Below are 115,343 nucleotides of genomic sequence, written 5' to 3' on the forward strand. Positions count from 1 at the left end.
GGCCAGGACACCTCGGGCAGTCCGGCTGCCGTCCTTGGTCACGGCGATTCCGGCGGTTCGCCCTCTGGTCTGGGCCATGGCGCTCCGGGCAGCTCGCCTGCCACTCTCGGCCAGGACACCTCGGGCAGTCCGGCTGCCGTCCTTGGTCACGGCGATTCCGGCGGTTCGCCCTCTGGTCTGGGCCATGGCGCTCCGGGCAGCTCGCCTGCCACTCTCGGCCAGGACACCTCGGGCAGTCCGGCTGCCGTCCTCGGTTACGGCGATTCCGGCGGTTCGCCCTCTGGTCTGGGCCACGGCGCTCCGGGCAGCTCGCCCGCCACTCTCGGCCAGGACACCTCGGGCAGTCCGGCTGCCGTCCTTGGTCACGGCGATTCCGGCGGTTCGCCCTCTGGTCTGGGCCACGGCGCTCCGGGCAGCTCGCCTGCCACTCTCGGCCAGGACACCTCGGGCAGTCCGGCTGCCGTCCTTGGTCACGGCGATTCCGGCGGTTCGCCCTCTGGTCTGGGCCACGGCGCCCCGGGCAGCTCGCCCGCCACCCTCGGCCAGGGCACCCCCGGCAGCCCATCCACCGCCCTCGGCCACGGCGACCTGCGCAAGCGGTGGCATGTGGTGCTCCGGGTGCTGTCCGGGCGGGACCGTGTGCCCGGGGTCATCAGGGGGCGGGTCGTGCGGTTGCTGCTGGATGACGGGGAGTTGGCGCAGGACGAGGCGGCGCGGTTGATGGGGCTCGCGTTGTCGCCGGGGACGCCGCCGGGGAACGCGGCCGCGTGGATCGAGGGCTTCGTCGGTGGGGGGTCGGGCGGCGGGATGCTGCTCGTGCACGATGAACGGCTGCTCGGATTGGTCGACGCGTGGTTGACCGGGGTGTCGGCGGAGGCGTTCACGGATGTGTTGCCGCTGCTGCGGCGGACCTTCTCGGCGTATGAGCCCGGGGTGCGACGGACCTTGGGGGAGCTGGTTCGGCGTGGGCCGGGGGAGCGGGGGCGTGCGGGGGTCGGTGGTTCCGGCATACCGGGATTCGCGGCCGAGCTCGACCTGGAGCGGGCGGATGCGGTGTTGCCGGTGGTGCGGCTGCTGTTGGGGCTGGACCAGGCGGAAGTGGGAGAGGGCGCGGGCAGCGGCCTCGCGGACAACGGCCTTGTGGGGGCGGCGGGATGACTACAGGTGGAGTGAGGGAGCCGGGCAAGCAGCGGGCTGGGGTGGCGGGTGCCGGGAGGCGGCCGCAGTGGTTGGCGGCGCCGGGGCGGCGGATGACCACGACCGTGCCGGTGATCCCGTTGTGGGAGCGGCCTCGTGAAGGAGTGTGCCGATGACGACCGAGGCGATGGATCCGGCCGGGGAGCGGCTGCGGCGGTGGCGGATGGTGCTGGGCGGCGACGACGCCGACGGCACCGGGTGCGCGCTCTCCGGGAAGGACGCCGCGATGGACGGGGCGTTGACCGCGCTCTACGGCAAGGGGGACAAGGGGCAGTCGGGGAAGGACCGTTCGGCGGGGCTCGGGGCGTCGGCGCCGTCCGTGGCGCGATGGCTCGGGGACATCCGGACGTACTTCCCGTCGTCCGTCGTCCAGGTCATGCAGCGGGACGCCATCGACCGGCTCGGGCTGAACACGCTGCTGCTGGAGCCGGAGATGCTGGAGACGGTGGAGGCGGACGTGCACCTCGTCGGCACGCTGCTCTCGCTCAACAAGGCGATGCCGGAGAGCACGAAGGAGACGGCGCGGGCCGTCGTGCGCAAGGTTGTCGAGGACCTGGAGAAGCGGCTCGCCACCCGCACCCGGGCCACGCTCACCGGGGCCCTCGACCGCAGTGCCCGTATCAGCCGGCCGCGCCACCACGACATCGACTGGAACCGCACGATCGCGGCCAACCTCAAGCACTATCTGCCGGAGTACCGGACGGTCGTGCCGGAGCGGCTCATCGGGTACGGGCGGGCGTCGCAGTCGGTGAAGAAGGAGGTCGTTCTCTGCATCGACCAGTCGGGGTCGATGGCGGCGTCCGTGGTGTACGCGTCGGTGTTCGGGGCCGTACTCGCGTCCATGCGATCCATCAACACGCGGCTCGTCGTCTTCGACACCTCCGTCGTCGACCTCACCGACCAGCTCGACGACCCGGTCGACGTGCTCTTCGGCACGCAGCTCGGCGGCGGCACGGACATCAACCGGGCGCTCGCGTACTGCCAGTCGCAGATCACCCGGCCCGCGGAGACGGTGGTCGTGCTGATCAGCGACCTGTACGAGGGGGGCATACGCAACGAGATGCTCAAGCGGGTGGCCGCGATGAAGGCGTCGGGGGTGCAGTTCGTGGCGCTGCTGGCGCTGTCGGACGAGGGGGCGCCGGCGTACGACAGGGACCATGCGGCCGCGCTCGCCGCGCTGGGGGCACCGGCCTTCGCCTGTACGCCCGACCTGTTCCCGGAGGTGATGGCCGCGGCCATCGAGAAGCGGCCGATTCCGGTGCCGGGCGTGGTGTGACGGGGGAGGCGAGAGAGACGAGGGAGACGAGGGAGACGATGGAATGGCGCGGGACTGGGGAGGAGGCGGGGAGGCACTGGCGAGGGGCTGGCCAGGAATTACCGGTGATTTGTCGACCTGGTGACGACCGACTTGCGCCAGCAAAACGGACATGAGTACGCATCGGTAGCGGGGGGCTTGCGTGACCGCAGGAGGGGCGTGCAAGGATCGATGCCTCTTCAACGGTGCGCCCTCGCGCCGCCCGTCCCGAGTGTGTCAAGCCGACTCGCCGCTCGCCACGTGTACTTCGTTCCGCCGCATGGGAGGAGCACCCCGCCTTGACCTGGCCAGCCACCTTGCCCGGTGCCGCCGTGCGCGTCCTGCGCATCGCGGCCGGGCGGCGTGCGCTGCAACTGGCGCTGGTGGTGGGTGGTCTGCTCGCAGTCGGGTTCCTTTGCGGGGAACGCGCGTATGCGGCGGACGGGGTCTCGGTGGGAGCTTCGTCCGCGTCGAGCACGTCGATCACGTCGGCTGCGGCGGACGCGGCGGATGCGACGGACGGAGCGTCGGGCGGACTCCGGTCGTCGGCGGAGGGTGCGGTCGAGCGGCTTCTGGGTCCGTCCGCCAAGTCCGGGGCGCAGGGCGGGAAGACGGGGCCGTCGGCGAAGCCGGCGGTTCCCCCGAACGCCGGTTTCCGGCAGCAGGCGTCGCACGATCGGGAGCCGCAGCATTCGGCTCCCGAGGGGCAGGCTCCCTGGACCCCGGCCTCGACCCCGGCGTACGAGGACCAAGCTCCTCAGCCCGAGGCGCCCCAGGAGGACCCCGCTCCTCGGCCCCAGCCCTCCCAGCCCGACGGTGGCCGGCTCCTCAGCCCCGTAACCGACCGCGTCACCCAGCCCATCGGCACCCAAGTCGTGCGGCCGGTCGGCGATGTCGTGCGGACGGTGACCGAGGGGCTTGCCGAGGGGTTGGCCGACGTGCGGGCGAAGATGCCGCCCTTGGCGTCGTTGCCCGTGCTGCCGACGGCGCCGGAGCCGCCGGGTGACTGGCCGAGCCGGCCGGGGTTCGAACTCCCCGTGCTGCCCGTGCTGCCCGGGTTCCCGGACTTTCCGGGTGCCGACATTCCCGTGCTGCCCGGGCACACGTTGCCGGCTCCCGTCACCGGGGCGCCGCAGCCGGGGTCGGACATGCCCGAGCCCGGTGACCAGCCTGCCGCCAAGGGGCGTACCGGCGAGGAAACAGCTCTCGCCCACGGCCCCCACTCCACCGCCGACGCCACCGTGTCCCACGCGCCGGCGCTCGGCGGAGCACACCGCACCGTGCCCTCCGGTTCCGCCCCCGCCTACCAGGCGCCGACCGAACACCCGGGTGGTGTGCTGGGCAACCACGCGGCGGGGGACAACGGTGGGCCGAGGCACGGGGACGCGCATGCGGTCTCGTTGAGCCGGCGGGTGGCGTTGGGGCTGGTGCCCGGTGCTCCCGTGGGTGTCGAAGCGGACGAGATCAAGGACCGGCAGCGGGACATTCCGGTTTCCCCCGCGTAGGCAGTGGGCCGTAGGCCCCAGGCCCGAGACCCGCGACTCGAAGTCAATCGGGTCATCAGGCCGCCCTCCCCGCCGCAGACCTGCCGCGCGGGGGCGGAAACAGGTCCGCCCGTCCGTCCGGACGCCTTTCCAGTCCCGGATGGATGCGGCTGGGGTCGTTTCCGGTCCGCTGGTCCCCGACTCCCCGGACCGCGACCGGAAACGGCGCCGGAATGTCCCCAAACCATCCGAAGTCCCGGAGCTTTCCTTCTCCGATGCTCCGGGGTCTTCGGAGCCCCAAGATCTAGGGATCCGACGCACGCATGAACAAGAACATCCGCCGTTCGATCGTCATAGCCGCCGGTGTCACCGGCGCATGGGCGCTCGGTTCGACCGCCGCCGGCGCGGACGAACTGCCCGCCTCCACCCTCTCCATACCGGACCAGCCCACTGACGGGACCGAAGTGGCCGACGGCGCCGATGCCTCCGGGCTCCTCGGTGTCGTCACCGACACCGTCAACGGCGTTGTCTCCGGGGCGACGGACACGGTCGACGACACCACCGGTACGGCCAGGACCACGTCCGCGAACACCGCCGACCAGGCCCGGAGTTACGTCGACGCCGAGGTCACGGTGCCCTCCGCCACCGAGGCCACCAAGGCCACCAAGGCTAAGGGTGCGGCGCAGGTCATCCAGGGCGCCAAGGCCGCCCGCGCGGACCAGGCGGCGGCGCGGGCCGGGGCGCACGTCGAGGCCGACGTCTCCGCGGCCGCCGATGCCGCCGCTCACGCCGGGGACATGGACCGGCTCCCGCAGGACACCCCCGAGGCTCCCGGCTCCGTCGACTACCTCTTCGGTCCCCTCGCCGCCTTCGCCCCGGAACTGGAGCAGGCGCTGGCCGCGGCCCAGACGAAGTTGCAGGGCACGCAGGCGTCGGCGCGTTCGCAGGCGCAGGGTGTGGAGGGCGTCGTACGGACGAAGGCGCGGTACGCCGTGGCCGGTGCGGGGCGTACCGCTGCGGGCGTCGGTGACGTCGCGCACGCGGCCGCCGCCCACGCCGACGGCAGGACCGGGCACGCGGCATCGACCGCGCAGTCCCTCGCCACCGACCGGGCCACCGCCGTCACGTCGGCCGCCGAGGCCTCCGTCTCCACCGTCCCGAGCCACGTCACCGGCACGGTGGGCGGAGTGGAGCAGCGGGTCGTGGGCACGGTCAGCGGCGCGCGGCAGCAGGTCACGGGCACGGTCGGCGGCGCGCGGCAGCAGGTCACCGGCGTCCAGCAGCACGCCATCGACACGGTCACCGGCGTCCAGCAGCACGTCACGAACACGGTCACCACTGCCCCCGGCACAGTCACCCCCGTCGTACACCAGACCACCGACGCACTCGTCCCGCCCCTCGCCACCGAGGCCGTGCACGGCGTCATCCCGGTCGCCGGGCACGCGGTCGAGGGCGTCGTCCCCGCAGCCGGGCACGCCGTCGCCGGTGTCGGCCTCGCCGCCAACGACACCGTGGCCGGGGTGACGCCGGTCGCCGCGAACGCGGTGGACAGCGTTCAGTCCGTGGCCGGTGGTGCGGCGACCGGCGTGCAGCCCGTCGCCGGCCAGGCGGTGGACGGTGCGGTTCCGGTCGCGCACGGCGCCGTGGGCGGGGTGGGCCGGACCGCCGGGCACACGGCCGGCGCCGCGAGCGGGCCGGCGTACGGCGTCGTCGGCGACGTCCGGCCTGTGGTCACCGAGGCCGTCGCGGGCGCCCAGCGTGTGGCCACCGAGGCTCTCGCGGGCGTCCAGCGTGTGGCCACCGAGGCCGTCGCCGACGCCCAGCCCGTGGCCGCTGCGGCCGTCGCCGACGTCCAGCCGGTCGCCGATGGGGTCGTGCAGGGCGTGCAGCCGGTGGCCCACGGCGCGGTCGGTGACGTACACCACTACGCCACCGGCACCGTCACCGACGTACAGCCCGTCGCGACCGGCACCGTCACCGACGTCCAGTCCCTCGCCACCGGCACCGTCGCCCACGTACAGCCCACCGCCACCGGCACCGTCTCCGACGTCCAAGCGGTCGCGCACGGCGTCGCCGCCGACGTGCCGCCGTACGCCACCGGTCTGGTCGGCCACGTCGCCGCGGACGGCGCCGGCGCGGTCCTGCCGCCCGTCGTCGGCACTGCCGTGCACGGTGTCGTGCCGGTCGCCGGGCAGGGCGTCGCGGACGGCACCGCTCTGGCGTACGGCGTGAGTGGTGATGTGCGGCCGTTCGCGGGCGGAGTCGTCGGTGAGGTCGAGCCGTTCACGCAGGGGGTCGCCGGGCAGGCCGTTCCCTTCGCCGAGGGGGTCGCCGGGGACGTGGAGCCGTTCGCGTACGGCGTGACCGGCGCCGTGCAGCCCGTCGTCGACGCGGTCGTGGACACCGTCCAGCCGGTCGCGCAGGGCGTCGGTGGCAGTGCCACCGCACTGGCGTACGGCGTGACTGGTGATGTGCGGCCGTTTGCGCACGGGGTCGTCGGTGAGGTCGATCCGTTCGCGCACGGAGTCGCCGGGCAGGGTGTGGCCTTCGCCGCGGATGTGACCGGCACGGTTCAGGGCTCGGCCGGCTCGCTGGCGGGCAACGCCGCCGTGGGCGTGCAGGGCGTGGCCCACTCGGCCACCCCCGGCTACGCGCAGGACCTGCACCAAGGCGGCACCTACGGCATCTGATTCCCACCTGACCTGAGCGACCTCATCCACCTCACCACCTCACCACCTCACCCGGGCCACTGGGTGAGGCCAGCCGACTCCGTGGGGCAGACGGACCCGGGCGGCCGAAAGCCGTCGGCCGGTCCGGCCGGAACCCCGCGGAAGGGCGGTGTGATCCCCATTGGGGTGGGGATCACCCGCCCAGAGCCCACAGGGGCGGCCCATTCGTGCCTCTGAGGGCTGTTCAAAGGACCTCACCGGGTCAACCCCAACCCGGTGAGGTCCTGCCATATCCGCCTCACAAACGGCACGCCGTGCCAGTGATCCTTGCCGCCGGCGGCATCATGTGACAGGTATCACCGCTCAGGTGTGACCCGCGATTTAGAGGCCCCCCGCAAGCAGCGATAACCTGCGAGACGGACATGCCGCGCGCTCGGACACCGTGTGCGCCTCCCTTGTGACAGACAGCGGACGTCACGTTGCCCTCGCGGCACGCCCACGCAGACAACGAACCGCGAGATCACTGATAGGGACGGAAGCGCGTGGACCTGTTCGAGTACCAGGCGAGGGACCTCTTCGCCAAGCACGATGTACCGGTGCTGGCCGGTGAAGTCATCGACACGCCTGAGGCGGCCCGCGCAGCCACTGAGCGCCTCGGTGGCAAGTCCGTCGTCAAGGCACAGGTGAAGGTCGGCGGCCGCGGCAAGGCCGGTGGCGTCAAGCTCGCCGCGACGCCCGACGAGGCCGTCGCCCGGGCGACCGACATCCTCGGCATGGACATCAAGGGCCACACGGTCCACAAGGTCATGATCGCCGAGACGGCTCCGGAGATCGTCGAGGAGTACTACGTCTCCTTCCTCCTCGACCGTGCCAACCGCACCTTCCTCTCCATCGCCTCCGTCGAGGGCGGCGTGGAGATCGAGGAGGTGGCGGCCACCCGTCCGGAGGCCGTCGCCAAGACGCCGATCGACCCCATCGACGGTGTGGACGAGGCCAAGGCCCGCGAGATCGTCGCGGCCGCCAAGTTCCCGGCCGACGTCGCCGACAAGGTCGTGAACGTCCTCATCACGCTGTGGGACACCTTCATCAAGTCGGACGCCCTCCTCGTCGAGGTCAACCCGCTCGCGAAGGTCGCCTCCGGTGACGTCATCGCCCTCGACGGCAAGGTGTCGCTCGACGACAACGCCGAGTTCCGTCACGACTGGGACGAGCTGCACGACAAGGCCGCGGCCAACCCGCTCGAGGCCGCCGCCAAGGAGAAGAACCTCAACTACGTCAAGCTCGACGGCGAGGTCGGCATCATCGGCAACGGCGCGGGTCTCGTCATGAGCACCCTGGACGTCGTCGCGTACGCCGGTGAGAGCCACGGCAACGTCAAGCCGGCCAACTTCCTGGACATCGGCGGTGGCGCCTCCGCCCAGGTCATGGCCAACGGCCTGGAGATCATCCTCGGCGACCCGGACGTCAAGTCCGTCTTCGTCAACGTCTTCGGTGGCATCACCGCCTGTGACGAGGTCGCCAACGGCATCGTCCAGGCACTGAAGCTCCTGGAGGACCGCGGCGAGGAGGTCACCAAGCCGCTCGTCGTCCGTCTCGACGGCAACAACGCCGAGCTCGGCCGGCAGATCCTCACCGACGCCAACCACCCGCTGGTCCAGCGCGTCGACACCATGGACGGCGCGGCCGACAAGGCCGCCGAGCTGGCCCACGCCGCCAAGTAAGCACTCAGGACGAGGACACCAAACACCATGGCTATCTGGCTCAATAAGGACAGCAAGGTCATCGTCCAGGGCATGACCGGTGCCACCGGCATGAAGCACACCAAGCTCATGCTCGGTGACGGCACCGAGGTCGTGGGCGGCGTGAACCCGCGCAAGGCGGGCACCACCGTGGACTTCGACGGCACCGAGGTACCGGTCTTCGGCACCGTCAAGGAGGCCATCGAGAAGACCGGCGCCAACGTCTCCGTCATCTTCGTGCCGGAGAAGTTCACCAAGGACGCGGTCGTCGAGGCCATCGACGCCGAGATCCCGCTGGCCGTCGTGATCACCGAGGGCATCGCCGTGCACGACTCGGCCGCCTTCTGGGCGTACGCCGGCAAGAAGGGCAACAAGACCCGGATCATCGGCCCGAACTGCCCCGGCATCATCACTCCGGGTCAGTCGAACGTCGGCATCATCCCGGGCGACATCACCAAGCCGGGCCGTATCGGCCTGGTCTCGAAGTCCGGCACGCTGACGTACCAGATGATGTACGAGCTGCGGGACATCGGCTTCTCGACCGCCGTCGGCATCGGTGGTGACCCGATCATCGGCACCACCCACATCGACGCGCTCGCCGCGTTCCAGGCCGACCCCGACACCGACCTGATCGTGATGATCGGTGAGATCGGCGGCGACGCCGAGGAGCGGGCCGCGGCCTTCATCAAGGAGAACGTGACCAAGCCGGTCGTCGGCTACGTCGCGGGCTTCACCGCGCCGGAGGGCAAGACCATGGGTCACGCCGGTGCGATCGTGTCCGGTTCTTCCGGTACGGCGCAGGCGAAGAAGGAGGCCCTGGAGGCCGCGGGCGTCAAGGTCGGCAAGACGCCGACGGAGACGGCGAAGCTGGCGCGCGAGATCCTGGGCGGCTGAACGTAGTTACGGCAGTCGGCTGAACGTTGATGGGCCCGTTCCCCGCGTGGGGGGCGGGCCTACGGCGTTGTCGCCGGCGCCGGGCTGTTGCGGCGCAGGCCTGTCGCTAGCCGGCCTGCGGGGCCAGCCGTTGCGGGCCGTGGGCCATCTCCGCGCGGAGTTTCTCCCGGAGCTTCAGCTCCTTGTCCGACAACGGCCCCGGCGCCATCCTCGGCGGCACCCCCCGCACCGTCGATCCGGGCGGCACCGGCGGCTCGTACTGCGTCGGCGCGGTCCGCAGGGTCAGTGCCGTCGTGCCGATGAGGGTCACCGTGAACGCGATGGCGGCCCGGGTCCAGAAGCGGGCCCGGTGTTCGCTGCCCTCACGGACCGTCGTCGGCTTGGGGGCGCGCAGGCGTTCCGTCGCGGCCAGTTCGGCCAGACGGCGGTGGAGTTCCGTGGGGTCGGACAGGTCCGGCAGTCGGGTGGCGACCGCGGTGCGGGCGTGCATCAGACGGTTGGCGGTGGCCGGGGTGCTGGCCTCCGTCTCGGCCGCCGTCTCGGGCAGGTCGAGGCCCACACCGTCGTAGAGGACGAGAGTGCGGCGCTGGGGTGCCGGGAGTTGGAGCAGTACGTTCAGAAGGGCGCGGTCCAAGGCGTCCGAGGGCGGCGGTTCGGGGTGCCGGTAGCGGGGGCGGAACCGGTGCCAGGGGGAGAGCGCGAAGTCGTACGCCGTCGCCCGCACCCAGCCCGCCGGGTCCCGGTCGCGGGCCACCTCCGGCCAGCGCTGCCAGGCGAGTTGGAAGGCCCGCTCGACCGACTCGCGGGCGAGTTCACGGCGCCCGGTGAGCAGATAGGTCTGCCGTACGAGGGTCGGGGCGCAGAACGCGTAGAGCGCGTCGAAGGCCTGGGCGGGCGTCAGGCGGGTCCGCTCCATGGGCTGTTCTGCCGTCACCTCCGGCTCCTCTGGGGGTTTCTGAACCTCCGTCTCCTTGGCCAGGGACACGTGACACCCTTTCGTACGAAAAAGAACATAAACACATATTGAGCGACACATCGGAGGTTCGCCTGTTACGAGGTAAAAGCGCGTGTCGTTGGGAGCATGGCGAGCGTGATCGACATGACCGCTCGCAGAACGCCCCTGCTCACGCGCATGCGCCGCCGGACGCCCGGTCTGGGCGCCAGCCTCTTCAGCGGTGCGGTGGCGGCCGGGCTGGGGCTCGGTGTGTTCGCCGTGGTGGTGATCGTGCTGTGGATCAGCTCGCCGTATCCGGACAGCGGGCCGGGCGGGGCGCTGCGGGTCGCCTCCGTGCTGTGGCTGTTGGCGCACGGCGCCGAACTGGTCCGCACCGACACGCTCTCCGGCGTACCCGCGCCGGTCGGTGTCACCCCGCTGCTGCTGCTCGCGCTGCCGGTGTGGCTGGTGCACCGGGCGGCGCGGGACGCGGCGGCGGACGGCGGCGAGGGGGTGCCGCTGGTGTCGATCCGTACGGCGTGGGCGGGCGTCGTGCTCGGATACCTCGCGGTCGGCGCGGCCGCCGCGGTGTACGCGGCCGGGGGTGAGCTGCGGCCGGCGTGGTGGTGGACGGCGGTGCGGGTGCCGCTGGTCGCGATGGGGGCCGCCGGGGTGGGGGTGTGGGCGGCGTGCGAACGGCGGCCCGAGATGGTGGACGGCCTGCTGGTCGTGCTGCCGGCGCGGGTACGGCGGCTGGTGCCCGGGGTGGAGGGACGGGCCCGGGTCGGTGCGGCGGCGCGGGCGGCGGGGGCCGGGGTGGTGGCGCTGGCCGGGGGCGGGGCGCTGCTGGTGGCCGGGTCGCTGGTGGCGCACGGCGCGGCGGTGCGGACGTCCTTCCTCGACCTGACCCAGGGGTGGTCGGGACGGTTCGCGGTGCTGCTGCTGTGCGCGGCGCTCGTGCCGAACGCGGCGATGTGGGCGGCGTCCTATGCCCTCGGTCCCGGCTTCGCGCTCGGGACGGGACACGTGGTGGCTCCGCTCTCCTCGGCACCGGCCCCTTTGCTCCCGCCGTTTCCCCTGCTGGAGGCCGTGCCGGAGACGGCCGTGGCGGGGCCGCTGCGGTGGGTGGTCGGGGTGCTGCCGGTGGTGGTGGGGATGGTGGTGGGGTGGTTCGCGGCGGGGTGGGGGGACGGGCTGGGGAGCGGGGAGGGGGTGGCCGGGAGCGGGCGGTTTCGGGTGGGGGAGGGTGCTGCGAGTGGGCGGTTTGGGGTGAGGGAGGGGTCTGGGAGTGGGCGGTTCGGGGTGGAGGAGGGGTCTGGGAGTGGGCGGACGGTGGCTCCCGGGGGCTGGGCGCCCGGGCGGACCGCGGGGACCGCTGTGCTGGCCGCCTTGTTCTGCGCGGTCCTGGTCGCCGTGCTGACCACGCTGTCGGGCGGGCCGTTGGGGGTTGGCCTGCTCGCTCGGTTCGGGCCGGTGTGGTGGCAGACGGGGGCGGCGACGCTGGGGTGGGTCGCCTTCGTGGCGGTTCCGGTGGCGGTGGTGGTGCGGGGCTGGCGGTGCTGGACGGGGCGGCGCCGGGCGGAGCCGGTGAGCGATACGCAAGGGGCGCGGATCGGCAGGCCCCGGGTGGCGGCGCCGGGGGAGGGCGGTCCGGCTGTGGCGGAGTCAGGGAGGCCGGGGGAGCCCGCGGAGGCGGGAGCGGGCGATGCCGTGGCGACGGACTCGAAGACACGGCTCCCGGCCCACGGCAAGGAGATGCCGTTCCAGGCGCCGACGCACAATCAGGGCACCGCGCCGCAGGCCGACGCCGAGGGCGCCGCGGTGACGGCGTACGGCGAGGACCCTCAGTACGCGTCCTACGACCCGGCCGTTCCGTACGGGACGTACGACCACGACACGACCTTCGAGCCGGACGACTTCTCACCCACCGACCCGCCGCCGGAGCCCCCGCCCTCCCCGCCGGACGCCACGGACGCCAGGGACTCACCGAGCATCCTCGACGCACCGGGCACCCCACAGACCACGGCAGAACCACAGCCCCCGAGCACACCCAGCGAATCAAGCGAACCGACAGAACCGACAGGGCCGACAGAGCCGACAGAACCGACAGGGCCGACGGGACCGGCAGGAGCGACGGGACCGGCAGGACCGACCGAGCCGGGCACCCGACCCGATCGGGACGCGCCTTAGCTGTCCTCCTAGCCGTCCTCGCCCAGAATGCCCCGCAGCTCCTCCGGCAGATGCCGCTCGCAGGACTGCTTCGACTCGTTCGTCAGCGCGTCGCTGCGGCACGTGTAGTACTCGCTGTAGACCACCTGCGCCGCGAACCCGGCCGCGACCACCGCGATCGCGAGGGACGCCGTGACCAGGCCGCTCACCGCCGCCGTCGTCTGGGGGCGGCCGGAGTTCTGCGGGGCCGGGGTGTCGGGGTCGGCCGCGCGGGGCTTGGTGCGCAGGCTGCTGATGCCCCAGTAGAGGGCCAGCGCGCCGAGCAGCAGCGCCACGTACGGCCAGCTGAACAGGGCGAAGAAGAAGGCCCACATGCCGGACAGCAGCGCGTAACGGGCCCGGCGCTGGGCGGGGTCGGTCGGGTCCCAGCGCATGTTCGTGCCGGGGCTGCCGCCTGAGGGGCCGTCCTGGCCGCTTCGGGGCTGCTCGCCGAAGCCGCCGCTGGAGCGGCCGGGCTGGCGGTCGCTCCACTGGTTGCCCCAGGGCGACGGGCCACCGCCCTGACCGGCGCCCTGACCACCGCTCTGGCCGCCACCCTGATCGGAACCCTGATCGGAACCCTGCGAGCCGTCCTCGCCCGACGGGCGCCGGGGCTGCCACGGACGGTCCGGGGTGCCCTCCGGCGGCGGGGCGAAGGGGTTGTTGTCCTCCTGCCCCTTGCCGTCACCGCCCTGCTGGTCGCCGTTCTGCCCGCCCGACGGCGCGTCGGGCGGTGTGGCGGGGCGCTCCCGCAGCAGCATGCCGCTGTGCACCCCTCCCTGCAGGGACTGCGGGGGGAGCGTGAGGAGTCGCAGGCTGCGGTCCGACATCAAGTGAGCGTCTTCCCCTTGGATTACAAGCGTTGGATTACGAGCGTTGGCTTGGCGTGCGTTGGATTACGAGTGTTCTGGTGTGAGCCGTCATCTCGTGAACGCACCGCACACCACCCGCGTTCCCGAGTCCGCCCCACCCAGACGCTACCTTCCGGCCACGCCCCCGTCCCGTGGGGGCCGCCCGGTGTGCCGGTATCGTTGCTGACGGTCGGCCGCTTCGTAGACTTCCCCGTATCCGGGGGCGCGAAGCATTCGTACGACCATACAAAGACGCTCACCCGAGAAAGGGCTCCACCGTGGCCAAGCGCCTCGTCGTGCTGGTCTCCGGATCCGGCACCAATCTGCAGGCGCTGCTCGACGAGATCGCCGCCACCGGCAGCGAGGCATACGGCGCCGAGATCGTCGCGGTCGGCGCCGACCGCGAGAACATCGAGGGGCTCGCCCGCGCCGAGCGCGCCGGGCTGCCGACCTTCGTGCGGAAGGTCAAGGACTTCGCGACGCGCGAGGAGTGGGACGCCTCGCTCGCCGAGGCCGTCGCCTCCCACGAGCCCGACCTCGTGGTCTCCGCCGGGTTCATGAAGATCGTCGGCAAGGAGTTCCTCGCCCGCTTCGGCGGCCGGTTCGTGAACACCCACCCGGCCCTGCTCCCCAGTTTTCCCGGCGCCCACGGCGTCCGTGACGCCCTCGCGTACGGAGCCAAGGTCACCGGCTGCACCGTCCACTTCGTCGACGACGGCGTCGACACCGGGCCGATCATCGCTCAGGGCGTGGTCGAGGTCCGGGACGAGGACGACGAGAGCGCTCTGCACGAGCGCATCAAGGAAGTCGAGCGAAGGCTGCTCGTCGAGGTCGTGGGGCGGATCGCCCGCAACGGCTATCGCATTGAGGGACGAAAGGTAGTTATCCAGTGACCGCCGACAGCACCACTGTCACGGCCGAGAGCGGCAAGCGGGCCATCCGTCGCGCGCTCGTCAGCGTCTACGACAAGACCGGGCTCGAGGAGCTTGCGCGCGGGCTGCACGAGGCCGGTGTCGCACTCGTCTCCACCGGTTCCACGGCCGCCAGGATCGCCGCGGCCGGCGTCCCCGTCACCAAGGTCGAGGAGCTGACCGGCTTCCCCGAGTGCCTGGACGGCCGCGTCAAGACCCTGCACCCGCGCGTGCACGCCGGCATCCTCGCCGACCTGCGCCTCGAGGACCACCAGCGGCAGCTCGCCGAGCTGGGTGTCGAGCCGTTCGACCTCGTCGTCGTCAACCTCTACCCGTTCCGCGAGACCGTCGCCTCCGGTGCCTCGCCCGACGAGTGCGTCGAGCAGATCGACATCGGCGGCCCCTCCATGGTGCGCGCCGCGGCCAAGAACCACCCGTCCGTCGCGGTCGTCACCAGCCCCGCCCGCTACGCCGATGTGCTGGAGGCCGTGCAGAGCGGCGGCTTCGACCTCACCACCCGCAAGCGCCTCGCCGCCGAGGCCTTCCAGCACACCGCGGCGTACGATGTGGCGGTGGCGAGCTGGTTCGCCTCCTCCTACGCCCCGGTGGACGACTCGGCGTTCCCCGACTTCCTCGGCGCCACCTGGGAGCGCGAGAACACCCTCCGCTACGGCGAGAACCCGCACCAGCCCGCCGCCCTCTACGTCGACGGCAGCGGGGGCGGTCTCGCGCAGGCCGAGCAGTTGCACGGCAAGGAGATGTCGTACAACAACTACACGGACACGGACGCCGCCCGCCGTGCCGCGTACGACCACGCCGAGCCCTGCGTCGCGATCATCAAGCACGCCAACCCCTGTGGCATCGCGATCGGCGCGGATGTCGCCGAGGCGCACCGCAAGGCGCACGCCTGTGACCCGCTGTCGGCCTTCGGCGGCGTGATCGCCGTCAACCGCCCGGTCAGCAAGGAGATGGCGGAACAGGTCGCCGAGATCTTCACCGAGGTCATCGTCGCGCCGGACTACGAGGACGGGGCCCTGGAGGCCCTTGCCAAGAAGAAGAACATCCGCGTCCTCAAGGCCCCCGCCGCGCCCGCCGACCCCGTCGAGGTCAAGCCCATCGACGGCGGCGCCCTCCTCCAGGTCACCGACCGCCTCCAGGCCGACGGCGACGACCCCGCCAACTGGACCCTGGCGACGGGCGAGGCCCTGTCCGCCGAGGAACTGGCCGAGCTGGCCTTCGCCTGGAAGGCCTGCCGGGCCGTCAAGTCCAACGCGATCCTGCTCGCCAAGGACGGGGCTTCGGTCGGGGTCGGTATGGGGCAGGTCAACCGGGTCGACTCCGCCAAGCTGGCCGTCGAGCGGGCCGGTGCCGAGCGCGCGCAGGGGTCGTACGCCGCCTCGGACGCGTTCTTCCCCTTCCCGGACGGGCTGGAGATCCTCACCGCGGCCGGGGTGAAGGCCGTTGTCCAGCCGGGTGGTTCGGTCCGTGACGAACTGGTCGTCGAGGCCGCACAGAAGGCCGGCATCACGATGTACTTCACGGGCACGCGGCACTTCTTCCACTGAGCCGTGCAGCGGTGCCCCCGCCGAGGGGGCACCGCTCCGGGGGTGCGCTCAGGTGAGCAAGTTGCTGCAGCCGTTCACCCAGCGGTGGGAGGAGATGTTGTTGTTGGCGGGGTAGTCGCCCGTGAAGGAGTTGTCGCTGAGGTTGTCCGCGTAGTACTCGCCCGGCGCCAGGCAGGCGTAGCCGCCGCCGTAGTTGGACAGCCGGTAGAAGGCGACGATGTCGAGGTCGCCGATGTATCCGCTGTTCATGACCGACGAAGCCCTGTTGTTGTCGGAGCCCCGGAAGGCGCCACTGCTGTCACCCCAGAACGGGTCACTGCCTTGGGTACCGCCGAGATAGGTGCCCTGGCAGTCGAACCCGTCCCAGGCGCGGACCATGCCGTCCCGGCTGTCGGGCCACTTGGAGTTGCAGATCGGGCCCGCGTGGGCCGTGGTCGCGGTGGCGGAGACACCGAGCACCGCCAGTCCGAGAGCAGCGAGTGCCGCGGCTGCTTTGCGCATGTTGTCCTCCTGTAGAGAGATGTGTGGGACTGTGTTGGTCTGCATGGGAATGTGCGGTACGAGGCGGCTCGGCCGGGCCGTCAGGCCCGGGGGCCGACGATCCGCTTCGCCCGTGCCAGCGCGTCCCGCTGGATCCGGGCGATCGTGTGGAGCGCGTCGCCGTACTCGCTGTGCTCTTCGCACAACTTGGCGATGTGGTGGGCCAGCCGCTCCTCGGCGACCGACCTGAGAGAGACCTGCCGGGCGCACCTGGCGTCCGCGACGGCGGTCGTCCGTTCCGCCTCGAACGCCTCGGCGTCCTGCGGCTGCTCGGACTGTCGCTGGACGGCCTCCCGGGCCTGGCCCGGATCCGCGTAGGGGTGGCCGGCGCGTTTCATGCACGCTGCCCACCGCTCGACTTTCGCCGTGAACCGGGTGTCGTCCAGAACCTTGCCCTGGGCGAGGCCACGGACGCTGTTCGCCGTCTTGTCGGCGGTGAACCACGTTCCGAGGTCGCCGTACAACCGCTGTTCGGCCTCACCGGCGCAGCCGCCCACGCGCTTGCTGATCGTCTTGGTGCCCGGCAGGTCGGCCGAGACGACCGGTCCGCCCGCGCCACCGTTGAGAGCGGTGTCGTAGGCCCTGCCCTTTGTGTTCGACAGTGCGGCGCGATAGGCGATGTTGCGGTTGTCCTGCCGGGCCCGGTTTCCCTTCTCCGCGATGCGACTGCCGTATCCGTGCTTCCGCGCCCAGGCGATGTCGTCCTGGACATAGCCCACCGGGCGGAGTTCCTCCAGGGTCATCGGCCGGTGCTCGTGATAGGTGAAGCCCCGGCGTGACATGCAGCGCTTGACCAGGAGCTGTTCGGCGTCCTTCAGCCGCACCTCCTCCGCATACATCAGCGACTGCGGCGCCGCCTCGCGTTGCTGCTGAGTGCAGCCGGTCATGGCGGTCGAGACGACTGCCGCGACCGCGCACGCGGCAACGTATGCACGCTTCATTCCGCGTCCCCCCGCTTCGTCCTGATGCTGGCCCGCCGTTCGGCGGCGCCCACTCACCATGGCTTCCGGCGCGGGGCGGCGGAACCTCCCACATGAGAGGGTGGGAGGGTTCAGCAGGCCTCCGCCCACGTGTGGGACAGGGGGCGGACGCCCGCGGGCAGGTCGCGCCGCGTGCCGACCTCCACACAGCCCTGGCGGTCCCGCAGGGCACGCTGTCCGTAGTAGACGACGTCCACGAACGTCTCGCCCGCGTCGGTGTCGAGCCCGTTGTTGAAGACCGACCGGGCATCCGCGCGGCCGGCCCAACTGCAACTGACCGTTCCCCGCGCCCAGTCGGCGTCGTCACCCCACCAGGCGCACATGTCGCCCTGCCCGGCGGGCTCGGTGAAGAAGCAGACGTCGCCGGCCGAGCAGCGGTCGTAGCCGGTGGCCGTGGCGGAGGCGCCGAGGGAGGTGGGTGAGGCGTCGGCGGCGGTGTCCGCCTGGAGACCGGGCCCCGGTGACCGGCCGTCTCCCATCAGGGCCGTGATGCCGAGGCCGAGGCCCGCGAGCAGTGCCGTCGCCGTGGTGGTGGCCAGCATGACGCGGCCCCGCGGGCGAGGGCGGAGGCGCGGCAGGCGGGGGATGCGGTCGGTGCCCGTGGCCCGGGCCACGCGGCGCAGCAAGGCCGCCGTGTCGTGGGCGACGCGTTCCTCGTGCGTACGGGCGAGACAGTCGGTGATGATCTGCCGCCAGGCGGGCGGCAGTTCGGCGCTCAGGCGCAGTTCCTCGGCGCCGCGTGCGTAGCGCACCGCCGCGTCCCGGCGGGTGGCCGGGGTGGCGCCGGGCAGTGGGTGCGTGCCGGTGAGGGCGAGGTGGGCGAGGATGCCGAAGGCCCAGATGTCCGCGGTGGGGCGGATCTGCAGGCCGCGGGCGCCGATCTCCGGGAAGAGCAGTTCGGGCGGGGTGTGGTCGGGGGTCGAGAAGGCGGGGGCGTAGGCGTGGGTGCCGTCGAGTTCCGCGGCGGTGTTGAAGTCGGCGAGGCGTATGGTGCCGTCGTCCATGACGAGGACGTTGGCGGGTTTGAGGTCGCCGTGCACCCAGCCGGCCCGGTGCAGTTGGTCCAGCCCCTCGCAGACCTGCAGGAGCAGCGCGGACACGGCGTCGGACGCGGGGCGCCGCGACAGCAGCGTGTCCAGTGAGCTCCGCGCCAGCTCCAGTACGAGGACGGTGGCGCCGTCGAGTTCGGGGTGGCCGGGGTCGTCGACGGTAAGGGCCTCGTACATCCGGATGAGGCGTGGTGCGCGCAGCCGCTTGAGCAGGTCCACCTCCCGTTCGGCCAGGTCGCGCAGGTGGGCGAGTTGTCGTGGGGTGTGGGTGCCGGTGGGCAGGAACTTCAGGGCGACGCTCTGCGGCAGCGCGGCGTCTCCCGACGCGGCGCGGGCCGCGTAGACGGTGCCGAAGCCGCCCGAGGCGATCGGCTCACGGACCTCCCAGCGGCCGACGCGGTAGCCGGCCGGCACCTGGACGGCGTGCGGCCGGCCCGTCATCCCGTCACCCAACTGGGAGCGGCGGTGAGCACGACCAGGTCGTCCTCCCGTACGAGGTCGAACCGGAGCGCCAGCGAGACCAGCAACTCCTTCTTGCCGTTGAGGCGTGGCCCCGAGTCGGCGGTGGTGTCCGGGTCCGGCTTGAGCCGCAGCTTGACCGCGAGGTAGTTGATGTTCCACTGCACGCTGGCTCTGGTCGCCGTGGGCCAGGTGGCGCGCAGGCGCTCCACCAACGCCTCGGCGGTGGGCGGCGGGGCGTGCGGCGCGCCGCGCAGGCGAGGTTCGCACAGGGCGACCAGTACGGCGAAGTACCGCTTGGTGTGGTCCAGGGAGAACGCCGGTGCAGTGGTCGTTCCGGTCGGGGCGCCATCGTCGGACCCGTCGGACCAGCCGGTGGTGTCGAGGATCTCCTGGTGCGGGGCCCAGACTTCGAAGCCGAGCAGGTCGCCCGCGGCAGGCAGCACCACCCGGGAGAACTCGAAGGGGATCGGGGCGTCCACCCGGCCGGGCACGACCTTGATGTGCTCGCCCGCGCCCTCCGGGTTCTCCACCACGTACGTCTGGCGGGCACTGAGGTTGCTGAGCGTCCAGAAGGCACCGTGCGCGGTGATCACACCGGCGGCGCGGGACACTCCTTCGTGGGCGATCGGCAGACCGCCGCCCGCCACGCTCCTGCCGAACGCCAGCTTCTCACCGGATGCGAGCCTGCGGTGGTCCTCGGTACCGCGCGCGTCCGGCGGCACGACGATGATGCTGTGCATGGAGTCCCCCTCCCCCGGCTGACGGCCAGGGTAATTGGCAAAGCAGCCGGGAACTCAGCCTTTGAGTGGCGCGTGTGTCATGTGGAACTGCGCAGCGCGGCCCAGGTGTTGGGGCCCACCAGGCCGTCGACGTCCAGGCCCTTGGCGCTCTGGAACTGCTTGACCGCGGCCAGGGTGGCGTCGCCGAACTGGCCGTCCACGCCCGCGCCGCCGAGGCTGTAGCCGCGCCTTTCCAGCATGCACTGCACCTGTGTGACGCGCCGGTTCTTGTCGCCGTACCGCGTCAGTTCGGTGCCGGAGTAGTACGTGCACTGGGTGTTCCACGGCGGTTCGGCGGGCGTCGTGGCGGTCTCGGTCGGGGAGGTGCCGGTGCCGCCGCTTCCGTTGCCGGAGGTGGCGGTGACCGTGACGGTGGGCTGCGCACCGCCCGTGCCGCCGCCGGACCCGGACGCATCGCCGCTGCCGCCGGCTGCTCCGCCCGCGCCCTGTCCGTCCTCGCCTCGGTTCTCGCCCTTCTCCTTGTCCGTCTCCTCCCCTTTCTCCTTCTCCTTCTCCTCGTCGGAGGGGGAGGCGGAGGGGCTGGGAGAGGCGGAGGCCGGCTCGTCTGCGGGGGCGGTGCTGCTGGAGGTCGTCGGGGAGGCGGAGGCCGTTTCGCCGATCTCGGGGCGGGTGAGCAGGAAGGCGCCGACGGCGACGGCGATGACGGCGACGCCCGCGACGACGGCCAGGTACGGCTTCCGTCGCGATCTCCGGGTGCCGTTCTCGCCGTCGCCGGTGGTCGTCGTCGGAGCATGGGGGGACGCGCCGTACTGACCAGGTGGTGTTGACGGAGTGCCGTACCCGCCCGGAGGGGGGACCACGCGTTGTGCGGGAGCCCGAAAGTGGAAGGTCTGCTCGGCGGAGGCGCGTTCCAGTACCTCACTGGCCTGCTGCCGGGCGAGCAGCCGACCGCCCAGGGGCTCCTGCCAGGAGGGTGCGCGGCCGTGGCCGTACCCGGCGGCCGTGGCCGCGTCGATGAGCTGTCGCGGGGTGGGCCGTCCGGCCGGGTCCTTGGTGAGGCACGCCGACAGGAGCGCGGCCAACGCCGGGTCCGCCGCCGCGAGTTCGGCCATGACCTCCGACTTCGGCTCCTCGAAGGCGACCCGGTGCATCACGTCCACGCCGGTGCCGTCGCCGAAGGGGGCGTTGCCGGTGGCGGCGTAGACGAGGCTGCAGGCGAGCGAGAAGACGTCGGAGGCGGTGTCGCAGCGGCCCTCGCGCAGATACTCGGGCGACATGTAGGCGGGCGTGCCCACCCGGCTGCCGGTTGTGGTGAGGGCGCTGCTGTCCGCGGCCTGGGAGATGCCGAAGTCGATGACGTGCGCGCCCTGGAGGGACAGGATCACGTTGGACGGCTTGAGATCCCGGTGTACGACCCCGGCGGCGGCCAGCGCCGACAGGGCCTGCCCGAGGTCGGCGACCAGCCGCCACACCCCGGCCGGTTCCAGGACGCCGCACTCGCGCACGGCTTCGGCGAGGTTGAGGCCGGGCAGGTACTGCGTGGCCATCCACAGCAGGGAGTCGTCGAAACCGGTGCCGAGCAACTGGGGGGCGCGCGGGGTGTGAACCTGGGCGTGCACGGCGGCCTCGCGCTCGAACCGCCGCCGGAACCGGGGGTCTTCGGCGTACTCGGGCCGGATGACCTTGACGGCGGCCAGCCCCGGGCTGTCATCGGCGGGCCGGGCCAGGTAGACGTGGCCCATGCCGCCGCTGCCGAGCAGCCCGAGCGGGACGTACGGCCCGATCCGCCGGGGATCGGCGGCCTGCAGCGGCCTCGCACCCGCCTGGTTCAGGGCGGCGTCGCCGGTCGCCGGTGTGTACGGCGGCCCGGGTCGCTGGTCTGTCATGAGTCCCCCGACTTGCTCTTTCTTTCGCAACGTGCTCTCAGGCCACGCCAGTTTGCTGGTGAGAGGCTACCGTCCCGGCACCGGAGGGTGTCCCGGATGCGGCGGGAATGGGACGGGGGCGCCGTAGGGCTGTGCGACGGGGGCGGGGGCCGGCCGAGGCGCCGTGGTGCGCCGGGCACCGCCGACGGACACGGCCGCGGCCCCGATCATCAGGCCGATGCCCGCGAGGGCGGAGACGAGCACGTCGTCCGTCTTGTGCTGGTAGGTCCAGGCCTCGCGGGACACGCAGTCCTCTTTCTGGCGCGGTATCTGCGCGGTGCCGATGTTCGAGGTGGTGCACTCGTAGCGGAAGGCGGCGTTGCTCCGCCGGCCGTCACCCGCTTCGTCGAGCGCGTAGGCGAACATCCCGAGTCCGCCGAGCAGGAACAGGATCTGGAAGACGCGGGCTGCGGGATGCATGTGCGGGGAACTCCACTTGCGGCGGGGCGGGAGGGGGACGGGACAGCCGCGGTGAGCGTGGGAACGTGACGCTCACCGCGGCTGTGCGCACGGGTTCGACCGCGCACCCCTGTTCGCGGTCTCCTCCGTCAACTGTGCCGACTCCCCCCGGGGCGGCACACGGTCATCGTCGCGGAGGGGAGCGGAGGCCGGTACCTGTAACTTTTCAGGGTTGCCACCCCAGCGGGCTCAGGGAGGCTCAGGCCGCGTAGGAGCCCGTCGATTTCGCGTCGCTCCTGAAGTAGAACTGGAAGTGGGGTGTTGTCCTTGACGTTTGTAGTTGGCCTGGCACTGCCACCACTGCGGGGTTGGAAACAGACCTTGACGTAGCGGTTGGTGTTGGTCTTGATGTTGACGTCGGCGCAGTTGCTGCTCGTGACGATGTAGTACAGGTTGGGGTAGTTCGGGTACAGGTGGGTGCCCTCGGCCTTGTTGTAGCTGTTGGCGTTGGGGCGGGGCCGGGTACCTGTCCGCGAAGGCCGGCAGGTCGATGTCGAGGGAGGGGAGCGTGATGCCGTTCGCCTCCAGGGCGGTGCGGAGGTCTTCGACGCAGGCGTCGGTTTCGTGGTGGGGGTGGGGGTGCATGGGGTACGCCGCCGCCCGCGAAGAAGGACCCTGATGCGTCGATGAATGTCCCGTGCTTCTACGGCGCTGAGTTGCGCTACAGGCGGGAACAAGCCGGGCTGACGCTATAGCAGTTGGCCGAGGGCAGCTTTCGGGGGATCCCGTTCCTGAGCCAGATCGAGCGAGGGGAGCGAGGGATGCCGATGGATCTCGCCTGGGCGCCCACTGTCATCCCCGGCCTCCTGCAGACCGAGCCGTACATGCGGGTTCTCATGCGACACGCGAGGCCGTTGCTACCCCGGGAGCTGATCGAGCAGCGTGTCAGCGCGCGGCTGGCGCGTGCGGAGCTGTGGGACCGCGAGGAGCGGCCCACCTACTGGGGGATCCTTCGCGAGTCTGCTGTCCGGACACCGCTGCTGCCGCCGGAGCAGATGGCCGAGCAACTGGAGCACATCGTCAACGTGATCCGGGCCACGGAGCGTGCTTTGCAGGTCATCCCGCGAACCACCACCGGGCACCCCCTCATGCACGGCATGGCCAAGATCATGACTTTCGCCGACGCGCCGCCGCTGGTGTGGACGGAGGGCAGCTTCGACGGACGTCCCTGGTCTTGATCGAAGAAGCAGCGAGGAACTACAGAGATGAGAACCCCACAGGCCCCGTCCTCCTCTTCGGCGACGGGGCCTGGTCCCAGTTCGTCGGCGCGCTCTGGCGTCCCCGGTAAGCGCAGGGCCGACAGGTCAGGTGCAGTTGACCCACTTATTGGATGCGATCCCGTTCAGCGTGAACGTGGTGTTGTAGGTCATGTCCCAGGATTCTCCACGGCGGATCGTCGCGCTGTTGCCGGTGTAGTTCTTTCCGGTGTAGATGATGACGTCGCAGTAGTCGCCGTGGTTGTAGATGGACTTCACGTTTTGGAACGAGTTGTACGGTTCCGGGCGTAGGCACACAGCGCACCAGCGGGGCAGTCGGACTTGGCCGCCTGGGCCGGGGCTGCGCCCAGAGCAACTCCCAGGCCGGCAAGCAGCGCAGTGCCCGTGGCAATGGCCGCGGTGTGCGCCCCCTCCGGCCGGTGCTCAGTGGGCGAGGTCACCCTTGAACGTGTTGCTGGCGAAGTCCATGGAGATGCTGTACCTGGTGCCGTCCTTGACGTCGGTGGCGATCACGCGCCACTTGTTGAGGTCGTTCGACTTGTAGAACGTCTTCCAGGAGTTGCATGTCGTGCCGCCGGAGGACGGGTGGAAGCACACCCGCACATACAGCGGACTGGCGTTGCCCCAGGTGGTGAACTTCAGGTTGATGTCGTTGCACCGTGACGTGGTGGTGTAGGGACCGAAGCGGTGCTCGGCCTCGTCCGTTCCCATGTTGAAGGTCTTGCTGACCGCGCCCCCATAGCAGGTCGCGGCTGCCGCGGTCGACGCACTGCCGACCGTGAGCGCGCCGGCCGCCATGACCAGTCCACCCGCGACCGCCGTCAGCCGCTTCGCTGTCGTCTTCATGTCCTGTCTTCTCCTGTGGTCGATTGCGCGTGATCAGTGGTCGAGGGTTGTTCAGGCGGCGTAATTGGCCTGCACCCACGACTTGCTCTCGAAGTAGAACCGGAACTTGGTGCCGTCCAGCACGTTCTTGGCAACGACCGTCCAATTACTGGTGGCCGTCGTGTAGTTGCTCTGGCAGTACGCGGGCTTCGAACGGGGGTAGAAGCACACCTTGACCTTGCGATTGGGGGTGATGATGAGGTTTTCGATCTTGATGTTGATGTCGTTGCAGCGCGAGGTCGTGGTGTACCTGCCGGAGCTGGGGTAGTAGTGGTTCTCACCGGAGAAGTAGACCGCGCCGCCGTAGCAGGTCGCGGCGCTCGCGGTGGGGGCGCTGGCCAGCACCCCCGCGCCCGCGAGTGTGACCGCCGCCGTGAGGGTGGCCGCCGCCTTGCGTACCGTGCGTCCGGACATGGTGCTTTCCCCCTGTTTTTTCGGAAGTGTTCTGCTCTGTGCAGTTGAACGCGCTCAGACTAGGCGACCTGGCATCGGAGAGGTCCCTGTAACTTTTCAGGGTGTGCCTCAGGAAGGTTCGCACCCCCGCGATTGGGCCCTCTTCGATGCGGGCACCTTCGCTTCGGCCGCGCCGGAGTTCACTGCTGGTACCAGGCGGTCTTCAACGGTTTGTTGTTGCCGTCCCGGCTGACTGCACTGTCCCGCTCGTCCCGAATCGGTCGCGCGGGCGCCCGGGGACCCTGGAAAGTTTCAGGTTCCCCGCGACGCCCGCCCGCGCCACACTGACCGGCATGTTCACGAGCATCCGTACCCGGTCCGCCGCACTCGCGGGCGCCCTGCTGGCCGCCGGCCTGGGTGTCGCCACCGCCGCCGCACCCGCGCATGCCGCCAAGTCCGACTGCCCGGCCGGCGCGTTGTGCGCCTACACCCAGTCCAACTTCGCCGGAACGCCGGGCAAGGTCTACCAGAACAACGCGGACCTGACGCCGTACTACTCGTTCCGGAACGTCAAGTCCGTGTACAACCACGGCAACTCCTGCGACGTGACCATCTACACCGGTACGAACTACACCGGCAACCAGATGACGATCGAGCGCGGCGACGCCTACAACTTCGGCTCGGGCAGCACCTTCGTGCAGAACGGCATCAAGTCCAACAAGTGGGTCAACTGCGCCTGACACTCCGTCAGTTCCGCGTCAGACCTCCCCGGCCTTGCGCAGCGCGCTCCAGGTCCTCGGTCCCACGATGCCGTCCGCATCCAGCCCCACCCGCTTCTGGAAGGTGACGACCGCGGCGTGGGTCATGGGGCCGAAGATGCCGTCGGCCTCGCCGACTTCGGTGATGCCGTGCAGGTATCTGAGCAGGCACTGCGCCTCGCGAACCTGGCTGCCGCCCTCGCCCTGTTTGATGGTGAAGTCCCAGGTGCTGTTCCAGCCGGCGGTGTAGCCGCGGCCGTACTTCTCGTCCTCGTACATCGTGGGCTTCTCGCAGCTGGGCGGCGCCGCGGCGGCCGGGGCGTCGTCCAGCAGGGTGTAGGTCGCCGTCGTCGCGCTCAGTATCGCCGCCGCCGCGACCGCCGCGAGAAGCGCCGAACGGCGCCAGCGGCGGGGGCGCAGCCGGGGCAGGCGGGCCGAGCGGGAGGCGCCCGCGGCCTGTTCCACCCGGCGCAGCAGCGCACCGGTGTCGGGGACGCGGGCGGCGCGTTCGCTGTGCGTGGGGGCCAGACAGTCCCGGACGATCTCCCGCCAGGCCTCCGGGAGTTCGGCGGACAGCCGCAGCTCCTCGGCGCCGCGCGCATAGCGCATCGCCGCGTCGGCGCGGGCCTCCGTGCTGCCGCCCGGTAGTGCGAAGGAGCCGGTCAGCACGGTGTGCGCGAGGACGCCGAAGGCCCAGATGTCCGCGGAGGGGCGGACACGGGTGCCGCGCTCGTCGATCTCCGGCCACAGCAGTTCCGGCGGGGTGTAGTCGGGCGTGGCGAAGGCGGGCGCGTAGGCGTGGGTGCCCTCCAGCTCGGCGGCCATGTTGAAGTCGGCCAGCCGTACCGAACCGTCCTTCAGCAGCAGCACGTTGGCCGGCTTGAGGTCGCCGTGCACCCAGCCGGCGTGGTGCAGCTGGTGCAGGCCCTCGCAGATCTGGGCCAGCAGGGCGGGACCGGACGCCGGTTTCGGGTCGTGTGCCAGTACGGTGTCCAAGGAGCCCTCGGCCCGTTCGAGTACGAGGACGGTGGCGCCGTCGAGTTCGGGGTGCTCCGGGTCGTCGACGGTCAGGGTGTCGTACATCCGGATCAGCCGCGGTGCGCGCAGCTTGCCGAGCAGTTCCACCTCCCGTTCGGCCAGATCGCGCAGGTGGCGCAGCTGGCGCGGGGTGCGGGTGCCGGTGGGCAGGAACTTCAGGGCCGCCCGGGCGGGCAGCTGCGGGTCCCCCTCCCCGGCGAGCCGGGCGGCGTAGACGGTGGCGAACGCACCGGAGGCGAGGGGCTCGCGCACCTCCCAGGGGCCGACCCGGTAGCCCTTCGGGACGGGGACGGGGCACGACTGTCCGGTCACCGGGCCACCTCGCTCCGGGTCGCGGTGAGCATGGTCAGGTCGTCCTCGCGGACCAGGTCGAAGCGGAGCGCGAGCGAGACCAGCGACTCCTTCTTGCCGTTGACGCGCAGCCCGGGCTCGGCCGTGTCGGGGCCGGGGCGCAGGCGCAGCTTGAGCGCCAGGTAGTCGATGTTCCAGTAGACGGCCGAGCGGCTGACCGCCGGCCACACCGGGCGCAGCCGGTCCACCAGCTGCTCCACGGCGGGCAGCGGGGCGTGCGGTTCGCCGCGCAGGCGGGGTTCGCACAGGGCGGCCAGGACCGCGAAGTAGCGTTTGGTGCGGTCGAGGGCGAACGCCGGTGCGGTGAGGTTCCCGGCGAGCCCCTGGGGGGCCACGCTGCGGAAGGCGTGGCGCGGTGCCCAGACGTCGAAGGCGAGCAGGTCGCCCGCCGCGGGCAGCACCACGCGGGAGAACTCGAACGCTACGGGCGCCTCCACACGGCCCGGCGCGACCTTGATGTGTTCCCCGGCGCCTTCCGGGTTCTCCACCACATAGGTCTGGCTCTCGCTGTAGTTGGTCAGCAGCCAGAAGTTCCGGTGCGCCGTGATCTCACCGGCGACCCGGGGCACCCCCTCGTGCGCGATGGTGAGGCCGCCGTCCCGGTCCGCGCGGCCGAAGGCGAGCCGCTCACCGGTGGCGATCCTGATCTGGTCGTCCGTCCCGGCGCATGCCGGCGGCACCACGATGATGCTGTACACAGGTCGTCCCCCTGTCCCTGTTCGAGGAGGGCCAGGCCACCCTCCGTCGACCATCGGATCAGGGGCAGGGTAAGCGACGTGTGCAAACGGGGGCGAAGCTTCCCTCCGCCGTGGCGGGTCGCCGGGGAAACACGGGCGAAATCCGCCGGAGTCCTTCACCGGACATCCGGAACTGAGGCAGCGCCGGTTCGCGTACGACTGTGCACGCGTGGAGCGGCCTCCGGCCCTCCCCCGAGGGGACCGGAGGCCGTCGTCGCGTGTGATCAGCAGACGGGCAGGCCCGGGATCGGCTCGTAGTTGTTGCCGCCCGACACCTTGGTCGCCGGGAACCAGCCCCAGGCGTGGTGCTCGCTTCCGGTGTCGCCCTGGGTGTAGAGCCACCAGTCGTTACGGGCGTTGCCGACAGGTGGGTTGGGGTAGCTCGGGCTCTTCGTCTGGCAGAGGAACCAGTTGTTGCCCGCGTACAGGTAGCCGACCTTGTTGCGGTGCCAGATGATGTCGCCGCCCTGATAGTTGTGACAGTAGCGGGCGGTGTATGTGCGCCCCTCGGGGTCGGTCTTCGTCCCCGCGTTCCCCCAGCAGCCGTTCGGCGCCGCCGAAGCCCCCGTCGGTGTCAGTGCCACGGCGCCCGTGGCGAGCACGGCAGCGGCTCCCAGTGAGGCGAGCACGCGCTTCATGGCTGGTGTCCTTCCGGTCCTGCCACCCCCGTGGGTGGACACGCCCACGGTGACGCCGGCCTCGCGCGAGTGGTACCTCAGAACTCTCAGGGTCACTTCCGGCCGGGCGGCGTGTACTCCTTGAGGTAGTGCGCGACGCGGGTGGCGTAGTCGCGGTACTTCGGGGGAACACCGCCCGCGTTGTTCACCGACTTGTACGAGGTCCGGTAGGCGGCGGCGATCAGCACGCGGCGGTCGCCGGACAGGCCGGAGGCGTTCAGGCGAGGTTCGATGAAGCACAGGTAGCGGCCCACGGCCGGAATGGACTCTTCGGGGGTGAGCGGAGGCCTGGGGGTCTCCGACGCGGGGACACCGTCCGCGCGGATGTACCAGCGCAGGATGCTCGGCGTCCAGCGGGCGATGCCGTACTCGCCCTCCCCGCCCACGCCCGGGTCGGAGAGGTCCGGGTCGAAGTTGCTCTCCGCCTTCAGCAGGGCGGCGATCAGCGCGGGGGTGACTTCCGGCTGGACGCAGTCGTGGGCGGAGTCCACGATGAGCCGGCGGTAGGCCACCGGGACGCCCTTGTCCGTACGGAGTTCGGCGGCGCCGTAAGTGGCGGCCGTGACCTTCCCGGTCTCACCGCCGCCCGGGTCACCGCCGTCGGCCCAGGTGCTGATGCCGTAGCCGAGCGCGGACACCGCCACCACCGCGGTCGCGGCGGACAGCACCGTCGTACGGCGTGAGCGGCGGCGGGGGAGCAGGGCCCGCGGCAGCCGCGGTGAGCGACCCGTGCCGGCCGCGGCCTCCACCCGGCGCAGCAGGTCCTGGGTGGCGACGCGGTCCTCGTGCGTACGGGTCAGACAGCCGCGGACGATCTCCCGCCAGACGTCCGGGAGTTCGGGCGACAGCCGCAGCTCGTCGGTGCCGCGCGCATAGGCGGCGGCCGCGTCCCGGCGGGCCGACGGGGTGGCGCCGGGCAGCGGGAAGGAACCGGTGAGGAGCAGATGCGCGAGCACACCGAAGGCCCAGACGTCCGCCGACGGGCGGATCCGCCGGCCTCGCTCGCCGATCTCCGACCACAGCAGCTCCGGCGGCGTGTAGTCGGGAGTGGAGAACGCGGGCGTGTACGCGTGCGTGCCCTCCAGTTCCGCCGCCATGTTGAAGTCGGCCAGCCGGGCCGAACCGTCCTTCATCAGCAGCACGTTGGCCGGCTTGAGGTCGCCGTGCACCCAGCCCGCGTGGTGCAGTTGCGCCAGCCCCTCGCAGATCTGCGCGAGCAGCGCGGGCCCGGCGGCGGCGCGCCGATCCGCCGCTCCCGTCGCCAGCAGGGTGGACAGGGAGCCCTCCGCCTTCTCCAGCACGAGGACGGTGGCGCCGTCGAGGGCGGGGCTGGCCGGGTCGTCGACGACGAGGGTGTCGTACATCCGGATCAGCCGCGGCTGTTTGAGCCGGCGGTGCAACTCGACCTCGCGCTCGATGAGTTCGCGCAGGTGGGTGAGTTGGCGTGGGGTGCCGGTGCCGGTGGGCAGGAACTTCAGGGCGGCGGTCGCGGGGAGGGCGTCCCCTTCGACGCGCCGCGCCTCGTACACGCTCCCGAACGCCCCCGTGGCGATCGGCTCGCGCACCTCCCATCCGCCCACCCGGTACCCCCTGGGCACCGGCACGGCGTACGGCTCGGTCATCGGGCCACCCGTCCGGAGGCGGGATCCGTCAGGACGACGAGATCGTCCTCCCGGACCAGATCGAACCGGAGCGCCAGCGACACCAGCGACTCCTTCTTGCCATTGAGGCGAGGACCCGTGTCCGCCGTCTCCGGGCCGGGCTTGAGGCGCAGTTTCACGGCGAGGTAGTCGATGTTCCACTGCACGGAAGTGCGGGACGCGGCGGGCCAGTTGGGGCGCAGCCGGTCCACGACCTGGTCGACGGTGGGCAGCGGGGCGTGCGGTTCGCCGCGCAGCCGGGGCTCGCACAGGGCGGCCAGCACCGCGAAGTACCGCTTCGTACGGTCCACCGAGAACGCCGGGGCGGTCGTCGCCCCGTCCAGGCCGCCCTCGGAGCTGAGGTAGTCGTGGCGCGGCGCCCACACCTGGATCGCCAGCAGATCGCCGGCCGCGGGCAGCACGATCCGCGAGAACTCGAACGGGATCGGCGCGTCCAGCCGCCCCGGCCCGACCTTGATGTGCTCGCCGGCGCCTTCCGGGTTCTCGACGACGTACGTCTGCTCCCGGCTGAGGTTGCTCAGTATCCAGAAGGCGCCCTGCGCGGTGATCTCACCGGCTCTGCGGGACACCCCGTCGTGCCCGATGGCGAGGTCGTTGCCGGAAGCGGACCGACCGAAGCCGAGCCGCTCGCCGGGTGCCAGCCGGATCTGGGTGGGATGGTTCTCGTCCTCCGTGGTCGGCGGAGGTACCACGATGATGCTGTACAAGGTGCGTCTCCCCGTGCCTGACGGCTACCCACGCCAGACTAGGGCGACGCGGCCGGGCCGTGTCCCCCTCGAACAGGTGAGACACGGCCCTCGGCGGTGATTGGCGCGAACCGGACCCCGGTTGAGGGGGGTTCGGTGAGGAGGTTGTGAGGATCCCCGGAGCCTCAGTAACGCGGGCGCCGGAACCATTCCGCGCTGGCGCGCTTCGCGGCGAAGACGATCAGCAGGATGGCGGCGATCATGATGAGCAGCCCGAGGCCGTAGGCGGCGAGCATGAAGATGCCGGTGACGATGGCGAACGAGCCGTAGACGATGGAGCAGACCCGGACGGCGTTGCCGCCGTTGGCGTACTGCAGCAACAGCACGAGACCGAGGACCGCGAACACCGCGGCGAGCCCGATGAGGAAGACGACGACGCCCTTGCCCAGGTCGGCGATGCGCTCCGCCTCGGCGTCGCCGCTGATGCCCGCGGCGGCCATCTCCTGGTCCCACCGGGTCAGGAACCAGGCGTACATGCCCGCGATGATCACATGGGCGAGGACGACCAGGCCCAGCATGATCCGGGCTGCCTTGGTGATGCCCGGCATCATGGCGGGACCGGCCGGCGGGTAGCCGCCGTACGGCTGCTGCACCGGCGGAGCGGCCGGGTAGGCGCCGTACGGCTGCTGTGGCGGGGCTCCGGGCGGGGCCGCCTGCTGCGGGTAGCCGTAGCCGGGCGGGGCCGGCTGCTGGCCCTGGGGAGGCGGGCCGTAGGGGTTGTTCGGGTCGCCGAAGCTCATGGCGGTCCTTCCTCCGTCTGCTTTCCTGCGTGGGGACGACGCGTGGCACGGTTCGGAGGAAGGTTCTACGGTTGCGGTTCGTCCCCCCGGTGCTGCCCGCGACACTCGGCACTCATCGTTCTTCAGTGCCCTCTTGCTTGTCCAGCCGCATTCCATACGCGTTGTGCAAGTCCAGGACGTGCGGGTGTGAACGCAGTGATCCCCGGGCGGCGACAGCCACCCGGGGATCACCTGTGAGCGTCAGCCGACGGCCGTCAGAGCAGGCCGAGGGAGCGGACCGCCTCGCGCTCCTCCTCGAGCTCCTTGACGGAGGCGTCGATACGGGCGCGGGAGAACTCGTTGATCTCCAGGCCCTGGACGATCTCGTACTTGCCGTCCTTGGTGGTGACGGGGAAGGAGGAGATCAGGCCCTCCGGGACGCCGTAGGAGCCGTCGGACGGGATGCCCATGGAGACCCAGTCACCGTCGGCGGTGCCGTTGACCCAGGTGTGCACGTGGTCGACGGCGGCGTTGGCGGCGGAGGCCGCCGAGGAGGCGCCGCGGGCCTCGATGATCGCCGCACCGCGCTTGGCGACGGTCGGGATGAAGTCCTCGGCGAGCCACTTCTCGTCGTTCACGACCTCGGCGGCGTTCTTGCCGGCGATCGTGGCGTGGAAGATGTCCGGGTACTGGGTGGCGGAGTGGTTGCCCCAGATGGTGAGCCGCTTGATGTCGGAGACGGTCGAGCCGGTCTTCTTCGCGAGCTGGGTCAGCGCGCGGTTGTGGTCGAGGCGGGTCATCGCGGTGAAGCGCTCGGCCGGTACGTCCGGCGCGGCGGCCTGCGCGATCAGCGCGTTGGTGTTGGCCGGGTTGCCCACGACCAGGATCTTGACGTCGTCCGCGGCGTGGTCGTTGATGGCCTTGCCCTGCGGCTTGAAGATGCCGCCGTTGGCCTCCAGGAGGTCACCGCGCTCCATGCCCTTGGTGCGGGGGCGGGCGCCGACGAGCAGGCCGACGTTGGCGCCGTCGAAGGCGACGTTCGGGTCGTCGGTGATGTCGATGCCCTGGAGGAGGGGGAAGGCGCAGTCGTCGAGCTCCATGGCCGTGCCCTCCGCGGCCTTCAGCGCCGGCGTGATCTCCAGGAGACGCAGCTTGACCGGCACGTCCGCGCCGAGGAGCTGGCCGGAGGCGATGCGGAAGAGCAGGGCGTAACCGATCTGGCCGGCCGCGCCGGTGACGGTGACGTTCACGGGAGTGCGGGTCATGGCGTTCTCCGTATGACAGCTGGCGGTGGGGCGTCTCTGCCCCGATGATCGATCTCTTGGCGTCGAGAGATCCACCGGTCAGGCTATCGCGCATCCGGGATCTCGCACGGCCGGGCCCGTGTGGCCCACCCCACAGAATGACCACGAGTACGGCGAAAGGGGGCGGCCGCCCGGTCCGGGAGAGGAAAACGGGGCGGCCGCCTGGTGGGGGTACCGATGACCGGACTCCCGTGGGGGTACGGTGCGCGTTCCCACTCAGCGGCCGCCCATTCGTCGCCGTCCGGATTCTTTGCCCGCGGCTGTCGTTACTGCGTGCAGCCCTTCTGGCCTGCGGCCAGCGTCGCGCAGGCGATCGCCTCGCCGGCGTCCTTCACGGCCACCATCGGCGTGTAGGCGATCGTGTCGCCGGCCGCCGTGATCGGCCCGGACTCCTCCTTGGCCTTGCCGGCCGTCACGACGACCTCGTCGCCCTGCGCGGCATGCGTGACCCGTCCCCACGCGGCGCCGCAGGTCTCGCTGTAGCGCACCTCGACCACGGCCGTGCCGACGGTCGCGGTCCTGGCGGTCGTCACGAGGTCACCGCTGCACCCCATGGCCTCCGCGTCCTTGCCGGTGCAGGAGTCGCCGCTGCACTTCACGCCTGGCGGCAGATCGGGGTCGGTCGAGGCGGTCGGCGAGGGCGACTTGGCGACGTCGTCGCCCTTCTTGTCGCCGCCGGGGTCGGTGAGGTAGAACACCGCCGCGATCACGACCAGCACACCGACGACGCCCGCGAGGAACATCGTCAGCCGCCGCTTCGCACCGCCGGCGCCACCTGGGGAACCGGCGCCGGGACGGGGGCCCTGCGGGGGTTCGCCGTACGCACCCGGCGTCCCGGGCGACCACGCCGGTCCCGGCTCCGCCCCAGAAGCCCCAGGAGCCCCGGAGACCCCGGACACTCCGGGCGCCCCCGACGCTCCGGGCACCCACGACGCACCCGGCGTCTCCGCCGCTCGCCCCCCTGCCTGCGACGGCCCCCGGTACCCCGCCAGCCCCCACGAGTTGCCCTCGGCGGCCCCGCCCTCCCGGACGTCACCGCCGCCGGCTCCCCGTACCGGAGCGTCCTGGACCGTCGAGTCCCGTGCCTCCGGCGCCTTCGGCTGGACCGGCACCGACGGCGGCACGGTGGGTGCCACGCCCGCCGGGCCCGCGACGCCGGGCGTGGGCGCCGCCGTGGCGCTCGAGCCGCGGCGCGAGCCCTTGCCCGCCTTTGCGCCGCCCTTGGCGTTCGCCGGCGGCGCGCCGAACTCGCTCAGCGCCGCGCGGGCCTGGGAGATCCGGATCGCCTCCATGGTCATGTCGTGACGCATCTCCGAACGGCTCCACGCCCGTTCGGCGAGCTCCCACATGGTCGTCAGGTGGACCGGATTGGTGCCCGTGACCTCCGCGAGCGCCACGATCGCGCCCTTGGGCGCGAGCAGCCGCCCGTTCAGATACCGCTCCCACGACGTCTTGCTGTATCCCGTGCGGTCGGCCACCGCCGCGACACTCAGGCCGCTGCGGTCCACGAGCCGACGCAACTGGCTCGCGAACTCCCTGACCTGCGGATCGAGTTCATCCGGCAAGGCCCTCCATCGAGGCATTGCTTCCCCCCTCTTCCCCCCGGTTGGTGCTGGTGTTTCTCGCGTTCCCCGCGCGTGACGCCGTCCGCGTCGTCCAGTGTTCCACCAGCTTCCCTCTACAGCCGACACAACCCTGGCAGTAAGCCCTTACGGGCGAACGGGACGCCCCCGACATCCCGATCGGTCACGCTAGACCGCATACCCAACGACTTCCTTGCACATCCTCGAACTTGTCAACACATCGACACACAGAAAGCACATACAAGAACACTCATGTCACACACGCCATATGCGGGTGACTCGGACACTTGAGCCTCGTTGTGATCACCCCAGCGCAACGGCCCCGACCACCGCCGCCAGCACCAGCGTCACGGCGAGCGCCACGGCGACGACCAGCAGCCGGCGCGACGGCGGCCCGGACTTCTTCGGCGGCGCGTCCCACCAGGGCAACGTGGGATCGTCCTCGTACTCCTCGCCCTCGGCCGGCGCCGCGCCCTCCGGCTTCCCCGGCGCCGTACCCTCCGGCCTCCCCGGCACCGCGGCCGGCTTCGGCCAGGCCCGCACCGCGAGTTCCCACCGCACCTCGAAGCGCTCGGCCTCCTCCTTCTCCACCCCCGCGACCCGGCACAGCGCGGCGACCGCCTGCCGGGGCGGGGGCTGGGTGGCGTTGAGGTAGCGCTGCCAGGAGGACTTGCTGTACGCGGTGCGCGCGCCCAGCGCGACCAGACTCAGGCCCGTACGGTCCTTGAGCTGCCGCAACTGCTCCACGAAGTGCCGCACCTCCAGCGGCAGATCGCCGGGCAGCGGCTGCCACGCACCCATCGCTCACCTCCGAACCAGACCCGATCGGGTGACGACACGACACGGCGCGTCGGTTCCCCGACGTGCGCGACGTAGCGGAACGGTCACCTCCGTGCCACAGCAGACTGACAGCCGTTGAACAGCCCCTTCACCGTGCCCGAGGGTTGACGCAGACGGCGGTCCGTCCTTCCTCGGGGGAGAGGACGGGCCGCCGTCATGTGCGGTGCTTCAGCTCTCCACCGTGAAGTGCAGCGCGTCCTTCAGGAACGGGAGTCTCAGCAGCGGGTCCGGCTGGGCCATCAGCGCCAGCAGGACGATCGCGAGGCCCAGTACGCCGTACGTCACTATGTCGGTGAAGCGGGAGCGCACCGCCAGCATGCCGACGCTCGGCAGCAGCCAGCGCATCACCGCGCCGACCAGCAGGGCGCTGCCGATCAGCAGGGTGCCGACGCGGAACACGTCGAGCGCGGTGACCAGCAGACCGACCCCGACCAGCCCCAGGACCACCAGGACCGGCCACTGCCGGGCCGGGGCCGGCAGGTCGCCGGGCGCCGCGCGGCCACCGCCCTCGGGGCGTGCCGTGTCCCTGGTGAACAGCGGAAAACGGCGGGTGGCGCGCCGGGGCGTGCCCTGCGCATCCGGCGCACTCACCGAATCCCGGACGCCGACGTCCCCGACGTCCTCGATCTCCTCCGCCTTCTCGGAGCCCGCCTCAGCCGACACTGCGCTCCGCCGCCTCGACCACGTTGACCAGAAGCTGCGCCCGGGTCATCGGGCCCACGCCGCCGGGGTTCGGGGAGATCCAGCCGGCCACCTCGGCGACGCCGGGGTGGACGTCGCCCACGATCTTGCCCTCGGCGTTGCGCGAGACACCGACGTCGAGGACGGCCGCGCCCGGCTTCACGTCCTCGGGGCGGACCAGGTGGGCGGAGCCCGCGGCGGCGACGATGATGTCGGCGCGGCGCAGATGCGAGGCCAGGTCGCGGGTGCCGGTGTGGCACTGGGTCACGGTGGCGTTCTCGCTGCGCCGGGTCAGCAGCAGCGGCATCGGGCGGCCGATGGTGACACCGCGGCCGACGACCACGACGTCGGCGCCCTTGATCTCGACGCCGTGCCGGCGCAGGAGGGTGAGGACGCCGTTGGGGGTGCAGGGCAGCGGCGCCGGCTCGCCCAGCACCAGCCGTCCGAGGTTCATCGGATGGAGCCCGTCCGCGTCCTTGGCCGGGTCCATCAGCTCCAGGATGCGGTTCTCGTCGATGCCCCTGGGCAGCGGGAGCTGGACGATGTAGCCGGTGCAGGCCGGGTCCTCGTTCAGCTCACGGACGACGGCCTCGATCTCCTCCTGGGTCGCCGTGGCGGGCAGTTTGCGCTGGATGGAGGCGATGCCGACCTGGGCGCAGTCGCGGTGCTTGCCGGCGACGTACTTCTGGCTGCCGGGGTCGTCCCCGACCAGGATCGTGCCGAGGCCGGGCGTGACGCCCTTCTCCTTCAGCGCCGCCACGCGGGCGGTCAGGTCGGACTTGATCGCGGCTGCGGTGGCCTTGCCATCGAGAATCTGGGCGGTCATGGCTCCCATCTTCCTGGATGACGCCCTCGCTGTTCCAATCCGGGTCCGCACCGGCCCCCGGCATCTCATCTCCGCCCGTTTCCGCCCATGATCGATGATGTTGCACTTGCACAACACATAGGGAATGCGGCTGGACAACAACTCGCCACTGCCACCTACGATGAGCGCCGCAGTACTGCGGTCCGTGTTCGGGGGGCAAACCGCTCATTTCGTGTCGTTCCTCCGTGCAATCCGCGTCGTCCCCATGTATGCAACGGAGGAATTCGGCCATGAGTTTCGGCTCGCCCAACGACCCCTACGGACAGGGGCAACCACAGCCGGGTTACGGCTACCCCCAGCAGGGCCAGCCCGGCCAGCCCGGCCAGGGCTACCCCCAGGCGCCGCAGGGCGTCCCGCCGCAGCAGGGTTACGGCTACCCGCAGCAGCCGGGCTACCCCGGCGGTTACCAGCAGCAGCCCGGCTACCCCGGCGGTTACCCGCAGCAGCCCGGCTACGGCGTCCAGCCGCCGTACGCGCACTGGGGCCTGCGCTTCGCGGGCACCCTGGTCGACATGCTGGTGTTCGCGGTCCCCTACATCCTCGTCGGCGTCGGGGTGGCCAACCGGAACTCGGCCCTGATGATCGTCGGCTACATCGTCATATTCGGCATCGCGATCTGGCAGCTCATCATGGAGGGCCGCACCGGCCAGACCCTCGGCAAGAAGGCGCTCGGCATCCGCCTGGTGAAGGAGGCCACCGGCCAGCCCATGGGCGTCGGCATGGCGTTCGTGCGCCGTCTCGCCCACTTCCTGGACGGCATCGCGTGCTACATCGGATACCTGTGGCCGCTGTGGGACGCCAAGAAGCAGACGTTCGCCGACAAGGTCTGCTCGTCGATCGTGATCCGCGCGAACTGAGCACGGGTCACGGCGCCTGCGCTCCATTTTTCATCCGTGATCCCCGGGTGGCCGTAGCCGCCCGGGGATCCGTGCGTTCTTACCCTCGATTCAGGTGACCGGTGTCACAGGGGTGGCCTATGCTGGTCGATCCTGGCTGGTCAACCGCCCTGTGGGGTGGGGTAGTTGGCCGGGGTCAGCGGCGACGCGCTGACTACCTCTCACCAATTGGTCTGCATCGGGGGACGATCCATGGCCCAGCCGCACCTGCCGCCTCAGCGCGCGGACGCGCCGCGACCCGGAGCGCGCCCTCCGGTCGAGCCGTGGCGGAGCGAGGCGTGCCGGCTGCTGTGCGCCGGGACGTATATGCACGTCGGGTTCCGCGACGCGGTGATCGACGAGCTGTATGTGCATCGCGAGCGGTTCGCCGCGCCCTCCTACGGCTTCGACGCGGCACGCGTCCTGGCCCACGCCCTGCGGGCCCGCCGCCAGGAAGTGGCGTGGGCGGCCGGGATGATCGGCCTGTGGGTGGTCGCGGCGGCGATCGCCAAGCAGCTCATCCTGATCGTGATCTGGCCGATCCTGCTGATCGCGCTGGGCCGCCGGCTGAGCGGCGCCCGCGGCTTCGACGCGAGTTTCCCGCAGTTCGCCCTGATCAGGCGTGGCCTCGCCTTCGTCATGCGCTGGTACGGGCGTATCGCCCTGTTCTTTGCGTACTACTCCCTGATCGGTCTGCTCATCTCCGGTCCCGACGAAGACGAATACGCGTCCGATCCGTACGGCGGCTCCGGGGGCAGCCTCCTCGGCGTGTCGGAAGGCGACGGCCTCGGGGATCTCTTCGACCTGTTCGTGGGCTCGTCGGGCGACCGCGTCTCCGCCGCCTGTCTGCTCGTGCTGCCGCTGCTGCTCGCGCTGCTCAGCGTGGGGCAGCGCGATCAGGTCGCGCGGACCATCGCGGGCGAGCTGTCCAAGGCGCGGTTCGGGGACCTCGCCGGCGACCCCGCCGAGGCGGCGACCGGCCACCGGTTCCGCGAACTGAGCCGCCGCATCCGGCAGGAGCAGCACGCGCCGCTGATCCTGTACGCGAAGTCCGATCCCTTCCGCGGCGCGGGAGTGCCGTTCGAACCGTGGTCCCTCTCCATCGAACTCCGCCCCCGTGACACGGGCGACGGCGACTCGCCGCTCGACGCCCTCACCAAGCCCGGGGCGACGGCCACGCCCGCGGAGCCGCTCGACAACCACACGGTCCTGGAGAAGATCAGGCCGCTGGTGGAGCAGCTTCAGGAGCCCTCGGCGCGCCGTTCGCCGCAGGCCGCCGACGCCGTGCTCGACCGGCTGCGCGAACTCGTCGTGGACGAGTGCGTGTTCCTGCCCGCGGAGGGGCTGCCGGGCCGGATGGCCTTCCCGTACACGCCGGACACCTACGCGATGCACCGCGCCGACTCCGTGGAGGAGGGCGGCGAGCAGCGAAGGCACTTCCTGCGGGTCCGTGTCGGCGGCTGGGACGAGGAGATCGTCGTCACCGTCTTCGTCCGCGTCCACACCCAGGGCGGGATGCTGATGCTGGAGGTCGCGCCGCATGTGCTGCCGCCGGTCAACCCGCTGTTCGCGACCGCCGACCGGATGGCCCACGAGCATCTGCACCGCGGCGGTCTCGGCCGCTACGTCTTCGCGCTGCTGCGTATCCCGGCCGTCACCGGCGACGCCCTGCGCGTCCTGGTCCGCGCCGTCGCCCAGCAGTGGCGGCAGGCCACCGGCGTCCATGCGGACACGCTGCCGGACGGGCCGGGTGTCTGCGTGCGGGAGCTGGGCGCGGATGACGAGGCGACCCTCTTCCAGGAGATGGACATCGCCCGCTATCTGAAGTCCATCCAGGACCGGATCGCGGGCGGGGTGCGCCAGGCGCTGTGGAACGCGGGGTACGACATCGCCGAGTTCGAGCAGAAGGTCACCAACGTGTTCAACAACAGCGGGACCTTCGTCGGGGGCTCGGTCCAGGGCAGCGGGATCGCCATCGGCAAGGACAGCAGGGCCACCGCGACGGCGGGCAAGCCGTCCGCGGGGTCGTCGTCGGGCACCGCCGGCGGGTCGAAGTAGCAGTCATGCGAGCAACAGCAACGGAGGATGACATGAACCAGCCGCCGACGGGCGACGGCCAGGGCTCCGGCACGTATGTCGGGGGATCCGTCACCGGCAACGGCATCGCGGTCGGTGCGGGTGCCAGCGCCAGCTATACGTCGATGTCGGCCCCGGCCGACGCGGCGCACCAGGCGCTGCTGAAGGCCGTCCACGATCTCGCCGAGGACCTCAAGCGCTACCCGGTCACGCCCGAGACGCAGGAGCTCTCCGCGAGCCTGGAGGAGGCCGAGCAGCAGGTGACCGGCACCGGACGCGCCCAGCCCGGCGTACTCGACCGGCTTCGGACCGCCCTGGAGGCGGCGAGCGGCGTCCTCGGCGCGATCACGTCCGCCACGGCGCTCGGTACGGCCGTGGCCGGACTCCTCGGGGGCTGAGCGATGGGCGGCGGGGGCGCCGGCGAGGTCCGGTGGAACAAGGACACGCAGTCGTGGGAGCAGGTGGGAACGGGCGGCCACTCCGCTCCGCCTCCGCCGCCCGCCTGGCCGCCGACGGCCCCGGGGCCCGGGGGAGGAGCGCCGGGCGACGGGGAACCGGCGGGTGGCGCGGCCGCCCCGCCCACCTGGCCGCAGCCGCCCTCCCTGCCGCCCGGGGACCCGCGTGGCCGCCGGGGCAGGGTCATCGCCGCCGCGGTCGCCGCGGCGGTCGTGGTCACCGCCCTGGCGACCTGGCTGGTGGTCCACGTGGCGGGGGACGACGAGGGCAACAAGGCGGGCGGTGTCCCGTCCAGCACCGTCGGCGTCTCCCAGGACGACGAGACCGAGCCGTCCCCTGACGCCTCGTCCGACACGGCCGTACCCTCCGAGGACCCGCTCACCGCCGCGTCCGAGTCACCCGAGGTGCCCGCCGGATACCGGCCGGTCGACGACCCCTCGGGCTTCTCCACGGTCCTCCCCGAGGGCTGGACCCGCAGTTCGCGGGACGGCGGAGACGTCGTCTTCTACACCTCGCCCGACAAGCGCGGCCTGGTGCAGATCTTCGAGGTGGTCGAAGCCGGTTACACCCCCGACGACGCCCTCGACGTCGCCGTCGACAGCCTCTCCGGGCAGCCCGGCTTCACCGAGATCAGCCGGGGCTCCGTCCCGGAGGAGACGTACGCGAGCGAACTCGTCTACGAGTACGACAGCAAGGAGATCGGCGAACGGGTGCGGGCCGTCGACCGGGTCTTCCAGACCGACGACGGCCGTCTCTACGCGATGGTCGTGCGCGGCACGACGGACGACTGGGCGCGCACGCAGGAGACGCTGGAGATCGCCAGGGCAGCCTTCACGCCGAGCTGAGACCGCCGTCGGACACCCCGTCCGCGACTCCAAGAACCCTCACCTCGCCACCACCACTCCATCACCCCGCACACGGCCCAAACCCGATTTCTCGCCAACTCTCCCTTCATGGGCCGAATCCCGGTACGGGCTCGGTGACTTGTTCGGTCGACGTGTCTGACCTCACAGCCGGTCCTTCGGGTGCTGGAGTGGTGCATACCACCTGTGCTGGTCACCGAGGGCCGGGGTGCGGTAGGGGCGGTTGGCGATCGGGCGACCAACCTGGCATTCCGCAACTACCGGCCAGTACCCCTGGTATGGCGCAATCCACTCGGTGTGGACCTTCGCCCTGCCACCATCAACACCCATCGAAAATCCAGGCGTCGGGACAGCGGCGGGGGACTGGCCATGGGGTTGCTCGGAAATGAGCTGGCGTTCGCACACACGCTGACTCCCCAGGAGCGCGAGAGCGTCATGGCTCTCGGCCATCGGAAGAGCTATCCGGCCGATGCGCATCTGCTCACCGAGGGCGACCGTTCCAGTCACGTCGTGATCATCATTCAGGGGTGGGTGACCGTATCCGTGGTGACGGACCGAGGGGCCACCCGGCTGATACTCGGCCTGCGCGGCCCGGGTGAACTGCTCGGCGAGATGGCCGCGCTGGACCAGCATCCGCGCAGCGCCACCGTGCGCGCGCTCGGCCCCATAGAGGCCCAGGTCATATCCGGGGACGCCTTCCGTCGCTTTCTCGCCCTGCACCCCCGGGTGAGCGGTCTGGTGATACGTCAGCTCACCGGCCGGCTCCGCAGCGCCGACCAGGAGCGGTCCGCGCTCGCCTCCCTCACCGTGCTCCAGCGCCTGGCCGGCCGGCTCGTCGAACTGTCGGCAGTCGACCCCTCCGGCCCGTCCGGCCGCCCCTACGTCCCGTCCGCGGCGGGCCCCTCGAACGGCCCCGCGACCGCCGGCCCCGTCGTCCAGCTCGCCCAGGACGAACTGGCCGCCACGATAGGGGCCACCCGCGAAGCCGTCGCCAAGGCCCTGCGGCTGCTGCGCACCCAGCACATCGTGCGCACCGGCAACCGGATGGTGGAGATCCTCGACCCCGCGCTGCTCGCGCTCCTCGCGGACGGTCATCAGGAGTAGGCACAGGAGCAAACCCACGCCCCGCCGTGTGTAAACGGCTACAGACGCTTCTCACTCCGGGCTCGACCCTGAGTCCAGCCGGCCTTTTTCGGCAGCACGAACCACTACGAAAAGCCACGAACCACCTTCTTCGGCAAGCGAACAGAACACGCAGGGGGCACGGGTGAACCACGACGCAGCGGAACTCCCCGAAGCGCACTACGAGTTGGTGATCAGCGTCGACGCGAGACGCTCCGGCGAGTACGACGACGTCGACAAGCCGCGGATGCGCGCCCGGATCTACCGGGTGCTGGACACGGCGTTCACCAACGCCAAGGTCCGCAGGGACGCCGTGCACCTGGAGGACCGCGGCGACGGCGTGCTGGTGTCCGTGGCGGGCCGGATCGCGGCCGGCCGGCTGCTCGGCCTGTGGATGGTCGAGGTGCACGAGAAGCTGCGGGACGAGAACCGTGACCTCGCCACCCCCCTCGGGCTGCGGATCGGCATGCACGTCGGCCCGGTCCGGCACGACGGGCGGGGCATCAGCGGACGCGCCGTCGACCTCGCCTGCCGGCTGGCCGACTCCTCCGTCGCCCGCAAGCTGCTCGACGCCGAGAAGGCCGATCTCGTGCTGGTGACCTCACAGTCCCTGTACGAGGACGTGGTCAGCGCCGGCGGCAAGTTCATCGAGCCCGCGCACTACGCCCCGGCCCGACTGGAGCTCAAGGAGGGCGAGGTCACCGCCTGGTTCCGGCTTCCCGGACGGCCGGCTCCGGAGATCCCCGGGGCAGAGCCGGCGTCCGTCGGCGGTTCCCTGCCCGCCGACGACGACTTCGACGACGAGGCCGACGACGGCGAGGAGTTCGAGGGCATCGGCGACGAGATGTCCGGCCATCGGCCCGCTCGCGGCGGGATTCAGTACCACGTCAACGGCGACCTGGCCCACAACCACCACAACGAGTACCAGGGCGACGTGCACATCGGCCGGAACACCGGCCGCGAGGCCGGGAAGGGAAGGGGCCGAGCCGGGTGAGCGACGACGAGCAGGCGGGCGGGGCGGGGGGCGACGCCCCCGAGGAGCCCGCCGGGGGACGGTCGTCCGACGACGACAAGCACGACAAGAGGGAACGGCACGGCCAGGATGACGGCGACTCCGGCCGTGAGAACTCCGCCGAGGCCGAGGGCGAGGAGGCGGAGAAGGAGAAGGAGCGGGAGAGGGAACGCGAGCGCGCCGCCGGGCGGTTCAAGGCCTACACCCGTGACCCGCTCGCCGAGGACGAGGGCGAGGAGGGGCCCACCGACCTCGCCGCCGCCGCCCGCACCCGCCGGGCCGTCCGGACGCTGTTCGAGGTCGGCGGGGACCTGAACCGCATCGACCGCTCGTACATCAACCGCGCCCACATCGGCGACAACATCAACCTGCTGCTGGGCGCCCGCCGCGCCCTGCGCAGCGGCCCCGTCCCCGAGGACGAGCTGCGCAGGCTGCGCCGGGCGCATGTGGAGCCGGAGGGGTACGTACGGCTGCGCACCGCACTGCGCGCCCGGCGGCTGCTCGTCCTCGGCGCCGCGCCCGGCACGGGACGTACCAGCACGGCGCTCTCCCTCCTCGACGAGGTCACCACACCCACGGCCGACGGCCCCGAGCCCGTCGACCGCGTGCGCCGAGTCGATTCCGAAGGCGGCATCCGGCAGCTGGCCGAGACGCTCGACGGGGACGGCGGCCAGGCGTGGCGCGGCACCGGCCATCTGCTGGAGCTGTCCCTGACCCGGCCCGACGCGCTGCCCCCGGACGAGATGGACCTCGACGAACTCGCCGCGGCCCTGGCCCGCCGCGAGGCCTTCGCGGTGATCGTGGTCACCGTCGGCTCGGCGGCGAACCCGCTGCTCGCCGGGCGGTACGGGATGCTCTGTCCGCCCGCGCCCACCGGGGAACTGCTCACCACCCGGCTGCGCGAGCGGCTGGAGGAACGTACCGGCCAGGCGCGCGAGGGCGACACGCCGCTGGACGAGCTGCTGGCCCGCGCGGAGCGGCTCGCGGGCGGCGACGAGGTCACGGAGGCGGTCGGGCTGGACGATCTGCGCCCCGCCGAGGCCGAGTTGCTGGCGTCGCTGCTGGCCGGGCACGTGGTGGGGGACGTCCCGTACGACGATCTGCTGTCCGGCTGCCGCAGCATCGCCGCCGGGCAGGCCCAGGAGTGGTTCGCCGGCGTGGACCGGGCGCTGACCGCGCTCCCGGCGGAGGCGGAGCGGGCCGACCTGGGGCGGGCGCGGTCGGGGACGGCCACCCTCTTCCACCCGGTCGCCTTCCGGATCGCGCTCGCCGTCCTCGGCGGCGCCTCGCACAGTGCCGTGGCCGCCGCCGCCCACCTGCTGACCTGGGAGCTGTCGGTGCAGTCCGACCCCGACAGCACCCCGGCCCGCCCGCTGTTCTGCGACGACCCGGAAGCCGACGTGGCGCTCTCGCGTGCGCATTTGAGCGACGGCAAGGTCGACGTGGACGGCCACGACGTGCCCGCGCGGCTCATCTACTACCGCGGCAGCGCCCTGCCGTCCGCGGTGCTGACCGAGCTGTGGGACCGGCACTTCCCGGTGCGGGCGCCGGTGGTGCGCTGGCTGCGGCTGCTGGCGGACGATCCGCGCTCGCAGGTGTGGATGCGGGCCGCCGTCGCCGCCGGGGAGCTGTGCGTACGGGACTTCGACCACGGCTACACCGAGCTGGTCCGCCCGCTCGCCGAGTCCACCACCAACCGCCGGCTGATCTTCGCGGCCACCACGCTGGACCAGGCCGCCGGCCACGACTCGCACCGCAGGACGGTGCACAGACTGGTCGGCGACTGGAGCCGGAAGGGCACCGCGTCACAGCGCTGGACCGCGGCGTGGGCGCTGGGCTACGGCAACGCCGCCGCCACGACGGACGACACCCTGGACGCCTTGGCGCGGATCGGGGTCCGCGACGACGGGGAACTGGTCTCGGTCGCCTCCCACAACGTCGTACGGCTGCTGGTGCTGCCGGATGCCGCCGAGGTGCTGGCGCGGATGGCCGAGTGGACCCACCACAAGCGCGAGCCGTACCAGGACCTGGGGCTGGCGGCCACCGTGCGGCTCTCCCTGACGACGGTCGACGAACTGCTGATGGACCCCGACGCGCAGCTCGACGACAGCGCCTCCCCCTGGGGGGACCGCGGGGACTGGCCGGTCTCGCTCGCCCTCGCCGCGATCCGGCCCGGACTCGTCGAGCCGATGGCCGACCTGATGTGGACCGCGCTGAACACCGCCCGGTCCAAGGACGTGGCGATGGACGCGCTGGAGGAACTGCTGCGCTCGGCCGAGCGCAAGGACGGCACCGAGTGGACCCGGCCGGGGCTCGCGGCGCTGCTGCCCGCGCTGGCCACCGAGGAGCACGACCGGCGGCGGCTGGACTGGCTGCTGCGCCGAATGATGAACGACCCGGAGAAGCCGCTCCCGGAACCGAGGGCGCGCGACCTGTGGTGGCTCGCCGTCGATCCGGAGGAGAGGCCGCGTCGGGAGAGCACCCGCGAGGAGGAGAGGCATGGCTGAGAACGAGGACGGGGCGCTCGGCGCGGAGGAGTCGGGGGCGGCGCCCGCGGGTCCGTTCGTACGGGACTTCAATCCGCTGACGGACGGGTATCCGAGGGTGAGTCCCCGGTCCGCGGTGGTGCAGTTCTACCGGAACGGCGGCTACACGGTGAAGCGCGCCTCCGGTGTGCAGCACGTCGACAAGCCGGTGTTGGCCCGACCGCACAGCATCTGCGAGATCGCGCTCGGCACCTATGTGACCCCGCTGCAGATGGAGTTGCCGGCGGCCGGCGGCACGACCTTCTTCAAGGCCGAGGTGGACATCCAGTGGGCGGTGACGGACCCTCATCTGGCCGCGCTCGAAGTCGTCACCGACGTCGCCAACCGCCTCACCTCACCAGTGCTGGAGCGGCTGCGCGAGGTCACCACGACCTACCGGGTGACGGAGGCGGAACAGGCCAACCGTGCCATCACGCGCGAGTGCGCGGGGGGCCGCTGGGCCGACCTGGGCTCCGAACTCGGCCTGCGCGTCCGGCTGTACGTCCGTCTGCGCGTCGACGACCGGACCATCGAGCACGCCGACGAGGAGCGGGACGCGCACGCCCAGGCCAAGATGATCCGGCTGCGGCAGGAGTCGTACCGGCGCATGCTGCAGGGCGGGGAGCTGGAACAGCTCAGCTTCATGCTGGCGGCCGACCCGGAGGGGGCCAAGGACTTCCTGGAGAAGATCCGCCAGGAGGGCAGGCAGGACGAGAAGGACCGGGTCGCCCGGCTCTTCGCCATGGCCACGCGCGGCGAACTCGCCACGGTCGATGTGGAGACACAGGTCCTGAACCTCCTGAACCAGGGCGACGGGCGCCCCATGGTGGGCCCCATCGGCACGGTCCCCGCACGCCGCCCCCGCGAACTGGAGCCGCCCACCGCCCCACCGTTCAACCCGAACTGGGCCTCGGACGAACCACCCCACCGCCCACCGCACCGAACGGAACCGTCCAGGGCCGAGAGGGACGGGCGGGGCTCCGGCGGGCCGGGGGCCGATGACGGGTGGGGCTCTGGCGGGAGGAGTGCTGGGGGGCCGGGCTCTGGTGGGCGGGGCACTGATGACGGGTGGGGCTCCGGCGGAAGGGGCTCTGGCGGGAGGGGCTCCGACGGCGGTGGGAGGGGCGCCGATCGCGGGCGGGGCTCCGGTGGGAGGGGCTCCGACGACGGTAGTAGGGGCTCCGACGACGGGTGGGGGACCGACGAGCGCGGGACCGGTCGTGGCGGCCCTGACCGGTACGGAAGCGACCGGGGTGGGGCGGACGGGTACGGAACGGCCCGGCACGGAGGCGACCGGCGCGGGACGGACAGGCACGGAACGGACGGGTATGGAACGGCCCGGCACGGAAGCGACGGGCGCGGAACAGACCGGCACGGGAGCGACCGGCGCGGGATCGGCCCTGGCGGCCCCGGCCGCGGGGAGCCGTACCCGGGCGACGACTCCGCGTACGACGAACCGGGCACCCGCACCAGCCGCCGGAACCACCGGCTTGCCCCCTACCCGGCGGACGACGCCGAGCACGACGACCGGCGCGGCCCGGCCCGCCGCGCCGAGCCTTACGACCCGCACGACGAGGCCGACTTCGACGAACCGACCGCCACGTCCCGAGTGCGGGCCTACCGGCCGGAGCCCGACGAGCAAGGCTTCCCCGCACGGCGCCGGACTTTCCGGGCGGAGCCCTATGCGGCGGGTGCGGATTCCGACTACTCCGACTACGGCGACGGGGCGCGTTCCCGTGACGGGCGTCGGGCCTACCGGGCGGAGCCCTTCTCCGCGGGTGCGGATTCCGGTCCGGCGGACGAGCCACGCTCCCGTGACGGGCGTCGGGCTTTGCGGGCGGAGTCCTTCTCCGTGGGCGCGGATTCCGGTCCCGAGGACGACAACACGCGCTCTCGCGACGGGCGTCGGGCCCACCGGGCGGAGCCCTACTACCCGGACGACGACTACGGCGTGCCCCGTGACGACGTGCGGCGGCGGTCCTCTCGGTACCGGCTCGGCTCTGCGGGACCGGTCCCGGAGCGGGACCCCGAGGATGGGGCGGGGGCCGGTGGTCGGGCTCGCACCTATCGGCCGGAGCCGTATGAGCCGGACGGCGAGCGGGAGTGGGAGCGGCCGCGGCGGCGTCGGCGTGGTGAGGACGAGGGCTGGTCCTGGGCGGAGGAGGACTGATGACTGGCGACGGGGTGGCCCGGACTTCCCCCGACCCGGTCGTGCCTGTGCCGGACGGGGGTCGGCACTGCACGGACCGGGCGGGGGAGCGCATCGTCGCCGAGCGGCTGCTGGCCAACGTCCGGGAGGACCTCGGCCGCGCCGACTCCAAGGCGGCCGTGCTGCTCTCGGGGACGCTCGCGCTGCCCGCCTTTCTGGCAGGGTGGCGCGGCACCCCCACCTGGAGCGGGTTCGCCGACGTGACTTTGGCCCTGTCCGGGGCGCTGTGGGCCGTCGCGGTGGCCGCCCTGGTCGCGGCGCTGATGCCGCGCACCGGCACGGTCCGCGGCGGGGACGGGGTGACGTACTTCGGGGACCTGGTGGCCTCCCGGGACCTGGCGGGGCTGTCCGCCCGGGTCGTCGAGGCCGGGCGGGACCCGGCCGAGTGGCTGCTCGTCCAGGCCGTGGACGTCAGCTCGATCCTGTCCGCCAAGTACCGGGCCATCCGCTGGGGGGTCGCCTCGCTCGCGCCGTCGGCGGCCCTGGCCGTCGTCTGGGGGCTGACCGCGGGTTGATCCGGAGGGCGCACACGAGACCCGCGTACCACCGCACACACGCCAACGCACCACCGCGCAGGACCGGTACACGCACCAGGCGGCACGCCGGTGCGTCACCACCTACACGCCACACGTGAATCACGAACCGCAAGCACCGCAAGCACCAACCTCACGCACGCATTTCGCAGACCAGAAGACCGAGGGGACGGCCGTGGGAACAGGCACGGGAAGACGGCAGACAGGAAGGCCCCGGGCGCGCCGCGCCGCGGCCTCGGCGCTGGGCGGCGCCGCGGTGTTCGTGTCCCTGCTGGCACCGGCCGGTCAGGATCCGGTGCCCGCGGCGGACGCCGCACCCGCGTTCCCGGCGGTCAACTACGCGGTGGCCGTGGACGAGTCGGCCAGCCTCGCGCCCGCCGACATGAAGGCCGAGAAGGCCGCCGCCAAGCGGATCGCGCTCGGCGACGTCTCCTCGTCCTCGCACGTCACGGTGTTCGGTTTCGCCGCCGCCGAGTCCGACGACCAGCGCGCGGTGGACCCGGTGTGCCCGCGCACCACGCTGGACGCGGCCGGCCGCGAGACGGTCGCCAAGTGCGTCGACAAGCTGCGCGGCCGCAAGGAGAGCGAGGGCACCGGCACCGATCTGCCGAGCGCGATCCGGCAGGGCGTGCACGACCTGACCGACGGTTCCGACCCGTCGGAGCCCCGGGTGCTGTTCCTGCTGACCGACGGGAAGATGGACGTCGAGGACAGCCCCAAGTACGGCGACCCGGCGCACCGCAAGGCCGAGGGCGAGAAGCAGCTCGAGGAGGCGCTGAAGGACGCCGCCGCGAACAACGTCCAGATCTGGCCGCTCGGCTTCGGGCCCGACCCGGACAAGCGGCAGCTCGACCAGATCGCCGCCGGCGGATACCGCAAGGGCTGCGTCGAACTGCCCTCGGCGACTCCCAGGGCGCACAAGGTCTCCGGGGCCAAGGACGTCGGCACCACACTGGAGCGGATCTTCGCCGCCGCGCACTGCCTGCGCCACGAGGAGGGCCCCAGCAAACGGCCCCCGGCCACCCTGGAGATCGGCATCTCCCCGCTCGCGACCGTCGGCAGCATCGTCGTCGACAAGGGCGACCCCGAGGTGGAGATCAGCTACATCGACCCCAGCGGCGACAAGATCCCCGCCACCTCGGGGACGTTCAAGAAGTCCCGCTTCGAGCTCGCGGGCGGCACCGGCACCGTCGAGGCGCTGAAGATCGTCGACCCGCTGCCCGGCATCTGGAAGGTCAAGGCCGAGGCCCCGGAGGGCCATCGCTCGCTGCCCGTCGCCGTCAGCGTGCTGTGGCAGGGCGAGCTGCGCGGCGCCATCACCATGGACCCGCCCTCGCCGCAGGCCGGCGAGAAGGTCACGGTGACCATGCGGCTGCAGACCCGCGAGGGCTACGAGATCAAGGACCCGCGCGACTACGAGGGGCTGCGCGTGCGCGGCGAGCTGACCGGGGACGGCTTCTCCCCACTGGCCATCGACCTCGCCGACGGCGGCAAGGGCGCCGACCCCAAGGCGAGCGACGGCTCCTTCACCGGCACCGTCACCGTCCCCGAGGACGCCGACGGGGCGCTGAGGGCGAGCGCCACCCTGACCGCCTCGGGCCTGCGCGCCGACACCCGCGACGAGGACAGCGTCGTGGCGCCCGGCGAACTGCCCGTCACCGCCGCGCTCGACCTGCCGGACGCGGACACCAACCCCGGCGACACGGTCACCGGCAGCCTCGCCGTCCACAACACCACCGACAGCGAGCACACCCTCAGGCTGTCCGTCGCCGACGTCAAGGACGGGCTGCTGTCCGTCAAGCCCGCCGAGATCACCCTCAAGCCCGGCGAGTCCGGCACCCGCGACGTCACGGTCGAGGTCGCCCCCGAGGGCGTCTTCGGCGACCGGCTCGGCGACGACGGCCTCGACCTCGCCGGCACCGTCACGGTCACCGACACCACCGACGACGACCGCACCCTCGTACGGGAGCCGCTCGCGGTGCGGGTCACGCCGGAGCCGGGCGTCTGGCAGAAGTACTGGTGGCTGTTCGTCGCCGGCGCCGTCCTGCTGGCGCTCGCCGGCGCGGCCCTCGTCGCCTGGCGGCGGCTGCGGCAGCGCCGCAAGGACCCGTACGGACTGATGCTCCAACTGGTCTCGGAGGACGGCCGCGTCCTCAACGAGCACCCGGCGGGGCACGGCAACAACAAGCAGTGGTACGAGTTCAGCGTCGTCGAGGCCCATCGCAGCCCGCGCATCGAACGGCGCCCGCACGGCCAGTACGCCGTCCAGCGCAGCCGCGAGGGCGGTGCGGTGCTGCGCACCAAGGCCGGCGGCCGCACCCCCCTGTCCGCGGGCGGCCAGGTCCAGCTCACCGACACCCTCAGCCTCGCCCTGGGCGAGGACACCCGGCCCGGCCGCACCGCCCGCCGAAGGCCGCCCGCCGCCGGATCCGCCGTCGGCGCCGGTTCCCGGACCGGGTCCGGTGACGGCGGGAACGACAGCCCCTTCACCTCGTACCTGTGACAGCCCCTTCACCTCGTATCTGTGATGCGCGACCCACGGACGTACCGAGCACGAACCTGCGGCCGCCTCGGCCGTGAAGCGGGGAGGAACCCATGAAGATCTTCCAGCCGATGCTCTTCGTCGGCCTGGGCGGCACCGGCGGCCTGGTCGGTGCCGAGCTGGAACGCAGACTGCGCGCCGAACTGTGCGGCCCGGACGGCATGGCGCTGCACCGGCAGAGCGGCCACGCCCCGTTCCAGTTGCCCGACTGCCTGCAGTTCGTCTACGCGGACTACAGCGAGAGCGATCTGCAGCGGCTGCCGCAGTTCAACGTCGACTCGTCCCTGCGGGCCGCGTACGCCCGCACCTCCCGGGCCACCCACAACCTGCTGCCGAACTTCGACGCCTCCCCGGAGGTGACCAAGATGCTGCGGGCGGTGCTGCGCGACGAGGTCGCCGACTGGCTGCCGCCGCGCATGGACGAGCCGAAGGTCACCCCGCTGCACGCCGGCGCCGGGCAACTGCCCACCGTCGGCCGGGCCGCCCTGTTCGCCACGCTCCGGCACGGACTCGGCCCGGTCCTGGAACCGCTGCTCCAGGCGATCGACGCGATCGCCAAGTCGGCGGGCGAGCTGAGCGAGCTCGGCGGCGGCAAGGTCAACGGCTGCGACGTGTTCGTCGCCTTCTCGGTGGCCGGCGGCACCGGCGCCGGGATCTTCCTGGACTACCTCCACCTCATCAACCACGCCTTCCAGTTGCGCCGCTTCGACGGCGTGAAGATCTACCCGCTGGTCGTCATGCCGTCGTCGTTCTCCGCCGCGACCGGCGGCGGGCGCGAGGCCGAACTCAACGCGGCCCGGGCGCTGGTCGACCTGTTCCGGCTGGTGGACACGCAGAACGCGCCGTCCGAGGGCCACGAGATCGGCGACCTCGACCAGGAGCTCGGACTCGGCATCCGCTACCCCGGATACACCCCGATCCGGCTGCGCACCGGGATCCTGCCCACGGCGTTCCTGTTCAGCCCGACCGCCGGCATCCGCGCCGACGACCTGCGCCGCTCCATCGTCTCCCTGGTGATGTCGCTGATCGGCACCGAACTGGGCGACGGCCGCTCCCGGGGCCGCAAGCTCGCCGCCGACGACGACTACCAGACCTTCGCCGCGAGCTTCATCAACCGCGGCGTGCAGCGCAGCGCGGTGTCCCCGACCGGCATCGGCCGCCAGGGCGTCTCCACCAGCCTGGTCGCCTCCATGACCGCGCCCATGGAGCAACTCGCCGACCTGGTGGCCGGTCGGCTGCTGCGGCTCGCGGTCACCGATCTCGCGGAGCGGCCGCGGGCGGCGCTGCGGGACGAGGCGGTGCCCATGATCCGGCAGCTCTTCGCCGACTCCCACCTCGAAGAGCTGTGGGAGCGCAGGCAGTTGCCGGTGCCGGAGCCCGATCCGCTGCCGCGCGGCGGCAGGAACATCGAGCAGGCGCTCGGCGAGCGCATCGCGGACATGCAGCGGCTGCTGTCCGATCTGCGCTCCGAGGCCGAGCGCGCGGCCATCGCCATGGCCGACCGGTTCGCGCCGCGCCCCGCCATCGACAAGCTGCTGCAGACCGTGGACCCCTTCCTCGCCGAACGCGTCGTCAGAGGCGTCCCCGACAGCGACGAACCGATCGCCAGGCTCGGCTTCCTCGGCATGCTGGACCACCGCGCCCGCACCCCGCAGCGCCCGCCCGGGGTGACCGAGCAGCCGCCCAAGATCCCCCGGATCAAGGGCCAGTTGGGCGGCCTGGCGCCGGCCCGCTGGGGCGACGACGACGTACAGGCGGCCATCCAGGAGCAGGACGCCTGGTACCAGTGGCGCTGCCGGATGGTGTGGCACGAGGCCTGGCGCGAACAGCAGATGCACTGGCAGCCCCAGGCCGACGCGGCCGGCACCGACCTCGGACGGCTGGTGGGCGCCTTCCGCAGGCACAGCGACCAGGAGAACAAGACCGCCCAGCAGAAGGCGCACGAACTGTACGAGGACCGCACCGGCATCTCGTATCTGCTGCCGCCGCAGCGCACCCTCAACCACTTCTACGAGGACGTCGTCACCCGGCTGATCCGCCGCGAGGGCCTGCGCGAGAACGACGACGAGGCGGCACTGCTGCTCAAGCTGGTCGACGGCGACACCTGGCGCAGCGTCCACACGCAGAGCCGGCGCGATCCGGAGGGCGCGGTGGCGCGGGTCAAGGGCCGCCTGGAGGCCCGTATCACCCGCCTCTTCGCGGAGAGCGGGGCGCATCTGGAGGAGCGGCCGCTGCTGCCGTCCATGGGCACGCTGCTGGCCGCGGCGGCGGGCGACTCGGACGCCAAGGACCAGGTCAGCAAGGAGGCGCTGGACCTGTTCGGCCGCAAGCTGACCGGGCTGCTGCCGGTCGGGTTCACGCCCGAGGGCACCGGACTTCTGCGCGTCCTGGTGACCCACCCCCGGGTGCAGGCCGTGGAGGAGGTGCAGGAGTTCCTGGGCAAGACGCTGCGCCTGCCCGCCGACGCGAAGAACTCCGTCGAGTACCGGGGCGTGGAGAGCGACTCGATCACCGTCGTCCTCTTCCGCAGCGAGATGAGCCTCACTCAGGTGCCCGAGGCCCGCAAGGTGCTGCGCCAGTGGGCCCGCGCCAAGGACTCCGAGCAGGCCCAGGACGTGCTGCGCTGGCGGCAGCGGCTCGGCTACCGCGACAGCTGGATGGTCAGCGGCGAGGAGGACCGGCGCGTCATCCTGCACCGCCTGCTGTGCTGCCTGTGGAACGGCCAGGTGGACGTCGTCGACGGCGACCCGGCCTCACCGGACCGCATCCGGCTGCGGCTGCACCCCGAGAAGGGCCCGAACGTGCCCGGCGTCCGGCTGCGGCTCGGGGACTACCCCGGCGGCGTGTCGAGCTGGGCCGAGCTGCTGCGGTCGTACGAGCGCTGGACCGTGCTGGACGACGAGCGGATCGTCGAGGACTACTGCCGTGAGCTGATGGGCGCCCAGCCGCTGGGCCTGGCCCGGGCCGGCAGCGAACCGCACCCCCTCTTCGTCGACCTCGTCGAGAAGACCGCCCCGCGCCAGCTGGACCTGCTGGCCGAGCGCCGGGAGCGGGGCGGCGAGCGCGTCGAGGGCTGGGTGCGCCCGCTGTGGGAGTTCTGGGCGGAGACCCTGCCCGCCGCCCTGGACACCGAGTTCGGCGACCAGCGCGCCGTCCAGCCGACCCTGCGCACCCTCCTGGAACACATCCGCGGCGGCACCCCGGCCGACGCCCATCCCCGCGGGGACTTCGCGGCACCCCGCCGCCCGGCACCGGACGAGGACGACTGGGGGACGGCACCGGTCACGCCGCGCGGCAGGGCGAGTTACGACGAGTACGAGACGCCGAACGGCCGTTACGAGCAGCACGACGACTACGACAGAGCCGGCCCCGACGACGGGAGCCGTCGGGCCCTGCCGCCGTGGGACGAGGGTGACTCCGGGGACTCCGGGCGTCGTACTCCCTGGGACGGTGACGCGCAGTGAGCCTGTCCCCGTCCTTCGGTACCGTCATCCACCTCGACCTGCGGGCCGGGGCGGCGGCGCTGCACAGTCCGTCGGCCCTGCGGGCCAGGGTCGCCCAGGAGCTGGGCCGGGCCGGGCTGCCGGAGCCGGACGACCCGCTGTTCCTGGTGGTCGACACCCCGGCCGGGCTCAACGACCACCAGACGCAGTACGAACTGCTCACCGGCTACCGGGCGGTGGGCGAGGTCAGGGTGCTGGTGCTGCTGGTCGGCAGCGCGCCGGGCGCGTTCGCCGGCGAGGAGGGGGACTTCCAGCCCGACCGCAGGCTGCTGCGCCCCTCCGTGCTGCGCGCCACCGGCACCGGACTGCTGTGGGCCGGCGATCTGCGCTCCGCCCGCACCGCGCTGGAGCAGCCCGAGCCGGACGACCCGGACGCGCTGGCGGTCCTGGTCGACGTCCTGTCCGTCCCGGACGTCTATCTCGCGGTGCTGGACGGCATCCAGTCGCTGCCCGAGGCCGTCGCCGCGCCCGGCGTACGACTGCTGGAGCAGGACCTGCCGCCGGAGGTGCGCGACCGGGCCTGGCGCGACGCGCTCACCCGGTTCGCCGGCGCCGACGACGACCTGGCGCCGGACGTGATGCCGGCCGCCTCCTCGTCCGGAGCCGATCTGCCGGAGCCGCTGCGCGGGCTGGTGGCGGGCCGGCCCGGCCGGGACCCCGGGCACCGCGAACCCGGCGGCATCGCGGACGAGGCCTACCGCGCCTGCGCGGACTCCCTCGACTACGCCGACGAGGCGCTGGCCGGGCTGCGTACCCTGCCCGGCCTGCTGCGGGCCGCCCGCCGGGAGACCTTCGAGGCGGAGGTCGACCAGGCGCGGGCGGCACTCGACCACTACCGGGACCTCGTCGCCACGGCCCTGCGCAGCGGCGGCGGCACGGCACCGGCCGCCGCCGAGTCGGCGACCCGCCTCGCGGCGCTCGGGCTGCGGGTGCCGTCGGCCGAGGGCATGGGCGAGCGGATCGGCGAGGGGCTGCGGGAGTTCGCCCTGAAGCTGCTGGCCCAGGGCCTCGCCCTGCGCTCGGTCGCCCAGCGCTTCACCGGACTGGCCGGCCAGGCGGAGCCGGTGCCGGGTACGGCACTGCTGCCGAAACTCGCCCCCCACTCCGCCGAGGCCGTGGCCCGGCGGACGGCGGGCGGGACGGGCGCCGACGACGTGCCCGGACTCCCGGTGGCCGGACCGCTGGCGGCGGCCGGCGCCGGGCTGCTCGGCGCGCTCTGGTCGGGGCCGTTCCTCGCCCTCGCGGTCCTCGTGCCGCTGCTGTTCGCCGGCATGGCGACGCTGGGCGCGGCCCGGCTGCGCGGCGTGGGACGCCCCGGCCGCTGGGCCGTGGCCCCGAGGGTCGCGGCGCTCTGCGGAGCCGCGGCCGGGGCGGGCTTGGGGTATGCGACCGACTCCCCGGTGTGGGTGGGCACGATCGGCCTGCTGGTCGGCCTCGGGATCGCGGTGGAGACCGCACGCCGGCTGTGGCGTGCGGCGGCCGCGGCCTGGGCCCCGGGCCGCACCACCGCCGTACTGCGCCAGGCCCTCGACGGACTGGACGCCCTGCTGGCCGAGGCGGTCCGTGAGCACTGGGCCGTCGAGGAGCGCCTGTACTGCGCCGACGCCGCCCGTTCCGTCGCCGGCATGCTGCGGGCGACGGCGGCCGCGGCGGAGGCGCAGGCACTGCCCGAGCCCGCGCGGCTCGCGGCGGCCGGGGCGTTCGGCGCGTCCGAGGACGGGGACGACTGGCTGTCCAGCGACCCGGACCTGGAACCGGACGACGACTACGCCGGCGCCGACGACGCGGAGAGCGACTGGGCGAGCGTGTACGCCTGGGAGGACGGCGACTCGTGGGACGAGCCGGGCGAGGAGAAGAGCGGGGAGCGGGAGACGGGCGCCGAAGGTCAACAGGGGTCCCGCCCCAAGGGCGTGCCTCGCTGGCTGGAGCGGGAGAGCGGTGAGGGCGGGCCGGAGCTGGTCGCCACCCTGTCCGCCGATCTGACGGACGCCGCCCTCGAGGCCATGAAGCACTACTGGGGTGCCGTCGAGCGCGGCCAGGCCGGCGCCCGCGCCGTCCGGCGCACCGAGGAGCGGGTCCACGAGCTGCTGTCCGCGGCCCGCCATCACCTCCGGCACAACGGGGTGCTGGCCCCGCCCCCGTTCGCCGCCGCGCGCCGCGCCCGCGCCACCTCGGCGAACCTGCTCGGCACCGACCCGTACGGACTGGCCGAACTGGTCGGCTCGGACGCCGACCGGCAGGCCGTGGTGCAGCTCTCCACCCCCGAGCAGGGCACGCTGCTCAGCCGCGACCCGGCGGCCGCGGTGTGGCTGAGGTTCGCGCCGGGGGCGGTGCGCGACGAGGTCGAGAAGTCCTGGCGGGCGAGCGGTTCGGTGCACCCGGATGAGGTCCTGTGGACATCGACGGGCCGCTACGCCGGCCTGGTCCGCCTCACCCCGCTGCGCATCGGCGTGGTGCACACCGTCCGTCCCCGGCACGGCTCCGAGTCCGGGTTCGACGGGGCGGACACGGATGGCGGGAGGAGGGAGTCGTACGGCACGACGGACCCGTACGACGGGACGGACCCGTACCACTGCGACGACCGGGCGGACTCCGGCTACCGGGTGGACGCCGACCGAGGGGACGGGGATCGCTGGTGAGCGGCACTTCCGCGGACAAGCTCGCGTTCACCGTGCCGTCGGGGCGGCGGCGCGTCACCCCGGTGCGGGTCGGCCGGGAGTTCCGGCGCGACCGGCTGCTGCCCCAACTCCTGCGCAGGGCCGTGCTCGACGACGAGGGACAGCAGTGCGTGCAGGTACGGCTCGGCGCCAAGGACGCGGCGAACCCGGCGGCCCGCGCCCTGCTCGACACCGAGGCCGGCACCGCCGTGCAGCTCGGCCAGGTGCTCGGCGACACCGAGTACGCGGCGCTCTTCCCACGGCTCATCGGCTACGAGCTGGACACCGCCGAGCCGTTCCTGCTGTACGACCCGCCGCGCGGTACGGCCGTCTCGCGGATCCATGTGATGGGCGCCGCCGACCAGGAGATCTTCACCCGTGACCTGATGCTGGCCCTGTGCCTGCTGCAGGGCCAGGGCCTGGTGCCGCGCGGGGTCTCGCCCGCGACCGTGCTCTGGGACGGCGCCAGGGTCCAGCTGTGGGGCCTGGAGTCGGTGACCCGGATCGGCCGGCCGAGGCGCCCGTGGGGCCGCTCGCCCTTCTGCCCGCCCGAACAGCGCGGCGGTGAGGGGGCCGCCGATCCCCGGGACGCGGTGTGGAGCGCGGCCCAGGTGCTGTACCGGCTGGCCACGGGGCGGCCGGGTCCCGCCGACCGGCCGCCCGCCGACCTCGGCGAACACCGCAAGCTCGACCGGACGTTGCGCGACGCCTTCGCACCGCGGGCGGCCGACCGGCCGACGCCCGCCCAGGTGCTCGACCTCGTGGCGCCGGGTGCCGCGCGCCGGGTCCGGGCCGCCGTGCCGCCCGACGAGACGCGCCCGCACCACGAGGCCTTCGAGGAGGCGCTGCGCCTCAAACGGCAGGCGCCCGCCGCCCGGCCGCGCGAGCGGACCGGCAGCGGGGTGCTCTGCCCGTACTGCCTGGAGACGATCGAGCACGACCCCTCCAAGCTCTTCGTCACCGACAGCCGTATGCAGTACAAGCCGCTGGACCTCAAGGGCATCAACAACCCGGTGCGGCTGACGGACGTCATGCGCGGCGCCGTCCAGAAGTGCACGGCGGACCCGGAGTTCCCCACGCACTACATCCCGGTGCCCTATCTGACGAACGGCCATCCGCTGACCGTGGCGATGGTCGGCCAGTCCTCCACCGGCAAGAGCCATCTGCTGACCCAGATGATCGCGGCGATCACCGACGGCGGCCTCGAGCCGTACGGCCTGAAGTGGCAGTCCGTCAATCCCGAGCAGCACGCCCGGTTCGTCCGGGACCGGGTGCAGCCGCTGCGGGGCGGCAAGGTCCTGGACCACACCGCGGCGCTGGGCATGGACGACTTCGCCCGCTTCGTGGAGTCCCTGCTGATCACCGACCCACGGGGGCAGGTGCGCCCGGTCGCCTTCTTCGACCTCGGCGGCGAGGACCTCGTCCGCACCGACGCGGCCCTGCGGTTCCTGCTCGGTGTCGACGCCCTGGTCTTCGTCGTCGACCCGGCGCTCGCCCTGCCGCTGCCGCAGCTCGACCACGCCCGCGAGCGCTGGGGCGTGGCGGTGAACCGGGACGGCGACCTCGCCTTCGGCACGGTGCTCGACCGGCTGCCGAAGAACGGCGGGTACGTGGACGTGCCGGCCGCGATGGTGCTCGGCAAGGCCGACCTGCTCAGGTTCCAGCCCCCCGTCGACCGTTGGCTGGCCCGGCCGCCGGCCACCTCGCTGGACCCGGAGCTGACCCGGGACGAGAGCCGGGACGTCTACGGGCTGCTGCGCCGGCACGCGGGCCAGGCGTGGCTGCGCCCCTTCGACGCGATCCGCCGCTGCACCCTGCACATCGCGTCCGCCACGGGCGGTCAGGAGGACCACGGCCGCTATCCGGCGGGCGCGGGGCCCCGGCGGGTACTGGAGCCGCTGCTTTCGCTGCTGGCCATGCACGGGCTGATCCAGGTGCCGGGCGGCGCCGACGCGTTGGCGGTGGGGGAGGCGCCCGCGCTGGAGGCGGTGCCGCCCGAGGGATCCGGGGAATCCGGGGGAGGGGAACTTCAGTGAACGACTTCCATCAGGACGCCGCCCGCGGCTCGGTACAGCAGGTCGTCTACCGCTGGGACGGCAACCACGGCCGCCAGGGCACCGGCATGAACGCGGTCGCCCACTCCTGCGACGCCGGGCGCGCCGAGGAACTGGGGCGGGAGCTGGGCCGGTTGCTGTGGGTGTCCGGCGCGGCGGCGGCCCGGCCGAGCGTCGTGCGCACGCTGTCCCGCGACGGCGACGTCCTGCTCGTCCAGCGCTGGCCCACCACCGACCGGGGCGGGCGGCCCAGCACGGTCAGCCATGTGCTGGTCGGGAACCGGGCCACGCTGAAGGTGCGGCAGTGCCTCGGGCTCGCCGACGGCGGCTGGCGCCGGCAGGAGAAGGCCGAGCAGGCGTCCGGGCCGCTGCCCGAGTTCGACGGCGCGTTCCTCGACGAGCTGGCGTCCGGCCGGCTGCCGGACATGCTGGAGAAGCTGCCGAGGGTCGAGCACGCGCTGATCCTCGCCGCGGCGGAGCTGCTGCGCGATCCGACGCAGCGGGTGTCGCTGCTGCTGGAGGACGAGGCGCCGCGCGACTGGCCCGACCGGGACGCGGTGCCGCTGGTCTATCTCGGGCTGTTCCTGCTGTTCGGGGACTGGCTGGGGCAGGAGTGGACGTTCGCCACCTGCGACAGCGTCGACACCCATCCGCTGCGGCTGATGGCCGTGCCGCGCTGGGAGCCGGACACCGGCGGCTGCGGCCCGCTGGCCAGGGTCATGGGACGGCGCCAGGCCCGCCCCCGGTTCGAGCACCGCGCGGCGGCCCAGTTGGTGAAGCACCTCCTCGCCCACCGCGAGGCGCGCCCCGGAGTGCCGCACCTGGTCGAGGACCTCGCCGGCGGAGCGGCCCTGGACTGGGAGCAGCGCCGCGCCCGTCTCCAGCAGATCCTCGGCACCGACCGCACGCCCCCGGCGGGCACGCGCATCCCGACGGCCGCGCTGCGGCCGGGGGAGCCGGGGGAGGGAGCGGGGACTTCGGGCAGGGGCGGCGAGCGCAGGCCCGGTCCGGCGTGGGGCCGGGAACGGAACGGGGACCCGGCCCGCGCGGCGGTGGCATCGGAGCCGTATGCGGACCGGTATCCGGAACCCCGACCGCACGTGAACCGTGCCGGCAGCGGTCCCGCCCCCATGCCCCAGCCCCCCGCCCTCGACCTGAACTCCCGCGACACACAAGCCCTGCACCACCGCCTCCGCAGCTACCGGCGTGGCGATGTCATGGACCAGAGCATGCTGCTGGCGGAGCTGCGCAGACAGCCCGACGAAGTGCTGCTGTGGGAGCTGCGGTCGGGTGAACTGCCGTTGGAGGCACGGGAGTTGCTGCTCGACGAGCTGGGCGATCCGCACCGCGACCGGGCGCGTTCGTCTCAGATGCGGCACGAGCTGTGCGCGGAGGTGCTCCGCAACGACCTGTACTTCGAGCCGCACGGACCGGGCGCGGAGGGCAGATCGGGAGCCGACCGTGCCTCGCGCGCGGCCCACCTGTTCACCTGGGCCGTCGCACCGCTGGCCCGGGACGAGCGCCATCAGCTCCAACTCCAGGAACTGCTCTACCGGCTGAGCCGCGACCCGCACCCCACCACGGGCAACTGGCTCCGGCAGAGCATCATCGAGCCGCCGAACGGTCAGGTCCCCGACCTGCCGCCGGTGGTGTGGAGCCGGCTGCTGGCGAACGCGCTGATGCGGATCAACACCCCGCCGCACTCCGCGTCCCCGGCGCCCCCGCCGCTGCCGTCACCCCACACCGCCCCGGCACCCACACCGCCGCCCCCGCAGCCCCCGGCCCTCGCGCCGCGGTCGTTCACGGCCAGGATCACCGGAGGGCACGGCAACGCGGGCCTGCTGCTCATGGGCGGCTTCGGCTTCATCGTCATCGTCATGATCTTCGTGATCATCTGGGCCGTCACCTGACCGACCGGTCCGGTCCGCTCAGGGGGCGGCCAGCCGCTTCTCGAACCAGTGGCCGGCGTAGACGTTGTCGTCGTACCGCGGGATGTCCGTGTATCCGCACGCCCGGTACATCGCCTGCGCCTCGGTGAGCGTGGCGTGGGTGTCCAGGCGTACGACGGTCAGGTCGCGGGCGGCCGCCTCCTGTTCGAGCGTGGCGAGCAGGCGGCGGGCGAGGCCGAGGCGGCGGGCGGCGGGGTGCACCCAGACGTGGCGGATCTCGCCGACGCCGGGCTCCAGGCGCCGCAGCGCGCCACAGCCCACCGGGCGGCCCTCCTCGTAGGCCACGAAGAACGCGCCGGCCTCGCCGGACACCTCCTGCGGCCGTACCAGGGCGTCCTTGTCGAACCCTTCGGGGAACCGCTCGTTGATGTCGGTCGCGTAGGCGTCCAGGCAGGCGCGGGCGTCCGGGGCGGCGCCGTCGACGAGGCGGACGGTGATGCCCGCGAGGCGCAGCAGGCGGTGCGCGGTGGCCATGGCCCCGGTCAGCTCGGCGCGCTGGGGTTCGCTGAGGCCGTCGAGCAGGTCGTTCACGACGGCGTCCGCCCGCCGGTTCTGCTCCTCGACCTCCGTCCGCCCGGCGGGGGTCAGCTCGATCACGCGCAGCCGGCTGTCCTGCGGGTGGGTGCTCAGCCGGACCATGCCCTGGGCCTGGAGCGACTTGGCCATCCGGCTCAGATACCCGGCGTCCAGGCCGAGCCGGCTCCTGAGCTCGCGCAGCGACGCCCCGTCCCCGACCTCGAACAACACCCGCGCCTCGCCGAGCGGACGGTCCTGGCCGAGGTAGTGGTCGTCCAGCGCGCCGATCCGGCGCGTGAAGTAGCGGTTGAAGCGGCGAAAGGCCGCCACGTTCTCCACCGACACTGGCTCCATATTTATTTGACTGTAGTCAAAGGACTGGTTCGGGTCCAGTGAGGTCGACACCCTCATCGGCTCGCTGGAGCGGCAACGCAGGACTTTCGCCTGGAAGTGCGAGGGGCTGGACGCCGCCGGTCTCGGGGCGCGGCTCGCGCCGTCCGCGCTCACGCTCGGTGGGCTGCTCAAGCACCTGGCCCTCGTCGAGGACGAGTACCTCACCCGGCGCCTGCTCGGGGTCGCGCCGCCCCCGCCGTGGGACGCGGTGGACTGGGACGCCGACCCCGACTGGGAGTGGCGGTCGGCCGCGGAGGACACTCCCGAGCAGCTCTGCGCGCTGTGGCAGGGGTCCGTAGCCCGCTCGCGGGCCAATCTTCGGCAGGTGCTGTCCGGCGGAGGCCCGGATCGGCCCGTCCGGCTCACCTGGCCCGACGGCCGGGCGGCCAGGTGGGTGAGGACCCGCCGGCCGACTTCCCGAGCCCCTGATCGTCTCGCGATCCACCGTGTTCCGTCCGGTTTGTCCCTATGTTCAGTGACACGGCCCACTTTCGGCCGTGGATCGCGCATGCATCCGCGCGGCGTGGGCATGCGCACTCGGTCCCATGAGTGACACATGTGTGACACAGGGGCTCTGAACAGGAACGGAAGGCATCACCGATCATGGCGGACAGTACGGAACTCAAGGCGCGCGGCACCATCCACGTGGGAGGGGAATGGCGCGCGGCCGTCTCCGGGGCGACGCGCGAGATCCTCGACCCCGCGGACGCCACGCCGTTCGCCGTGGTCGCGGAGGGTGACGAGAAGGACACCGATCTGGCCGTGGCGGCCGCGCACCGCGCCTTCGACGGCGGCCAGGGGGAGTGGCCGTGTACACCCGTCGCCGAGCGCGCCGCCCTGCTGCGCCGCGTCGCCGACCTGCTCATGCGCGACCGTGAGCCGCTCGGCCTGCTGGAGAGCCGTGACGCCGGCAAGACCGTCGAGGAGGGCCGGGTCGACATCGACTGTGTCGCCGACGCCTTCCGCTACTTCGCCGACCTCGTCGCCGCCGAGGCCCCGGGCCGGGTCGTCGACGCGGGGTCCACCGAGATCCACAGCGTCGTCGTCCATGAGCCCGTCGGCGTCTGCGCGCTGATCACGCCCTGGAACTACCCCCTGCTCCAGGCGAGCTGGAAGATCGCGCCCGCGCTCGCCGCCGGGAACACCTTCGTCGTCAAGCCCAGCGAGATCACCCCGCTGACGACCGTCGCGCTGATCGAGCTGCTGGTCGAGGCCGGGCTGCCCGCCGGGGTCGCCAACATCGTCACCGGCCCCGGCCACTCCGTCGGCGCCCGCCTGGCCGAGCACCCCGACGTCGACCTCGTCTCCTTCACCGGCGGCCTGGTCAGCGGCACCAAGGTGGCCCAGGCCGCCGCGCCCACCGTCAAGAAGGTTGCCCTCGAACTCGGCGGCAAGAACCCCAACGTCGTCTTCGCCGACGCCTGCGCCACCGACGAGGCCTTCGACACCGCCGTCGACCAGGCCCTCAACGCCGCGTTCATCCACAGCGGCCAGGTCTGCTCGGCGGGCGGCCGCCTGATCATCGAGGAGTCCGTGCGGGACCGCTTCGTCGCCGAGCTGGCGCGCCGGGCGGGCCGTATCCGCCTCGGCCGCGGCACCGAGGACGGCGTCGAGTGCGGGCCGCTCGTCTCCGAGCAGCAGCGCGCGAAGGTCGAGGCGTACGTCGAGTCCGCGCTCCAGGAGGGCGCGGTGCTGCGCTCCGGCGGCAGGCGCCCCGAGGCCGCCGACACCCGGCCCGCCACCGGCTACTTCTACGAGCCGACCGTCCTCGACCACTGCCACCGCGAGATGCGCGTCGTACGCGAGGAGGTCTTCGGGCCGGTCCTCACCGTCGAGACCTTCCGTACCGAGGACGAGGCGATCGCCCTCGCCAACGACACCGAGTACGGCCTCGCCGGCGCCGTCTGGACCGCCGACGCGGGACGCGCCCGCCGGGTCGCGGGCCGACTGCGGCACGGCACCGTCTGGATCAACGACTTCCACCCCTACCTCCCGCAGGCGGAGTGGGGCGGCTTCGGCAAGAGCGGCGTGGGCCGCGAACTCGGCCCCGCCGGACTCGCCGAGTACCGCGAGGCCAAGCACGTCTACCAGAACCTCGAGCCGAAGCCCGTCCGCTGGTTCTCCGGCTGACCCGGCCCGCACCTCCCCCTCCCCCCTCTCCCCCCTCGCAAGACCCCCTGGAGTACCCCTTACATGTCCCAGAACACCCCCGTGTACGACTACGTCGTCATCGGCGGCGGCACCGCGGGCTCCGTCATCGCCTCCCGGCTGACGGAGAACCCCGACGTCACCGTCGCCGTCATCGAGGGCGGCCCCACCGACATCGACCGCGAGGACGTCCTCACCCTGCGCCGCTGGCTGGGCCTGCTCGGCGGCGACCTCGACTACGAGTACACGACCGTCGAGCAGCCGAACGGCAACTCCCACATCCTGCACAGCCGCGCCAAGGTGCTCGGCGGCTGCTCCTCGCACAACACCCTGATCTCCTTCAAGCCGCTGCCCGCCGACTGGGACGAGTGGGAGGCCGCGGGCGCCACCGGCTGGGGTGCCGTGCCGATGGAGGCCTACTACGCGCGGCTGCGCAACAACATCGTGCGCGTGGCCGACAAGGACCAGAACGCCATCGCCAAGGACTGGATCGAGGCGACCAAGGCCGCCACCGGCGTCCCCGAGGTGACCGGCTTCAACGACAAGCCCTTCCAAGAGGGCGTCGGCTTCCTCGACCTCGCCTACCACCCCGAGAACAACAAGCGTTCCTCGGCCTCCGTCGCCTACCTCCACCCCCACATGGAGGCCGGCGACCGCCCGAACCTGACGCTGCTCCTGGAGACCTGGGCGTACAAGCTGGAACTGGACGGCACCCGCGCCACCGGTGTCCGCGTCCGCACCAAGGACGGCGAGGAGCAGCTCATCAGCGCGCGCCGTGAGGTCGTCGTCTGCGCCGGCGCCATCGACTCGCCGCGGCTGCTGCTGCTCTCCGGCATCGGCCCGAAGAAGGACCTCGAGGAGCTGGGCATCGAGGTCGTGCACGACCTGCCGGGTGTCGGCGAGAACCTCCAGGACCACCCCGAGTCGGTGATCGTGTGGGAGACCAACCGGCCGCTGCCGGAGAACTCCGCGATGGACTCCGACGCCGCGCTGTTCGTGCGCCGGGACGCCGGGCAGGACCTGCCCGACCTGATGTTCCACTTCTACCAGATCCCCTTCACCGACAACCCCGAGCGGCTGGGCTACGAACGCCCCGCGCACGGCGTGTCGATGACGCCGAACATCCCCAAGTCCCGTGCCCGCGGCCGCCTTTATCTGAAGAGCGCCGACCCGGACGAGAAGCCGGCCCTCGACTTCCGCTACTTCACCGACGAGGATGGCTACGACGCGCAGACCCTCGTCGACGGCGTGAAGATCGCCCGCGAGATCGCCAGGACCGAGCCGTTCGCGGGCTGGCTGAAGCGGGAGGTCTTCCCCGGGCCCGACGTCACCGACGACGAACGGCTCAGCGAGCTGCTGCGCAAGGCGCACCACACCGTGTACCACCCGGCGGGAACCTGCCGGATGGGTGCCGCCGATGATGAACTCGCCGTCGTGGACCCGGAGTTGAGGATTCGCGGTCTGGATGGCATCCGAGTCGTCGATGCCTCGGTGTTTCCGACCATGACCTCCGTGAACCCGATGATCGGCGTGCTGATGGTCGGGGAGAAGGCGGCTGAACTGCTGGCCGACACCAGTGAAGGGAACCTGGCCTGATGAGCGGCATACCCATGTCAAAGAAGTCCGCCCCCGATGCGGAGACCGAGGCTGTGGACTCGGCGGGGCAGCCGCCCGTCTTCGGCGTGCGCAACCTGTGGAAGGTCTTCGGCCCGAACGCCGACCGCATACCCGGCGACCCCGCCACCGCGGGGCTGTCCCAGTCCGAGCTGCGCTCCCGCACCGGCTGCACCGCGGCCGTCCGGGACGTCTCCTTCGACGTGCGCAAGGGCGAGGTCTTCGTCGTGATGGGCCTGTCCGGCTCCGGCAAGTCCACCCTCGTGCGCTGTCTGACCCGGCTCATCGAGCCGACCTCCGGCACGCTGGAGATCGACGGCGAGGACGTCCTCGCCATGGACAAGAACCGGCTGCGCGAGCTGCGCCGGCACCGCGCCGCCATGGTGTTCCAGCACTTCGGCCTGCTGCCGCACCGCTCCGTCCTGGACAACGTCGCCTACGGCCTGGAGATCCAGGGCATGCCCAAGGACCAGCGGCGCGCCCGGGCCGCCGAGATGGTCGCCAAGGTCGGCCTCGACGGCCTGGAGCAGCGCCGGCCCGGCCAGCTCTCCGGCGGCCAGCAGCAGCGCGTGGGCCTGGCCCGGGCGCTGGCCTCCGACCCCGAGGTGCTGCTCTTCGACGAGCCGTTCAGCGCGCTCGACCCGCTGATCCGGCGGGACATGCAGGAGGAGGTCGTCCGACTGCACCACGAGGAGGGCCGCACCATGGTCTTCATCACCCACGACCTCAGCGAGGCCCTGCGCGTCGGCGACCGCATCGCGCTGATGCGGGACGGCGAGATCGTGCAGCTCGGCACCCCCGAGCAGATCGTCGGCTCGCCCGCCGACGACTACGTCCGCGACTTCGTCCGGGACGTGCCGCGCGAGCAGGTCATGACCGTGCGCACCGCCATGAACCCCGGCGACTGCGGCGGCTCCGAGCACCCCGGCGCCCTCGCCCCCGACACGGTGGTGTCCGACGCCATCGAGACCGTCGCCCGCACCGGCAGGGCCGCCTGTGTGACACAGGACGGCGACTGCCTGGGCCAGGTCGACCACGCGGCGCTGCTGCGGGTCGTGGCCGGGCTGGACCGCGAGGAGGTGGCCGCGTGATACGCACTCACGTCAACACGGCGGGCGACTCCCATACCCGGGGGTGGGCCGCATGAGCGCCGTCGTCACCCCCGCCCCGCCGCCGACGCCGGTCGAACCGGCCGAGGAAGCCGTCCTGGACCAGCCACGCTCGCGGCTGCGCCACCCGGTCCTGCGCCGCCTGCTGCCGCTGGGCGTCGCGGCCGTCGTCCTCGTACCGCTGGCCGCCATCCTGTGGGGCAGCGGGGCCTGGCCGTCGGATCTGACCGTCGACGTCAAGACACCCCTGGACGACGCCTACACCTGGGTCGTCAACAACCGGGACACCAACCCGGTCTTCCTCTACTTCCTGCTGCACCTGAGCAACTGGTCCGACTCCTCGGTGACCTGGCTGACCGACCTGCTGGAGACCATCGGCTGGTTCCCGGTGATCGTGGCCGCCGTGCTGCTGTCCTGGCGGGTCGGCGGCCTGCGCGACAAGCGCGGGCTGAAGCTTGCGCTTGTGACACTCGCCGCCTTCGCGGTGTGCGGCGTGCTCGGCATGTGGCAGGCCACCATGGAGACCCTCGCCCTGATGGCGGTCGCGGTCGCCGTCTCCGCCGTGATCGGCGCCCTGCTGGGCCTGTGCGCCGGTCTGTCGGACCGCTTCGAGCGCATCCTGCGACCGGTCCTGGACACCATGCAGATCATGCCGGCGTTCGCGTATCTGCTGCCGCTGGTGCTGCTGTTCGACATCGGCGTACCGTCCGCGCTGATCGCGACGATCATCTACGCGGCCCCGCCGATGGCCCGGCTGACCTCGCTCGGCCTGCGCGGCGCCGACCCGTCCGTCATGGAGGCCGCGACGTCGCTGGGCACGAGCCCGGTGCAGCGGTTGCTGACCGCCCGGCTGCCGCTGGCCCGCAAGGAGATCCTGCTCGGCCTGAACCAGACGATCATGATGGCGCTGTCGATGGTCACCATCGCCTCCGTGATCGGCGCCGGCGGCCTCGGCGAGGAGGTCTTCCGCGCACTGTCCACCGTCGACGTCGGCGGGGCGCTCGCCGCGGGCATCCCGATCGTGCTGCTGGCCATCTGGCTGGACCGCGTGACCTCCGCCGCCGGTGAACGCCTCGGCGAGGGCGCGGCCCCGGCCGGTCCCGCCCTGCTGCACGGCTGGCGGGCCTGGATCCTGACGGCCGTCTCGGGCGTCGTACTGAGCGCCGTCGGGTGGCTGCTGCTGATCGCCGAGTGGCCCGAGGCCTGGGAAGTGGACATCGCCCCGCCCGTCAACGACGCCGTGGACTGGTTCACCAGTCACCTGGCCGAGGGCGTACCCGTGCTGGGCGGCACCCGCACCTGGGCGGACGGCTTCACCACCTGGGCGCTCAACCCGCTCCGGGACGGACTGACCGCGCTGCCGTGGTGGCTGCTGGTGCTGCTGGCGGCCGCCTTCGCCCTGCTCGCGGGCGGCTGGGGCGCGATGTGCACGGCGGCCGTGGCGATGGCCGGCGTCGGCGTCATCGGTGTGTGGGGTCACTCCCTGGACACCCTGTCCCAGGCGATCGCGGGCGTCGTCGTCACGCTCGTGCTCGGGTTCCTGATCGGCGTGGCGGCGGCCCGGGTGCCGCTGCTGGAACGCCTGCTGCGCCCGGTCCTGGACACCATGCAGACCCTGCCGCAGTTCATCTACCTGATCCCGGTGGTGGCCCTGTTCAACGTGGGCCGGGCCGCCGCCGTCGCCGCGGCCGTGCTGTACGCGTTGCCCGCCGTCGTCCGGATCACCGTGCAGGGCCTGAAGCAGGTCGACGCCGCGACGCTGGAGGCGGCCCGCTCCATGGGCGCGTCCACCTTCCAGCAGATCCGCCAGGTGCAGGTGCCGCTGGCCCGGCCCGCACTGATGCTCGCGCTCAACCAGGGCGTGGTGCTGGTGCTGGCCATGGTCATCGTCGGCGGTTTCGTCGGCTCCGGCGCGCTCGGCTACGACGTCGTCTACGGCCTGCAGAAGAGCGAGCTCGGCACCGGCCTGACCGCGGGTGTCGCGATCGTGCTGCTGGGCCTGGTCCTGGACCGCACCACGCAGCGCCCGGCCCAGCGGACCGGCAGGCACTAGCCCGCACCCAGTCCCCCCTCCGTCCCGTCCCAAACGAAAGACACGCTCACATGAAGAACATCATGAAGAACAGAAAGCACCTCCTGCGCGCCGCCACCGCCACCGCCGTCGTCCTCGGCGTCACCGGCCTGAGCGCGTGCGGTGCCGCCAAGACCGACTCCCCCTCGTCCTCGGGTGGCTCCGACTCGGTCACCATCGCCGTACCGTCGTGGGTGGGCGCGGAGGCCAACGCGGCCGTCGCCAAGTACATCCTCGAGAACGAGCTCGACATGAAGGTCAAGCTGACCCAGCTCGACGAGTCGGTCGCGTTCGACGCCCTCAACAGCGGCAAGGCCGACGCGCTCCTGGAGGACTGGGGCGGCGCGCCGAAGAAGGTCGAGCTGTACGTCGACAGCAAGAAGTCCGTCGTCCCGGGCGGCGACCTCGGCGTCACCGGCCACATCGGCTGGTTCATCCCGAAGTACCTGGCGGACCAGCACCCCGACATCACCGACTACAAGAACCTCAACAAGTACGCGGGCCTCTTCAGGACCGCCGAGAGCGGCGACAAGGGCCAGTTGCTGGAGGGTTCGCCGTCGTACACCACCAACGACGACGCGCTCATCAAGAACCTGAAGCTGGAGTTCAAGACGGTCTACGCCGGCTCCGAGGCCGCGCAGATCACCCAGATCAGGGAGAACTACAAGGCCAAGAAGCCGTTCATCAGCTACTGGTGGACGCCGCAGTGGCTCAACTCCCAGCTCGACCTGGTCGAGGTGAAGCTGCCCGAGTACAAGGAGGGCTGCGACGCCGACCCGAAGAAGGTCGCCTGCGGTTACGCCAACACGCCGCTGCAGAAGTACCTCAGCGCCGACTTCGCCAAGGACAACGAGAAGGCGGCCGCGTTCCTGAAGAACTTCAACTGGACCAACGACCAGCAGAACGAGGTCGCCGCGATGATCGCGGACAAGAAGATGGCCTCGGACAAGGCGGCCGAGGCCTGGGTCAAGGCCAACGAGGACGTCTGGAAGGCGTGGCTGCCGAAGTAGCCCACCCGACGACACCGACGCCGGGCGCCCCGCTGCGGGGCGCCCGGCGGTCCTTTCAGCCCAGGTCCGCGACGATCTCACGCAGCGCCCGCGTGGCACCGCGCTGAAGCTGCGGCCCGAACGTGATCCGGGTGGCCCCCAGTTCACCGAGTTCGGTGGGCGACGGGCCCCCGGCCACCGTGCCGTGCACATTGACCGGCCCCTGGATCCCGGACCGCAGCAGCGGCAGTACGTCGACGGGGGCGCCGATCGGATACACGCAGTCGGCGCCCGCGGCGACGTACAGCGCGGCCCGCTCGATGGCCTGTTCGGCGGCCTGCTTGGGATCGGTGTCGCCGACCTCGAAGGTGTCGATCCGCGCGTTGACGAAGAGCCGCCCGCCGGCGGCGTGCCGCACCTCGGCGAGCCAGTCGGCGTGCCGCTGCGGGTCCTTGAGGCGCCCGTCCTCGGAGTCCTCCAGGTTGCACCCCACGGCCCCCGTCTCCAGCAGCCGCTCCACCAACTCCCCGGGCGCCAGCCCGTACCCGCCCTCGAGGTCGGCCGACACCGGCACGTCGACCGCCCGTACGATCCGCGCGACCGCCGCGAACATCTCGTCGGCCGGGGTCTGCCCGTCCTCGTAACCGAGGGAGGCGGCGACGCCCGCGCTGGGCGTGGCGAGCGCGGGGAAGCCGGCCTCGACGAAGACACGGGCGCTCGCCGCGTCCCAGGGGCCGGGGAGGACGAGCGGATCCCCCGGGCAGCGGCGCCGATGGAGTGCACGGAAGACTTCGACTCTGCTCACGACGTATATCCCTCTGGTGGAACGCGCCGGGTGACCATCACCCGGTTCCAGTTGTTGATGGCGACGATCAGCGCGACGAGATGGGCGAGTCCGGCGTCGTCGAAGTGCGCGGCGGCCCGCTCGTACACCTCGTCGGGCACGAAGCCGTCGGTCAGGACGGTCACCGCCTCGGTCAGCGCGAGCGCGGCCCGCTCCCGCTCGTCGAAGACCTCTTCGGCTTCCTCCCAGGCGGCGAGCAGATCAAGCTGCCGCTCACCCACCCCATGCTCGCGGGCGATGGCGAGGTGCATGTCTAGGCAGAAGGCGCAGTGGTTGAGCTGCGAGGCCCGGATGACCACGAGCTCGGCGAGCGCGGGGTCGCCGAGCCCCCTCTTCGCGGCGGCGCTGAGCGCGGACAGGGCCCGGCCGGTCTCGCGGTCGAGCACCTGCGTACGGACCGTCACTCGAAGTCCCCCGGCTCGTAGTGCCCCGGCACCGCACGCGTGGTCACGCCGAACCGGTTCCACGCGTTGATCACCGCGATCGTGGCGATGAGCTGGGCCAGCTCTTCCTCGTCGAAGTGCGCGGCGGCCCGCTCGTACACCTCGTCGGGCACGAAGCCGTCCGTCAGGACGGTCACGGCCTCCGTCAGCTCGATCGCCGCGAGTTCCTTCTCCGTGTAGAAGTGCTTCGACTCCTCCCACGCGGCCAGCTGCACGATGCGCTGGACGCTCTCGCCGGCCGCGAGCGCGTCCTTGGTGTGCATGTCGAGGCAGAACGCGCAGTGGTTGACCGCCGACGCGCGCAGCCGCACGAGCTCCACCAGGGAGGGGTCCAGCCCCTGCTTGGCAGCCGCGTCGAGCCGGACCATCGCCTTGTAGACCTCGGGGGCGTGCTTGGCCCAGCGCATGCGGGCCGGCTGTTCGGGGGCGTACTCCGTACTCGTCGTACTCGTCGTACTCGTCGTACTCGTCGTCGTGTCGTTCATCGTGGTCATGCCCTCGACCCTAGGAGCCGGGCGGCCCAGGAGTATGGTCCATTTCCATGCCGAAACCTTGGGCCACTCTGGGCATCGACCTCCACCTGGAACCAGCCGGCCCGGGCCTGCGCCGCGGTCTGACCGACGCCCTGCGCGAGGCGGTCCGCACCGGGCGCCTGGCCCCCGGCACCCGCCTGCCCTCTTCCCGTTCCCTCGCCGCCGACCTCGGCATCGCCCGCAACACCGTCGCCGAGGCCTACGCCGACCTGATCGCCGAGGGCTGGCTCACCGCCCGGCAGGGCTCGGCCACCCGGGTGGCCGACCGCACCGTGATCCCGTCGACGCGCACCACCACCCCGCGCCGCCGCCCCGAACGCCCCCGCCCCACCTACGACCTGATCCCCGGCACCCCCGATCCAGGGGGTGTGTGGAAGTCCCGCACAGCACCCGCGGCGCCCGGCACGCACCCTCGCCGCACCGGTCAAAGGCCCAAGTAGCTCCGCTACGAGGGCCTTCGTCCGGCACGCCGAGGGCACGCACCGAACACCGCGGGCACCGCACGGGACTTCCACACACCCCCTGCCGCCTTCCCCCGCACGGAGTGGCTCAAGGCGGCCCGCCGCGCCCTGCTGGCCGCCCCCTACGACGCCCTCGGCTACGGCGACCCCCGCGGCCGCGTCGAACTGCGCACCGCCCTCGCCGGCTATCTCTCCCGGGCGAGGGGCGTGCGCGCCGACCCCGAACGCATCGTCGTCTGCGCCGGGTTCCTGCACGGCGCGCGGCTGCTGGGTGAGGTGCTGCGGGCGCGCGGGGCGACGACGGTGGCGGTGGAGTCGTACGGTCTGGACGCGCACTGGAGGCTGCTGCACCGGCGGGCGGGCCTGCGCACGGTCCCCCTTCCCTGCGACGAACTGGGCACGGACCCCGCAGCGTTGACGTCCGAGGCCGCGGTCCTGCTCACCCCCGCCCACCAGTTCCCGATGGGCGTCCCGCTGCACCGCGACCGCCGCGCGACGGTGGTGGACTGGGCGCGCCGCACCGGCGGACTGGTCCTGGAGGACGACTACGACGGCGAGTTCCGGTACGACCGCCAGCCCGTCGGCGCGCTCCAGGGCCTGGACCCCGACCGGGTCGTCCACCTGGGCACGGCGAGCAAGTCCCTCGCCCCCGGCCTGCGCCTGGCCTGGATGATGCTGCCGCCGGATGTGGTGGAGGAGGTGGTGACGGCCAAGGGCGGCGTGGACACCTGCGGGGTCCTGGACCAGTTGACGCTCGCCGAGTTCATCACATCGGGCGCCTACGACCGCCACGTCCGGGCGTCCCGGTCCCGCTACCGCCGTCGCCGCGACGCGCTGGTCTCCGCCCTGGCGAGCCGAGCCCCGGACGTACGCGTCACCGGCATCGCGGCGGGCCTGCACGCCGTCCTCCGCCTCCCGCCCGGCACGGAGCGGTCGGCGGTCCGGGCGGCGGCTTGGCACGGCCTGGCCGTCGACGGCCTCACCCCCCGCTACCGCCACCCAGACGCGGTCACCGAGCCGCTGGACGCCCTGGTCGTGGGGTACGGGACACCGCCGGATCACGCGTGGGCGGGGGCGCTGGACGCATTGTGCGCGGCATTGTCTTCATTGTGATTTCGCGATAACGGCCGCTGACCGTCTATTTCGTGGATAGAGTCGCCCCCATGAGCAACCGTGACTCCATATCCCGCGTAGCCCTGAAGAAAATCACCCCCGACGTCTCCGCATCGATGGGCTCCCTGCACGCCGCCGCCGTTTCGGCGGCGCAGGACGCCAAGGTCGAACCGGAAATTCTGGAACTGATCCGGATTCGCGCCTCGCAGATCAACGGCTGTGCGTTCTGCCTCGACATGCACACCAAGGACGCGCGGGCCCAGGGTGAGACCGAGCAGCGCATCTACGCGCTGAACGCCTGGCGGGAGACGCCCTTCTTCAGCGAACGGGAGCGTGCCGCGCTGGCGTTGACCGAGGCGGTGACCCTGGTGCACGACGGACGCGTCCCGGACGCCGTCTACGCCGAGGCCGCGTCCGTCTTCGACGAGGCTCAGGTCGCGGCGCTGATCTGGGCGGCCACCGTCATCAACGCGTACAACCGGATCGCCATTGCGACGCGTATGGCTCCGAAAAGCTGAGTACGGGCAGCGGTAATTGCGCCGGGTGGATTCAATTCCGCCCGGCGCTGTACCCGCTGATGGAGCTGATGAAATTCAGATTGATGGAATTCAGTCGGCCGGCAGCGGCATCATGACGTCGTCCAGCCATTTCCGCCACTCCGCCGCCCGCATTGCCGAGCCCGCCTTCATCGCACGCCCCGTCCATTCCGTCACCGGCCGGATCCCGTGCAGCGCGTTGACGAGCCACACCTCACGGCCGTCCAGCTCGGCGACGGTCCGTGCGCGGCGGTCGACCGGGATCCCGGACCGCCGGGCACGTTCCTCGATGAGCCCGACCGTCACCCCGGCCAGCACGGGCAGTCGTGCCGGGGGCAGGCACAGGGTGTCGTCCTCCCACCACAGCACGCTCGCGGTGGCCGCCTCCAACACCTCGCCGGAGGGCGCGACCAGCACCGCCTCCTGCGCACCGCCCTCGCCGGACGCCCGTCGGCGGACCTCGGCCAGGGCGTCCAGGTCCGGTCCCTTGCGGCGGGGGGCGCTGCGCGGATCGAGCTGACCCGTCGCCCACACCCGTATCTCGGCGGCGAGGGGCGGAGCGTGCCGTAGCAGCAGCCTCAAGTCGGCCGACTTCGACGCGAGTTCCACTCGGGGGAACCACTCACCCGTGCGCGGCAGTACGGCCGTCACGTCTCGCCAGAACTCCACGAGCCGGCGCGGCGGCGGCCCACCGCACTCGCCGCAGGCCCGCACGAAGCGCTCCCGGTGCCGGTCGAAGCCGCGCACCCGGCCGTCGCGCACCAGCCAGGAGTCCGCGACGAGCAGTCGTCCCCCGGCCTCGCCGCCGGGCGTCAGGCCCCGGCCGGACGTCCACGTCAACAGCCCCTCACGGACCGCCGGTCGAGTCACCATGCCGGCCCTCTCCTCTCAGTATTTGCCGCCCGCCACCGCCGGCGCCCCGTGCCGGGGGCCGTACGGCGCGTGCTCCAGCCAGGATCCGCACCACGGCAGCACGGGCGCCAGGGCCGCCGCCGCGCGCTGCTTGACCCGTACGGTCCGGCGCCGGGGCCGCAGGTGATCCAGTGCCGCACCGGCGGCGGCGCTGTTGAACAGGCCGGCCGCGCGGCGTACTTCGGCGAACTCGGCGACCGCCCCGGCCGTCCCCGCCGCGACGGCCTCAGCTGCCGCCGCCGCGTCGGCGATCCCGCTGTTCATGCCGCGCGCCCCGAACGGCGGAAAGAGATGCGCCGCCTCCCCGACCAGCAGCACCCGGCGGTGCGAGTCGGTGAACGAGGCCGCGACCTTCCTCAGGAAGCGGTACGTCGACACCCACAGGATCCGCTCGCCGTACCCGTCCCCGACGACCGCGGGCAGCCATCGCCGTATGGCCTCCTCGGTGCCGTACTCCTCCTCCGCGTCGTCGTCGCGGCACTGCAGGTCCACCTGGAAGCCCCCGGTGAACGGCACCCGCATCACACTGCGCCCGCCGACCCCCGGATGCTCGTAGTGGAAGACCCGTTCCAACGGCAGCTCGGCGCCCGGGACGTCGGCCACGTCCACGACGACGTGGAAGCCCTCGCCGTGCGTGCCCTGCATCGCGATGCCCAGCTCGCGCCGGACGGTGGAGCGGGCGCCGTCGGCGGCCACGGCGTACGCGCCGGTCCACGTCCGCCCGTCCTCGGCGGTCAGTGTGACGCCGGCTGGTGCGGTGCGTACGGCGGTGACATGGGCGTCCCACACGAACTCCACCCCGGCCCGCTCGCAGGCCGCGCGCAGGAAGCGTTCGGTGTCCACCTGGCGCAGGCTGGTGAAGGGCGGGAGTCCCGGAGGGCCGGGCGGGGGCGGCGGGAAGGTGCGGGAGTACACCTCGCGGCCCCGGTAGAGGGTGCGCTTGGTCTGCCAGGTGCGGCCGTACGAGGTGATCTCGGCGGCGATCCCCGGCCGCATCCCGTCCAGCAGGCCCAGGGTCTCGCGGTGCACGAACAGGGCCCGGCTGCCCGGCCGTTCCCGGTCCTTCGGGTCCGCTTCCAGCAGTACGACGTCCAGTCCGCGCGCCCGCAGCCCGAGCGCCGCCGACAGGCCCACGGGGCCGGCGCCCACCACGACGACCGGGTTCACGCGCGGACGCCCTCGGTGAGCATGCGGGTGATCTCCACCCGCTTCACCTTCCACGTGGCGGTCATCGGCAGCTCCTCGAACCGCCACTGCCGCGGCTCGGCCATCGCGGGCAGATCCGCCGTCGCCTCCCGCCAGCGCTCCGGATCCAGCGGCCGCTCGCCCCGCACGCACACCACCGGCACCGGCTCACGGTCCGCGCCGGGCACGATGACGACCTCGCGCAGCTCCTCGAGGCGGGACATCAGCGTGTCCTCGACCTCCAGATTGCTGTGCACCGCGTCGATCCGGTCGATCTCCCGGTCGACCAGATGAAGAGCCCCCAGCCGGCTCCGGTACCCCATGTCGCCCATCTCCCACCAGCCGTCGTCGAGCTGCCGGTCGTAGCGGTCCTGCATGCCGAGGTAGGTGAGGATGCGGCCCCTGGTGCGGGCCTCGATCCGGCCGACGGTTCCGGGCGCGACCCGCCGGCCCTCGGCGTCGGTGACGCGGACGCGGGTGAAGCCGGGGATGCCGGTACCGACCCGGCGGCCGTCCGCGCGGGCGGCGCTGCGCCGGGTGAACCACTGGAACGCGACCGGGCCCGTCTCGCTCTGCCCGTACAACTGGATCAGCCACGGCGAGCGGCGCTTCGAGGCGTCCAGCAGCCGCCGTACGGTGCGCGGGTGGATGGCGTCGAACGTGGAGCCGTAGGACCGGACCCGTGACAGCGGGGCGCCGGGCGCGTCGGCCAGCTCCTCCCACAGCACGAAGGTGTTGGGGTGGGTCTCGACGATGCCGGGGCGGTGCCGGACGAGCAGCGGGGCGACCCTGTCCGGCGCCGGGTCGGTGATCAGCACGAGCGGACTTCCGAAGTGCAGCAGGACGCCGAGCAGATGGTAGAAGCGCGAGTGCACGAAGGACATGTGCAGCGCCGCCGTCTCCCCACGGGTGGGCCAGCCCATCGCCTGCTGCGGTACGAGCCGGTTCCACATGGTGTTCGCGCAGTGCACGGCGAGCTTGGGCAGGCCGGTGGTGCCCGAACTGTGGGTGATGAGGGCGGGTTCGCGGGGGTGGAGCCGCACGGGGGCGGCGGGTTCGGCGCCGGCGTACTTCTCCAGGGGGTCGGCGCCGGGGGCGTCGTCCACGGACAGGGTGCGCCCCGCGGGCAGGGTGACGTCCGCGAGCGGGCCCGCCAGCTTCGCCCGGTCGGTGATCAGCCAGGGCCGCCGCAGCCGGGCCAGCAACTCCCCGGCCACCAGGCCGGCCAGCGTGGGGGACAGCAGTACCGGGACGGCACCTATCCGGGAGACGGCACAGGTCAGCAGGACGATGTCCACGTTGTCCGTCTTGTGGACGGCCACCTGTTCGGCGGGCCTCACGCCCGCCGTCCACAGCTGGCCGGACAGCTCGTCGACCACGTCGGCCAGCACCCGGTAGGTGAGGTCGGTGCCGAGCTCGGGACGGACGTCGAGCGGCCGGTCCAGGGTGACGAAGACGGCTCCGTGTCGGTCCGCCGCGCGCCGGAACACCGGGCCCAGGTAGAACCCGCGTTCGGTGGGGAGGGGTTGCTGCGGCATGTGCCTGTTCCTCTCGGATATGTCTGTCACGCCTTGCGTGTTCGGCATGGTCACCACGCGCCTTGGCGGACCAGGTGGCGGCGGAGCTTTCCGGTCGGGGTGCGGGGCAGGGACGAAACGAGGCTGACGCCGCGGGGGACCTTGAAGGCGGCGAGGTGTTCGCGGGCGAGCCCGAGGAGGTCGGTCTCCAGGCAGGCCGGTGCCGGGGTGAGGGGGACGACGAAGGCGCGCAGCCGGCTCGCCCCGTGCCCGTCGGTGACGGCGGCGACCGCGACCTCCTTGACCGCCGGATGGGTGCGCAGTACGGCCTCCACCTCCAGCGGGGAGACGGTGATGCCGCCGACCATCTCCATGTCGTCGGCGCGGCCCAGGTGCCGGTAGGTGCCGTCCGGTTCGCGGAGCGCCCGGTCACGCGTGGCCAGCCAGCCGCCGACCAGCGTGCGTTCGGTCTCCTCGGGCCGGTTCAGATAGCCGGACGTCACCGTCGGCCCGCGCACCCACATCTCGCCCTCCTCCCCGTCCGGCACCGGGTGCCCGGCCCGGTCCCGCAGCTCGACCTCGAAGCCGGGTACGGGGCGGCCGACGGTGCCCGGGCGGTTGTGCTCGAAGCCGTTGGCGCAGAAGGCGTGCCCGGCCTCGGTGGAGCCGATCTGCTCCAGCACGGGCGCTCCCAGCAGCTCGGTGACCTGGCCGCCGAGCCGGTCCGGCATGCCCTCACCGGCCGACACCGCGGCGCGCACGGAGGCGAAGCAGGCCTCGTGTCCGCTGCCCCGGTCGGTCACCAGGGCGGCGTACGCGGACGGCACGGAGTAGAGCAGGGTCACCCGATGCCGGGCGACGAGTTCGTCGACGGCGGACGGGGTGGGGCGCCGGGCCACCAGGACGGCGGAGGAGCCGGAGAAGAGGGGGAAGACGAAGGCGTTGCCGAAGCCGTACGCGAAGTACAGCTTCGACACAGACAGGGTGACGTCGTCCTCGGTGATCCGCAGCAGCCGCCGGCCGATGAGGTCGTAGTACGTCTTCGGGTCTCCGTGCGTGTGCACGACCCCCTTGGGGCGGCCCGTGGTGCCGGAGGTGTACTGCACGTACAGGGGGGTGTGCGCGTCGACCGGGTGGGCGGGGGCCGGTTCGGCGGCCGAGGTGAGCGCGACGAGCTGATCGGCACCGAGCCGCTGCCGCCGCGCGAACCGGTCCACGGTCTCCTCTGACTCCTCGAGCCCGGGTCCCGTCACACACAGCACCGCCCCGGTGTCCTGGGTCATGAACGCGTGGTCGGCGGCCGGGAGTTCGGGGTTGACCAGGACCGCGACGGCACCGAGACGGGCGACGCCGAGGAAGGCGGCCACCCAGGCGACGCCATCGGGCAGCGCGAGCAGCACACGGTCCCCGGGCCGCACCCCGTGCTCCGCGAACACCGTGGCCGCACGGGCCGCGAGATCGTGCACCTCACCATGGCTCCACACCTGATGCCCCTGGTGAAAGGCGGCCCGGTCGCTCCAGCCGCGCCGCTTCGCGAGGTCGGTGAGGTGGGCGGCGAGGTTGCCGGGGGGTTTGGCGTCGGTTGGGGATGGGGTGGGGTGGGGGGTGATGGTGGGCGTGGTCGTGGGCGGCCGCGGGGTTGACTCGGCTGGCGTGGTGGTGGGCGAGTGCGGGGCGGTCTGCCGGGTCTGCGCGGTCTGTTCGGTCCTCATCGGGTGCCCTCCTCCGCGACGGCCGGAACGGTGGTGGACTCGCGGTGGGCGTTGGTGTGTGCCGGTTCCTGGGCCGGGGTTCGGCGGCCGCCGGCCGCTACCGGCCCCGCGGCGGGCACGACGGCGGGCTCGCGGTGGTCGCCGCTCCACGCCGGCCCCCGGACGGGAGCCCGGCGGCCGACCGCAGCCGCCCCTGCTCCCGCTCCCGATCCCGCCCCCACCCCCGCCTTCCGGGGCATCTGACGCGCCCCGCCCCGGGCCACCGCGGCCTCCCTCTCCCGGCCCGCTCCCAGTTGTGCCGGAACCGCCTCCGCTTGCTCCCCGGGCACCCCTGCCCCCGTCCCGGTGTGCTCCCGCAGGGCCCGCATCTGGGCCGCCGTCTTCAGCAGCATCTCGTCGTACTCGGCGACCGGGTCGGAGTCGAGGACGATCGCCCCGCCGGCGCCCAGGTGCAGCTCTCCGTCGGCGAGAACGGCCGTACGGATGACGATGTTGAGGTCCGCGCCACCGCTGCACCCCAGATAGCCGAGGGCGCCGGAGTACACACCACGGGCCTCGGTCTCCAGGGCGTCGATGATCTCCAGGGTGCGCAGCTTCGGCGCGCCGGTCATCGAGCCGCCGGGGAAGCAGGCGCGTACACAGTCCAGCGCGTCCGTGTCCTCGCGCAGCCGGCCCTCCACGGTGGAGACGAGCTGGTGCACGGTGGCGTACGTCTCGGTCGCCATCAGCTTGGAGACCCGCACCGTCCCGGTCCGGCAGACCCGGCCCAGGTCGTTGCGGAGCAGATCGACGATCATCAGGTTCTCGGCGCGCGTCTTGGCGTCCGCCGCCAGCGCGTCCCGCAGCCGTGCGTCCTCCTCCGCGCCCTCGCCGCGCGGCGCGGTGCCCTTGATGGGGCGGGCCTCGGCGACACCGTCCCGGGTGATCCGCAGGAACCGCTCGGGGGAGGACCCGGCCACGTCGAGGTCCCCGAACCGCAGGAAGGCCGCGTACGGCGCCGGGTTGACGCGGCGCAGCACCCGGTAGAAGTCGTACGCGTCGGACGGGGCTGGTAACCGGGCGGCGTTGGTCAGGCAAACCTCGTAACTGGTGCCCGCTCGCAGCTCCCTCTGACAGGACTCGATGTCCGCGAGGTACGTCGCCCGGTCGCGGACCAGCCACGGCTCGGCCGCCTCGGGGTCCGTCTCGCCCGGCACGGGCAGCGGCGGCCGCTCGGTGGCGACGAAGGTCAGATGGGCGAGCGTGCTCTCCAGCCAGTCCGCGGCTTCCCTGGCTGCCTGCGGGGTGTTCTCCGCCAGGCAGACGGCGTAGGTGAAGCCCTCCTGGTGGTCCACCGCGATCAGCCGGTCGGCGAACAGCCAGCAGGCGTCCGGGGTCCTGGCCCGGTGGCGGTTCGGCGAGCCGCAGTCGGCCTTCGTCTCGTAGCCGAAGTAGCCGACGTAGCCGCCGGTGAAGTCGAAGGGCAGCCCCGTGGCATCGACGTGACGGTTCGCCAGTTGCCGTTTGAGGTAGTCGAAGACGCTGGCCGCGACCTTGCGCGGGGGCCGCCCGGCCCGCTCGATCTCACAGCGGCCGGTGTCGACGTCGTACCGTACGAACTCGGCGAGCGGCCCGCTGTCGTCGCCGAGGAACGAGAACCGGGACCGCCCCTCCTCGACCAGCGAACTGTCCAGCCAGAACGCGCGCGGCGAGGCACCGTACAGCCGGGTGAAGGCGGCCTCCGTGTCGACCGCGCCGGCGATGCGGCGGGTGTGCAGCCGGTAGGCGATGGGGGCACCTCCCGCGCCCTTGAGGCAGTGGGGGAGGCCGGCGGTCCGGGGACGGGGCGGTATCAAGGTGCGGCTCCGCCGCGTGGGCGCGACCGGCGCCGGCGATGCGGCCGCCGCCGACGCGGGCACCGCGGTGTTCTTCGTACGGGGCTTGCGGGCCCGCTCGGCCGTGAGGTTGCGGAAGTTCACGAGGATGCGGTGGCCGTACTCCGTCAGGACGGACTCGGGATGGAACTGCACCCCCCACAGGGGCCTGTCCCGGTGCCGCAGCCCCATCAGGACGCCGTCCTCGGCCCAGGCGGTGGCCTGAAGCGTCTCGGGCAGCGGCTCGCGCACGGCCAGCGAGTGGTAGCGGACCGCGGTGAACTGCTGCGGCAGCCCCTGGAACAGGTCCCGCCCGTCGTGCCGCACCGTGGACAGATGCCCGTGCCGGGGCTGCGGGGCGGGCTCGATGCGGCCCTCTTCCCCGAGGGCGATGCCCTGGTGGCCCAGGCAGACGCCGAGCACGGGAAGCGGGGACGCGGCGAGCAGCCTGGCGCTGATGCCGAAGTCGCGCGAGGTGCCCGGGTGGCCCGGACCCGGCGACACCACCACATTGTCGAAATTGCCGGGATCCGCAAGATCCGGAATCGCGTCGGCCGGGGCGTCGTTCAGGATCACCACCGGCTCCTCACCGTTGACCTCGGCGATCAGTTGGAACAGGTTGTACGTATACGAGTCGTAATTGTCGATGAGCAGGGTCTTCACCCGCCCACCTCCTTCGATCGATCTCGGACCTACGCGGTCCGTCGCTTGTGCCGTCCGCGGAGCGCCTGGAGCGGTGGATACAGCCATTTCCGGAAGAAGCGCTGAAGGCGCGGCATGAGAATCCAGGTGACAAGAGCCGTCACACACAGACACAGCAGCAGTGTGCGGAAGAGTGCATTGAGGCCGTCCAGATAGGGGAGAATGGTCAGATTGAACAAGAGCACCGGCGGGAAAACCGCGCTCATATTCACAAACCACAACTTCCACTTGGACGGCGGAGCCGGCGGCGCGGGCGTGGCCGTCTGCCGGTCGAGCCACATCTTGGAGCCGCGCACCCTCCGGCGTTCCGTCACCCGGGCGAACACCTCGGCCCGGGTGTCCAACTGTGCCCGAGCGGTCGAGTTCTCCCAGGCCAGCGCAGCACCCTCGCTGGCGAAACGATAGATCACATGCCACTCCGCCTCTCCGCCGACGAGTACGCCACCCCCCATGAACCCCGGTTCCCGGGCGCTCGCGCCCAGCAGGGCCCACCCCCAGGAATGGAACTCGTCCTCGCGACCCGGCACCACGTGAAAGGCCACGGTGATAGTGACGGGATTACTGGTCACGTAGTCGAATACGGAAAGGGAACCTCGCGCGTTCAAGGTTGAACCAAGATTTTCGAGTGTCCGAAACAAACCTCTTGGTCAGTTTTCTGACGGTACTTGCGGTAAGTTATTACGTGATTCTTACGAGGCTCCGTGAAGCGCTTGCCGAAAGGCTTGGAAAATGCTCAGACTCGGTATTCCGCTCCGTGCAAAAAGAAGTCACCGCCCACTCGATTTACCACCCGGCGTCGGCTGCACTCGAGCACGGCGCTCACCCGCTATCCCACGAGGGAACCCTGCTGGGCCGCGAGGGCACGCTTCCTGCCGCATGTGATCCTTTGACGGCCGTCCGCCGAAGGCGCGTCGGGGCCGACGGCGTGCCCCGGTGGCCGGCTCACACCCCGAGCACGCCCCGCAACTGGGCCAGCCCCCAGTCCAGATCCTCCTTCCCGATCACCAAGGGCGGCGCGATACGGATCGTCGCCCCATGTGTGTCCTTCACCAGCACCCCCCGCTCCATCAACTGCTCGGACACCTCCCGCCCCGTGCCATGCCCCCGGGCGATGTCCACCCCGGCCCACAGCCCCCGCCCCCGCACCTCCGTCACCCGCCCGGTCCCCGCCAACTGCCCCAGCTCCCGGTGCAGATGCGCGCCCAGCTCCGCCGCCCGCTCCTGGAACTCGCCCGTCCGCAGCATCGCGATCACCTCCAGCGCCACCGCACACGCCAGCGGATTCCCACCGAACGTCGACCCGTGCTCCCCGGGCCGGAACACCCCGAGCACCTCGGCCGACGACACCACCGCCGACACCGGCACGATCCCGCCCCCGAGCGCCTTCCCCAGGACGTACATGTCCGGCACCACACCCTCGTGCTCGCACGCGAAGGTGCGCCCCGTACGCCCCAGCCCCGACTGGACCTCGTCCGCCACGAACAGCACGTTCCGCTCCCGCGTCAGCTCCCGTACCGCCGGCAGATAGCCCGCCGGGGGGACCACCACCCCCGCCTCACCCTGGACCGGCTCCAGCAGCACGGCCACGGTGTTCTCCGTCAGCGCCTCCCGCATCGCCGTCAGATCCCCGTACGGCACGATCGCGAATCCCGGCGTGTACGGCCCGAAGTCCGCCCGCGCCTCCGGGTCGGTGGAGAAGCTGATGATCGTCGTCGTACGGCCGTGGAAGTTGTTGCCCGCCACCACGATCTTCGCCATCTCCGCCGGCACGCCCTTGACGCGGTACCCCCACTTCCGGGCGGTCTTCACGGCCGTCTCCACCGCCTCCGCCCCCGTGTTCATCGGCAGCACCATCTCCATCCCGCACAGCTCGGCGAGCTGCGCGCAGAACGCCGCGAACCGGTCGTGATGAAACGCCCGCGACGTCAGCGTCACCCGCTCGAGCTGCGCCTTCGCCGCGTCCAGGATCCGCCGGTTGCGGTGCCCGAAGTTCAGCGCCGAATACCCGGCCAGCAGATCCAGATACCGCCGCCCCTCCACATCCGTCATCCAGGCCCCGTCGGCCGTCGCCACCACGACCGGCAGCGGCTGGTAGTTGTGCGCGCTGTGCGCGTCGATCGCGGCGATCAGGGATTCGTTGGTGCTCGACGTACCCACGGGGCTCTCCGTTTCCGCCACCGCGAGGGCTCGTGTCCCGGCAGTCACGAGGCTCGCGGCCACTGTCCAGTTCCTGCCTTGCGAGTGCTGTGCGGCCCCTTCCTATCGTTGCTCGCATGGTGGACGCGGGACCATCGCTCACCGGCGCGCCCGGTAGGCTGATCGGCGGGCCGTGACTGGCGCGCTGGGATGGACCAACCATCGGGGAGCGGCCCCTGGGCCAAGTCCAGACCGAGTGCCGTGCGCCTGGGCCGTACCGTGAACGCTGCACACGACGTCCGGAGGTCCCCATGTCAGCCGAGCCCCTCTCCACCGAGTCCACCGCCTTCCGTTCCGCCCTCGACGTGATCCGCGCCGTCGAGCCGCGCGTGGCCGACGCCATCGGCCAGGAGGTCGCCGACCAGCGCGAGATGCTCAAACTGATCGCCTCCGAGAACTACGCCTCCCCGGCCACCCTCCTGGCGATGGGCAACTGGTTCAGCGACAAGTACGCCGAGGGCACCGTCGGCCGCCGCTTCTACGCCGGCTGTCGCAACGTCGACACCGTCGAGTCCCTCGCCGCCGAGCACGCCAAGGAGCTCTTCGGCGCCCGCCACGCCTACGTCCAGCCGCACTCCGGCATCGACGCCAACCTCGTCGCCTTCTGGGCCGTCCTCGCCCAGCGCGTCGAGGCCCCCGCCCTGGAGAAGGCCGGCGTCCGCCAGGTCAACGAACTCTCCGAGGCCGACTGGGCCGAACTGCGCCGCGCCTTCGGCAACCAGCGCATGCTCGGCATGTCCCTGGACGCCGGCGGCCACCTCACCCACGGCTTCCGCCCGAACATCTCCGGCAAGATGTTCGACCAGCGCTCCTACGGCACCGACCCCGCCACGGGCCTGATCGACTACGAGGCGCTGCGTGTCTCCGCCCGCGAGTTCAAGCCGCTGATCATCGTCGCCGGCTACTCCGCCTACCCCCGTCTCGTGAACTTCCGGATCATGCGCGAGATCGCCGACGAGGTCGGCGCCACGCTCATGGTCGACATGGCCCACTTCGCGGGTCTCGTCGCCGGCAAGGTCCTCACCGGCGACTTCGACCCGGTCCCGCACGCCCAGATCGTCACCACCACCACCCACAAGTCGCTGCGCGGCCCGCGCGGCGGCATGGTCCTGTGCGACGACTCCCTCAAGGACCAGGTCGACCGCGGCTGCCCGATGGTCCTCGGCGGCCCGCTCCCGCATGTCATGGCCGCCAAGGCCGTCGCCCTGGCCGAGGCCCGCCGGCCCGCCTTCCAGGACTACGCCCAGCGCATCGTCGACAACTCCCGCGCCCTGGCCGAGGGCCTGATGCGCCGCGGCGCCACCCTGGTGACCGGCGGCACCGACAACCACCTCAACCTGATCGACGTCGCCTCCTCCTACGGCCTCACCGGCCGTCAGGCCGAGGCCGCGCTCCTCGAATCCGGCATCGTCACCAACCGCAACGCCATCCCGGCCGACCCCAACGGCGCCTGGTACACCTCCGGCATCCGCATCGGCACCCCCGCCCTGACCACCCGGGGCCTGGGCACCGCCGAGATGGACGAGGTCGCCGCCCTCATCGACCGCGTCCTGACCACCACCGAGCCGGGCACGACCAAGTCGGGCGCCCCGTCCAAGGCCGCTCACGTCCTCGACCCGAAGATCGCCGACGAGATCTCCCACCGCGCCACCGACCTCGTGGCCGGCTTCCCGCTGTACCCGGAGGTCGACCTGGGCTGACGCCCATGGCGCTGCGCCGACGGCCTCACAGGTCCAGGTCGATCAACTCCTGACGTGGCCCCTCCCGCGGCGGTCCGGCTCCCTGCCGGTCCGCCGCGCGGCGTATCAGCAGAGTGCCGCCCACACCGGTCGCGAACCCCACGGCCAGCCCCGCCAACCCCCATCCGGCACCATCCGGCACCGGCCCGGACCAGCCGTCCCCGGCCGCCGTGCCCGCGGCGACCACGTCGGCCTCGCCCTCCGACCCACCGACCAGCCGGGCCAGATCCAGCCGCTCGAAGACGGAGCGCGGGGCCCGGTGCCAGCGGATGTCGTCGTCCTCCACGTCCGGCGCGAGATCCGAGCGCACCCAGGGTGTGCCGTCCTCGGCCACAAAGAGCTGGTCCAGCCGCTGGACGGCCACATCTCCTCCCGGCGCCCGGTTCGTCTGCGGCCAGCCACCGACTCCCGTCAGCCCCCAGACCACCGTCATCCGTATCGGCGGATACCGCCCCTCATCCCAGTCCTCCGGCACCCGCTCCGTCCCCACATACGTCGGCTGCAACAGCTGCCAGAGGCGGGCGAACGCCGTCTCGCCGGAGCGCATCGCCGCCGTGCGTCCTGTGCCGCCGGCGATGACCGTGGCCACGTCGGGGACGTCCCGTACCTGCGCCGGGACGGCCGCGGCAGTCGTCGCCGTGCCCCACAGGCTCGCCAGCGCCGCCGACGCCACCGCCACCGTCACGAGCAGCGTGCGCCGCAGCCTTCCTCCCGGGTCGGCGCTCATACGTCCCGCAGCTCCTGCCTCGGCCCCGGCTCGCCCCGCAGACGGTCCAGCCGCAGTCGGGTGGCGAAGGGGCGCAGGAGCAGCGCCAGCACGGCGCCGGCCGCCGCGCCCGGCAGGGCCCACCACCAGTCGGTGCCGTCATCCGACCCCGACCCGGATCCCGGCTCTGATCCCGGCGCCGCCTGGGCCGGGGATGCCTCGGTGCCCTCGGCTGCCTCGTCCGTCCCGGGCGCCCCCGCCGATGGGGCGATCCCCTTATTTCCTTCCGGGGAGGGCTTGCCCATCAGCCCCAGCTTGGTGAGCAGGGCGCGAAGCCGGGTCGGATGTTCGGCGCGGTGCCAGATGCCGTTGGCCGTGTTGCCCAGGTTCTCCGCCGTGTGTATCCAGACGTCCTTCTCGTCGTGGCTCGGGTAGACCCGGTCCAGGCGCCAGGGCATCACGTCATGGACCATCCAGGTGACGTTGATCTGGCGGGCTGTCGTCAGGTTGGCCTCGGGCGGCTTGTCACGCGTGCCCTTGCCCCGTGCGCCGAGCAGCTGGTCCAGCTCTTCGTACTCCTTGTCGGAGCGGTACAGAGAGGCCGTCTGCGTGCTCTCCGGCGAGACCAAGAGCACGCTCGTCGGTCCTCCCGCCGACGCGGGGGACGCGGCTCCCCACAGCAGCAGGGCGAGCGCCACCGCCAACCCCTGGGTTAGCGCCATGAGTTCACGACACCGACGCCTGCGACCACCCCCACACCTGCGCAACCGGTCCCGCAAGCGGCCGATCCCATGTCCCGACATCCGAACCCCCAACCCGAGCGATCCCCGTGCGGCCCGTCCCCGAGCCGCTTGTCACTTCTGGTACACCGCTCGACGCGACTGGGTTCCCACTCCGAAGCACTTATTTCGAGGGCTCTTCGGACGGCCTGCCGAGCGACCGCGCGACCTCCAGCGCCCGCTCCTTCGACGCCACCCCTTCCAGCCGCAGCGCCACGGCCTCGCCCTCGGCTCGGTGCGTCCACAGCAGCGTCGGACCGGCCGTCCGCTCCTCGCGTGCGTAGCGCTCCCCGCTCGCGTCCACCAGCCAGAACGTCAGCAGATGCGGTCGGGCGAACCACAGGGCCGTGTCGGACGCGGTGCCGGTCGGCCCGTCGGGGCGCAGCGAGAGCCATTCCGGCGGTTCGCGCACGGCCTTGGAGAAGCCGAGGTCCAGTCTCGCCCGGCGCTCGTCCAGCCGTATCGTGCGCCCGTCCTCGCGCCAGCACAGGCTCACCATGAGCCGTCCCCCAGGCTCACCTGTCACGGTCACCGCGTCCGGAGTGCCCAGCTCCTTCGGGACCAGCGGCTCGAAGCCCGCCCGGCGCTCGGCCTGGGCGAACGACATCGAGTGACCGCAGCCGGGGACCTCGGCGCCGGGTGAGGGCACCGCCGACGGGTCGTACCGCACCTCGACCCCGGCGAAGTCGAACCAGTCGAAGACCGCCGCCCGCACCGGAGGCGTGAGCACGAGCACCGCCAGCAGGCCGCACAGCGCCGCGGTCAGCGAACGCCACCGCACCCGCGCCCAGCGCCGCACCGCCCGCAGCCGCTCGGCCGCACCCGGCGGCTCGGCCACCGGCACCGCCGTCTGCTCGGCGAGTATCTGCGCCAGCACCCGCTCGACCATCGTCTCGGCGCCGTCCTCGGCGTCCGGCGCGTCCAGCGAGCGCCCGAGCGCCCGCAGCTCCTCGGGCAGCCGTGCCGGGTCGCCCTGCCGACCGTGATCACCGGCACGTCCACCGGCGGGGCGCCCCCTGTGCCGACCGGCGCCCTCACGGCCGTACCCACGCCGTCCGTCGCTCCCGTGCGCCTCCCGGCCGTCATCGTCGTCAGGCCCGCGTGCGTCAGCCATGCTCATCACCCCCTTCCCGAGGCTCGAAATCCGGCAGCAGCCGCCCCAGCTTCCGCAGTGCGCGGTTCAGCCGGGACTTCACCGTGCCCCGGGGCCAGCCCAGGGCCTGGGCCGTCTCCGACTCGTCCATCTCCAGCAGATAGCGGTAGGTGACGACCAGGCGGTGCTCCTCGCTGAGCTTGTCCAGGGCGGCCTGGAGCGCGGCGCGGCGCTCTATCTCCAGCGCGGCCACCGCCGGGTCCGCCGACTCCGGTATCAGCGGCTCCGCCTCCACGAACGCCGCCTCGCGCCCGGCGAGCGTGCGCTGGCGGGCCGCCGTGCGCACTGTGTTCCTCGTCTCATTGGCCACGATGGACAGCAGCCATGGCTTGAACGCCGCGCCGTCCTTGAACCGGCCCAGCGAGCAGTACGCCTTCACGAAGGCCTGCTGCACCACGTCCTCCGCGTCCGCACCCGCTCCGAGCGCCGCGGCCGCCCTGAGCGCGATGCCCGTATGGGCCCGCACCAGCAGCGCGTACGCCTCCGGCTCCCCGGCGCGTACGCGTGCGATCACCGCGGCCTCATCGACGATGCGGCCCCCCTCCCGCGTTCTCACACTCTTGTTACACCGCCGGGGACGGATCGGTTCCCATCTGTTTCCGCCCAGTTCCGGAGCGGCCCCCAGGACCTGAGAGAATGGTGGACATGGCCTCTGATCGTCCCCGCGTGCTCTCCGGAATCCAGCCCACCGCAGGCTCGTTCCACCTCGGCAACTACCTCGGCGCCGTCCGCCAGTGGGTTGCCCTCCAGGAGTCCCACGACGCGTTCTACATGGTCGTCGACCTGCACGCGATCACGCTCCCGCAGGACCCGGCCGAGCTGCGCGCCAACACCCGCCTGGCCGCCGCCCAGCTCCTCGCGGCCGGACTCGACCCCGAGCGCTGCACGCTCTTCGTCCAGAGCCACGTCCCCGAGCACGCCCAGCTCGCCTGGGTCATGAACTGCCTCACCGGCTTCGGCGAGGCCTCCCGCATGACCCAGTTCAAGGACAAGTCCGCCAAGCAGGGGGCCGACCGCGCCTCCGTCGGGCTCTTCACCTACCCGATCCTCCAGGTCGCGGACATCCTGCTGTACCAGGCCAACGAGGTCCCGGTCGGCGAGGACCAGCGCCAGCACATCGAGCTCACCCGTGACCTCGCCGAGCGTTTCAACGGCAGGTTCGGCCAGACCTTCACCGTCCCGAAGCCGTACATCCTCAGGGAGACGGCGAAGATCTACGACCTTCAGGACCCGTCGATCAAGATGAGCAAGTCGGCGTCCACGCCGAAGGGCCTCATCAACCTCCTCGACGAGCCCAAGGCCACCGCCAAGAAGGTCAAGAGCGCCGTCACCGACACCGACACCGTCATCCGCTACGACGCCGAGAACAAGCCGGGCATCAGCAACCTGCTCACCATCTACTCGACCCTCACGGGGACGGGAATCGCGGAACTGGAGCAGAGCTACGACGGCAAGGGCTACGGTGCGCTCAAGACGGACCTCGCCGAGGTCATGGTCGAGTTCGTGACGCCCTTCCGGGAGCGCACCCAGCAGTATCTGGACGATCCGGAGACGCTGGACTCGATCCTGGCCAAGGGGGCGGAGAAGGCGCGCGCCGTCGCCGCGGAGACGCTCTCCCAGGCGTACGACCGGGTGGGCTTCCTGCCCGCCAAGCACTGAGCCCGTTCAGCGCTGCACATCACTACGGTTGCGCCTGCCCGCAGCACGGCCGTGGCCGTACAGTCGATAGCCGAGTGGCTGCCACGGCGGCCACTCACGCCCACCAACAGACGACAGGAGACGACGTGGGGACCGTAACGATCGGCGTGTCGATCGCGGTCCCGGAGCCTCACGGCAGCCTGCTCCAGGAGCGGCGCGCGGGCTTCGGCGACGCCGCGGCTCACGGCATCCCCACGCATGTCACGCTGCTGCCGCCGACCGAGGTCGACTCCTCGCTGCTGACCGCGATCGAGGCGCACCTGGTCGAGGTCGCGGCCGCCGGGCGCCCCTTCCCGATGCGGCTGTCCGGCACCGGGACCTTCCGGCCGCTGTCGCCGGTCGTCTTCGTCCAGGTCGTCGAGGGCGCCGAGGCCTGCACCTGGCTGCAGAAGCAGGTCCGCGACGCCTCCGGGCCCGTCGCACGCGAACTGCAGTTCCCGTACCACCCGCATGTCACCGTCGCCCACGGCATCGACGAGGAGTCGATGGACCGCGCGTTCGAGGAACTCGCCGACTACGAGGCCGGCTGGCCCTGCACCGGCTTCGCCCTCTACGAACAGGGCGCCGACGGCGTGTGGCGCAAGCTGCGCGACTTCCCCTTCGGGAGGTCGGTGGTGCCGCCGCAGGCGGGGCATGTGGAGCGCGGGTCGATCCCGACGCCGTAGAGGCGCTTCAGGCCGGCAGGCGACGCAGCAGCCCGCGCGGCGCGTGCCGCAGCGCCGCCATCACCAGCCTGAGCGCGCCCGGTACCCACACCGTCTCCGAGCGGCGCCGCAGGCCCAGCTCGATCGCCGTCGCGACGGCCTCCGGGGTGGTCGCGAGGGGAGCCTCCTGAAGGTCCGCGGTCATCTTCGAGCGGACGAATCCGGGGCGTACGACCATGACGTGTACGCCGGTGCCGTGCAGGGCGTCGCCCAGGCCCTGGGTGAAGGTGTCGAGGCCGGCCTTGCTGGAGCCGTAGATGAAGTTGGCCCGGCGCGCTCGCTCGCCGGCGACCGAGGAGAGGACGACCAGCGAGCCGTGGCCCTGGGACTGGAGTGCGCCGGCGCTGACCAGGGCCGCGGACACGGCGCCCGTGTAGTTGGTCTGCGCGACCCGTACCGCGTTCAGCGGCTCGCGCTCGTCGCGCGCCTGGTCGCCGAGGATCCCGAAGGCGAGCAGCACCATGTCGATGTCGCCGTCCGCGAAGACCTTGCCGAGCACCGTCTCGTGGGAGTCGGGGTCGAGCGCGTCGAAGGCCACCGTGTGCACGTCGGCACCCAGGGCGCGCAGCTCGGCCGCCGACTGCTCCAGGGCGGGCGACGGGCGGCCGGCGAGCCAGACCGTGCGGGTGCGGCGCGCGATCAGGCGGCGGGCGGTGGCCAGCGCGATCTCGGACGTACCGCCGAGGACGAGCAGGGACTGGGGGATGCCGAAGGCGTCCTTCACGACAACTCCTAGGGGCGTGGTGGAGGGTGGTCACAGGGAGAGGCGGCGGGCCAGGTCCGACACGAACACCCCGCGCGGGTCGACCTGAGCGCGCAGTGCGCGGAACTCGTCCACGCGCGGGTACATCGCGGCGAGCAGTTCGGGCCGCAGCCGGGAGTCCTTGGCCAGGCAGACGCGGCCGCCCGCCGTGGCCACGTCCTCGTCCAGCGCGTCCAGGAAGGCGCCGAGGCCGGGCAGGGCGGCCGGGATGTCCAGGGTCAGCGTCCAGCCGGGCACCGGAAAGGAGAGCCAGCCGGGGTCGGCGTCGCCGAAGCGCTTGAGGGCGGCCAGGAAGGACGGGCAGCGGTGCTCGGAGACGCGCCGCACGACCCGGCGCAGGGTCTCCTCCTGGCCGTGCCCGACGGCGAACTGGTACTGCACGAAGCCGCCCCGGCCGTGGATGCGGTTCCAGTGGGGCACGCCGTCCAGCGGGTGGAAGAACGTGGCGAGCTTCCGGAGTTCGCCGGTACGCGCGCGTGGCGCCCTGCGGTACCGGAACTCGTTGAACCAGACCGCACTGCGGCGGCCCAGCAGCCCGTCCGGGAGGAAGGCGGGCGGGGCCGGCAGGCGGAAGGGGCGGAAGGCGAGCGGATCCCTACGCGCGCGCGTGCCCTTGCGCAGCGCCTCCATGGGCGCGTGGTCGCCGCGGGTGAGGACGGCGCGCCCGGTCGCCGCGCCGCGCGCCAGCAGGTCGATCCAGGCCACCGAGTAGCGGTAGTGGTCGTCGGCGGCGGCCAGGCGGGCCATTGCGTCGTCGAGGTCCCGCGCGCGCTCCGTGTCGACCGTCATCAGCGAGGTCTGCACCGGCTGGAGCTGGATCGTCGCGGTGAGGATCACGCCGGTCAGCCCCATGCCGCCGGTGGTCGCGTCGAACAGGGGCGTGTCGCGGCCGACGGTGTGGATCTCGCCGTCGGCGGTCAGGAGCTCCAGCGACAGCACGTGGCGGGAGAAGGACCCGGCGACGTGGTGGTTCCTGCCGTGGACGTCCGCGCCGATCGCGCCGCCGACCGTCACGTGGCGGGTGCCGGGCGTCACCGGCACGAACCAGCCGAGCGGGAGCAGCACCTCGATCAGCCGGTGCAGGGAGACACCCGCGTCGCACAGCACGATGCCGCTGTCGGCGTCGATCGCGTGGATCCGGTCCAGGCCGGTCATGTCCAGCACCGTGCCCCCGGCGTTCTGCGCCGCGTCGCCGTACGCCCGCCCCAGGCCCCTCGGAATGCCCCCGCGGACCCCGCAGCCCCGGACGGCCGTCACGGCCTCCTCGTACGTCCTGGGGCGGATCAGAAGGGCGTTGGTGGGGGCGGTGCGGCCCCATCCCGAGACAGAGACGGAGACGGTGTCGGCAGGCATGTCGGTGACCGTAGCGTCCATATGCGGGCGATCACTTCTGAAACATCTACCTCTACCCAAAGTGGGTGATTAATGGGATGTCGCACAAAAGCGGGCAGCGAGTCAAGAACGCGGGCTACGGTCCTGCGCTTTCGGGGCACTCGGACATTGGTCTTTCCCGCGGAGGGCAGAGTCGGATCATGGACTGGCTGAAAAGACTCCCCGTCGTCGGGTCCGCGGTGACCCGGCTGATGACCACGCACGCGTGGCGGTCGTACGAGCGCATGGACCGCGTGAAGTGGACACAACTGGCCGCGGCGATGACGTTCACCAGTTTCATCGCGCTGTTCCCGCTGCTCACGGTGGCCGCGGCGATCGCCGCGGCGACGCTCAGCCAGGAGCAGCAGAACAAGCTGGAGGACAAGCTCGCCGACCAGGTCCCCGGCATCTCGGACCAGCTCGACATCAATGCCCTGGTGGAGAACGCCGGCACCGTAGGCCTCATCGCGGGCGCCCTGCTGCTGTTCACCGGCATCGGCTGGGTCAGCTCCATGCGCGAGTGCCTGCGTGCCGTGTGGGAGCTGCCCGACCCCGAGGAGAACGCCCTCCTGCGCAAGGCCAAGGACGCCGGCGTCCTGGTCGGCCTCGGCGGCGCCCTGCTCGTGACGATCGCGGCCTCCACGGTCGCCTCCGCCCTGATCGGCTGGATCACCCGGCAGATGGGCATCGACGAGGGCGGCTGGGGCGGGATCCTGCTGCGGATCGCCGCGTTCCTCGTGGCCGTACTCGCCGCTTTCCTGCTTCTGCTGTACGTCCTGACTCTGCTGCCCGGCGTCGAGCCGCCACGCCGTCGGCTGATGGTGGCCGCGCTGATCGGCGCGATCGGGTTCGAACTGCTGAAACTTCTGCTCAGCGGCTATATGCAGGGCGTGGCCACGAAGAGCATGTACGGCGCGTTCGGTGTGCCGGTCGCCCTGCTGCTGTGGATCAACTTCACCTCGAAACTGGTGGTGTTCTGCGCCGCGTGGACGGCGACGCAGAGCAAGGACGAGATCGAGGCCGCCGACGAGTCCGGCGAGTCCGAGGACTCCGCCGACAAACCCGAAGACTCCGTCGACGCATCAGAAGGCGCAGCCGCCGCGCCCGGTAGACCCGCCGTCAGGAACGACTCCGACGCCGCACCAGGTCGGGCAGCGGCCAGCGGCGGTTGATCAGGAACGCGCCCGCCGCCAGCAGCACCAGCAGCCCGCCCGTGATCCCGAGCGCCACCCCGATGCCGCTCGAACCGCTCGCGGCCGAGGCGCCCACCGCCGGCTGCGAGGAGTCCCCGGTGCCCCCGGCCTCCTCCCCGGAGGGGTTCGCACCCGGCTGGGCACTGGCCTGCGCCGCGCTCTTCGGCGGCACCAGCTCACCCACCGGCTGCACCTTGCCGGCCGCCTGGAAGCCCCAGTCGAACAGCCGCGCGGTCTCCTTGTAGACCTCGTTGTGCTCCTTCTTCTCCGGGTCCATGACCGTCACGAGCAGCACCTTGCCGTCCCGCTCGGCCACTCCGGTGAAGGTGTAGCCGGCCTTGCTGGTGTAGCCGTTCTTGACGCCGGCGATGCCCTGGTAGACGGGGACGTCGGAGTCGCCGCGCAGCAGCCGGTTGGTGTTCTGGATCTGGAAGGACCCGCGAGCCGACTTGCCCTTCGTGTTCTTCTTCGTCGCGCCCGGGAACTTCGCGGTGACGGTCGAGCAGTACTCCCGGAAGTCCTTCTTCTGCAGCCCGGAGCGGGCGATCAGGGTGAGGTCGTACGCCGACGAGACCTGGCGCGGGGCGTCGTAGCCGTCGGGGGAGACCACGTGCGTGTCGAGGGCCTGCAGCTCCTCGGCGTGTTCGTTCATCTCGCCGACCGTCTTGGCGACGCCGCCGTTCATGGCGGACAGCACATGCACGGCGTCGTTGCCGGAGGCGAGGAAGACACCGAGCCACAGGTCGCGGACGGTGTACGTCTCGTTCTCCTTTATCCCGACCACGCTGGAGCCGGACCCGACGTCCGCCAGATCGGACGGCACGACCTTGTGCTTCATGGTCTTCGGGAACCTCGGCAGCACCGTGTCGGCGAACAGCATCTTCATGGTGCTCGCGGGCGGCAGCCGCCAGTGCGCGTTGTGCGCGGCGAGCACCTCGCCGGACTCGGCGTCGGCCACGATCCAGGAGCGCGCGGTCAGGTCCTTGGGCAGCACGGGGACGCCGCCGGCGAGATTCACCTGAGTGCCGGGCTGCCCCAGCCGCTCGCCGCCCACGGTCGACATGTTCGCCGGGGGAGTGGCCGACGGGCTCGTGCTCGGTGACGGTTTGGGGGCCGCGTAGGAGACGGGCGCGGTCAGCGCGAGGGACGACACGACGGCGGAAGTGACCAGCAGGGCTCGCCTGGTGGTCCTCTTGGGTGCGGGCACGACGGAGAACGTACATGCCGTTGCCACCGAAGTCCCGCTTCGGCCCCCACCCCGCCGGGAGAACCGGACACGCGAAGGCGATACTGACTCCATGAAGCTCAGCCGCCCGGTCTCCTGGTTCCTGCTCGCCTTCGGGGTGTGGAGCTGGGTCATCTGGGTCACTTTCGTCAAAAACCTGATCAAGGACAGCAGCGGGCTCGCGTTCGACGACGGCCGGCCCACGGCGTACTTCTGGGTGCACCTGCTGCTCGCCGTCGTCTCCTTCGTATTGGGGACGGTCGTCGGGGTCATTGGGTTGCGCGGAGTACGCGCACTGCGCCGCACGTCATAGGAACTCGGCCAGGAACCGGGACGTTCACTCGTCACGCAAGGGAAAGGGAACGTCGGCGTGGTCATCGTCTTCGTGCTTGTCGCGCTGCTGGTGGTGTCCGTCCTGGTGACGGGCAACTGGTGGATGTGGCGGCGGCTGTTCCGCGACACGACCCGCGCCCCCGGGTTCGTGCGCCGCGCCGGCGCGGTGGTGATCGCCGGTGGCTGGGCGCTGATGATCGGTGCCCTGGTGGCCGAGCGCACCGGCGCGCCCTTCTGGCTCCAGCAGGTCCTGGCCTGGCCGGGCTTCCTGTGGCTGGCCCTGTCGCTGTACCTGCTGCTGGCCTTGCTGGCCGGTGAGTTCGTACGGCCCCTGCTGCGGCGGTGGCTCGAACGGCGGGCACGCGCGCAGGAGGCCGTACCGGAGCCGGAGCTGGCTCCTGCGGGAGTGACGACGACCACATCGGCGGTCACCGAGCCGGCCGAGGGCCAGTCACCGTCGCAGCCGCACACGCCCGCGTCCGGCGCGGCCCCGACGTCGACGATGACTCCGGCGGCCCCGACGTCGACGATGACTCCGGCGGCCCCGGACCCCACAGCTCCCGACCGCCCCCTCGCCAACCCCTCCCGCCGCCTCTTCGTCTCCCGGGTCGTCGGCGGTGCCGCCGCCGCGGCCGCCGTCGGCACCGTCGGATACGGCACCTACGGCGTGCTGCGCGGCCCCAAGGTGAAGCGGGTCACCGTCCCGCTCGCCAAGCTCCCGCGCGCGGCGCACGGTTACCGGATCGCGGTCGTCAGCGACATCCACCTGGGCCCGGTCCTGGGCCGCGGCTTCGCGCAGAGGGTCGTCGACACCATCAACGGCACCCAGCCCGACCTCATCGCGGTCGTCGGCGACCTGGTGGACGGCAGCGTGAAGGACCTGGGTCCGGCGGTGGCCCCGCTCGCGCAACTCCGGGCGAGACATGGGGCGTTCTTCGTCACCGGCAACCACGAGTACTTCTCGGGGGCCGAGCAGTGGATCGAGGAGGTGCGCCGACTGGGTCTGCGCCCGCTGGAGAACGCCCGCACCGAACTGCCCCACTTCGACCTGGCCGGCGTCAACGACGTCTCGGGCGAGGGCGAGGGCCAGGGCCCCGACTACGCCAAGGCCCTCGGCGACCGGGACAGAACGCGCGCGAGCGTGCTCCTCGCCCACCAGCCGGTCCAGATCCACGACGCCGTCGACCACGGCGTCGACCTCCAGCTCTCCGGCCACACCCACGGCGGCCAGCTCTGGCCCGGCAACCTCGTCGCCGAACTGGCGAACCCCACCGTGGCCGGCCTGGAGCGGTACGGCGACACCCAGCTCTACGTCAGCCGGGGCGCGGGCGCCTGGGGCCCACCCACGCGCGTGGGCGCGGAGTCGGACATCACGGTGATCGAGCTGGCGTCCCGTCAGGCCTGAGGGCGCCACCCCAACAAAAGGCGCTGGGCCGGCGGCAGGCTCGACGCGTACGCGGTCGGCCGGGTCGCCGACTTCCCCGACCCGGACACCTGCGGCGGCCCGCTGGTCGGGACGGGCGCCACCATGAACACCGGATACAGCGGAAAGTCGGTGGACCGGCTGATCACGTCCAGCCAGCGTTACGCCGAACGCGGCGAGGGCGACGAAGGACTTCCGCTCGCTGCAGGAGGCCGTCGCCCGCGACGTCCCCGTGATCCCGCTGTGGCAGGCCAAGGAGTACGTCGTCACCAGCGAGAAGGTCGGCGGCGGCCAGTACCTCTCCCACGGCACCGGTGTCTTCCGCCTCTGGCGCCTCACCCTTATCTGACTCGATCCCGCGGCCTTGACAATCCACCTGGTGATGCAAGGGGGCCGCGCTGCGCTGCACCATGTGACCGAGGTGTGTGCGGGGTGAGGAGCAAACGTGTTGAGACGCAAGGTCTTTCGGCTGCCCCGGCATCCGGCGTCCGTCGGTCTCGCCCGGCGCCGGGTCCGGGAGCACCTGGCCGACTGGGGGCACGGACCACGTGATCCGGCGCTCGACGACGCGGTGCTGCTCGTCTCCGAGCTGGCCACCAATGTCGTACGCCACGGCCCGCTGCTGGAGCGCGAGTTCGAGGTGGCCGTCACCGCGCTCGCCGACGGCTCGTGTCTGATCGAGGTGTCGGACGAGGGCCGACTGGAGCCGCGATTACGGGTGGTGGGGGAGTGGGAGGAGGCCGGGCGCGGGCTGCGTCTGGTGGAGACCCTGGCGGCGGCGTGGGGGGTGTGGAGCCGGGGGCGCCATGGAAAGACCGTCTGGGCGCTCCTCGCTCCGCCGTGACGCTCCGCTAGGAGTGCCGTGAAGCTCCGGGGTGGTGGGTCTCGCCGGGAGCGCGGCTGCGGGTTGATCGTGGCCGGTCGCGCCCACGCGGCGGAGCCGCATGTTCAATGCAGCCCCGCGCCCCTTTGGGTGGGCAGTGTCACCGTTACTCTCAAGCCCTCGCCCGGCGCCGTCCGCACCGCCACCTCCCCGCCGTGTGCCTCCACCACACCCTGCACGATCGCCATGCCCAGCCCGCTGCCCGCACCCCCGCCGGCCCGGAAGAACCGGTCGAAGACGCGCGCCGCGTCCTCCTCGCTCAGCCCGGGCCCCTTGTCCTCGACACACAGCCGTACGACGCCGTCGGCCCGCTCCACCCCCAGCCGCACCGGCGCATCGGTGGGCGTGTGGGTGCGTACGTTGCTCAGCAGGTTGCCCAGCACCTGGCGCAGCCCCGACTCGTCGGCATGCACGAGCAGGGTGCCGTCGGCGCCGACCGTGATGGGCCGCTCGGGCTGCTGCACCCGCAGATCCTCCGCGGCGTCGCGCACCAGGCGGCTCAGATCGACGTTGCGGAGGCGCAGTTCGGGCCGCTGATCGAGCCGGGCGAGGGTGAGCAGCTCGTCGACGAGGCGGCCCATGCGGTCGACCTCGCCGTTCATCCGGTCCCAGGCACGCTTGCGCTCGGCCGGTTCTGTGAGCATCCCCTTGTCGTAGAGCTGGAGGTAGCCGCGTATCGCCGACAGCGGGGTGCGCAGCTCGTGCGAGGCGTCGCCGACGAAGCGGCGGAGCTGGGCCGCGCTGCGCTCGCGCGTGCGGTGCGCCGACTCCACCTGGTGCAGCATGGAGTTGAGGGCGACCCGGAGCTGCTCGACCTCCAGGGTGGCTTCGCGGCTGGAGGGCACGCGCCGGGTCAGATCGCCCTCGGCTATCGCCGAGGAGGTCTCCACCATGTCCTCCAGCGGCCGCATCCAGCGCAGCACGCTGATCATGGTCAGACAGGCGAGCAGCGCCAGCAGCAGGGTCCCGACGGCCAGGTCCATCTTGAGCGCCTTGCCCATGCCCTCGTGCACGCCCTCGGTCGGGATGGCGATCAGCACGACGGTGCCGTCCGACAGTTCCGCCCCGACCATCCGGAAGCGCTCGCCCTCGACGTGAACGTCCCGCGGCTCCTCGTCGGCGGCGAGCGCGACCGGGTCCTTCGCGGCGGCGGCCAGGGCGCGCTGGCGGGCGGTCGGCTCCAGCGGGCCGAGAGCCACCGGCTGCCCGCCGGAGCCGACCGCGACGTACACCATGGACGGGCCCGGCAGCGGATCCGTGTCGCGGGCCGCGCCGTCGTTGAACCTGTCCAGGGCGACGCCCAGTTCGCTCAGGGACTCGATCTGCCGCAGGGTGAACCCGGCGTTCCCGAGCGTGGCGCGCGCGCTCTTGAGTTCGGTGTCGACCTTGTCGAGCAGGTAGAACCGCGCCGTCATCAGACTGACCGCGGTGGCGACGGCGATGCCCAGCGCGAGCAGCGCCACATTGGCCAGCGTCAGCTTGCCGCGCAGCGAGTGGATGCCGCGCCGGCGGCCGACGCGGGAGATTCGGGAGATGCGGGGAAGCCTCATGCCAGCCCGTATCCGACGCCCCGCCGGGTGGTGATCACCGGCGGTCCCAGGGCGTCCAGCTTGCGCCGCAGATAGCTGATGTAGGTCTCCACGACGGTCGAGTCGGGCGGGGTGTGCTCGTACTGCCAGACGTGGCGCAGGAGCTGGTCCTTGGGCACGATCCGGCCGCCGTTGCGCACCAGGAAGCGCAGCAACGCGTACTCGGTCGGGGTCAGCTCGACGGTGCGGTCCGCGCGGCGCACCGAGTACGTCGTCTCGTCCAGCTCCAGGTCGCCGTATCTGAGCGGTGGCCGCTGCGGCAGGACGTCGGCCGGCCGGGTGCGGCGCAGGACGGCCGTGAGCCGGGCGATGACCACGTCCACGTCGAACGGCTTGGTGATGTAGTCGTCGCCGAAGCCGAGGGCGCCGACGATCTCGGCGGGCGAGTCGCGCGCGGTGAGGAAGACCAGCGCCAGGTCCGGGCGGCGCTCGCGCAGTTCACGTCCCAGGGCGCGGCCGTCGCCGTCCGGGAGCATCACATCCAGCAGCGCCGCGTCCGGGCGGGTGCGCTCGGCCAGGGAGAGCGCCTCGCGGACGGTGCCCGCCGTCATCACCTCGAACCGGTGGTAGCGCAGGGCGATGGCGAGGACGTCGGCGATGCTCTCCTCGTCCTCCACGACCAGCACGGTGCCAGAACCCGTCGTCATGCCCCCAGTATCGGCGGGCCCACTGACAACGGGGCGGGCCGGCGCTTTGGAGTTCCTTGAGAGTCATGGCGTACGCATCCCCGCGCGCGGGTGCCGACGCCAATCCTGTTGCCCAGGACCTGGGGGACCAACCGACCGATTAAGGAGCGTTGAAGCGTGGCGGCATTGGCACGGTGGTGCTATCGGCACCGGCTGGTGGTCCTGTTGCTGTGGTTGGGGGCGCTGTTCGGCCTGGGCGCGGCGAGTTCGGCCGCGGGCACGAACTACGCGAACGTCTTCTCCCTCCCGAACACCGACTCGACCACCGCGTACGACCTGATGGAGAAGGCCTTCCCGGAGCGCGCGGGCGACACCGACACGGTGGTGTGGAAGGCGGAGGACGGATCGGTGCGGGATGAGTCCGTACGGTCCCGGATCGCGCCCGCGCTCGAGGAGATCGGGCGGATGAAGGGGGTCGGCGAGGTCACCGACCCGTACGCGGCACAAGGAGCCGCGCAGATCAGCCGGGACGGGCGGATCGCGTATGCCCAGATCACCTTCACCGAACAGGCGAACGCCATCCCCAAGGAGCTGATCGAGGACGTCGTCGACACGGCACAGGCCGCCGGGACCGACGGACTCCAGGTGGAACTGGGCGGCCAGGCCATCGCCCGCACCCAGGAACCGCCGCAGGGCACCGCGGAGGCGGTCGGCATCCTCGCCGCGGCCGTCGTGCTGTTCCTCGCCTTCGGCTCGCTCTTCGCGATGCTGCTGCCGATCGTCGTGGCCGTCGCGGGCGTCGGCACCGGCATGATCGCGACGATGCTGATGAGCCATGTCACGGACGTGCCCGAAGTGGCGCCACTGCTCGGCTCGCTGATAGGCCTCGGCGTCGGCATCGACTACGCCCTGTTCATCGTCACCCGGCACCGGCGCGGCATCCTGCGCGGCATGAAGCCGGAGGAGGCGGCGGTGACCGCCCTCAACACCTCCGGGCGCGCGGTGCTGTTCGCGGGCGGCACGGTGTGCATCGCGCTCGCCGGAATGCTGGTGATGAACATGCGGTTCCTGGACGGCGTGGTCGTCGCGACCTCGCTCACCGTCGTCCTGAGCGTGCTCGCCGCGATCACCCTGCTGCCGGCCCTCCTCGGTCTGCTCGGCATGCGGGTGCTCAGCCGCCGGCAGCGGCGCCGGCTCGCCGTGACGGGACCGGAACCGGCGGAGGCGAGCGGGCTCGCGGCGCGCTGGTCGTCGTACGTGCAAAGGCGCCCGCGCCCGGTCGCCGCGCTGGCCGTCGTCGTCATGGCGGCCCTCGCGATCCCCGTGCTGTCGCTGCGCCTGGGCGCCACCGACCAGGGCAACCACCAGGAGTCGACCACCACCCGCCAGGCCTACGACCTGCTCGCCGAGGGCTTCGGCCCGGGCTTCAACGGCCCGCTCCAGGTGGTCGTCGAAGGCGACGCCCCGGCCGGGCTGGTCGACGGCATCCGCTCGACCGAGGGCGTCGCCCAGGTGGCCGACCTGCCGCCCGCCAACGGCGTCACGGTCATCCAGGTCGTACCGGACACCTCGCCCCAGTCCGAGCAGACGGACCAGTTGATCGACCGGCTGCGCGACGACGTGATCCCGCAGTCCGGGGCCGAGGCTCATGTCGGCGGCGTGACCGCGGTCTTCAAGGACTTCGCCTCCGTCACCGGCGAGCGCCTGCCGTACTTCATCGCGACGATCATCGCGCTCGGCTTCCTGCTCCTGCTGGTGGCCTTCCGCTCGCTGGTCGTCCCGCTGACCGCCGCCCTGATGAACCTCATCGCGGCGGCCGCGTCCTTCGGCGTCCTGGTGGCGATCTTCCAGTGGGGCTGGGGCACCGAGCTGATCGGTGTCGGCAAGGAAGGCCCGATCACGTCCTTCCTGCCGGTCATCATGCTGTCCCTGCTGTTCGGCCTGTCCATGGACTATCAGGTGTTCCTGGTCAGCCGGATGCACGAGGAGTGGGTGCATACCAAGGACAACGCGCGCGCGGTCCGCGTCGGCCTCGCGGAGACCAGCCGGGTCATCAACTCGGCCGCCCTGATCATGATCTGTGTGTTCAGCGCGTTCGTGCTGAGCGGCGACCTGGAGGGCGCCATGGCGGGCATCGGCCTGGCGGCCGCCGTCGCCCTGGACGCCTTCATCCTGCGTACGGCGCTGGTGCCGGCCGCGATGCACATGCTCGGCAGGTCCAACTGGTGGCTGCCGGACTGGCTGGAGAGGCGGCTGCCGCATCTCGCGGTCGAGCCCAGGGAGGAGGAGCCGGCGGCCGAGGAGGCGGAGCCGGCCGGGGCGGGCCGCTCCTCGGTGGTGCACGGCTTCGTCCGCACCGCCGACGGTGAGCCGGTCGAGGGCGCCGCGGTGACGCTGCTGACGCAGGGCGGGCGCCGGCTGGACGGGGTGACGTCCCTGGCCGACGGCTCCTACATCGTGTCGGTGCCGGCGCCCGGGACGTATCTGCTGGCGACGAGCGCCGAGTCGTACCGGTCCCGGGCCGGGCAGGTGGTCGTGACGGAGGGGCCGCTCGTGTACGACGTCGAGCTGGTCGAGGGGGAGGTGGACGCGGTCAACTGACCAGCGCGGCAGGCGGCTTCAGGGGCGCTCGTCCTCGGCGGGCGCCCTCTTCCCGCCCCTCTTTCCCTTCTTTCCCCCCGCCTTCGCCGGATCCGGAATCGCGTTCGTCATCCCTGGCAGGAAGTCCGTGAACAGGTCGTGCACCTCGTACACCAGTGGCCGCAGCACCCGGAAGCGGGCCAGTGCCACGCCCCGCGCGGTCAGCCGGGCGCCGCGCTCGGCGAGCCGGTAGCTGCGCTCGCGGCCCTCGGTCCGGTCGTAGACCCAGTACAGGACGAGCCCCATCTGGGAGAGCCACATCAACTCCGGCAGGACGTCCCGCAGCTCCTCGGGCACCTTGGTCTTCGTCGCGCCCGCCAGCACCTCCCGGTGGATGCCGATGGCCTCCACGCGCGCGTGCTCCGACTCGGCGGAGAACGGGCTGAGCGGGCTGTCGGGGTCGGCGGCGTTCTTGAAGAACTGCACCGCGAACTCGTGGTACGGCGTGGCGATGTCCAGCCACACCTTCAGCACGCCCGCGAGCCGAGCCTCCAGTTCGGTCTCGGTGGCCAGGACGTCCCGGATCGCCGCCCGGTGCTCGGCGGCGATCCGGTCGTAGAAGCCCTGGATCAGATGTTCCTTGCCCGCGAAGTAGTAGTACGCGTTGCCGACGGAGACCCCGGCCTCCTGGGCGATCGCCCGCATCGTCGTCCTGTCGTAGCCCCGCTCCTGGAACAGCCGCATAGCCGTCTCCAGGATCAGGGCACGGGTCTGCTCGGACTTGCTGGGCGCGTCGCCCTGTTCAGGGCGGTCGTTCTTCGAGGACACGGAACGAGAGCCTAACGAGTGCCGTTCCAGCCGACCGTCAGGAGGCCTGTGCCGTCTGGTACAGGTTCTGGGCGTCGGCACCGAAGTACGGGCCGTACATCCGGTTCGGCAGGAAGTTGTACTTGAAGCTGTTCACCGAGGACAGCAGGCCCTTGCCCGTGGCCTCGTCGAACTGTGTGAACCAGGGGCCGCCGCTGGAGCCGCCGGTCATGTTGCAGTTCATGCCGTGGTCGTTCGACAGCAGGAAGTCCCGGTTGGTGTTGCCGCTGCAGTAGATGAACTTCTCGCCGTCGTACGGGGCGGCGGCCGGGAAGCCGAACGCGTACATGCGCAGGTTGTAGCCGGTGTTGAAGGCCAGCCCCTGTCCGCCGACGACGTCCGTCAGGAGCTTGCCGTCCAGCGGGGCGACGACGGCGGCGCCGACGTCGTAGTTAATGTCCTCGCTCGCCGTCCACTGCGGTGTGGACAGGGTCTTCGACGCGGTCCAGCGGCCGTAGGGGGCCTGTCCGTCGTGGTAGCCGGGCACGAAGACCCAGTTGGTGTGCCAGGCGCCCTCCAGCTTCACACAGTGGCCCGCTGTGATCACGGTGCTCTTGTTGTCGCTGGTGACCGCGTTGCCGGAGCAGGACGCGGTGCGGCCCTGGTAGGTGAAGAAGACACGGCCCGCCGTGGAGACGACGGCGCCGCCGCCGGTCCACTGGCCGCCGCCGTTCGGGAAGGCCATCAGGCCGATGTCGGACGCCGCTTTGCCGAGCGCCTTGGCCGGGGCGCTGGGCGCGACAGTGGTGCTGACACCCTTGCGGGGCGCCGGGCTGTTGTCGTGCTGGCCGTTGACGCTCACCAGGTCGAGCGGGGTCGCCTCGCGCATCCGCTCCGATGTCCAGAACTCACGGGCCTCCTGCTGTGCGTCGGACGAGACCGGGCTGACGCCGGTGGAGGTGTCGGGTCTCGGTGCGGCGCCCGCGGGGGTGGCGAGGGCGCCTGCGGTGAGCAGTGCGGTGACGCCGATCAGGGCGCCGCGGAGGGAGCGGGGTATGCGGGTGACGCCGGGTATGCCTCTCACGCGTACTCCTTCTGCGATGGGGGGACTGGGCGGCCGGGTGGCCGCCCGCGGGCGACAGTCGGTTGCGAGTGCGGAGTGGAGAACCTGAGGCAGCGTGCCAACCCGAGCGCGGTTTTGGAAGGGTGCATGCCAGAAGCGGGGCTCGAAAGCGGCCTGTTCAGGCCGAGTTGGCCCCTTTTGTCGTCGGCCTCACTTCACCGCGCGGGGTGCAGCTCTCACCGCGCGGGGGCGCAGGTGCCGCCCTCGCACCCCGGCGGGTTGTACCTCCAGCCCTGACCCGGGTCGTACGACCACCCGTCCCCGCGCCGGTAGGCCCGCCCGCCCCACTGCCCGCCGCGCCACTTGGCGGCGGCGAGCACCGCCCCCTTCGCCAGCCGTGCCCCGGCCGGGGTGCTGAGGCGATGCGCGAGTCCCCGGTGCTCGCGCAGCGCCCACAGCGTGACGATCCAGGCGGCGCCGCCCCGGTAGACCTGCCCGGCGTCCCCGACGACGGTGATCTCGTCGAGGGTGGCGCCGTGGTCGAGGCCGGGGTAGCGCCGCCGGGCCTCGTCGGACCCGGCCGGCACCATCTCCAGCGGCACCAACTGCGGCTGCCGTACCAGCCAGTCGCGCAGGAAGGTGCACAGGGAGCACTGGGCGTCATAGAGGACGGTGAGCCCGCGGACCGCGACCCCGGCCGCTCGGCCCGCTGTCGTCTCGACTGCCATGCCGGCCCCCGCTCAGGCCCCGGCCGACGGGGCGACCCAGTTCTGCGGCGCGACCGGCGGCACCTGCTCGCGCTCCATCACCCCGCGCCGCCGGATCTTGTTGAGCACATAGACGTTGCCCAGGTGCATCACGCCGAGCACCAGCAGCACCACGCCGAGCTTGGTCGACAGGGCCTCGAAGATGCCGCGCGTGTCGAGGACGGTGTCGTCGTCGCTCAGATACAGCGCGACGAAGCCGAGGTTGACCAGGTAGAAGCCGACCACCAGCAGGTGGTTGACGGCGTCGGCGAGCTTTTCGTTGCCGCGCAGCACGTCGGCGAGGAAGATGCGCCCGTTGCGGCTGAGCGTGCGGGCCACCCAGACGGTCAGGGCGATGCTGACGACCAGGTAGATGACGTAGGCGATGACCGTGCGGTCCATGGCCTCCCCCTTCTTGAACGTGTTCAAAACGCTGACGGGAGAAACTGTAGACCCCGGCTTTGAACATGTTCAACTCGCTGGAGGTGAGGCTTCCGTCACGCCCCGGCCGTGCCTCCCCTCATGGTCTGCGCCCGAGTTCCGGCCGTTTGGAGTAGTCCGTGAACCCGATGACGTTTCCCCAGGGGTCGGCGATCTCGACCGTCCATCCGGTGGCGACGGAGGAGGGGTCGTCGAGCGGCGCGATGCCCGCGTCGTCCAGCACCCGGGCCGCCGCCCGCGCGTCCGGCACCTCCAGCCACACCCGGGGCGAGGGCCACGGCGGCGGCCGGTGCCCCAACTCGTCCTCCTGCCGCAGCAGGAGGCCCGGCGTCTCGCCCCCGACCTTCAGCAGCGCGATCCCGGCCTCGTCGAGCCGGAACCCGACCGCGAACCCAGCACGCTCGTAGAACCGGACGGCCTCGCCGAGGTCGCCGACCGGCAGCAGCACGTTGTCGAACCCGAGCAGTTCGTACGACTCGTCATCTGACATGCCGTCAGGGTAAGGCGATGATCGGCCGGAACCGGTGATTGTCAGTGCCGGCTCGTACTGTCGTCGGCATGGGAATCGTGAGGTTCGTCGACGAGACGACAAGTGGGCGCCGCAGCGACGGCTGGGGGCTGGAGATCGCCGAGGAGCGGCTCACCGTGCGTGAGCTGATCCGGCGCCGCGTGTTCCAGGAGGTCGCCGAGTACAACGCGCGCACTCCGGAGGTCTTCCAGGGACTCGTGCAGCCGCAGGACGCCGAGCGGGTGTTGAACGGGTACGCGATGCGCCGGGCCCGCCGGATAGGCCCCGAGGCGCAGGCCGAGCTGGCGCTCGAGGCCTTCGCGGGCAACGGATTCCTCGTGCTGGTGGCGGACCGTCAGGTCACCGACCTCGACGACGAGATCGAGCTCGCGCTCGGCACCGAGATCACGTTCCTCAAGCTCGTACCGCTGGTGGGTGGCGGATGGCCGCCTCGACGCCGGAATTCGTCCGGTTGGTGCACGAGTTCCTCGACCTGGTCCAGGCCGAGGACGCCGAGCGGCTCGCCCCGGGACTGCTCACGCTCTTCGACATGACCGACGGCAAGTGGCGCCGGGAGGGCCACCTGGGCGGCGTACGGCTTCGGTGAACTCGGTGCGAGCGCCGAGACCCGACGGGCCCTTCTGCAGCGCCTGATACCGCGGCTGGCGATCGCCGACCGCTGCACGGTCGAGGGCCGCTTCCTGCACGTGAAGGGCGAACGCCACACGTACAAGATCCACCTCGGCTCGGGCAACATCCTCAGGACGCCGAACGACGAGTACCTGTGCATCGTCCCCAAGTCCGGCGCGGCCGCCCCGCAGGCGGGCTACCTGCCCTACGAGGGCGACCGGATGCCGGCGGTGATCCTCAGCGAGGCGATGATGCCGGCCGACGACGGGAAGATCACGGATCCGACGATCCTGAGCCAGCTATGAGCAGGGCGCCCTTCGTGTGCTCAGCGCGATGTCGTCCATCCGGATGTCGTACGACGACGGCGTCGGGTCGGCCTGGTAGAGCTGCCAGCCCAGTTTCAGCTTGTCGAAGGTCGGGAAGGTGAAGGGGCCCGATGTGCCGCCGTGCTGGTTCGTGGAGACGGTCAGGTCGGGCTGCTCGACGCCGTCGAAGTAGACCGTGACGCGGTTGTCGGTGGCGTCCAGGTGGAACTCCACGCACTGCCAGGCGCCGGCCGTGGCGGGGGCGGAGGTCTTCCAGGACGTCCAGTCGCCGGTGGGGCCGAGGTCGGAGCCGACGCCCCAGAAGTTGCCGTTGTCGGTGGGGGCGTACTGGCCGCCCAGCGGCCGCACCAGCGTCGGGGAATCCGCCCCGGACGCCTCGGCGATGGTCCAGTGCGCCCAGTCGGGGGCGGTGGGGAAGGCGTCCACGCGCAGCCGCAGGCGGGCCCAGTAGCTGTTGCCGGGGGCGGTCAGGCCGGGGAAGACGAGGAAGGCCCGGCCGTTGCCCTCGGTGTGGACGCGCAGTTCACGGCCGTGGCCCAAGGAGCTGGGGGCGACGGTCAGGGTGCCGTTCGCCGAGTCCGCCGTCCAGCCCCGGCCCGCCGTGACCGGGCCGAGCGGCAGGCGGTCGAAGTTCTCGTGGGCGAGCGTCGGACGGGAGACGGGGGCAGTGGCGGAGGCAGTGGGGGGTATCGCGAGCAGCGCGGCAGCCGTGGCGCACAGGGCGGCGGCCGCCTTTCTCAGGAGTGCCATGAAGGCAGTCTGTCTTGAAGTCTCAACCACCTCAACCAGCCCAGCCGTCTCAACTGTCCTTCAGGCCAAGGCCGTTGAGACGGACGAGGGCCCCGCCCCGGTACCGGACCGGGAAACGGGGCCCTCACAGCCGTACGGAAAGCCGTACCGAACCGCCGCGTTGGAGGCGACCTCAGTAACGGCGCGTGATCAGGGCCTTCTTGACCTCGGCGATCGCCTTGGTGACCTCGATACCGCGCGGGCAGGCGTCCGTGCAGTTGAAGGTCGTGCGGCAGCGCCACACGCCGTCCTTGTCGTTGAGGATCTCCAGGCGCTGCTCGCCGGCCTCGTCACGCGAGTCGAAGATGAAGCGGTGCGCGTTGACGATGGCGGCCGGGCCGAAGTACTGGCCGTCGTTCCAGAACACCGGGCACGAGGAGGTGCAGGCGGCACACAGGATGCACTTCGTGGTGTCGTCGAAGCGCTCGCGGTCCTCGGCGGTCTGGAAGCGCTCGCGCGTCGGCTCGTTCGTGTCCTTCGTGATGAGGAAGGGCATGACGTCCCGGTACGCCTGGAAGAACGGCTCCATGTCGACCACGAGGTCCTTCAGGACCGTCAGGCCCTTTATCGGCTCGACCGTGATCGGCTTCTCGGGGTTGATGTCCTTGATCAGCGTCTTGCACGCGAGGCGGTTCTTGCCGTTGATCCGCATCGCGTCGGAGCCGCAGATGCCGTGGGCGCAGGAGCGACGGAAGGTCAGGGTGCCGTCCAGATCCCACTTGATCTTGTGGAGGCCGTCGAGGACGCGCTCCTTGGGGTCGATCTCGAGCTGGAAGTCCTCCCAGGTCGCCTCGGCCGAGACCTCCGGGTTGAAGCGGCGCACCCGGAAGGTGACCGTGATGTACGGGGACGCGGCAGACCCCGAATCAGGAGTCTCCACCTTGTCCATAACGGGGGTTGCCATCAGTACTTACGCTCCATCGGCTGGTAGCGGGTCTGGACGACCGGCTTGTAGTCCAGGCGCACGGTCTCGGTGCCGTCGTCGCCCACCTCGCGGTACGCCATGGTGTGGCGCATGAAGTTGACGTCGTCGCGGTTCGGGTAGTCCTCGCGGTAGTGACCGCCGCGGGACTCCTTGCGGGCCAGCGCGGACACGGCCATGACCTCGGCCAGGTCGAGCAGGTTGCCCAGCTCGATGGCCTCCAGCAGGTCGGTGTTGAACCGCTTGCCCTTGTCCTGGATCGCCACGTTCTTGTAGCGCTCGCGCAGCTCCGCGATCTTCTCGACCGCCGTCTTGATCGTCTGCTCCGTGCGGAACACCATGACGTTGGCGTCCATGGTCTCCTGGAGCTCCTTGCGCAGGGTCGCCACGCGCTCGGTGCCGGTGGACGTGCGCAGCGCCTCCACCTGGTCGACCACGAGCTTCGCCGGGTCCTCGGGCAGTTCGACGAAGTCCGCCCCCTGGCTGTACTCCGCCGCCGCGATGCCCGCGCGACGCCCGAAGACGTTGATGTCGAGGAGGCTGTTCGTGCCGAGGCGGTTGGCGCCGTGCACCGACACACAGGCGACCTCGCCGGCCGCGTACAGGCCCGGGACGACCGTGGTGTTGTCCGCCAGGACCTCGCCCTCGACGTTCGTCGGGATGCCGCCCATCGCGTAGTGGGCGGTGGGCTGGATCGGGATCGGGTCCGTGTACGGCTCGATGCCCAGGTACGTCCGCGCGAACTCGGTGATGTCCGGGAGCTTGGCGTCGAGCTGCTCCGGCGGGAGGTGGGTGAGGTCCAGGTAGACGTGGTCGCCCTCGGGGCCGCAGCCGCGGCCCTCGCGGATCTCCGTGTAGATGGAGCGCGAGACGACGTCCCGGGACGCGAGATCCTTCATCACCGGCGCGTACTTCTCCATGAAGCGCTCGCCGTCCTTGTTGCGCAGGATGCCGCCCTCACCGCGGGCGCCCTCCGTCAGCAGGATGCCCATGCGCCAGATGCCGGTCGGGTGGAACTGGAAGAACTCCATGTCCTCCAGCGGCAGACCCCGGCGGTACACGGCCGCCTGGCCGTCACCGGTCAGCGTGTGCGCGTTCGACGTCACCTTGAAGAACTTGCCGCAGCCGCCGGACGCGTAGATCACGGCCTTCGCCTGGAAGACGTGGATCTCGCCGGTGGCGAGTTCGTACGCCACGACGCCCGCCGACTTCTTGACGCCGTCGACCTCGGTGATGAGCTGGTCGAGGACGTAGAACTCGTTGAAGAACTCCACGCCCTCCTTCACGCAGTTCTGGTACAGCGTCTGGAGGATCATGTGGCCGGTGCGGTCCGCGGCGTAGCAGGACCGGCGGACCGGGGCCTCGCCGTGGTTACGGCTGTGACCGCCGAAGCGGCGCTGGTCGATGGTGCCGTTCGGGGTGCGGTTGAACGGCAGGCCCATCTTCTCCAGGTCGAGGACCGAGTCGATGGCCTCCTTCGCCAGGATCTCGGCGGCGTCCTGGTCGACCAGGTAGTCACCGCCCTTGACCGTGTCGAAGGTGTGCCACTCCCAGTTGTCCTCCTCCACGTTGGCCAGCGCGGCGGCCATACCGCCCTGCGCGGCGCCCGTGTGGGAGCGGGTGGGGTAGAGCTTGGTCAGCACGGCGGTGCGGCTGCGCTTCGTCGACTCGATGGCCGCGCGCATGCCCGCGCCGCCGGCGCCGACGATGACGGTGTCGTACTTGTGGATCTTCATGGTCGGTTACCTCAGCCCCGTGCCTAGCGGATGTTCGGGTCGAAGGTGAAGATCACCAGCGTGCCCAGCAGGATGGTGAACACCGTGGCGGTGTAGAGCAGGCCCTTGAGCCACAGCCGGGTGTTCGCGCGCTCCGCGTAGTCGTTGATGACCGTGCGCAGGCCGTTGGCGCCGTGCAGCATCGCGAGCCACAGCATCAGCAGGTCCCAGACCTGCCAGAACGGGGACGCCCAGCGGCCGGCCACGAAGGCGAAGCCGATCTTGGAGACGCCGCCGTCAAGGACGAGCTGGATCAGCAGGTGGCCGATGACCAGGACGACGAGGACGACGCCGGACAGGCGCATGAACAGCCAGGCGGCCATCTCGAAGTTGCCCCGGGCGGACCGGGGGGTCTTCTTGGTGCGCTTGCGCGGCGCCTCGATGTACGGGGCCGGGTTGTCGACGTTGTAGAGGGACTCGCCCTCGACCGGGCCGATACCGGTGGCGGTCTTCTCAGTGGTGGACATACGCGTCAGCTCCCGAACAGTTCACGAGCGGCGTGGCCGAGGACGGGGTAGATCGCCCCCAGCATCAGCACGACCCACAGGCCGACGACGGACCAGAGCATCTGCTTCTGGTAGCGCGCGCCCTTCGACCAGAAGTCGACGGCGATGACGCGCAGGCCGTTGAGCGCGTGGAAGAGGATGGCGGCGACGAGGCCGTACTCCAGCAGCGCGACGATCGGCGTCTTGTACGTGGCTACGACCTTGTCGTAGTCCTCGGGGGAGACACGCACGAGAGCGGTGTCCAGCACGTGAACGAACAGGAAGAAGAAAATGAGGACGCCGGTGACTCGGTGAGCCACCCAGGACCACATTCCTTCCCGGCCGCGGTACAGCGTTCCAGCCGGCACGGAAGTTCCTCCGGGAGCGGGGATTGGGGCCGCGCCGGCTTGTGCTGTCGGTCGGGCCCGGCCGGGTACGGTCCACCGGCCCTCAGCATCGTATCCACGTGGCGCTGCGCGGCTTAGCGGGGGGCTGGGTATGTGATCGAAGTGGCACGCGGATGGGGTATTGGCGGCTAATGGGGCGGTCTGGGCTGTTATTTGCCGGGTGCCGGTGTGTTGTGGCTGGTCGCGCAGTTCCCCGCGCCCCTGAGGTGCCTCGCCAATCTGCCCCTTGCGAGGCGCCGGAGCTCCTCTGCTGCCACGACCCGTTCCTCATCCGGATCGTTTGCCAATCGTGATCGGATGTCCGCCAGGACCTGGTCCAGCGCCTCGTCCGGCGGTAGGTCGTCCAGGCAGATGACGAATACGTGGCCGAACTTGGCCTCGTATGCGGCATTTGCGGCATCCAGTGCGGTATGGGCGGCCCCGTAGATGCCCTCCGGCAGTACCGGCAACGTTTCGTTCGCCAACGCCTGAGCCAGATCCCCCGGGGCGAGGTCGTACGCCGCCTCGTCGGAGGCCGCCAGGAGGGCGTCGGTGTCGGGGTAGGGGCGGTGATCGGTCAGGCGTTCGGCCCAGCGAGGGCTGTGCAGGCAGCCCAGGAGGAGCGCCCGGGCGTCCTCGGCGGGCGCGGTGTTGAAGGCGTCCAGGACCGTGGGCAGGGACGGTATGGCGACTCGGCCAGGCAGATGTGTGGGCGTCACGTGGTTTCGGCAGGGGATTCTGGGGGAGGAGTGGCGCCACGTTATCGACTGTGGACGTGAGGTGTCCGAAGGATGCCCGAATTTCAGTCGAACGGGAGAGTTTCAGAACACAGGCTGGACGGCGGGACGAGTTCACAGGCCCTAGGTTGGCGATGTGAGCCAGCACAAGCACAGGCGCCGGGCACCGGCGAAGAGGGCGCTCAAGCAGACGTGGGTGCTGATCGTCGCGGCGGTCGTCGTGACGGTCGCGGCCGGGGTGAGCCTCGGGCTCCTGGCCACCGGTGATGACGGAGAGTCGGCGGGGCCGGAGCAGCAGGGGGCCGCCACGGGCACCTCCCGGGCCGACTCCCCCGCCGGGCCGCGCACCAGCCCGACTCCGTCACCCACACGGTCGTATCCGCTCTCGAAGGCTCCGCAGACCATTCCGGCCGTGCAGTCCCACACCGCCGCCCGTGGGCCCGGCTGGCGTCCCGCGCGCGGGGAGCGGGTCGTCGTCAGTGACGCCGAGCTGGCCGACGAGGGCCGGCTCATAGCCGGCGAGCTGGGGCTGACGTATGCCGGGCGGAAGGACGACGCGCGGGCCGGTGACGTGCGGCTGGCGCTGAGCGGCGACGAGGGTGCGAACCCCGAGTCGTACGCGATGACCGTGCGCGGTGGGCGTGTGGTGATCAGCGGGCCGGGTGAGGCCGGGGTCTTCTACGGGACCCGGACGCTCAAGCAGGAGGTCACGGCCGGGGGTACGGCGCCGGAGGGCATAGTGCGGGACGCGCCCGCCAAGCCGGTGCGCGGGCTCATGCTGGACATAGCCCGCAAGCACTTCACCGCGGACTGGATCGAGGATCGGGTGCGGGAGCTGGCGGACCTGAAGTTCAACCAGCTGGGGCTGCACTTCTCCGACGACCAGGGCTTCCGGATCGAGTCCGACTCGCACCCCGAGATCGTGTCGCGGCAGCACCTCACCAAGGCGCAGGTCAAGAAGATCGTCCAGTTGGCCGAAAGCCGGCACATCACCGTGGTGCCCGAGATCGACTCGCCCGGGCATCTGGGGGCCGTCATCGCCGCGCACCCCGATCTGCAACTGCGCAATGTGAACGGCGCCGCGACCCGGGGCGCCATCGACATCTCCAAGCCCGAGTCCGCCGAGATCGTCGACGATCTGCTGAACGAGTACGCCGGCCTGTTCCCCGGCGGCCAGTGGCACCTCGGCGGCGACGAGTACCAGGCGCTGGTCGTCCCCGACCCCGAGGCGTCCTACCCGCAGCTCGCCACCGCCGCCCGCGAGGCCCATGGATCCGGCGCGACCGTCGCCGACCTCGCCACCGGATGGCTCAACGACCGCGCCGCCACCGTCCGCGCCCATGACCGCACGCCGCGGGCCTGGAACGACGGCTTCTTCCGGAACACCTCCGTCCAGGCGGACCCGGGCATCCAGGTGGCCTACTGGACCGGCAAGGAGATCGGCGCCCGGGTGCCGGTGGAGTATCTGGGCGCCGGGCGGAAGGTCGTCAACTACAACGACGAGTTCCTCTACTACGTGCTGGGCGAGCCGCAGACCTTCGTCTATCCGACCGGTGAGCGGATCTACCGGCAGTGGACGCCGCGGGTCCTCAGGGGGACGGTGGCCGTGCCGGCCCGGTACGACGGCCAGATCCTGGGCGGGTCCTTCGCCGTGTGGTGCGATCTGGCGAACTCCCAGACCCAGGCGCAGGTCGCGGCTGGGATCCGGATGCCGCTGCGGGCGACGGTGCAGAAGCTGTGGGACGCGGGTGAGCCGGGGCTGTCCTGGGCCCGGTTCAAGGCGCTCGCGGACCGACTGGGCTGAGCTGTGGATTGGCCCGAACGGCTGCGAACCCCCGTACGAATGTGGTGTATTCGGCCCGAGCCGAACCGATCAGCCAGGGGGAACCGGGATGGGCTACTGGGGGTACTTCGTCGTGGGCCGTGGGACGCGGCCGCTGGCGGAGCTGGACGCGCTGGCCGGCGCCGAGGGGATGACGCTCAGGGCGCGGGCGCCCGGCGGCTGGCAGGTGTGGGAGTACCCCAGCGGCGGCGGTGACGTCGGCAGCATGAACACCCTGGCCCAGGAGACGGGCGCGCCCGCGCTCTTCGGGTACGTCATGGACAGCGCGTCCGTGGTGGTGGAGGCGGCGGCGCCGGAGAGCGGGGCGTGGACGACCTGTCTGGCGCGGGCCGCCATGGCCGGGTACCTCGGCGCCTCGGACGAGGGACTCACGCTGGAGGACTACTTCCTGGAGCCGCCCGACGCCGCCGAGCGGGCCGTCGCCTGGGCCGCGGAGGCCGGGCACGAGGTGAACGCCGAGTCGGTCGTCGACGTACTCACCGCGGAAGCGGGCCCGGAGGACCCGGCGGACCCGGCGGACTCATTGGCCGAAAACCTCTTCTTCCGGCTGCTCGACCGGCTCGGTGTGGTGCCGCTGTGACACTCCCGGGTCGTCGCACGCAGTAAGGGGAGGTGTGGGCTCCGTTAGAGAAGGGGCCCGCCAGGGGCCTGTGCGGGGCCCGACCCTCAGAGAAGACCCGCTTAGGGAGGCTTGGATGAGCCTGGTGGAACTGATCGCTCAGGCTGACGAACGCGGACTGGCCGCCAGCGGGTTGGCTTGTTTGGATCGCTGCGTACCGCTGCTGGGCGGGGACGACGAGGTGCTGCGCCCGCTGTGGGCGAACCTCGCGACCGACGAGGACCCCGCAGCCTGGGGCGAGCTGCTGGAGCAGGTGCGCGGCAAGCTGGGCATAGCGGAGGTCATGGACGACGAGGACGTCGAGGACGAGGCCGCGCTGCTCGCCCGCCGGATGCTGGCCGCCGCCCCCGCCGTACGGTCCGCCGGCGAGGCACGGGTCTGGGCCGACGCCTGCTCGGTCGCCTCGCTCCAGATCCACCGGCTGCTCGACCCCGCCGAGGACGACACGGCCTCGGCAGACGCCCCGGCCGAGGCGCTCGACTCCGTCCGCGCGGTCGGTGCGCCCGTCGCGGGCCGCGCGCAGGGCATGTCGCCGCTCGTCGCCGCCGAGCTGCGCCGCCAGGTCAGCGTCCTGGAACTGCTCGCCGGGCATGGCGTGGGCGGACTGCGCCGGGCGCTGGAGGTCTCGACCGAAGGGCGCCGGGTGCTGCGCGCGGTGGTGTCGCGGCGGGCCCGGGGACGGAGCTGACGGCCGGGCCGCGCCGGCGCGGTCAGGCCATCAGCCACTTCACCACCGCGTCCCCGTAGTGAGCGGTCTGTGAGTAGAACGCGGTCAGATCGCGGTGTGTCGCCGCGAACAGGCCGCGCACCTCGGGCTCCGCGGCCGGCTGGTGGTAGGGCCGCAGCAACTGCCCGCGCGCGTGCCGCCACAGGTCGTCGAAGGCGGCCCCCTTGAGGAACTCCGCGACCCCGGCCACCTGGG

Annotated in this window: 99 protein-coding genes, 2 pseudogenes and 1 riboswitch (1 of these 102 running past the window's edge); of the genes and pseudogenes, 47 read left to right on the top strand and 54 right to left on the bottom strand. The window is 71.8% G+C overall.

Translation table 11 applies throughout. The features are described 5' to 3' along the window. The 6 genes from ACP4J3_RS00005 to sucD form a co-directional block, all read left to right on the top strand. Positions 1–1,158, top strand: a 1,158-nt coding sequence (locus ACP4J3_RS00005; RefSeq protein WP_426528915.1) for a DUF5682 family protein, incomplete at its 5' end; no start/stop codon positions are given. Positions 1,159–1,309: 151 nt separating this feature from the next. Continuing rightward, positions 1,310–2,473, top strand: coding sequence for a vWA domain-containing protein (locus ACP4J3_RS00010; RefSeq protein ID WP_426528917.1), 1,164 nt, complete (start codon positions 1,310–1,312; stop codon positions 2,471–2,473). A gap of 317 nt (positions 2,474–2,790) precedes the next feature. Then, a complete protein-coding gene (locus ACP4J3_RS00015) occupies positions 2,791–3,996 on the top strand; it encodes a hypothetical protein (RefSeq protein ID WP_426528919.1) in 1,206 nt (401 codons plus the stop codon). 302 nt (positions 3,997–4,298) lie between these two features. Next, entirely contained in the window at positions 4,299–6,665 is a 2,367-nt protein-coding gene (locus ACP4J3_RS00020; protein ID WP_426528921.1) for a hypothetical protein, read from the top strand. Positions 6,666–7,186: 521 nt separating this feature from the next. After that, a complete protein-coding gene (gene sucC, locus ACP4J3_RS00025) occupies positions 7,187–8,365 on the top strand; it encodes an ADP-forming succinate--CoA ligase subunit beta (protein ID WP_426528923.1) in 1,179 nt (392 codons plus the stop codon). A gap of 27 nt (positions 8,366–8,392) precedes the next feature. Beyond that, complete coding sequence (sucD, locus tag ACP4J3_RS00030) at positions 8,393–9,277, top strand: succinate--CoA ligase subunit alpha (RefSeq protein ID WP_426528925.1); 885 nt, start codon at positions 8,393–8,395, stop codon at positions 9,275–9,277. Between the two features lie 106 nt (positions 9,278–9,383). Here the strand turns inward: sucD and ACP4J3_RS00035 are convergent, their stop codons facing one another. Continuing rightward, positions 9,384–10,193, bottom strand: coding sequence for an RNA polymerase subunit sigma-70 (locus ACP4J3_RS00035; RefSeq protein WP_426529748.1), 810 nt, complete (start codon positions 10,191–10,193; stop codon positions 9,384–9,386). A 174-nt stretch (positions 10,194–10,367) separates the two neighbouring features. Between ACP4J3_RS00035 and ACP4J3_RS00040 the strand changes: the two genes are divergently transcribed. Continuing rightward, positions 10,368–12,401, top strand: a complete 2,034-nt coding sequence (locus ACP4J3_RS00040; RefSeq protein ID WP_426529750.1) for a DUF6350 family protein — start codon at positions 10,368–10,370, stop codon at positions 12,399–12,401. Positions 12,402–12,409: 8 nt separating this feature from the next. On the opposite strand, the gene ACP4J3_RS00045 is transcribed toward ACP4J3_RS00040, so the two are convergent. Then, on the bottom strand, positions 12,410–13,249 hold the full coding sequence (locus tag ACP4J3_RS00045; RefSeq protein WP_426528927.1) for a hypothetical protein: 840 nt from the start codon (positions 13,247–13,249) through the stop codon (positions 12,410–12,412). Between the two features lie 299 nt (positions 13,250–13,548). Here ACP4J3_RS00045 and purN point away from each other — a divergent pair, with 299 nt between their 5' ends. Together purN and purH are read left to right on the top strand one after the other, a co-directional pair. After that, positions 13,549–14,163 carry a phosphoribosylglycinamide formyltransferase gene (gene purN, locus ACP4J3_RS00050; protein WP_426528929.1) on the top strand — a complete coding sequence of 205 codons (615 nt, stop codon included), beginning with the start codon at positions 13,549–13,551 and terminating at the stop codon, positions 14,161–14,163. Continuing rightward, on the top strand, positions 14,160–15,746 hold the full coding sequence (purH, locus tag ACP4J3_RS00055; protein WP_426528931.1) for a bifunctional phosphoribosylaminoimidazolecarboxamide formyltransferase/IMP cyclohydrolase: 1,587 nt from the start codon (positions 14,160–14,162) through the stop codon (positions 15,744–15,746). The genes purN and purH overlap by 4 nt, the downstream gene beginning before the upstream one ends. A 48-nt stretch (positions 15,747–15,794) precedes the next feature. Here purH and ACP4J3_RS00060 read toward each other — a convergent pair whose 3' ends face one another. The 6 genes from ACP4J3_RS00060 to ACP4J3_RS00085 form a co-directional block, all read right to left on the bottom strand. Further along, the gene (locus ACP4J3_RS00060) at positions 15,795–16,247 is read right to left on the bottom strand and encodes a hypothetical protein (RefSeq protein WP_426528933.1); all 453 of its coding nucleotides are present in this window, start codon (positions 16,245–16,247) and stop codon (positions 15,795–15,797) included. A gap of 80 nt (positions 16,248–16,327) precedes the next feature. Further along, complete coding sequence (locus tag ACP4J3_RS00065) at positions 16,328–17,227, bottom strand: hypothetical protein (protein WP_426528935.1); 900 nt, start codon at positions 17,225–17,227, stop codon at positions 16,328–16,330. 110 nt (positions 17,228–17,337) lie between these two features. Next, positions 17,338–18,756: a serine/threonine-protein kinase gene (locus tag ACP4J3_RS00070; protein ID WP_426528937.1), complete on the bottom strand. Its 1,419-nt coding sequence runs from the start codon at positions 18,754–18,756 to the stop codon at positions 17,338–17,340. Further along, complete coding sequence (locus ACP4J3_RS00075; RefSeq protein ID WP_426528939.1) at positions 18,753–19,517, bottom strand: FHA domain-containing protein; 765 nt, start codon at positions 19,515–19,517, stop codon at positions 18,753–18,755. The genes ACP4J3_RS00070 and ACP4J3_RS00075 overlap by 4 nt, the downstream gene beginning before the upstream one ends. 77 nt (positions 19,518–19,594) lie before the next feature. Beyond that, a complete protein-coding gene (locus tag ACP4J3_RS00080) occupies positions 19,595–21,403 on the bottom strand; it encodes a protein kinase domain-containing protein (RefSeq protein WP_426528941.1) in 1,809 nt (602 codons plus the stop codon). Positions 21,404–21,469: 66 nt separating this feature from the next. Beyond that, a complete protein-coding gene (locus ACP4J3_RS00085) occupies positions 21,470–21,862 on the bottom strand; it encodes a hypothetical protein (protein ID WP_426528943.1) in 393 nt (130 codons plus the stop codon). A gap of 737 nt (positions 21,863–22,599) precedes the next feature. On the opposite strand from ACP4J3_RS00085, the gene ACP4J3_RS00090 reads away from it, so the two are divergent. Further along, positions 22,600–23,079 (top strand): DUF5753 domain-containing protein, encoded by a 480-nt coding sequence (locus ACP4J3_RS00090; RefSeq protein WP_426528945.1) that lies wholly within the window; start codon positions 22,600–22,602, stop codon positions 23,077–23,079. A 126-nt stretch (positions 23,080–23,205) separates the two neighbouring features. Here ACP4J3_RS00090 and ACP4J3_RS00095 read toward each other — a convergent pair whose 3' ends face one another. From ACP4J3_RS00095 to ACP4J3_RS00105, 3 genes are all read right to left on the bottom strand, one after another. Then, positions 23,206–23,376, bottom strand: a complete 171-nt coding sequence (locus tag ACP4J3_RS00095; RefSeq protein ID WP_426528947.1) for a hypothetical protein — start codon at positions 23,374–23,376, stop codon at positions 23,206–23,208. Positions 23,377–23,541: 165 nt separating this feature from the next. Next, complete coding sequence (locus ACP4J3_RS00100) at positions 23,542–23,964, bottom strand: hypothetical protein (protein ID WP_426528949.1); 423 nt, start codon at positions 23,962–23,964, stop codon at positions 23,542–23,544. Positions 23,965–24,015: 51 nt separating this feature from the next. After that, positions 24,016–24,417 (bottom strand): hypothetical protein, encoded by a 402-nt coding sequence (locus ACP4J3_RS00105; RefSeq protein ID WP_426528951.1) that lies wholly within the window; start codon positions 24,415–24,417, stop codon positions 24,016–24,018. 332 nt (positions 24,418–24,749) lie between these two features. Between ACP4J3_RS00105 and ACP4J3_RS00110 the strand changes: the two genes are divergently transcribed. Beyond that, a complete protein-coding gene (locus tag ACP4J3_RS00110) occupies positions 24,750–25,136 on the top strand; it encodes a peptidase inhibitor family I36 protein (RefSeq protein WP_426528953.1) in 387 nt (128 codons plus the stop codon). Positions 25,137–25,154: 18 nt separating this feature from the next. Here the strand turns inward: ACP4J3_RS00110 and ACP4J3_RS00115 are convergent, their stop codons facing one another. The 11 genes from ACP4J3_RS00115 to ACP4J3_RS00165 form a co-directional block, all read right to left on the bottom strand. Beyond that, a complete protein-coding gene (locus ACP4J3_RS00115) occupies positions 25,155–26,504 on the bottom strand; it encodes a protein kinase domain-containing protein (protein WP_426528955.1) in 1,350 nt (449 codons plus the stop codon). Further along, a complete protein-coding gene (locus tag ACP4J3_RS00120) occupies positions 26,501–27,241 on the bottom strand; it encodes an FHA domain-containing protein (protein ID WP_426528957.1) in 741 nt (246 codons plus the stop codon). The genes ACP4J3_RS00115 and ACP4J3_RS00120 overlap by 4 nt, the downstream gene beginning before the upstream one ends. Positions 27,242–27,504: 263 nt before the next feature. Continuing rightward, a complete protein-coding gene (locus ACP4J3_RS00125; protein WP_426528959.1) occupies positions 27,505–27,918 on the bottom strand; it encodes a hypothetical protein in 414 nt (137 codons plus the stop codon). A 92-nt stretch (positions 27,919–28,010) separates the two neighbouring features. Further along, positions 28,011–29,579 (bottom strand): protein kinase domain-containing protein, encoded by a 1,569-nt coding sequence (locus tag ACP4J3_RS00130; RefSeq protein WP_426528960.1) that lies wholly within the window; start codon positions 29,577–29,579, stop codon positions 28,011–28,013. Next, entirely contained in the window at positions 29,576–30,325 is a 750-nt protein-coding gene (locus tag ACP4J3_RS00135; RefSeq protein ID WP_426528962.1) for an FHA domain-containing protein, read from the bottom strand. The genes ACP4J3_RS00130 and ACP4J3_RS00135 overlap by 4 nt, the downstream gene beginning before the upstream one ends. A gap of 164 nt (positions 30,326–30,489) precedes the next feature. Continuing rightward, positions 30,490–31,104: a hypothetical protein gene (locus tag ACP4J3_RS00140; RefSeq protein WP_426528964.1), complete on the bottom strand. Its 615-nt coding sequence runs from the start codon at positions 31,102–31,104 to the stop codon at positions 30,490–30,492. Between the two features lie 254 nt (positions 31,105–31,358). Further along, entirely contained in the window at positions 31,359–32,348 is a 990-nt protein-coding gene (locus ACP4J3_RS00145; protein ID WP_426528966.1) for a malate dehydrogenase, read from the bottom strand. A gap of 305 nt (positions 32,349–32,653) precedes the next feature. Further along, complete coding sequence (locus tag ACP4J3_RS00150; protein ID WP_426528968.1) at positions 32,654–33,952, bottom strand: DUF2690 domain-containing protein; 1,299 nt, start codon at positions 33,950–33,952, stop codon at positions 32,654–32,656. A gap of 321 nt (positions 33,953–34,273) precedes the next feature. Then, positions 34,274–34,771: a helix-turn-helix domain-containing protein gene (locus tag ACP4J3_RS00155; RefSeq protein ID WP_426528970.1), complete on the bottom strand. Its 498-nt coding sequence runs from the start codon at positions 34,769–34,771 to the stop codon at positions 34,274–34,276. A 207-nt stretch (positions 34,772–34,978) separates the two neighbouring features. Further along, the gene (locus ACP4J3_RS00160) at positions 34,979–35,473 is read right to left on the bottom strand and encodes a DUF3017 domain-containing protein (RefSeq protein WP_426528972.1); all 495 of its coding nucleotides are present in this window, start codon (positions 35,471–35,473) and stop codon (positions 34,979–34,981) included. Further along, positions 35,463–36,317: a bifunctional methylenetetrahydrofolate dehydrogenase/methenyltetrahydrofolate cyclohydrolase gene (locus ACP4J3_RS00165; RefSeq protein ID WP_426528974.1), complete on the bottom strand. Its 855-nt coding sequence runs from the start codon at positions 36,315–36,317 to the stop codon at positions 35,463–35,465. The genes ACP4J3_RS00160 and ACP4J3_RS00165 overlap by 11 nt, the downstream gene beginning before the upstream one ends. Positions 36,318–36,586: 269 nt before the next feature. On the opposite strand from ACP4J3_RS00165, the gene ACP4J3_RS00170 reads away from it, so the two are divergent. From ACP4J3_RS00170 to ACP4J3_RS00235, 14 genes are all read left to right on the top strand, one after another. Beyond that, positions 36,587–37,213, top strand: a complete 627-nt coding sequence (locus ACP4J3_RS00170) for an RDD family protein (RefSeq protein WP_426528976.1) — start codon at positions 36,587–36,589, stop codon at positions 37,211–37,213. Between the two features lie 231 nt (positions 37,214–37,444). Beyond that, on the top strand, positions 37,445–39,289 hold the full coding sequence (locus tag ACP4J3_RS00175; RefSeq protein ID WP_426528978.1) for a hypothetical protein: 1,845 nt from the start codon (positions 37,445–37,447) through the stop codon (positions 39,287–39,289). A gap of 32 nt (positions 39,290–39,321) precedes the next feature. Continuing rightward, entirely contained in the window at positions 39,322–39,705 is a 384-nt protein-coding gene (locus tag ACP4J3_RS00180) for a hypothetical protein (RefSeq protein ID WP_426528980.1), read from the top strand. A 3-nt stretch (positions 39,706–39,708) separates the two neighbouring features. Further along, positions 39,709–40,608 carry a hypothetical protein gene (locus ACP4J3_RS00185; protein ID WP_426528982.1) on the top strand — a complete coding sequence of 300 codons (900 nt, stop codon included), beginning with the start codon at positions 39,709–39,711 and terminating at the stop codon, positions 40,606–40,608. Between the two features lie 387 nt (positions 40,609–40,995). Next, positions 40,996–41,730, top strand: a complete 735-nt coding sequence (locus ACP4J3_RS00190) for a Crp/Fnr family transcriptional regulator (protein ID WP_426528984.1) — start codon at positions 40,996–40,998, stop codon at positions 41,728–41,730. Positions 41,731–41,893: 163 nt separating this feature from the next. After that, positions 41,894–42,742 carry a hypothetical protein gene (locus ACP4J3_RS00195; RefSeq protein ID WP_426528986.1) on the top strand — a complete coding sequence of 283 codons (849 nt, stop codon included), beginning with the start codon at positions 41,894–41,896 and terminating at the stop codon, positions 42,740–42,742. Continuing rightward, positions 42,739–45,267, top strand: coding sequence for a hypothetical protein (locus ACP4J3_RS00200; protein ID WP_426528988.1), 2,529 nt, complete (start codon positions 42,739–42,741; stop codon positions 45,265–45,267). The genes ACP4J3_RS00195 and ACP4J3_RS00200 overlap by 4 nt, the downstream gene beginning before the upstream one ends. Then, positions 45,260–47,455, top strand: a complete 2,196-nt coding sequence (locus tag ACP4J3_RS00205) for a hypothetical protein (RefSeq protein ID WP_426528990.1) — start codon at positions 45,260–45,262, stop codon at positions 47,453–47,455. Before ACP4J3_RS00200 ends, ACP4J3_RS00205 begins: the two co-directional genes overlap by 8 nt. Further along, positions 47,455–48,009 (top strand): Pycsar system effector family protein, encoded by a 555-nt coding sequence (locus ACP4J3_RS00210; RefSeq protein ID WP_426528992.1) that lies wholly within the window; start codon positions 47,455–47,457, stop codon positions 48,007–48,009. The genes ACP4J3_RS00205 and ACP4J3_RS00210 overlap by 1 nt, the downstream gene beginning before the upstream one ends. A gap of 193 nt (positions 48,010–48,202) precedes the next feature. Further along, a complete protein-coding gene (locus ACP4J3_RS00215) occupies positions 48,203–50,530 on the top strand; it encodes a VWA domain-containing protein (protein ID WP_426528994.1) in 2,328 nt (775 codons plus the stop codon). Positions 50,531–50,622: 92 nt separating this feature from the next. Continuing rightward, positions 50,623–54,033: a tubulin-like doman-containing protein gene (locus ACP4J3_RS00220; RefSeq protein ID WP_426528996.1), complete on the top strand. Its 3,411-nt coding sequence runs from the start codon at positions 50,623–50,625 to the stop codon at positions 54,031–54,033. After that, positions 54,030–56,711: a hypothetical protein gene (locus tag ACP4J3_RS00225; RefSeq protein ID WP_426528998.1), complete on the top strand. Its 2,682-nt coding sequence runs from the start codon at positions 54,030–54,032 to the stop codon at positions 56,709–56,711. The genes ACP4J3_RS00220 and ACP4J3_RS00225 overlap by 4 nt, the downstream gene beginning before the upstream one ends. Beyond that, on the top strand, positions 56,708–58,765 hold the full coding sequence (locus ACP4J3_RS00230; protein WP_426529000.1) for a hypothetical protein: 2,058 nt from the start codon (positions 56,708–56,710) through the stop codon (positions 58,763–58,765). Before ACP4J3_RS00225 ends, ACP4J3_RS00230 begins: the two co-directional genes overlap by 4 nt. Next, the gene (locus ACP4J3_RS00235; protein ID WP_426529002.1) at positions 58,762–60,693 is read left to right on the top strand and encodes a hypothetical protein; all 1,932 of its coding nucleotides are present in this window, start codon (positions 58,762–58,764) and stop codon (positions 60,691–60,693) included. The genes ACP4J3_RS00230 and ACP4J3_RS00235 overlap by 4 nt, the downstream gene beginning before the upstream one ends. Positions 60,694–60,711: 18 nt before the next feature. Here ACP4J3_RS00235 and ACP4J3_RS00240 read toward each other — a convergent pair whose 3' ends face one another. After that, positions 60,712–61,602: a GNAT family N-acetyltransferase gene (locus ACP4J3_RS00240; protein WP_426529004.1), complete on the bottom strand. Its 891-nt coding sequence runs from the start codon at positions 61,600–61,602 to the stop codon at positions 60,712–60,714. 64 nt (positions 61,603–61,666) lie between these two features. On the opposite strand from ACP4J3_RS00240, the gene ACP4J3_RS00245 reads away from it, so the two are divergent. From ACP4J3_RS00245 to ACP4J3_RS00270, 6 genes are all read left to right on the top strand, one after another. Beyond that, complete coding sequence (locus ACP4J3_RS00245) at positions 61,667–62,194, top strand: DUF664 domain-containing protein (protein WP_426529752.1); 528 nt, start codon at positions 61,667–61,669, stop codon at positions 62,192–62,194. A 50-nt stretch (positions 62,195–62,244) separates the two neighbouring features. Beyond that, complete coding sequence (locus tag ACP4J3_RS00250) at positions 62,245–63,771, top strand: aldehyde dehydrogenase family protein (RefSeq protein WP_426529006.1); 1,527 nt, start codon at positions 62,245–62,247, stop codon at positions 63,769–63,771. A gap of 63 nt (positions 63,772–63,834) precedes the next feature. After that, positions 63,835–65,385, top strand: a complete 1,551-nt coding sequence (locus ACP4J3_RS00255; RefSeq protein ID WP_426529008.1) for a GMC family oxidoreductase — start codon at positions 63,835–63,837, stop codon at positions 65,383–65,385. A gap of 14 nt (positions 65,386–65,399) precedes the next feature. After that, complete coding sequence (locus ACP4J3_RS00260) at positions 65,400–66,494, top strand: quaternary amine ABC transporter ATP-binding protein (protein ID WP_426529754.1); 1,095 nt, start codon at positions 65,400–65,402, stop codon at positions 66,492–66,494. A gap of 52 nt (positions 66,495–66,546) precedes the next feature. Next, on the top strand, positions 66,547–68,565 hold the full coding sequence (locus ACP4J3_RS00265; RefSeq protein ID WP_426529010.1) for an ABC transporter permease: 2,019 nt from the start codon (positions 66,547–66,549) through the stop codon (positions 68,563–68,565). Between the two features lie 62 nt (positions 68,566–68,627). Further along, positions 68,628–69,593 carry an ABC transporter substrate-binding protein gene (locus ACP4J3_RS00270; RefSeq protein ID WP_426529012.1) on the top strand — a complete coding sequence of 322 codons (966 nt, stop codon included), beginning with the start codon at positions 68,628–68,630 and terminating at the stop codon, positions 69,591–69,593. A gap of 55 nt (positions 69,594–69,648) precedes the next feature. Here the strand turns inward: ACP4J3_RS00270 and ACP4J3_RS00275 are convergent, their stop codons facing one another. From ACP4J3_RS00275 to ACP4J3_RS00285, 3 genes are read right to left on the bottom strand one after another with little or no spacing between them, the layout of a single operon-like run. After that, complete coding sequence (locus tag ACP4J3_RS00275; protein ID WP_426529014.1) at positions 69,649–70,377, bottom strand: isocitrate lyase/PEP mutase family protein; 729 nt, start codon at positions 70,375–70,377, stop codon at positions 69,649–69,651. Beyond that, positions 70,374–70,820, bottom strand: a complete 447-nt coding sequence (locus ACP4J3_RS00280; protein WP_426529016.1) for a carboxymuconolactone decarboxylase family protein — start codon at positions 70,818–70,820, stop codon at positions 70,374–70,376. The genes ACP4J3_RS00275 and ACP4J3_RS00280 overlap by 4 nt, the downstream gene beginning before the upstream one ends. After that, positions 70,817–71,344 (bottom strand): carboxymuconolactone decarboxylase family protein, encoded by a 528-nt coding sequence (locus tag ACP4J3_RS00285; protein WP_426529756.1) that lies wholly within the window; start codon positions 71,342–71,344, stop codon positions 70,817–70,819. Before ACP4J3_RS00285 ends, ACP4J3_RS00280 begins: the two co-directional genes overlap by 4 nt. 56 nt (positions 71,345–71,400) lie before the next feature. On the opposite strand from ACP4J3_RS00285, the pseudogene ACP4J3_RS00290 reads away from it, so the two are divergent. Beyond that, positions 71,401–72,966, top strand: a pseudogene (locus ACP4J3_RS00290) (PLP-dependent aminotransferase family protein). Between the two features lie 50 nt (positions 72,967–73,016). Further along, complete coding sequence (locus ACP4J3_RS00295) at positions 73,017–73,484, top strand: carboxymuconolactone decarboxylase family protein (protein ID WP_426529018.1); 468 nt, start codon at positions 73,017–73,019, stop codon at positions 73,482–73,484. A gap of 90 nt (positions 73,485–73,574) precedes the next feature. On the opposite strand, the gene ACP4J3_RS00300 is transcribed toward ACP4J3_RS00295, so the two are convergent. The 7 genes from ACP4J3_RS00300 to rocD form a co-directional block, all read right to left on the bottom strand. Continuing rightward, positions 73,575–74,375 carry an aminotransferase class IV gene (locus tag ACP4J3_RS00300; RefSeq protein ID WP_426529020.1) on the bottom strand — a complete coding sequence of 267 codons (801 nt, stop codon included), beginning with the start codon at positions 74,373–74,375 and terminating at the stop codon, positions 73,575–73,577. 15 nt (positions 74,376–74,390) lie between these two features. Beyond that, complete coding sequence (locus ACP4J3_RS00305; protein ID WP_426529022.1) at positions 74,391–75,581, bottom strand: FAD-dependent oxidoreductase; 1,191 nt, start codon at positions 75,579–75,581, stop codon at positions 74,391–74,393. Next, on the bottom strand, positions 75,578–77,137 hold the full coding sequence (locus ACP4J3_RS00310) for a class I adenylate-forming enzyme family protein (RefSeq protein ID WP_426529024.1): 1,560 nt from the start codon (positions 77,135–77,137) through the stop codon (positions 75,578–75,580). Before ACP4J3_RS00310 ends, ACP4J3_RS00305 begins: the two co-directional genes overlap by 4 nt. A gap of 50 nt (positions 77,138–77,187) precedes the next feature. Further along, entirely contained in the window at positions 77,188–78,828 is a 1,641-nt protein-coding gene (locus ACP4J3_RS00315) for a benzoate-CoA ligase family protein (protein ID WP_426529026.1), read from the bottom strand. Next, positions 78,825–81,344, bottom strand: a complete 2,520-nt coding sequence (pabB, locus tag ACP4J3_RS00320) for an aminodeoxychorismate synthase component I (protein WP_426529028.1) — start codon at positions 81,342–81,344, stop codon at positions 78,825–78,827. Before pabB ends, ACP4J3_RS00315 begins: the two co-directional genes overlap by 4 nt. Before the next feature lie 29 nt (positions 81,345–81,373). Continuing rightward, a complete protein-coding gene (locus ACP4J3_RS00325) occupies positions 81,374–81,952 on the bottom strand; it encodes an antibiotic biosynthesis monooxygenase (protein WP_426529030.1) in 579 nt (192 codons plus the stop codon). A gap of 373 nt (positions 81,953–82,325) precedes the next feature. Beyond that, positions 82,326–83,540: an ornithine--oxo-acid transaminase gene (gene rocD, locus ACP4J3_RS00330; RefSeq protein WP_426529032.1), complete on the bottom strand. Its 1,215-nt coding sequence runs from the start codon at positions 83,538–83,540 to the stop codon at positions 82,326–82,328. Positions 83,541–83,702: 162 nt separating this feature from the next. Next, positions 83,703–83,799, top strand: a riboswitch (ZMP/ZTP riboswitch). 31 nt (positions 83,800–83,830) lie between these two features. Here rocD and ACP4J3_RS00335 point away from each other — a divergent pair. Then, positions 83,831–85,279, top strand: a complete 1,449-nt coding sequence (locus ACP4J3_RS00335) for a glycine hydroxymethyltransferase (protein ID WP_426529034.1) — start codon at positions 83,831–83,833, stop codon at positions 85,277–85,279. 25 nt (positions 85,280–85,304) lie between these two features. Here the strand turns inward: ACP4J3_RS00335 and ACP4J3_RS00340 are convergent, their stop codons facing one another. From ACP4J3_RS00340 to ACP4J3_RS00355, 4 genes are all read right to left on the bottom strand, one after another. Beyond that, positions 85,305–86,045 (bottom strand): hypothetical protein, encoded by a 741-nt coding sequence (locus ACP4J3_RS00340; protein WP_426529036.1) that lies wholly within the window; start codon positions 86,043–86,045, stop codon positions 85,305–85,307. After that, on the bottom strand, positions 86,042–86,746 hold the full coding sequence (locus ACP4J3_RS00345) for a hypothetical protein (RefSeq protein WP_426529038.1): 705 nt from the start codon (positions 86,744–86,746) through the stop codon (positions 86,042–86,044). The genes ACP4J3_RS00340 and ACP4J3_RS00345 overlap by 4 nt, the downstream gene beginning before the upstream one ends. A 181-nt stretch (positions 86,747–86,927) precedes the next feature. Continuing rightward, the gene (locus ACP4J3_RS00350) at positions 86,928–87,917 is read right to left on the bottom strand and encodes a hypothetical protein (RefSeq protein ID WP_426529040.1); all 990 of its coding nucleotides are present in this window, start codon (positions 87,915–87,917) and stop codon (positions 86,928–86,930) included. Next, positions 87,910–88,470, bottom strand: coding sequence for an RNA polymerase sigma factor (locus tag ACP4J3_RS00355; RefSeq protein ID WP_426529042.1), 561 nt, complete (start codon positions 88,468–88,470; stop codon positions 87,910–87,912). The genes ACP4J3_RS00350 and ACP4J3_RS00355 overlap by 8 nt, the downstream gene beginning before the upstream one ends. Positions 88,471–88,601: 131 nt before the next feature. Here ACP4J3_RS00355 and trpS point away from each other — a divergent pair, with 131 nt between their 5' ends. Continuing rightward, complete coding sequence (gene trpS, locus ACP4J3_RS00360) at positions 88,602–89,615, top strand: tryptophan--tRNA ligase (protein ID WP_426529044.1); 1,014 nt, start codon at positions 88,602–88,604, stop codon at positions 89,613–89,615. 125 nt (positions 89,616–89,740) lie between these two features. After that, complete coding sequence (locus ACP4J3_RS00365; protein ID WP_426529046.1) at positions 89,741–90,319, top strand: 2'-5' RNA ligase family protein; 579 nt, start codon at positions 89,741–89,743, stop codon at positions 90,317–90,319. Between the two features lie 7 nt (positions 90,320–90,326). Here ACP4J3_RS00365 and ACP4J3_RS00370 read toward each other — a convergent pair whose 3' ends face one another. Then, entirely contained in the window at positions 90,327–91,082 is a 756-nt protein-coding gene (locus ACP4J3_RS00370; protein WP_426529048.1) for a decaprenylphospho-beta-D-erythro-pentofuranosid-2-ulose 2-reductase, read from the bottom strand. 30 nt (positions 91,083–91,112) lie between these two features. Further along, positions 91,113–92,474 (bottom strand): FAD-binding protein, encoded by a 1,362-nt coding sequence (locus tag ACP4J3_RS00375; protein ID WP_426529050.1) that lies wholly within the window; start codon positions 92,472–92,474, stop codon positions 91,113–91,115. Between the two features lie 179 nt (positions 92,475–92,653). Between ACP4J3_RS00375 and ACP4J3_RS00380 the strand changes: the two genes are divergently transcribed. After that, positions 92,654–93,664, top strand: a complete 1,011-nt coding sequence (locus ACP4J3_RS00380) for a YihY/virulence factor BrkB family protein (RefSeq protein WP_426529052.1) — start codon at positions 92,654–92,656, stop codon at positions 93,662–93,664. Here the strand turns inward: ACP4J3_RS00380 and ACP4J3_RS00385 are convergent. Further along, positions 93,612–94,892: a D-alanyl-D-alanine carboxypeptidase family protein gene (locus ACP4J3_RS00385; protein ID WP_426529054.1), complete on the bottom strand. Its 1,281-nt coding sequence runs from the start codon at positions 94,890–94,892 to the stop codon at positions 93,612–93,614. The genes ACP4J3_RS00380 and ACP4J3_RS00385 overlap by 53 nt on opposite strands. A gap of 91 nt (positions 94,893–94,983) precedes the next feature. Between ACP4J3_RS00385 and ACP4J3_RS00390 the strand changes: the two genes are divergently transcribed. From ACP4J3_RS00390 to ACP4J3_RS00405, 4 genes and pseudogenes are all read left to right on the top strand, one after another. Next, on the top strand, positions 94,984–95,223 hold the full coding sequence (locus tag ACP4J3_RS00390; RefSeq protein WP_426529056.1) for an SCO4848 family membrane protein: 240 nt from the start codon (positions 94,984–94,986) through the stop codon (positions 95,221–95,223). A 57-nt stretch (positions 95,224–95,280) separates the two neighbouring features. Further along, positions 95,281–96,648, top strand: coding sequence for a metallophosphoesterase (locus ACP4J3_RS00395; protein WP_426529058.1), 1,368 nt, complete (start codon positions 95,281–95,283; stop codon positions 96,646–96,648). A 15-nt stretch (positions 96,649–96,663) separates the two neighbouring features. Then, positions 96,664–97,015: pseudogene (locus ACP4J3_RS00400) on the top strand (ABC transporter substrate-binding protein); the annotation flags it as partial. A gap of 96 nt (positions 97,016–97,111) precedes the next feature. After that, on the top strand, positions 97,112–97,510 hold the full coding sequence (locus tag ACP4J3_RS00405; protein WP_426529060.1) for an ATP-binding protein: 399 nt from the start codon (positions 97,112–97,114) through the stop codon (positions 97,508–97,510). A 104-nt stretch (positions 97,511–97,614) separates the two neighbouring features. Here the strand turns inward: ACP4J3_RS00405 and ACP4J3_RS00410 are convergent, their stop codons facing one another. Together ACP4J3_RS00410 and ACP4J3_RS00415 are read right to left on the bottom strand one after the other, a co-directional pair. After that, entirely contained in the window at positions 97,615–99,099 is a 1,485-nt protein-coding gene (locus ACP4J3_RS00410) for an ATP-binding protein (RefSeq protein WP_426529062.1), read from the bottom strand. Continuing rightward, complete coding sequence (locus ACP4J3_RS00415; RefSeq protein ID WP_426529064.1) at positions 99,096–99,785, bottom strand: response regulator transcription factor; 690 nt, start codon at positions 99,783–99,785, stop codon at positions 99,096–99,098. Before ACP4J3_RS00415 ends, ACP4J3_RS00410 begins: the two co-directional genes overlap by 4 nt. Positions 99,786–99,950: 165 nt before the next feature. Here ACP4J3_RS00415 and ACP4J3_RS00420 point away from each other — a divergent pair, with 165 nt between their 5' ends. After that, positions 99,951–102,365, top strand: a complete 2,415-nt coding sequence (locus ACP4J3_RS00420) for an MMPL family transporter (RefSeq protein WP_426529758.1) — start codon at positions 99,951–99,953, stop codon at positions 102,363–102,365. An 18-nt stretch (positions 102,366–102,383) separates the two neighbouring features. Here ACP4J3_RS00420 and ACP4J3_RS00425 read toward each other — a convergent pair whose 3' ends face one another. The 5 genes from ACP4J3_RS00425 to ACP4J3_RS00445 all read right to left on the bottom strand — a co-directional run bounded on the left by ACP4J3_RS00425 (position 102,384) and on the right by ACP4J3_RS00445 (position 105,891). Further along, positions 102,384–103,172 (bottom strand): TetR/AcrR family transcriptional regulator, encoded by a 789-nt coding sequence (locus ACP4J3_RS00425; RefSeq protein WP_426529066.1) that lies wholly within the window; start codon positions 103,170–103,172, stop codon positions 102,384–102,386. 37 nt (positions 103,173–103,209) lie between these two features. Continuing rightward, positions 103,210–104,235, bottom strand: a complete 1,026-nt coding sequence (locus tag ACP4J3_RS00430; protein WP_426529068.1) for a trypsin-like serine peptidase — start codon at positions 104,233–104,235, stop codon at positions 103,210–103,212. 215 nt (positions 104,236–104,450) lie between these two features. Beyond that, positions 104,451–104,942, bottom strand: coding sequence for a thiol-disulfide oxidoreductase DCC family protein (locus ACP4J3_RS00435; RefSeq protein ID WP_426529070.1), 492 nt, complete (start codon positions 104,940–104,942; stop codon positions 104,451–104,453). Positions 104,943–104,954: 12 nt separating this feature from the next. Next, a complete protein-coding gene (locus ACP4J3_RS00440) occupies positions 104,955–105,362 on the bottom strand; it encodes a hypothetical protein (protein WP_426529072.1) in 408 nt (135 codons plus the stop codon). 118 nt (positions 105,363–105,480) lie between these two features. Then, positions 105,481–105,891, bottom strand: a complete 411-nt coding sequence (locus tag ACP4J3_RS00445; protein ID WP_426529074.1) for a VOC family protein — start codon at positions 105,889–105,891, stop codon at positions 105,481–105,483. A gap of 68 nt (positions 105,892–105,959) precedes the next feature. Between ACP4J3_RS00445 and ACP4J3_RS00450 the strand changes: the two genes are divergently transcribed. Then, positions 105,960–106,463, top strand: coding sequence for a hypothetical protein (locus tag ACP4J3_RS00450; RefSeq protein WP_426529076.1), 504 nt, complete (start codon positions 105,960–105,962; stop codon positions 106,461–106,463). Positions 106,464–106,616: 153 nt separating this feature from the next. Then, positions 106,617–106,844, top strand: coding sequence for a hypothetical protein (locus ACP4J3_RS00455; protein WP_426529078.1), 228 nt, complete (start codon positions 106,617–106,619; stop codon positions 106,842–106,844). Here the strand turns inward: ACP4J3_RS00455 and ACP4J3_RS00460 are convergent. From ACP4J3_RS00460 to ACP4J3_RS00485, 6 genes are all read right to left on the bottom strand, one after another. After that, the gene (locus ACP4J3_RS00460) at positions 106,839–107,615 is read right to left on the bottom strand and encodes a hypothetical protein (RefSeq protein WP_426529080.1); all 777 of its coding nucleotides are present in this window, start codon (positions 107,613–107,615) and stop codon (positions 106,839–106,841) included. The genes ACP4J3_RS00455 and ACP4J3_RS00460 overlap by 6 nt on opposite strands. Positions 107,616–107,787: 172 nt before the next feature. Further along, on the bottom strand, positions 107,788–108,558 hold the full coding sequence (locus ACP4J3_RS00465; protein WP_426529082.1) for a succinate dehydrogenase iron-sulfur subunit: 771 nt from the start codon (positions 108,556–108,558) through the stop codon (positions 107,788–107,790). Next, the gene (gene sdhA / locus ACP4J3_RS00470; RefSeq protein ID WP_426529084.1) at positions 108,558–110,312 is read right to left on the bottom strand and encodes a succinate dehydrogenase flavoprotein subunit; all 1,755 of its coding nucleotides are present in this window, start codon (positions 110,310–110,312) and stop codon (positions 108,558–108,560) included. The genes ACP4J3_RS00465 and sdhA overlap by 1 nt, the downstream gene beginning before the upstream one ends. Positions 110,313–110,335: 23 nt before the next feature. Continuing rightward, entirely contained in the window at positions 110,336–110,818 is a 483-nt protein-coding gene (locus ACP4J3_RS00475) for a succinate dehydrogenase hydrophobic membrane anchor subunit (protein ID WP_426529086.1), read from the bottom strand. A gap of 5 nt (positions 110,819–110,823) precedes the next feature. Beyond that, the gene (gene sdhC / locus ACP4J3_RS00480) at positions 110,824–111,204 is read right to left on the bottom strand and encodes a succinate dehydrogenase, cytochrome b556 subunit (protein WP_328879756.1); all 381 of its coding nucleotides are present in this window, start codon (positions 111,202–111,204) and stop codon (positions 110,824–110,826) included. Positions 111,205–111,392: 188 nt separating this feature from the next. Further along, the gene (locus ACP4J3_RS00485) at positions 111,393–111,941 is read right to left on the bottom strand and encodes a 2-oxo-4-hydroxy-4-carboxy-5-ureidoimidazoline decarboxylase (RefSeq protein ID WP_426529088.1); all 549 of its coding nucleotides are present in this window, start codon (positions 111,939–111,941) and stop codon (positions 111,393–111,395) included. A 214-nt stretch (positions 111,942–112,155) separates the two neighbouring features. Here ACP4J3_RS00485 and ACP4J3_RS00490 point away from each other — a divergent pair, with 214 nt between their 5' ends. From ACP4J3_RS00490 to ACP4J3_RS00500, 3 genes are all read left to right on the top strand, one after another. After that, the gene (locus tag ACP4J3_RS00490) at positions 112,156–113,763 is read left to right on the top strand and encodes a beta-N-acetylhexosaminidase (protein WP_426529760.1); all 1,608 of its coding nucleotides are present in this window, start codon (positions 112,156–112,158) and stop codon (positions 113,761–113,763) included. A gap of 88 nt (positions 113,764–113,851) precedes the next feature. Beyond that, positions 113,852–114,382 (top strand): hypothetical protein, encoded by a 531-nt coding sequence (locus ACP4J3_RS00495; protein WP_426529090.1) that lies wholly within the window; start codon positions 113,852–113,854, stop codon positions 114,380–114,382. Between the two features lie 115 nt (positions 114,383–114,497). Next, positions 114,498–115,109 carry a hypothetical protein gene (locus ACP4J3_RS00500; protein ID WP_426529092.1) on the top strand — a complete coding sequence of 204 codons (612 nt, stop codon included), beginning with the start codon at positions 114,498–114,500 and terminating at the stop codon, positions 115,107–115,109. 22 nt (positions 115,110–115,131) lie between these two features. Here ACP4J3_RS00500 and ACP4J3_RS00505 read toward each other — a convergent pair whose 3' ends face one another. Further along, positions 115,132–115,343: the end of a DUF1877 family protein gene (locus tag ACP4J3_RS00505; protein ID WP_426529094.1), read on the bottom strand. 283 nt of this gene lie beyond the right edge of the window; the window shows 212 of its 495 coding nt (coding positions 284–495); its start codon lies off the right edge, out of view; its stop codon occupies positions 115,132–115,134.

Source organism: Streptomyces sp. UG1, assembly GCF_049974585.1.
In the GTDB taxonomy this organism is placed as follows: Bacteria; Actinomycetota; Actinomycetes; order Streptomycetales; family Streptomycetaceae; genus Streptomyces.

Bases quoted from the DNA above. Each gene is read 5' to 3' on its own strand.
- ACP4J3_RS00010 (WP_426528917.1), top strand. From the start codon at position 1,310: ATGACGACCGAGGCGATGGATCCGGCCGGGGAGCGGCTGCGGCGGTGG.
- ACP4J3_RS00020 (WP_426528921.1), top strand. From the start codon at position 4,299: ATGAACAAGAACATCCGCCGTTCGATCGTCATAGCCGCCGGTGTCACC.
- sucD (WP_426528925.1), top strand. From the start codon at position 8,393: ATGGCTATCTGGCTCAATAAGGACAGCAAGGTCATCGTCCAGGGCATG.
- ACP4J3_RS00035 (WP_426529748.1), bottom strand. From the start codon at position 10,193: ATGGAGCGGACCCGCCTGACGCCCGCCCAGGCCTTCGACGCGCTCTAC.
- ACP4J3_RS00045 (WP_426528927.1), bottom strand. From the start codon at position 13,249: ATGTCGGACCGCAGCCTGCGACTCCTCACGCTCCCCCCGCAGTCCCTG.
- ACP4J3_RS00060 (WP_426528933.1), bottom strand. From the start codon at position 16,247: ATGCGCAAAGCAGCCGCGGCACTCGCTGCTCTCGGACTGGCGGTGCTC.
- ACP4J3_RS00065 (WP_426528935.1), bottom strand. From the start codon at position 17,227: ATGAAGCGTGCATACGTTGCCGCGTGCGCGGTCGCGGCAGTCGTCTCG.
- ACP4J3_RS00070 (WP_426528937.1), bottom strand. From the start codon at position 18,756: ATGACGGGCCGGCCGCACGCCGTCCAGGTGCCGGCCGGCTACCGCGTC.
- ACP4J3_RS00075 (WP_426528939.1), bottom strand. From the start codon at position 19,517: ATGCACAGCATCATCGTCGTGCCGCCGGACGCGCGCGGTACCGAGGAC.
- ACP4J3_RS00080 (WP_426528941.1), bottom strand. From the start codon at position 21,403: ATGACAGACCAGCGACCCGGGCCGCCGTACACACCGGCGACCGGCGAC.
- ACP4J3_RS00085 (WP_426528943.1), bottom strand. From the start codon at position 21,862: ATGCATCCCGCAGCCCGCGTCTTCCAGATCCTGTTCCTGCTCGGCGGA.
- ACP4J3_RS00100 (WP_426528949.1), bottom strand. From the start codon at position 23,964: ATGAAGACGACAGCGAAGCGGCTGACGGCGGTCGCGGGTGGACTGGTC.
- ACP4J3_RS00105 (WP_426528951.1), bottom strand. From the start codon at position 24,417: ATGTCCGGACGCACGGTACGCAAGGCGGCGGCCACCCTCACGGCGGCG.
- ACP4J3_RS00110 (WP_426528953.1), top strand. From the start codon at position 24,750: ATGTTCACGAGCATCCGTACCCGGTCCGCCGCACTCGCGGGCGCCCTG.
- ACP4J3_RS00125 (WP_426528959.1), bottom strand. From the start codon at position 27,918: ATGAAGCGCGTGCTCGCCTCACTGGGAGCCGCTGCCGTGCTCGCCACG.
- ACP4J3_RS00130 (WP_426528960.1), bottom strand. From the start codon at position 29,579: ATGACCGAGCCGTACGCCGTGCCGGTGCCCAGGGGGTACCGGGTGGGC.
- ACP4J3_RS00140 (WP_426528964.1), bottom strand. From the start codon at position 31,104: ATGAGCTTCGGCGACCCGAACAACCCCTACGGCCCGCCTCCCCAGGGC.
- ACP4J3_RS00145 (WP_426528966.1), bottom strand. From the start codon at position 32,348: ATGACCCGCACTCCCGTGAACGTCACCGTCACCGGCGCGGCCGGCCAG.
- ACP4J3_RS00155 (WP_426528970.1), bottom strand. From the start codon at position 34,771: ATGGGTGCGTGGCAGCCGCTGCCCGGCGATCTGCCGCTGGAGGTGCGG.
- ACP4J3_RS00165 (WP_426528974.1), bottom strand. From the start codon at position 36,317: ATGACCGCCCAGATTCTCGATGGCAAGGCCACCGCAGCCGCGATCAAG.
- ACP4J3_RS00170 (WP_426528976.1), top strand. From the start codon at position 36,587: ATGAGTTTCGGCTCGCCCAACGACCCCTACGGACAGGGGCAACCACAG.
- ACP4J3_RS00175 (WP_426528978.1), top strand. From the start codon at position 37,445: ATGGCCCAGCCGCACCTGCCGCCTCAGCGCGCGGACGCGCCGCGACCC.
- ACP4J3_RS00180 (WP_426528980.1), top strand. From the start codon at position 39,322: ATGAACCAGCCGCCGACGGGCGACGGCCAGGGCTCCGGCACGTATGTC.
- ACP4J3_RS00185 (WP_426528982.1), top strand. From the start codon at position 39,709: ATGGGCGGCGGGGGCGCCGGCGAGGTCCGGTGGAACAAGGACACGCAG.
- ACP4J3_RS00190 (WP_426528984.1), top strand. From the start codon at position 40,996: ATGGGGTTGCTCGGAAATGAGCTGGCGTTCGCACACACGCTGACTCCC.
- ACP4J3_RS00205 (WP_426528990.1), top strand. From the start codon at position 45,260: ATGGCTGAGAACGAGGACGGGGCGCTCGGCGCGGAGGAGTCGGGGGCG.
- ACP4J3_RS00210 (WP_426528992.1), top strand. From the start codon at position 47,455: ATGACTGGCGACGGGGTGGCCCGGACTTCCCCCGACCCGGTCGTGCCT.
- ACP4J3_RS00220 (WP_426528996.1), top strand. From the start codon at position 50,623: ATGAAGATCTTCCAGCCGATGCTCTTCGTCGGCCTGGGCGGCACCGGC.
- ACP4J3_RS00240 (WP_426529004.1), bottom strand. From the start codon at position 61,602: ATGGAGCCAGTGTCGGTGGAGAACGTGGCGGCCTTTCGCCGCTTCAAC.
- ACP4J3_RS00250 (WP_426529006.1), top strand. From the start codon at position 62,245: ATGGCGGACAGTACGGAACTCAAGGCGCGCGGCACCATCCACGTGGGA.
- ACP4J3_RS00255 (WP_426529008.1), top strand. From the start codon at position 63,835: ATGTCCCAGAACACCCCCGTGTACGACTACGTCGTCATCGGCGGCGGC.
- ACP4J3_RS00260 (WP_426529754.1), top strand. From the start codon at position 65,400: ATGTCAAAGAAGTCCGCCCCCGATGCGGAGACCGAGGCTGTGGACTCG.
- ACP4J3_RS00265 (WP_426529010.1), top strand. From the start codon at position 66,547: ATGAGCGCCGTCGTCACCCCCGCCCCGCCGCCGACGCCGGTCGAACCG.
- ACP4J3_RS00270 (WP_426529012.1), top strand. From the start codon at position 68,628: ATGAAGAACAGAAAGCACCTCCTGCGCGCCGCCACCGCCACCGCCGTC.
- ACP4J3_RS00285 (WP_426529756.1), bottom strand. From the start codon at position 71,344: ATGAACGACACGACGACGAGTACGACGAGTACGACGAGTACGACGAGT.
- ACP4J3_RS00295 (WP_426529018.1), top strand. From the start codon at position 73,017: ATGAGCAACCGTGACTCCATATCCCGCGTAGCCCTGAAGAAAATCACC.
- ACP4J3_RS00300 (WP_426529020.1), bottom strand. From the start codon at position 74,375: ATGGTGACTCGACCGGCGGTCCGTGAGGGGCTGTTGACGTGGACGTCC.
- ACP4J3_RS00310 (WP_426529024.1), bottom strand. From the start codon at position 77,137: ATGCCGCAGCAACCCCTCCCCACCGAACGCGGGTTCTACCTGGGCCCG.
- ACP4J3_RS00315 (WP_426529026.1), bottom strand. From the start codon at position 78,828: ATGAGGACCGAACAGACCGCGCAGACCCGGCAGACCGCCCCGCACTCG.
- ACP4J3_RS00335 (WP_426529034.1), top strand. From the start codon at position 83,831: ATGTCAGCCGAGCCCCTCTCCACCGAGTCCACCGCCTTCCGTTCCGCC.
- ACP4J3_RS00340 (WP_426529036.1), bottom strand. From the start codon at position 86,045: ATGAGCGCCGACCCGGGAGGAAGGCTGCGGCGCACGCTGCTCGTGACG.
- ACP4J3_RS00345 (WP_426529038.1), bottom strand. From the start codon at position 86,746: ATGGCGCTAACCCAGGGGTTGGCGGTGGCGCTCGCCCTGCTGCTGTGG.
- ACP4J3_RS00350 (WP_426529040.1), bottom strand. From the start codon at position 87,917: ATGGCTGACGCACGCGGGCCTGACGACGATGACGGCCGGGAGGCGCAC.
- trpS (WP_426529044.1), top strand. From the start codon at position 88,602: ATGGCCTCTGATCGTCCCCGCGTGCTCTCCGGAATCCAGCCCACCGCA.
- ACP4J3_RS00375 (WP_426529050.1), bottom strand. From the start codon at position 92,474: ATGCCTGCCGACACCGTCTCCGTCTCTGTCTCGGGATGGGGCCGCACC.
- ACP4J3_RS00380 (WP_426529052.1), top strand. From the start codon at position 92,654: ATGGACTGGCTGAAAAGACTCCCCGTCGTCGGGTCCGCGGTGACCCGG.
- ACP4J3_RS00390 (WP_426529056.1), top strand. From the start codon at position 94,984: ATGAAGCTCAGCCGCCCGGTCTCCTGGTTCCTGCTCGCCTTCGGGGTG.
- ACP4J3_RS00410 (WP_426529062.1), bottom strand. From the start codon at position 99,099: ATGAGGCTTCCCCGCATCTCCCGAATCTCCCGCGTCGGCCGCCGGCGC.
- ACP4J3_RS00415 (WP_426529064.1), bottom strand. From the start codon at position 99,785: ATGACGACGGGTTCTGGCACCGTGCTGGTCGTGGAGGACGAGGAGAGC.
- ACP4J3_RS00435 (WP_426529070.1), bottom strand. From the start codon at position 104,942: ATGGCAGTCGAGACGACAGCGGGCCGAGCGGCCGGGGTCGCGGTCCGC.
- ACP4J3_RS00440 (WP_426529072.1), bottom strand. From the start codon at position 105,362: ATGGACCGCACGGTCATCGCCTACGTCATCTACCTGGTCGTCAGCATC.
- ACP4J3_RS00445 (WP_426529074.1), bottom strand. From the start codon at position 105,891: ATGTCAGATGACGAGTCGTACGAACTGCTCGGGTTCGACAACGTGCTG.
- ACP4J3_RS00450 (WP_426529076.1), top strand. From the start codon at position 105,960: ATGGGAATCGTGAGGTTCGTCGACGAGACGACAAGTGGGCGCCGCAGC.
- ACP4J3_RS00460 (WP_426529080.1), bottom strand. From the start codon at position 107,615: ATGGCACTCCTGAGAAAGGCGGCCGCCGCCCTGTGCGCCACGGCTGCC.
- ACP4J3_RS00465 (WP_426529082.1), bottom strand. From the start codon at position 108,558: ATGGCAACCCCCGTTATGGACAAGGTGGAGACTCCTGATTCGGGGTCT.
- sdhA (WP_426529084.1), bottom strand. From the start codon at position 110,312: ATGAAGATCCACAAGTACGACACCGTCATCGTCGGCGCCGGCGGCGCG.
- ACP4J3_RS00475 (WP_426529086.1), bottom strand. From the start codon at position 110,818: ATGTCCACCACTGAGAAGACCGCCACCGGTATCGGCCCGGTCGAGGGC.
- ACP4J3_RS00495 (WP_426529090.1), top strand. From the start codon at position 113,852: ATGGGCTACTGGGGGTACTTCGTCGTGGGCCGTGGGACGCGGCCGCTG.
- ACP4J3_RS00500 (WP_426529092.1), top strand. From the start codon at position 114,498: ATGAGCCTGGTGGAACTGATCGCTCAGGCTGACGAACGCGGACTGGCC.